71 protein-coding genes, 3 tRNA genes and 2 rRNA genes (2 of these 76 running past the window's edge) are annotated in these 85,360 nt (G+C 60.3%); 40 read left to right on the top strand and 36 right to left on the bottom strand.

The genetic code is table 11. The annotated features are described in order from the left end of the window. The 8 genes from WDB88_RS17315 to WDB88_RS17280 form a co-directional block, all read left to right on the top strand. Positions 1 to 1,348 (top strand): 23S ribosomal RNA (locus WDB88_RS17315); it begins 1,483 nt to the left of the window's first position. Positions 1,349 to 1,420: 72 nt separating this feature from the next. Then, a 5S ribosomal RNA gene (gene rrf, locus WDB88_RS17310) occupies positions 1,421 to 1,535 on the top strand. Between the two features lie 62 nt (positions 1,536 to 1,597). Next, positions 1,598 to 1,674, top strand: a tRNA-Met gene (locus tag WDB88_RS17305). Positions 1,675 to 1,826: 152 nt separating this feature from the next. After that, complete coding sequence (locus WDB88_RS17300) at positions 1,827 to 2,939, top strand: hypothetical protein (protein ID WP_339109918.1); 1,113 nt, start codon at positions 1,827 to 1,829, stop codon at positions 2,937 to 2,939. 1,183 nt (positions 2,940 to 4,122) lie between these two features. Then, positions 4,123 to 4,503, top strand: coding sequence for a hypothetical protein (locus WDB88_RS17295; RefSeq protein ID WP_339109917.1), 381 nt, complete (start codon positions 4,123 to 4,125; stop codon positions 4,501 to 4,503). A gap of 144 nt (positions 4,504 to 4,647) precedes the next feature. Then, entirely contained in the window at positions 4,648 to 5,001 is a 354-nt protein-coding gene (locus WDB88_RS17290; RefSeq protein WP_339109916.1) for a hypothetical protein, read from the top strand. Positions 5,002 to 5,292: 291 nt separating this feature from the next. Continuing rightward, positions 5,293 to 6,801, top strand: coding sequence for a reverse transcriptase domain-containing protein (locus WDB88_RS17285; RefSeq protein WP_339109915.1), 1,509 nt, complete (start codon positions 5,293 to 5,295; stop codon positions 6,799 to 6,801). Next, on the top strand, positions 6,788 to 7,423 hold the full coding sequence (locus WDB88_RS17280) for an SLATT domain-containing protein (RefSeq protein WP_339109914.1): 636 nt from the start codon (positions 6,788 to 6,790) through the stop codon (positions 7,421 to 7,423). Before WDB88_RS17285 ends, WDB88_RS17280 begins: the two co-directional genes overlap by 14 nt. 437 nt (positions 7,424 to 7,860) lie before the next feature. Here WDB88_RS17280 and WDB88_RS17275 read toward each other — a convergent pair whose 3' ends face one another. Next, positions 7,861 to 8,142, bottom strand: a complete 282-nt coding sequence (locus tag WDB88_RS17275; RefSeq protein WP_339109913.1) for a hypothetical protein — start codon at positions 8,140 to 8,142, stop codon at positions 7,861 to 7,863. Between the two features lie 334 nt (positions 8,143 to 8,476). On the opposite strand from WDB88_RS17275, the gene WDB88_RS17270 reads away from it, so the two are divergent. Continuing rightward, a complete protein-coding gene (locus WDB88_RS17270; RefSeq protein ID WP_339109912.1) occupies positions 8,477 to 8,785 on the top strand; it encodes a hypothetical protein in 309 nt (102 codons plus the stop codon). 60 nt (positions 8,786 to 8,845) lie between these two features. On the opposite strand, the gene WDB88_RS17265 is transcribed toward WDB88_RS17270, so the two are convergent. Beyond that, a complete protein-coding gene (locus WDB88_RS17265; RefSeq protein WP_339109911.1) occupies positions 8,846 to 9,406 on the bottom strand; it encodes a hypothetical protein in 561 nt (186 codons plus the stop codon). 287 nt (positions 9,407 to 9,693) lie between these two features. On the opposite strand from WDB88_RS17265, the gene WDB88_RS17260 reads away from it, so the two are divergent. Continuing rightward, entirely contained in the window at positions 9,694 to 11,391 is a 1,698-nt protein-coding gene (locus tag WDB88_RS17260) for a site-specific DNA-methyltransferase (protein ID WP_339109910.1), read from the top strand. A 2-nt stretch (positions 11,392 to 11,393) separates the two neighbouring features. After that, the gene (locus tag WDB88_RS17255) at positions 11,394 to 14,057 is read left to right on the top strand and encodes a DEAD/DEAH box helicase family protein (RefSeq protein WP_339109909.1); all 2,664 of its coding nucleotides are present in this window, start codon (positions 11,394 to 11,396) and stop codon (positions 14,055 to 14,057) included. Positions 14,058 to 14,083: 26 nt separating this feature from the next. Here WDB88_RS17255 and WDB88_RS17250 read toward each other — a convergent pair whose 3' ends face one another. The 4 genes from WDB88_RS17250 to WDB88_RS17235 all read right to left on the bottom strand — a co-directional run bounded on the left by WDB88_RS17250 (position 14,084) and on the right by WDB88_RS17235 (position 17,085). Continuing rightward, positions 14,084 to 15,376 (bottom strand): integrase arm-type DNA-binding domain-containing protein, encoded by a 1,293-nt coding sequence (locus WDB88_RS17250; RefSeq protein WP_339109908.1) that lies wholly within the window; start codon positions 15,374 to 15,376, stop codon positions 14,084 to 14,086. 125 nt (positions 15,377 to 15,501) lie between these two features. After that, positions 15,502 to 15,591 (bottom strand) — tRNA-Ser (locus WDB88_RS17245). Between the two features lie 321 nt (positions 15,592 to 15,912). Further along, positions 15,913 to 16,734 (bottom strand): IS3 family transposase, encoded by an 822-nt coding sequence (locus tag WDB88_RS17240; RefSeq protein ID WP_339108529.1) that lies wholly within the window; start codon positions 16,732 to 16,734, stop codon positions 15,913 to 15,915. A gap of 42 nt (positions 16,735 to 16,776) precedes the next feature. Next, the gene (locus WDB88_RS17235; RefSeq protein WP_339107151.1) at positions 16,777 to 17,085 is read right to left on the bottom strand and encodes a DUF1153 domain-containing protein; all 309 of its coding nucleotides are present in this window, start codon (positions 17,083 to 17,085) and stop codon (positions 16,777 to 16,779) included. A gap of 68 nt (positions 17,086 to 17,153) precedes the next feature. Here WDB88_RS17235 and WDB88_RS17230 point away from each other — a divergent pair, with 68 nt between their 5' ends. After that, on the top strand, positions 17,154 to 17,699 hold the full coding sequence (locus tag WDB88_RS17230; protein ID WP_339109907.1) for a hypothetical protein: 546 nt from the start codon (positions 17,154 to 17,156) through the stop codon (positions 17,697 to 17,699). A gap of 904 nt (positions 17,700 to 18,603) precedes the next feature. Here the strand turns inward: WDB88_RS17230 and WDB88_RS17225 are convergent. After that, positions 18,604 to 18,679 (bottom strand) — tRNA-Val (locus WDB88_RS17225). 335 nt (positions 18,680 to 19,014) lie between these two features. Continuing rightward, entirely contained in the window at positions 19,015 to 20,622 is a 1,608-nt protein-coding gene (gene mqo / locus WDB88_RS17220) for a malate dehydrogenase (quinone) (protein WP_339110050.1), read from the bottom strand. 710 nt (positions 20,623 to 21,332) lie between these two features. Here mqo and WDB88_RS17215 point away from each other — a divergent pair. Continuing rightward, the gene (locus tag WDB88_RS17215) at positions 21,333 to 21,860 is read left to right on the top strand and encodes a hypothetical protein (protein ID WP_339109906.1); all 528 of its coding nucleotides are present in this window, start codon (positions 21,333 to 21,335) and stop codon (positions 21,858 to 21,860) included. A gap of 84 nt (positions 21,861 to 21,944) precedes the next feature. Here WDB88_RS17215 and WDB88_RS17210 read toward each other — a convergent pair whose 3' ends face one another. The 7 genes from WDB88_RS17210 to WDB88_RS17180 all read right to left on the bottom strand — a co-directional run bounded on the left by WDB88_RS17210 (position 21,945) and on the right by WDB88_RS17180 (position 29,496). Beyond that, complete coding sequence (locus tag WDB88_RS17210; RefSeq protein ID WP_330629372.1) at positions 21,945 to 22,757, bottom strand: sulfite exporter TauE/SafE family protein; 813 nt, start codon at positions 22,755 to 22,757, stop codon at positions 21,945 to 21,947. A 1-nt stretch (position 22,758) separates the two neighbouring features. Continuing rightward, positions 22,759 to 24,168, bottom strand: a complete 1,410-nt coding sequence (locus WDB88_RS17205; RefSeq protein WP_339109905.1) for a M20 family metallopeptidase — start codon at positions 24,166 to 24,168, stop codon at positions 22,759 to 22,761. Between the two features lie 289 nt (positions 24,169 to 24,457). Then, on the bottom strand, positions 24,458 to 25,561 hold the full coding sequence (locus WDB88_RS17200; protein WP_330629370.1) for a hypothetical protein: 1,104 nt from the start codon (positions 25,559 to 25,561) through the stop codon (positions 24,458 to 24,460). A 144-nt stretch (positions 25,562 to 25,705) separates the two neighbouring features. Beyond that, entirely contained in the window at positions 25,706 to 26,491 is a 786-nt protein-coding gene (locus WDB88_RS17195; protein ID WP_339109904.1) for an HpcH/HpaI aldolase/citrate lyase family protein, read from the bottom strand. A 1-nt stretch (position 26,492) separates the two neighbouring features. Then, the gene (gene hpaH, locus WDB88_RS17190; protein WP_339109903.1) at positions 26,493 to 27,311 is read right to left on the bottom strand and encodes a 2-oxo-hept-4-ene-1,7-dioate hydratase; all 819 of its coding nucleotides are present in this window, start codon (positions 27,309 to 27,311) and stop codon (positions 26,493 to 26,495) included. Continuing rightward, positions 27,308 to 28,162, bottom strand: coding sequence for a fumarylacetoacetate hydrolase family protein (locus WDB88_RS17185; RefSeq protein WP_339109902.1), 855 nt, complete (start codon positions 28,160 to 28,162; stop codon positions 27,308 to 27,310). Before WDB88_RS17185 ends, hpaH begins: the two co-directional genes overlap by 4 nt. Before the next feature lie 98 nt (positions 28,163 to 28,260). After that, positions 28,261 to 29,496, bottom strand: coding sequence for a DUF3500 domain-containing protein (locus WDB88_RS17180; RefSeq protein WP_339109901.1), 1,236 nt, complete (start codon positions 29,494 to 29,496; stop codon positions 28,261 to 28,263). A 179-nt stretch (positions 29,497 to 29,675) separates the two neighbouring features. Here WDB88_RS17180 and WDB88_RS17175 point away from each other — a divergent pair, with 179 nt between their 5' ends. The 3 genes from WDB88_RS17175 (at position 29,676) to hpaD (ending at position 32,351) form a co-directional block, all read left to right on the top strand. Next, entirely contained in the window at positions 29,676 to 30,323 is a 648-nt protein-coding gene (locus WDB88_RS17175; RefSeq protein WP_330629364.1) for a GntR family transcriptional regulator, read from the top strand. 58 nt (positions 30,324 to 30,381) lie between these two features. Then, positions 30,382 to 31,188 carry an IclR family transcriptional regulator gene (locus WDB88_RS17170; protein WP_330629363.1) on the top strand — a complete coding sequence of 269 codons (807 nt, stop codon included), beginning with the start codon at positions 30,382 to 30,384 and terminating at the stop codon, positions 31,186 to 31,188. Positions 31,189 to 31,343: 155 nt separating this feature from the next. Then, positions 31,344 to 32,351 carry a 3,4-dihydroxyphenylacetate 2,3-dioxygenase gene (hpaD, locus tag WDB88_RS17165; protein WP_330629362.1) on the top strand — a complete coding sequence of 336 codons (1,008 nt, stop codon included), beginning with the start codon at positions 31,344 to 31,346 and terminating at the stop codon, positions 32,349 to 32,351. Between the two features lie 88 nt (positions 32,352 to 32,439). Here hpaD and WDB88_RS17160 read toward each other — a convergent pair whose 3' ends face one another. Next, positions 32,440 to 32,832 (bottom strand): hypothetical protein, encoded by a 393-nt coding sequence (locus WDB88_RS17160; protein WP_330629361.1) that lies wholly within the window; start codon positions 32,830 to 32,832, stop codon positions 32,440 to 32,442. A 228-nt stretch (positions 32,833 to 33,060) separates the two neighbouring features. On the opposite strand from WDB88_RS17160, the gene WDB88_RS17155 reads away from it, so the two are divergent. The 8 genes from WDB88_RS17155 (at position 33,061) to WDB88_RS17120 (ending at position 40,418) form a co-directional block, all read left to right on the top strand. After that, the gene (locus tag WDB88_RS17155) at positions 33,061 to 33,771 is read left to right on the top strand and encodes a dienelactone hydrolase family protein (protein ID WP_339109900.1); all 711 of its coding nucleotides are present in this window, start codon (positions 33,061 to 33,063) and stop codon (positions 33,769 to 33,771) included. A 10-nt stretch (positions 33,772 to 33,781) separates the two neighbouring features. Beyond that, entirely contained in the window at positions 33,782 to 34,564 is a 783-nt protein-coding gene (locus WDB88_RS17150; RefSeq protein WP_339109899.1) for an SDR family oxidoreductase, read from the top strand. Continuing rightward, on the top strand, positions 34,564 to 34,968 hold the full coding sequence (locus WDB88_RS17145; RefSeq protein WP_339109898.1) for a nuclear transport factor 2 family protein: 405 nt from the start codon (positions 34,564 to 34,566) through the stop codon (positions 34,966 to 34,968). Before WDB88_RS17150 ends, WDB88_RS17145 begins: the two co-directional genes overlap by 1 nt. A 175-nt stretch (positions 34,969 to 35,143) precedes the next feature. Next, on the top strand, positions 35,144 to 36,361 hold the full coding sequence (locus WDB88_RS17140; RefSeq protein WP_330629357.1) for an MFS transporter: 1,218 nt from the start codon (positions 35,144 to 35,146) through the stop codon (positions 36,359 to 36,361). 40 nt (positions 36,362 to 36,401) lie between these two features. Continuing rightward, positions 36,402 to 37,706 (top strand): FAD-dependent monooxygenase, encoded by a 1,305-nt coding sequence (locus WDB88_RS17135; protein WP_339109897.1) that lies wholly within the window; start codon positions 36,402 to 36,404, stop codon positions 37,704 to 37,706. Positions 37,707 to 37,730: 24 nt separating this feature from the next. Next, on the top strand, positions 37,731 to 38,786 hold the full coding sequence (locus WDB88_RS17130) for an amidohydrolase family protein (protein WP_339109895.1): 1,056 nt from the start codon (positions 37,731 to 37,733) through the stop codon (positions 38,784 to 38,786). Between the two features lie 73 nt (positions 38,787 to 38,859). Then, positions 38,860 to 39,711, top strand: coding sequence for a fumarylacetoacetate hydrolase family protein (locus WDB88_RS17125; protein ID WP_339109894.1), 852 nt, complete (start codon positions 38,860 to 38,862; stop codon positions 39,709 to 39,711). Positions 39,712 to 40,130: 419 nt separating this feature from the next. Further along, complete coding sequence (locus tag WDB88_RS17120) at positions 40,131 to 40,418, top strand: SH3 domain-containing protein (protein ID WP_330629352.1); 288 nt, start codon at positions 40,131 to 40,133, stop codon at positions 40,416 to 40,418. 86 nt (positions 40,419 to 40,504) lie between these two features. Here WDB88_RS17120 and WDB88_RS17115 read toward each other — a convergent pair whose 3' ends face one another. Continuing rightward, positions 40,505 to 41,419: a LysR family transcriptional regulator gene (locus WDB88_RS17115; RefSeq protein ID WP_339109893.1), complete on the bottom strand. Its 915-nt coding sequence runs from the start codon at positions 41,417 to 41,419 to the stop codon at positions 40,505 to 40,507. A gap of 119 nt (positions 41,420 to 41,538) precedes the next feature. On the opposite strand from WDB88_RS17115, the gene speB reads away from it, so the two are divergent. The 9 genes from speB to WDB88_RS17070 all read left to right on the top strand — a co-directional run bounded on the left by speB (position 41,539) and on the right by WDB88_RS17070 (position 56,528). Beyond that, positions 41,539 to 42,579 (top strand): agmatinase, encoded by a 1,041-nt coding sequence (speB, locus tag WDB88_RS17110; RefSeq protein ID WP_339109892.1) that lies wholly within the window; start codon positions 41,539 to 41,541, stop codon positions 42,577 to 42,579. Between the two features lie 2 nt (positions 42,580 to 42,581). Beyond that, entirely contained in the window at positions 42,582 to 42,947 is a 366-nt protein-coding gene (locus tag WDB88_RS17105) for a RidA family protein (RefSeq protein WP_339109891.1), read from the top strand. A 350-nt stretch (positions 42,948 to 43,297) separates the two neighbouring features. Next, positions 43,298 to 44,428, top strand: coding sequence for an acyltransferase (locus tag WDB88_RS17100; RefSeq protein WP_330629348.1), 1,131 nt, complete (start codon positions 43,298 to 43,300; stop codon positions 44,426 to 44,428). Between the two features lie 293 nt (positions 44,429 to 44,721). Beyond that, the gene (locus WDB88_RS17095) at positions 44,722 to 46,185 is read left to right on the top strand and encodes a mannose-1-phosphate guanylyltransferase/mannose-6-phosphate isomerase (RefSeq protein WP_339109890.1); all 1,464 of its coding nucleotides are present in this window, start codon (positions 44,722 to 44,724) and stop codon (positions 46,183 to 46,185) included. Positions 46,186 to 46,190: 5 nt separating this feature from the next. After that, positions 46,191 to 47,357, top strand: coding sequence for a nucleotide sugar dehydrogenase (locus tag WDB88_RS17090; RefSeq protein WP_330629346.1), 1,167 nt, complete (start codon positions 46,191 to 46,193; stop codon positions 47,355 to 47,357). A 9-nt stretch (positions 47,358 to 47,366) separates the two neighbouring features. Next, positions 47,367 to 48,761, top strand: coding sequence for a phosphomannomutase (locus WDB88_RS17085; RefSeq protein ID WP_339109889.1), 1,395 nt, complete (start codon positions 47,367 to 47,369; stop codon positions 48,759 to 48,761). A gap of 307 nt (positions 48,762 to 49,068) precedes the next feature. Then, a complete protein-coding gene (locus WDB88_RS17080; protein ID WP_339109888.1) occupies positions 49,069 to 51,843 on the top strand; it encodes a calcium-binding protein in 2,775 nt (924 codons plus the stop codon). Between the two features lie 233 nt (positions 51,844 to 52,076). Continuing rightward, positions 52,077 to 55,025, top strand: a complete 2,949-nt coding sequence (locus WDB88_RS17075; protein WP_339109887.1) for a hypothetical protein — start codon at positions 52,077 to 52,079, stop codon at positions 55,023 to 55,025. A 108-nt stretch (positions 55,026 to 55,133) separates the two neighbouring features. Then, positions 55,134 to 56,528 carry an oligosaccharide flippase family protein gene (locus WDB88_RS17070; protein ID WP_339109886.1) on the top strand — a complete coding sequence of 465 codons (1,395 nt, stop codon included), beginning with the start codon at positions 55,134 to 55,136 and terminating at the stop codon, positions 56,526 to 56,528. Between the two features lie 270 nt (positions 56,529 to 56,798). Here the strand turns inward: WDB88_RS17070 and WDB88_RS17065 are convergent, their stop codons facing one another. The 8 genes from WDB88_RS17065 to WDB88_RS17030 all read right to left on the bottom strand — a co-directional run bounded on the left by WDB88_RS17065 (position 56,799) and on the right by WDB88_RS17030 (position 65,846). Further along, complete coding sequence (locus WDB88_RS17065) at positions 56,799 to 58,271, bottom strand: cytochrome c (RefSeq protein ID WP_339109885.1); 1,473 nt, start codon at positions 58,269 to 58,271, stop codon at positions 56,799 to 56,801. A 2-nt stretch (positions 58,272 to 58,273) separates the two neighbouring features. Next, entirely contained in the window at positions 58,274 to 59,863 is a 1,590-nt protein-coding gene (locus WDB88_RS17060; protein WP_330629340.1) for a GMC family oxidoreductase, read from the bottom strand. Between the two features lie 22 nt (positions 59,864 to 59,885). Beyond that, positions 59,886 to 60,455 (bottom strand): sugar dehydrogenase complex small subunit, encoded by a 570-nt coding sequence (locus tag WDB88_RS17055; RefSeq protein ID WP_339109884.1) that lies wholly within the window; start codon positions 60,453 to 60,455, stop codon positions 59,886 to 59,888. A 431-nt stretch (positions 60,456 to 60,886) separates the two neighbouring features. After that, complete coding sequence (locus tag WDB88_RS17050; RefSeq protein WP_339109883.1) at positions 60,887 to 62,194, bottom strand: TRAP transporter large permease; 1,308 nt, start codon at positions 62,192 to 62,194, stop codon at positions 60,887 to 60,889. Beyond that, positions 62,191 to 62,694: a TRAP transporter small permease gene (locus tag WDB88_RS17045; RefSeq protein ID WP_330629337.1), complete on the bottom strand. Its 504-nt coding sequence runs from the start codon at positions 62,692 to 62,694 to the stop codon at positions 62,191 to 62,193. Before WDB88_RS17045 ends, WDB88_RS17050 begins: the two co-directional genes overlap by 4 nt. A gap of 5 nt (positions 62,695 to 62,699) precedes the next feature. Then, positions 62,700 to 63,677, bottom strand: coding sequence for a TRAP transporter substrate-binding protein (locus tag WDB88_RS17040; protein ID WP_330629336.1), 978 nt, complete (start codon positions 63,675 to 63,677; stop codon positions 62,700 to 62,702). Between the two features lie 112 nt (positions 63,678 to 63,789). Beyond that, positions 63,790 to 64,965, bottom strand: coding sequence for a LysR family transcriptional regulator (locus WDB88_RS17035; RefSeq protein ID WP_339109882.1), 1,176 nt, complete (start codon positions 64,963 to 64,965; stop codon positions 63,790 to 63,792). A 5-nt stretch (positions 64,966 to 64,970) separates the two neighbouring features. Further along, the gene (locus tag WDB88_RS17030) at positions 64,971 to 65,846 is read right to left on the bottom strand and encodes a DUF1932 domain-containing protein (RefSeq protein WP_339109881.1); all 876 of its coding nucleotides are present in this window, start codon (positions 65,844 to 65,846) and stop codon (positions 64,971 to 64,973) included. Positions 65,847 to 66,011: 165 nt separating this feature from the next. Here WDB88_RS17030 and WDB88_RS17025 point away from each other — a divergent pair, with 165 nt between their 5' ends. Genes WDB88_RS17025 through WDB88_RS17010 form a run of 4 tightly spaced genes read left to right on the top strand, consistent with a single transcriptional unit; the run spans position 66,012 to position 69,521 of the window. After that, a complete protein-coding gene (locus WDB88_RS17025; protein WP_330629333.1) occupies positions 66,012 to 66,743 on the top strand; it encodes a PIG-L deacetylase family protein in 732 nt (243 codons plus the stop codon). Between the two features lie 38 nt (positions 66,744 to 66,781). Continuing rightward, on the top strand, positions 66,782 to 67,750 hold the full coding sequence (locus tag WDB88_RS17020) for a VOC family protein (protein ID WP_339109880.1): 969 nt from the start codon (positions 66,782 to 66,784) through the stop codon (positions 67,748 to 67,750). A 12-nt stretch (positions 67,751 to 67,762) separates the two neighbouring features. Continuing rightward, positions 67,763 to 68,437, top strand: a complete 675-nt coding sequence (locus WDB88_RS17015; protein WP_339109879.1) for a 4-carboxy-4-hydroxy-2-oxoadipate aldolase/oxaloacetate decarboxylase — start codon at positions 67,763 to 67,765, stop codon at positions 68,435 to 68,437. Beyond that, positions 68,430 to 69,521 carry a 4-oxalomesaconate tautomerase gene (locus tag WDB88_RS17010; RefSeq protein WP_339109878.1) on the top strand — a complete coding sequence of 364 codons (1,092 nt, stop codon included), beginning with the start codon at positions 68,430 to 68,432 and terminating at the stop codon, positions 69,519 to 69,521. Before WDB88_RS17015 ends, WDB88_RS17010 begins: the two co-directional genes overlap by 8 nt. Before the next feature lie 57 nt (positions 69,522 to 69,578). Here the strand turns inward: WDB88_RS17010 and WDB88_RS17005 are convergent, their stop codons facing one another. Beyond that, positions 69,579 to 70,661: an acyltransferase gene (locus WDB88_RS17005; RefSeq protein ID WP_339109877.1), complete on the bottom strand. Its 1,083-nt coding sequence runs from the start codon at positions 70,659 to 70,661 to the stop codon at positions 69,579 to 69,581. Between the two features lie 169 nt (positions 70,662 to 70,830). Then, a complete protein-coding gene (locus tag WDB88_RS17000; protein WP_330629328.1) occupies positions 70,831 to 71,766 on the bottom strand; it encodes a glycosyltransferase family A protein in 936 nt (311 codons plus the stop codon). A gap of 189 nt (positions 71,767 to 71,955) precedes the next feature. On the opposite strand from WDB88_RS17000, the gene WDB88_RS16995 reads away from it, so the two are divergent. Next, the gene (locus tag WDB88_RS16995; protein ID WP_339109876.1) at positions 71,956 to 73,008 is read left to right on the top strand and encodes a hypothetical protein; all 1,053 of its coding nucleotides are present in this window, start codon (positions 71,956 to 71,958) and stop codon (positions 73,006 to 73,008) included. Between the two features lie 54 nt (positions 73,009 to 73,062). Further along, entirely contained in the window at positions 73,063 to 74,007 is a 945-nt protein-coding gene (locus WDB88_RS16990) for a capsular polysaccharide synthesis protein (protein ID WP_330629326.1), read from the top strand. 169 nt (positions 74,008 to 74,176) lie between these two features. Here the strand turns inward: WDB88_RS16990 and WDB88_RS16985 are convergent, their stop codons facing one another. From WDB88_RS16985 to WDB88_RS16975, 3 genes are read right to left on the bottom strand one after another with little or no spacing between them, the layout of a single operon-like run. Further along, the gene (locus WDB88_RS16985) at positions 74,177 to 75,568 is read right to left on the bottom strand and encodes an efflux transporter outer membrane subunit (RefSeq protein WP_330629325.1); all 1,392 of its coding nucleotides are present in this window, start codon (positions 75,566 to 75,568) and stop codon (positions 74,177 to 74,179) included. Beyond that, positions 75,565 to 78,675, bottom strand: coding sequence for a multidrug efflux RND transporter permease subunit (locus WDB88_RS16980; RefSeq protein WP_330629324.1), 3,111 nt, complete (start codon positions 78,673 to 78,675; stop codon positions 75,565 to 75,567). Before WDB88_RS16980 ends, WDB88_RS16985 begins: the two co-directional genes overlap by 4 nt. A 4-nt stretch (positions 78,676 to 78,679) precedes the next feature. After that, a complete protein-coding gene (locus tag WDB88_RS16975) occupies positions 78,680 to 79,888 on the bottom strand; it encodes an efflux RND transporter periplasmic adaptor subunit (protein ID WP_330629323.1) in 1,209 nt (402 codons plus the stop codon). A 246-nt stretch (positions 79,889 to 80,134) separates the two neighbouring features. Between WDB88_RS16975 and WDB88_RS16970 the strand changes: the two genes are divergently transcribed. Beyond that, positions 80,135 to 80,740, top strand: coding sequence for a TetR/AcrR family transcriptional regulator (locus WDB88_RS16970; RefSeq protein WP_339109875.1), 606 nt, complete (start codon positions 80,135 to 80,137; stop codon positions 80,738 to 80,740). 115 nt (positions 80,741 to 80,855) lie between these two features. Here WDB88_RS16970 and WDB88_RS16965 read toward each other — a convergent pair whose 3' ends face one another. The 6 genes from WDB88_RS16965 to dsbD all read right to left on the bottom strand — a co-directional run. Continuing rightward, the gene (locus tag WDB88_RS16965) at positions 80,856 to 81,752 is read right to left on the bottom strand and encodes an MBL fold metallo-hydrolase (protein ID WP_339109874.1); all 897 of its coding nucleotides are present in this window, start codon (positions 81,750 to 81,752) and stop codon (positions 80,856 to 80,858) included. Between the two features lie 23 nt (positions 81,753 to 81,775). Continuing rightward, positions 81,776 to 82,552 carry a sulfite exporter TauE/SafE family protein gene (locus WDB88_RS16960; RefSeq protein WP_330629320.1) on the bottom strand — a complete coding sequence of 259 codons (777 nt, stop codon included), beginning with the start codon at positions 82,550 to 82,552 and terminating at the stop codon, positions 81,776 to 81,778. 12 nt (positions 82,553 to 82,564) lie between these two features. Further along, positions 82,565 to 83,605 (bottom strand): SLAC1 anion channel family protein, encoded by a 1,041-nt coding sequence (locus tag WDB88_RS16955; RefSeq protein ID WP_330629319.1) that lies wholly within the window; start codon positions 83,603 to 83,605, stop codon positions 82,565 to 82,567. Positions 83,606 to 83,731: 126 nt separating this feature from the next. Further along, on the bottom strand, positions 83,732 to 84,349 hold the full coding sequence (locus WDB88_RS16950) for a DsbA family protein (protein ID WP_339109873.1): 618 nt from the start codon (positions 84,347 to 84,349) through the stop codon (positions 83,732 to 83,734). After that, positions 84,346 to 85,086 (bottom strand): L,D-transpeptidase, encoded by a 741-nt coding sequence (locus WDB88_RS16945; protein WP_339109872.1) that lies wholly within the window; start codon positions 85,084 to 85,086, stop codon positions 84,346 to 84,348. Before WDB88_RS16945 ends, WDB88_RS16950 begins: the two co-directional genes overlap by 4 nt. Before the next feature lie 72 nt (positions 85,087 to 85,158). Further along, a protein-coding gene (dsbD, locus tag WDB88_RS16940) for a protein-disulfide reductase DsbD (RefSeq protein ID WP_339109871.1) crosses the window boundary here: on the bottom strand, positions 85,159 to 85,360 show its end. It continues 1,595 nt past the right edge of the window; only the last 202 of its 1,797 coding nucleotides appear in the window; its start codon lies off the right edge, out of view — the gene reads right to left on this strand; the stop codon is at positions 85,159 to 85,161.

Raw genomic sequence — 85,360 nt, 5'->3', positions numbered from 1 at the left:
GATGGTGACGGATCTGAACCGTTGTTCACACTTATCGGATTGTGTGGGCAGCCTACAGGTCCCTGGAAATAGCCTCTCTATAAGACCGTACCCGAAACCGACACAGGTGGACTGGTAGAGAATACCAAGGCGCTTGAGAGAACCACGTTTAAGGAACTCGGCAAAATGCCTCCGTAAGTTCGCGAGAAGGAGGCCCCATCGCTAGGCAACTGGTGGTGGGGGGCACAAACTAGGGGGTGGCGACTGTTTACTTAAAACACAGGGCTGTGCGAAGCCGTAAGGCGACGTATACAGTCTGACGCCTGCCCGGTGCCGGAAGGTTAAAAGGAGGGGTGCAAGCTCTGAATTGAAGCCCCGGTAAACGGCGGCCGTAACTATAACGGTCCTAAGGTAGCGAAATTCCTTGTCGGGTAAGTTCCGACCTGCACGAATGGCGTAACGATCTCCCCGCTGTCTCAAACGTGGACTCAGCGAAATTGAACTGTGTGTCAAGATGCACACTACCCGCGGTTAGACGGAAAGACCCCATGAACCTTTACTACAGCTTCACACTGGCATCAGGATTGTGATGTGCAGGATAGGTGGTAGCCTTTGAAACCAGAACGCCAGTTCCGGTGGAGGCATCCTTGAGATACCACCCTTCGCACTCTTGATGTCTAACCGCGGTCCGTTATCCGGATCCGGGACCCTGTGTGGCGGGTAGTTTGACTGGGGCGGTCGCCTCCCAAAGAGTAACGGAGGCGCGCGAAGGTGGGCTCAGACCGGTCGGAAATCGGTCGTTGAGTGCAATGGCAAAAGCCTGCCTGACTGCGAGACTGACAAGTCGAGCAGAGACGAAAGTCGGCCATAGTGATCCGGTGGTCCCAAGTGGGAGGGCCATCGCTCAACGGATAAAAGGTACTCTGGGGATAACAGGCTGATGGTGCCCAAGAGTCCATATCGACGGCACCGTTTGGCACCTCGATGTCGGCTCATCTCATCCTGGGGCTGGAGCAGGTCCCAAGGGTACGGCTGTTCGCCGTTTAAAGAGGTACGTGAGCTGGGTTTAGAACGTCGTGAGACAGTTCGGTCCCTATCTGCCGTGGGTGTAGGATACTTGAGAAGAGTTGCCCCTAGTACGAGAGGACCGGGGTGAACGGACCACTGGTGGACCAGTTATCGTGCCAACGGTAGTGCTGGGTAGCTATGTCCGGACAGGATAACCGCTGAAAGCATCTAAGCGGGAAGCCCCCTTCAAAACTAGGTATCCCTTGAGGGCCGTGGAAGACCACCACGTCGATAGGCTGGAGATGTAAGTGCAGCAATGCATTCAGTTGACCAGTACTAATTGCCCGATTGGCTTGATTTGATCCAGTAGTAGACAGACACTCCTACAGATCAAAATCATGCATACAACTTGACTTGCACGCTCTTTATTCGGTTTGGTGGTCATAGCGCTGGCTATACACCCGGTCCCATTCCGAACCCGGCCGTTAAGGGCCAACACGCCAATGGTACTGCGTCTCAAGACGTGGGAGAGTAGGTCACCGCCAAACCTAATAAAGAGCGTCATTCATCTCTATAACGATAACACCCCCCCAAATCAGACACAAAATAACGCGGGATGGAGCAGCCCGGTAGCTCGTCAGGCTCATAACCTGAAGGTCGTAGGTTCAAATCCTACTCCCGCAACCACCGAAATCTTACCAATGATCCGCAAAGCCTCCTTAGGGAGGCTTTTTTGTTGTCTATCAACACCTTCCACAAATGAAGAAGGGCCTCCGAAGAGGCCCCCCACATTGGTGATGATCGTGATCCGTATCCCGTCTCGACTGTCTGGGTCCCCTATGAGCTCTACCGGCATCGATGTGCCCGAGGTCGTCAATCTGGTGTTTTTCAAGATTGTCCGCTCCAAGACCAAGTTCTGGCAGATGGTGGGGCGTGGGACGCGTTTGAGCCCAGGACTGTTCGGCCCGGGCGAGGATAAGAGCGAATTCGTTATCTTCGACTTCTGCCAGAACCTCGAGTTCTTCCAAGAAAATCCGAACAAGACAGATGGGCCAACAGCACGCCCGCTAGGCGAGCGCCTGTTCACCAACCGCGTGGAACTGATCGAGGCACTGGCCGAGGCGGAAGAACCGCATGAGCAACTGATCCAGGACATCAAAACGCGGCTTCATGACGAAGTGCTTGGGATGCCGCTCGACAATTTCATCGTTCGCGCCAAGCGCCGGAGCGTAGAGCAATTCCGCGATCCAAAGAACTGGAACAGCCTTTCGCTCGATGATCGCCTCGCGCTGATCGAACAGGTCGCGGGTCTGCCCACGGCTTATGAAGATGGCAACCTGCCTGCCAAGCAATTCGATCTCCTGATGCTGAACGCCCAGTTGGAGCTGATGAAGCAAACAGGCGGCTTCCTGAGCCTTCAGACGCGGATCATCAGCTTTGCCGCTACTCTCGAGGGGTTGGAGAATGTCCCACTTGTGGCCAAAGAGATGGCGCTGATCCTCGAGATCCAGACCGATCTCTTCTGGGAGGACATTACGCCCGAGATGCTCGAGACCATCCGGCGGCGGCTACGCCATCTGGCCGAGCTCATCCAACCCGTTGAACGCAAGATCGTCATCACCGATTTCGAGGACGAGATCGGGATAGGCGCAGAAGTGACCATGCCCGAGGTCGGCAGCGGCGTGGACAAGGCACGGTTCAAGATGAAGGTGCGCCGTTTCATCGAAGAACACCGCGACCACATCACGCTCATCAAGGTGAGGCGCGGCGAAGCCCTGACGCAGCAGGATCTCGACGAGTTGCAACGTATCCTGATCGAACAGCAGATCGCTGATGGTAGCCTTCTGGCAGGGTTGGAAGAGGAAGGTGGGCTCGCGCGGTTCTTGCGCTCACTCAAAGCGTCGGTTTGCATCAGTCTGATCACTTCCGATGCGAACTGTGCCTCAAACTGACTGGTCAGCAGACCGGTACGAAGTCGTGCCATGACCCGGGCCTCTACCTTCGACCGCAGGATCGTTTTGTGGTTCGTGCATTTTACCGGGGGCCGCTGGGTCTTCCGACGTGCGCAGCCGTAGCGTGCCTGGGCGATGACGCTAAACGCGCCCCGGCAACAGCCGCATCTGAGAAGGCCCGAAAGGAGATATTGCGGGCGATGGCTGTCGTTGAGTGACTTACTCCGTTTGGTATGTGCCCTATGCGTTGCTTCCAGCCGGTCCTGAACTCGGTTCCAGAGATCATCGTCGATGATCGCGAGGTCGTGGGCCTCGACATACATGATGTCGTCTGCATCTGCCGGACGGGAAATCCGATTGCCCGTCTCGCTATCCCGGCTGAAGCGGTTACGCCCGTACACGATTGTGCCCACATAGGCTTCGTTGCGCAGCATCCCGTCGCGCTTTTTGGCATTACCGCGAATGGTCGAGTCATTCCACACGCCGCCGCTCGGCGAGGGGATGCCCTCTTCATTGAGACGCGCTGCAATCTGTCTCGGTGAGAGCCCTGACACATAGTCTTCAAAGATCCGACGGATGATGGTGGCCTGTTCCGGAACAATCTCCCGGTTCAGCTGGGAGCGGGTCTGTCTTACGCGATAGCCATAAGCCAGGCCGCCGGCTATACGGCCTTCGCGGGTCATACCCTTTTGACCCCGGCGGACTTTGTCTGCGATCTCCCTCGACGTGTGTTCGGCAATAGCGCCTAAGAACGGCAGGAGCTTCCAATCGAACTTGCCACCATTCGATGCATAGAGTTCTACCCCTCGTGCCTCGAACCAGTCTCCGATCATATTGATATCGATGGCTCTGCGACCGATCCGTTCGACCCCTTCGACAATAACTGCCGCAATATCGCCCTTGCTGACGCGTTGCTTCATGGCCATGACACCGTGCCTTGAGCTGAGCAGGCTACGCCCCGTCTTTGCATGATCCGTATACTCGCCAGCGATATCGAAGCCCAGATGGAGAGCCGTCTCGCGGCATAGCGCGAGTTGATGTTCGCAGCTCCGATCATTTTGTCGATTGCTTGAATAGCGTGCATAGAGCACGACCTTCGGCCGACCATTGATCGTCTTGCGCACTGGGTTAGCAGATGCGGCGCGACGGGCTTTGCGACAGGGTGAGTGGGGCAGAAGGGTCATTGAGTGGTCTCCTTTTGCTGCGTGCGCGCCACATAGGCCCGCGCGATGAGAGTGACGAAAGCCGCGAGATCGACCGTAGCGGTCGTCGGCCCTCCCGGGTTGTCGTTGGCGGCGGTGATCTTTCGAAAGAGATCGAGGCTGAGATACGCGCAGAATATCAGAATGGGTTCGATTCATTGTCGTCCGCAAGCAAGGTCGCGGCGGATCTTGTTGCAACGATCGAGCCGTCAATTAGGCCCGTCGTTCAAAACAAGCTGAACCTACTCAAAAAGCATCTCTCGGCGGCAGGTCGCTTTGCTGCGCGCGTGATGGTCGGACGGGACAGGCAGGTGATCCGTAGCCGCGACGCTAAAAAATATGACGAAAGAGATGAGATATAACAAAGAGTTGGCGCGCCGTGCAAAATAATTCCTCCGAACAATTAAGTCCCCGCGAGCAAAAAGTACCAGATCCTTTCTGAGGACAGCAAGGAACTGCCTCACTTAACCGCTCGAACGAGCTTCACCCCATATAAGGATACTAGAATGAGCAAAGCCGCTCCTCAGACCAATCCCCTGAACAACAAAGCCAATCGCGCTCTCGAGTCTTTTGTCCGAGTCATCGGCACCGAAACGGCCAAGGAGGTCAAGCTAGATGAAGAACGGCAGAAGGCCTTTGGCGCCAGCATGACACCGTTCCTCGAAACGCTCGATGAAGAGACCCGTGCAGGCATATTCCAAGCCATAGAGGCCGTCGCAACGGGGCCCAACCGTCGTAAGATCGCCAGCCATCCGCTCCGTCCGAACGCGTTGATCGAAAGGCTGGAGGCCGAAGCCGAGAAGGACGCTGCGTCGCGTAAAAGTGGCGATAGCGATGGTGGTGCCAACGAGCCTGCCTAAGGGGGGCATCAGAACTGATCGAGGCGGTCGGGTCGCTCATGTGAGCTGTTATTCCCATCATTGGTCGACGGATCGTCTCGATCGTTTTGTCTTAGAAGGGTTGTAATATCACCGGAAAAGGCATCACAGACTTGACCTTCCCACAAACTCTGTCAAAAACCGTCAAATGTGCTTGACGCGCCAATGCCAGTAAGCTGCTGCTTTTCTTTGCGGTGAGTCGCCAAACGGCTCATGACTTGGAAACTTAGATTATCTACCGCGTGCTTACTGGCTACCTTACTTTGAGGTTCTATGGAAGATTTATTGAAAGAAAAAATCGAACTTGAAGCAAGGCGACGTTTAAAAAAATGGAGAAAAGAGGCCAAAGACAGAAAAAAAAGATACGAAAGATTTCAGAAAAAGACTGGGATGCAGGGTCCGTTTCTTCCCTTGGCGGAGCCCGCACTATGGGGGCAATTTAATCAATTTAACCCGTTTTATTGCATCAAAAAAAGTAAATATTTGGCCAGAGTGATTGTAAGAAAAGTAAGGGAAGGTACATATAAGCCTCAGTCCTCTGTTCGTCACGAAATTCCTAAGCCAAACGGGTCGGTTCGGTTGGTTGATGCATTTGGTATACCAGATGCAGCTCTTTGTACTTATCTAAGCTCAGCGCTACGCGAGCGAAACGATCGCATATTCTCTGCCTACAGTTATGCCTATCGTCCCGGAGTAAAGCCAATAGATGCAATCGCCAGGCTTGCAATTTTTATTAAATCAGAAAAGGTATTTGCCAGTAACTATGATTTCAAAGATTACTTTGGATCAGTAAGTCATGACTACATCCATAAAGAAGTTTTAAACTCAAGAAAATTCAAGATAACAAATTTCGAGAAAACTGTAATATCCGCGCTTTTAACGCATGAATTTATTACGAAAAGCGGAGAGAAAAAGGCTAGGTCGCTCGGCTTTCCTCAGGGGAACTCTCTGTCATTGTTTCTAGCTAATGCCGTTGGAGACAGTCTTGATAGACTGTTGGATAAATCCAATGGGAACTATCTAAGATATGCTGACGATAGCATTGTCATCACATATTCATACGAAGATTCAATCAAAGCGATGGCGGCTTATTCTGAGTTTTCACAATTGACGCGAGTAAAAATTAATACCAGCAAGGAAACTGGAATTAGTATAGTCTCTGACCGAGAGGGGGAGATGAGGACTCAAAAGTCGTTGGCATTTTTGGGTTATGAGCTGTCAAAAAATAAAATTACCCTTACCGAGGTGGCGAAATCAAAGTTAAAGTCACGCTGCTCAAAGATTATTTATAGAAATCTATTGATGTATCCTAAGAGACTTAAATGTATCCCTTCGGGAAGAGTTGATAGATTTGGTGCGGACTGGGATCTCCTAGCCTGCATTTCCGAACTTCGTTTTATGCTTTATGGTCATTTGTCACACGATAGAGTTAAGAAATACCTAGATGGACGAAGTCGTTTGAAGTCAATGCCGGGCTCAATTTCATACTACTGCTTAGTTGAGGCTGTAGCTGATTTTTCGGAACTTGACGGTTGGCTTGTCTGGGCTGTCTCAAGGGCATTAGTGGAGCGATATAAATATCCCTTATATGATGTTGGTATTTCCAAGCCCTTGATGCCAGCGAACGACGAGCTGATTGATGGCTCATGGTTGAAGTCGCATCGACGCTTTGAAGGTCGATTGCCCAGTTTTGTCCTGGCGTGGAGGGCAGCACGGAAGGCATGGTTTAGTTACGGAAATCTTGGTGTTAATGACGGGCGCGATGTGTATGAACTCCAATGAAGTTGATGAATTTTATAGAAAAAAAGTTGCTTCTATAAGAAAGACAGCTTATATAAGATTTGATGTCGCCGAAAGGTTGCAAGCAATCAATTATATAAGTTTAGTCGCATCGCTAATTTTGACGACCTATCTCTCTGCTTGGGCGATTTTCACGGTATTCTTTCCGAACGTTTTAAGTTCTCGCGAGAGTGAGTTTGTGTCTTACATCGCTGTGATGGCTACAATCTCTCTTATGCTACTAACTGTCTTGGATTATGTGGCTGATAGATCTGTGAAAGCACAGACCTTTTTAAGGTGTGGGAACGCGCTCCTTCAAGTTGCGGATGAACTGGAACATGCCATTCTTTCTAAAGAACACGCGTCTCAGTTGAAAATAATCGTTGGAAAATACCATTCTATACTGAATGAATCTTCTTTGAATCACACCTCGGAAGATAATGATTTGTACGATCAAAAATCTAACTTGCGAAAAGCAGGTTGTTTCTCACGTTACCCGATGAGGCTGTTCTTCATTTGGTCCGTTGTTCTTTACTACGCAAAGAGAATTTCGCTCCAAATAATAGTTGCAATTATGGTAATTGCGCCAACTGTGGCGATTATAAAAAACTTAACCCTCTTCTAAAGCTAGATCCACATTGACACTTAGACCATCCTCTCTTCCTGAGGCTCCGTAATTATCGAGTGATACTATGGTTATTTTTGGTCTGCAAAAATAGCATTGTGAGATATGTTGCTAAAGTGGGGAGCTGGTAAGATTTCGGTGGTGTCAGGCTCCCGCAACCAACACTAATTCACCAGTATTATCAAAACCTTCCAGCCGCGCGTCGCCAGACTGCGCGGACGTTTGCGTGCGTGCCTCCTCCTGAGCTGACGCAAGTTGAAGTAATCGTAAGCGTTGCATTTGAACCCTTCTGAGGGGCAGATCTCTCCCCTCGTCACTCTGCTAGGATCCTCGAAACACGAGGTATCATGCATGAATGACTTTCCAAAGATTCGGAACCACTATGGCTTTGCGATCGAGTTGCATCCAGGAGGCCGTCGCGTTTGGCCACCCGCCCGTCAGCCGCACGTGTTGTCTTGCGGGAACGACTCTCTGGGGTTGATGACGCGGCAGCGGCGAACGCTGCCGAAGAAGCTGCCTTCAAGAGCAAGGGGCGCGTCTGTGAACGCTTCATCATCGCGCTTCCTGTTGAAGCAAGTGCGGAGCAACGTGTTGCCCTGGTCGCTGCATTTGCTGAGCAACTTACCGCAGGCAAAGCGGGCTTTGTTGCCGCGCTTCATGACCAGCGAGGAAATGACTTGCGGAACCCCCATTTTCACTTGGTCGCGTTCGACGTGCACGAAAAATCGGGAGGGCGCGGACGGCCCCGAAGTGTGATCGGTTTGGCGAGGAAAGGAGCTGTCGAAGCGGCTGCGAAGTCATGGGCGGATGTGCACAACGGCATGATGACGCAATGGGGTTTCGGAAGAGAAAGCCTGATCGACCATCGGTCGTTTGCTACCCGCGAAATCGAGAGAATCCCGACGATCCATGAAGGCCCCGCTGCACGCGCAATGGCGGCGAAGAGGAAAATCCCAGCGCCAAAGGCCGAATGGCAGCGCATCGACAGCGGCACTTCACGTGCCGACGCCAACAAGATCATCCGAGACATCAACAAAGACATGGAGAAGTTGAATGAACACACCCATCGATTGGGAACAGGCGATGACAGAAGTGCAGAGCAACGCGAAAGCCGCCGCCCGCCATTCGGAGCGGACATTGAACGGCGTCGCCGAGATTGCACACAGCCACAGCCGCCATTTGTCGCGCCTCGACCAGATGCAAAAGACCTTGGATGCGATGCAGGAGGCGTTGAAGAGCCGCCCGCATCCAATCCAGCCTTCGACCGTGGCAGCCAAGGCATCAGCCCCATTCCCCCTATTCGTAGCGTTGGGCCTCTTCGTCGCTGGCGTCATGTGCGGCGCGTTTATCGCGAACTTCTGATGCTGCGCGAGACGCTGCGGGTTCGGCTTTTGCGTATTGAGGCGCAACGCCGCCCCCGCGCTACACCAGCGGCAGTGCAGGTGGAACAGGACGCGAAAGAAAGGTCTCCAGGCAGGCCAGACCTTCCGCATCAACGACCGGAACTCCCTCTCGGTCGCTGAGGTCGCCATCCCCGCGCAGCATGATATCAAACCCATGTCGCAGCCCGTAGCGGTCGCATTGCGCGGCGTTCGCCGCCAGGTGGCAAAGCCCCGGATCAGAGGTCAAAAGAGCCACTGCGAGATGAAGGTCTTCGCCAGTCAGACCACTGGGGATTTTAACGAAGCAAAGCCGCAATGGGTTTGATACCTCCAGCCAATGCGGAGCCAATCGCTCGAAGCGGGCTTGGATCGCTTTGAAGTCTTCAGGAGCGAAGAGGCGAAGCAAGAGGCACGGGCCGAGCGAACGCCGGGCATGTGGCGCGTCGGCGGGGTTCTCCCGGTCAAGGGCGGCGAAGGTCTCTGTCAGCGCGACACGGAGACCGCCAGGGGCTTGGAGGACGAAGCCAGGTGCGCGGTCCTTGCCGCGATAGGCTTTCAGCCCAACCTTGCGGGCGCAACTCGACCCCACGGCAACTGGCATTTCATGGGCGGGGAGGTAGTATCGGCGGTTGCCGTTGCGGTCGTTCGGGAGGGGGCGCGGATGGTCGCAGAGATAGTCAAGCAGGGGGGGCGCTCATGGCGGGCTTCCTTTGCTGTTGTGGGCCGTAGGAAGCATTTGGGAATCTCTTTCCGGAAGGAGGAGCGACTTTCGCGAAAAACTTTCGGTCCTGGCTCAGGTCATTGCGATTCCACGGCTTTCTCGTGTAGCAAGATAGCAACCCAGAACAGAGCCGTTCATCAGGACGGCCACAGAGCGAGAGACCTGAAATGCCCACCTTGGACTGGATCGGCAAGAAAGCCGTCGTCAATCACCATGCAGAAGTTCCTTATCGCCTCGTGCATTGCGACGGCGACCTTTCGGCTGGTGATCCAAACGCAGGCAATCTTCTTGTCCAGGGGGACAACCTCGAAGCACTCAAGGCGTTGCTGCCGTACTATGCTGGGAAGGTAAAATGTATTTACATCGACCCTCCATACAACACCGGAAATGAGGGCTGGGTATATAATGACAATGTGTCGTCTCCGGAGATCAAGGCTTGGCTGGGCAAAGTCGTAGGAAAAGACGCCGAAGATCTTTCCCGTCACGATAAATGGTTGTGCATGATGTATCCGCGCTTGCGGCTACTCAAAGACTTCCTTACGGAAGATGGCATTCTAATAGTGAGCATTGATGACAATGAATGCCATTCATTAAGATTTTTACTACAAGATATTTTCAAATCGAACCTGGTTAGCAGCCTGATCTGGGTAAATGAAGGTAACATCGACAACCAAAGCAAGATTAAACAGCTTCATGAATACGTTCTTGTTTTTGAAAAGACCAAAGGTTCATTTGGACTTCCTGCGTTAATTGACCCAAATATCGGTGAGGACAGCAAGCTTTCGAATGACAAAATTCTTAATACCATTGTAAAGAATGGTCCAAAGAATCCGATTTCCACTATAAGTTTACCCGAAGGATTTCCAGCGGATTTTGACGAGGGAGAAATACCAGTCCCTCACGACCCTAACTTTTGGCCGAAGTTTGATCAGCCAATAAAGGTATCCGGTGGAAAGATCACGCATCCAATTGATGTTGAAAGTGGGTGGAGTTCAAAAGCCCAGTGCGAACTCTTCATCAATAACGGATGCAGTGACATTCTGGATCGAAAGGGTCAGAAAACACGGTTTCACATTACGAAATCTGGTGCAATTTTCAATGAGAAAGACCGAAGTGAAAACCAAAGCCATGTTCTCTCCGTCTTGCATAACATGGGGTCGGTTCAAGAAAGCGCTGCCGAACTTGCAACGATGAGGCTGAACTTCTCTTACCCCAAGCCGCGCAGGTTGATAGAATACCTTATCAAAATGGCGACGAACCCCGGCGATTTAGTAATGGACTCATTTTCCGGCTCAGGGACAACTGCTCATTCGGTTTTGTCCTTGAACGCCGACGAAAAACCAGACCGACGTTTTATTGCTATAGAAATGGATGAAGCTACTGTCCGCGACATCACTGCCCCTCGGCTCAGACTGGCCGTTGAGGGATATCTTCCTTCAAATTCACCAAGTAAACCCGTCGGACCGCTTGGCGGTGGCTTTCGATATTGCAGGCTTGGGGTTCCGCTTTTCAATGAGTTTGGGGATATCGGCCTTGAGGTGAATTTCCCCGATCTCGCAGCTCACGTTTTTTTCTCTGAGACGGGATCTCCCTTGCCAAAGCGTGTCGATGGCTCGACCCCGTTCTTGGGGTTGCATAAGGATACTGCCATCTTCTTGCTCTTCTCTGGGGCGGAGCAAGGCATACCCCGTGAAGCTGCCGGAAATGTCCTGACACCTGACGCCCTGGCATCTCTACCAACTCTCCCTGAAGAGTTTGAAGGAACGCGCGTGGTGTATGCAGAGGGCTGCACTGTTTCGCCCGAGAGATTGAAAAACGAGGGAGTTATCTTCAAGCAGATCCCCTACCAGATCGAGGGAAATTGAAGATGGCTGCCGTAAATCTGGAACTGAAAGACTATCAACGCGCAGCTTTGACGAAACTCAGAGACTACTTGCGTGACTCTGATGGAATGGGCGCCAACATTGCATTCTACAAGGCAACCAACCTGCCTTACCGGAATGCTCCCATGATTGCCGAAGGGACACCCTATGTCTGCCTTCGCATCCCGACCGGAGGCGGCAAGACCATCACCGCTGCCCATGCAGTCGGCGTGGCAGCGCAGGAGTTCATGAAGTCGCAAAACCCCATGGTGTTGTGGCTCGTGCCCTCTAATCCCATTCTCACGCAGACCGTCGAGGCGCTGAAGAACCCGGAACATCCCTACCGCGCTGCTTTGGCAAAGGACTTCGGGCGCAACATCACCGTCATGACGAAGGCAGAAGCCCTGGCAATGTCCCGCGCCGATGCAGAGGGGGGCGCTTGCATAATCGTCTGCACCATTCAATCTTTCCGGATCGAAGACGAGAAGGGCAATCAGGACCCGGAAGGCCGGAAAGTCTACGACGACAACGGCGCACTGATGGACCATTTTTCGGGCCTCACAGCGGCCCAGACAGCCCGCCTGAACAAGGTGGAGGGCACAGACCGCCCCATCGCTTCGCTTGCCAACCTGCTACGCCTACATCGCCCCATGGTGATCGTTGACGAGGCCCATAACGCCCGCACCGCGCTTTCGTTCGATACGCTGTCTCGCTTCAATCCATCGCTCATTCTTGAACTGACGGCGACGCCACAGACCGAGCACGCGCCGAGCAAGGATCAGCACGCGTCCAATATCCTCTATTCCGTTTCAGCCGCAGAGTTGAAAGCGGAACAAATGATCAAGATGCCGATAAAGCTGACGACGGATCGAGACTGGCGGAAAACCATCGGCGCAGCCTTGGATTGCCAGGAAGCATTGGAGAAAGCCGCACTGGCCGAGGAGAAGGAGACCGGAGAATACATCCGCCCGTTGATCCTCTTCCAGGCTCAGAGCGCCAGCAAGACAGACCCGCACCGCCTGACTTGGGAAAAAGTTGAGGAGGAACTGAAGGAACGCAAGATTCCGGCAGAGCAAATCGCTGTGCATTCAGGCCCCAGGAAAGACCTGGACAGCTTGGAAAAGCCGATCACCGACAAGGATTGCCCTGTTCGATACGTCATCACCGTGCAGAAGTTGAAAGAGGGCTGGGATTGCCCCTTTGCCTACATCTTGTGTTCGGTCGCGGAGCAGACCTCGGCAACCGCCATTGAGCAAATTCTCGGGCGCGTCTTGCGAATGCCGAAGGCCGCAAGGAAGCGGCGCGATGCGCTGAACCAGGCCTACGCCTTCGTTGCTTCCGCGAGTTTCGATGAGACTGCTACACGGCTGAAAGATGGCCTGGTTGACGGCGCGGGCTTCAACAAGCTCGAAGCAGACGAGATCGTTTCGCGTGAACCTGGCTTGGGCTTTGAACAAGACCAGGAAGAATATCAACACGAGTCAGACCCGATGGAAGACGAGGGTATGACTGGCGAAGAAGTTCAGGAGGCTATTGCAAAGCTTCCGGCTTCGGTGAGAACACGCGTGAGTTTTGATCCTGAGAAGAAATCGGTGAGCTATCGCGGACCGATGACCAAAGAGAGCCGAAACCTTCTCCAACTTGCTCTCGCAAAATCGACAAAGGCGACCAAGGTAATTGATCGACTTTACGCCAAGTCGAATAACTTCCAAATGTCGGCAAGCCAGGAAGATGAAAAGCCCCCGTTCATCGTGCCGCTCCTCGGGTTCCGCAAGCAAGGTGAGCTACAGCTTTTCACGAAAGAGCAGTTCCTGGACTTGCCTTGGCGGTTGGATGAATGCGACCCGTCGGATATATTGAACCGATTCAAGATCGTTGATCACAGTCAATCCGGTCAGATTGACGTCAGCGACAAAGGAAAAGTCGAAATCGACTTTGTAAAGCGTTTGCAGGGTGAGTTGTCGCTGGTTGTCCAAGAACGATCATGGAACCTACCTCGTCTGGCAAACTGGCTTGACGGTGGGATCAAGCACGCTGACATTACCAAGCCGAGTGCGATAATTTTCATTTCCAATGCGATTGAGGCTTTGATTGAATCTGGGTTCACAATGGATGAACTTGCTCGAAACAAATATGATCTGCGAACTTCTATCAGAAGGTTGATCGACGATCTGAGAGCAAGCAGAGAGCAAGGGAACTACAATGCTCTATTCGCGGCTGACGCAGAGGCTTTCGCGACGAGTTCGGAACTGTCCATGATATTTGATGAGCAGAGCTACGCTTTCAATCAGCCGTATTCGGGTGCAACAAAATTCAATAAGCACTACACTCCACTGGTTGGCGATTTGAAGGCCGAAGGGGAGGAGTTCGAATGCGCCCGATACCTGGATAGAATGGATGAGGTCAAATACTGGATCAGGAACGTCGAGGGAAAAAAGACTTCATTTTGGCTTCAGCTTCCTCACCAGAAATTCTACCCCGATTTCGTCGCGATGTTGAATGACGGGCGCATTCTTGTCGTGGAATACAAGGGCGGCATTTATTACGACGGTGAAGAGCCAAAGCGTCAGATAGGGAACGTTTGGGCAGAAGCAAGCAATGGCCAATGCCTTTTCTGCATGCCGACCGAAAGAGGTTTCGACCTGATCAATCAGACCATCGCCGTTTAATCACCTTCTCCAGTTGGGCGAAGTCCTCAGACTTCGCCCATCCACATGGCGCGGATGTAGGCTTCCTGGTCAACACCGTTAGCGAGCACTTCCCACCGATCCATCATCCAAAGCCCCCATTTTTCAAGCAAGATTTCGCGAGGGTCGTAGTATTCCGCGCGGTTATATGCATTCTCGGTTTCACTACCAACAATGTGTGCCAAGCTGATTTCTGCTATTTTTTCGTCGCAGTCCGCGATTTTGGTTGCCCATGTCCTGAAAGCGGCACGCATCCCATGCACCGTTGCAGTCGGGTAATGTGTTTGAAGAAGCTTCCTCATTGTATTTTCGCAAATTGGCTTCTCCGGCTTTGTTGGCGATGGGAATACCAGGGGCTGAGAATTCGGCGTCTTTTCTCGTAGACGCAGGATCAATTCTCTTGCCGGAATGGATATCGGGACCCGAAAAAACGGATCGTCGCCCTTCAATCGCCAGCCTCCTTTGAGAATTTTCTTTGGGATTCTCCATTCTGTGAAACCATTTTCGAATTGATCCCACCTCGCTTGTCGAATGGTTCCGGATCGCATTGCCGTGAATGTAGTGAATAGCAGCGCATAGGCTCCAATCGCTTCCGATTTGATCAGGACCTTGACCAGATCGGGAAGCTCTTCGTATGGGATCGCCTCGAAACTTTTGACTTCTCTGTCTTGTGAGCGCATCACAGTTCTTGCGGCTTTCCCGGGATTTCCAGTGGTTCGATACCCACGCGCACATGCAACTTCGAGCACCGCCGTAATGCGCTGTAGCACACGATCTGCCGTTTCGCCTTTGGTGTGCCAGATCGGCTCAAGAACGGCCTCGATGTCGTCCAGAAGTATTTCTGCTACCGAAAGCCGACCCATCGTCGGGAAGGCGTAGGTCTCAAGCGTGCGTATCCATTGCGCGACATGCTTGCCGTTTGATCGCTTGTTCTCAATACGCTGCTTGTGGACCTGACGCGCCAACTCTTCGAAAGTGATCTCGCGACCTTCCTGCCGCCGCTGCGGTAATTTTGGATCGCCCCCCGATCTCGCGATTTTGCGCCATTCGTCGGCTTTTGTCCGAGCTTCTGCGAGACTGACCAACTTGGCCGAGCCAAGTCCGAAATCCCGACGCTTGCCGCGCACCATGAGGCGAACCATCCAGCGTCGTGCGCCGGAGGCATCGACTTCGAGATACAGCCCACCGCCGTCGGTGTGCCGACCGGGAGGAGCCGAGCGGACGAAAGCCGCATTCAGTCGCTTCTCAACATGCGGGCCATGCCGCTTGCCGTTCGATTCGGTAGGTCCGATACCATCCATCTTCCACCCCACAATTTGCCCCACAATTGAAACGGGCGCTTGGGCACAAGATGTTAGGTGTCAGGTTAAAAAATCGCATAGATATAGGCGATTTCGGTGCCATTTTAGTTCTTGACAAGGCAAAATGGCGGAGACGAAGGGATTCGAACCCTCGATACCGTTCCCGGTATACTCCCTTAGCAGGGGAGCGCCTTCGACCACTCGGCCACGTCTCCGTTGACCCGTATAGCCGACCAACTCTCGGATATACAAGAGCAAATTTTAGATTTTGGACAAAAAGACAAAAGCGCCTTCAAGCCTCTGAAAATGCCGGAAAACACCCAGATTTACGGTACTTTTAGTCAGGATCTGATCGTCGCCTTAAGGCTGTATTTTGCGCGGAATTTATCCCCACGGAGATCAATCGCGCAATATGTCCTCGGTTCTTTGCTCATGGATCTGAAAAACTCCGCCAGAATTCGCCGCTTCTATTTCTGAGACGTCCAGAACGATCCCACCTCCTTGTCAGTGTATTGACCCAGCTGAATCTGCTCAGGTTAAGCCGCTGATCTGAATGCCTCGACAGGCGTGCGCATTGCAAGGGCCTGATGAGGGCGGCGGTTGTTATGAAAGCTGATCCAGTCGCCGATGACGCGGGTCGCGTGCTGGATGCTCTCGAAGCGGTGCCGGTGAATGCACTGCTCCTTGAGTGTGCGGATCACGCGCTCGACCATTCCGTTCTGCTGCGGGCAGTGCGGCGTGATGACCTCCTGGCGCAGGCCATAGCTACGAACCAGAGCTGTGAAGTGGCGGCTGGTAAAAACGAGCCCGTTGTCTGACCTTAGCAGAAATCCCCGATCGACCCGACCGAGCGTGCCGAACCGGCTGATCAGGGCGTGCTCGAGCGCGGCACTGGCCGTGGTAGCCTTTCCTGAGCGAGACAGGTGCCAGCCCAACAGTTCGCGCGTGTGGCAGTCGATGACCAACGCCAGAGACGCCCAACCGTCCTTCCCGGTCCAGACCCGCGCCAGATCCGTCGACCACCTCTCGTTTGGCGCGGTGGCGACGGAGGGCACCGCCTCGATGCGCGGCCGCATGCCCACAGCGCGCTTGCGGACCTGCCAGCCCTTGAGCTGAAAGATCCGCTGCACCGTGTTCTTGTTGAAGCCAAGCAGCCACGCGACCGTGCGATAGCCAAAAGACGGCTCTTGTTCGATCAGCGCCTTGATAGGATCGGCGAAGGGAGGATCGATCTTCGGCGCGGCTTTGGTCGGTGTATAATAGACCGTCCGCCGTGGCACGCCGAACCAGGCGCAGAGCCTGGCGATCGAGACCGCTACACCATCGGCTAGCAGGCCCTCATGGAGCGTCCGGATCAATTGCCGTCCTCCGTTCGGCAGTGGCCTCGGACCAGTGGCGGCCTACTGCCTCACCATGAGGGCCTGCAGCTTTTTTCGAGCGCGCAGTTCCAGCATCGCCTCACCATAGGCTTCCTGCAGATCCTTCAGCTGCTTCTCGTATTGCTCGCGAATGTCGAGCGGGTTCGCGCGCAGGGAGTTCTCCATGCCCCGCTTTGCATCCTCGACCCAGCCTTCGATCTCGGAAGGCGTCAGGTCGAACGATCGGCTGGCTTCGGCCACCGTCGTTTTGCCTTGAATGATCTCGATGACCAGCGCCGTCTTCCGCTTGGCCGTCCAACGTTTGATGCTGTCGTCCATTGTCATACTCATTGCCACGTTCTCCTTTGTAGCATGAGCAGGATTTCAGTGGGTCAATACATCAGCGCAAAGGAGGTCTTATGAAGCATTCGGATTCACGCAGCGGCGAATGTGCCGCACGTCACAAAAAAGAGGCTGCAATAGAAAATGCGAAGCTTTTACGCAGCTATGCCCGCGCCTTATCGCGTCACACGCTTAGAAGCTTCACACAACAGGAGTTACGTCAACGCTGGCGGCTTGGCCCTGACACCGTGCGCGCAATTCTCGCTTCGGCATACCCAAACGTCAGCACTCTACCGAAGTCTTTCGATCTCCTTGAAGTTCTATCGATCGACGGCGTCAACGATCCGATCAGGGAATGGATCGACACAACAGATCTTGGTCGTGCCATTTTTTGCGCTGACCTTCTGACGATGGATGAATGGCGAGAGACCGTCATTCGAGAGACGAAGTTTGATGCCTCCCATTATTACCGTGCGCTCAAAACGGGGAAGCATCCTTCTATTCGCTTAGGCAAATCTTATCGCTTTCGTCCCGCGCACGCTCCACGAAAGGAAAAATCAAAAATGACTCGAGGCGACAATGCCGACATTCAATGCGCCGGATCCACTCAAGAAAAGTTATAAAAATTCGATACTTAACTCAAAGAAATGACACTTATGGATACCGGTCATGGTTCAATGGTCCGGCATCCCCGTTGAGTTAAAATACGCAACAATCGCCGATTTGACTGCGCTTTCTGCATATCTGCCCTGAGGGTGGCCCTTCTTCATCACTTGCTTTCGATAGAAGAAAGGACGTCCCTATGCTTGAACCCATCAGTCATGTAATACGCCGCTAACGCCGCAAATCCTACTCGTAAGCTGGAATGCTGGTCTTTATAGCGCGTGTTGGGCAACCTCGGTCCAGCCACGCAAAGTTGCGGCATTGCGCAAGGCCGCGGCAGTTTTTCGTTGGGCCGGAAATATAACTGATAATGCGGACTCTCCTGCTTAGATTGATGAGCTTCGATATTTTGCCGATCAATACTGTACGACAGAACCGTTACCAGCACGGTGCAAGCTGAAATCTTCCAAGCACGCCCAGAAGTGGCTCAATGAGTATATTTCCGTGTTACGCGTTGGAGTGACGAGGCGCACGCTCAATACCCTTCCCCAAGTTTGTCGGACGATTGGAAGACGCTCTTTGACCATCTGAGTGGACGGACGTCCGACGTCACGATCCTTGCGAATCCTGAACTAAGACTTGTCTTGGATTGCCCGCAGCTTTGTGACACCGCAGGGCTTAGGATATGCTCGGCGCGGGAATCCCGATCGAGAAGGTCGCACAGGTGATCGGCCGCTCGAACGTGTCGGGTCTATGGGCGCTTCCTGCCGAACCAGATGCAAGATGCCGTTGCGGCGCTAGATTTCATGAACCTTCGGCGCGGATAGTTCTCTGATTTTTGACGGATCCGACGATTTTGGGTTCACGGAACCTGAGCGCACTTCGTAAAAGCGGATAATTCAAGATGTAAGTGATTGTTTTACATGGTGGGCGGTGAGGGACTCGAACCCCCGACATCTTCGGTGTAAACGAAGCGCTCTACCAACTGAGCTAACCGCCCGCCTGAAGGTGCTTCTACCGACAGTTTCTTTGCACCGCAAGAGCATTATGTCGTAAAATATCTGAATTTCCGGCATAGGGTTCAGGGGGCATACCCGATAGAACGTCAGTCGCAGCCCCGCAGACAAACCGACCCAACCCCATATTTTTAAAGGGACTCTTCGGTAGGCAGGCCAGCGGATCAACCGCCCTCCCTGGCACAAAAGACCGGATGGCGCGGGGCGCACATCGGATCTGGCAGGTGGGCGGGACATCACGCGCGCCTGCATATGGAAATCCCCGCCTTCCGGAGGGAGGGCGGGGGGGGCCGGTACGCTATGCCGCGTAGGCAGGGGGTCAGGCCGCCTGCGTTTTCAGCTCGGCTTCCGAAGAAATCAGGAACTGATCGATGAAGTTACGGATGTCTTCGACAGGAGCATCCAGCAGTTCAAGCACCTTGCCGGTCTCCGACCATTCGCTGGCGATCAGATCGGGGCTGTCTTGCAAAGATTGCCCGTAGCTCGGCACGATATCACGCAGCTTGGCCTGCCATGCGGCGCTGGAGACACGCTCGGGGAAGACCTGATCCAGCAGCTTGAGCATGATCGGAGCGGCTGTGGACGCGCCCGGAGATGCGCCAAGAAGCGCCGCAATCGAGCGGTCCTCACAGGCCACGATCTCTGTGCCGAGTTTCAGCTGACCACCGTTTTTCGGGTCTTTCTTGATGATCTGCACCCGCTGACCCGCCTGCCACAGGCGCCAGTCCTCATCACGGGCTTGCGGGAAATAAGCACGCAGGGCTTTCATCCGGTCTTTCTCCGACAGCATCAGCTGACCGGCCAGATATTCGACCAGATTGAAGTTATGCACACCCACCTGCATCATCGGCACAAGGTTGCGCCGCGTAATCGAGGACGGCAGATCCCACAGCGACCCCTCCTTCAGGAACTTGGTCGAGAAGGTCGCAAACGGACCGAACAACAGCATGTCCTTGCCATCAATCACCCGACGGTCGAGATGGGGCACCGACATCGGCGGGGCGCCGGTCGAGGCTTTGCCATAGACCTTGACGTTATGCTTGTTCACCACGTCGGGGTTTTCGCACACAAGGAAGGACCCGCCAACGGGGAACCCTGCGTATTCGCGGGCCTCGGGAATGCCGGACATCTGCAACAGCGGCAGCGCACCGCCCCCAGCCCCGAGGAAGACGAACTTCGCATCGACGATCTGCTTGTCGCCCCCATGCGAATTGGTGCACACAACGCGCCAGCCACCCTCTTTGCGACGGCGGATGCCGGTCACGGTGCGGCCCGTATTCAGTTGGAAGCGCGGACTGCTTTCAAGGAAGCGGATATATTGGCGGGTAATTTCACCATAATCGACATCGGTCCCTTGCGGGGCCCACGTGGCCGCCACTTTTTCGTCGGGGTTCAACCCTTCGCCCATGAGCGGCGCCCATTTGGAAATTTCCGCATGATCGGTCGAGAATTTCATGCCGGCAAAAAGCGGGCTCCGCACCAGCGCCTCATAACGCTTGCGTAGGAAATTCACGTTTTTCTCGCCCCAGACAAAGCTCATATGGGGGGTGCGGTTGATAAAGGAGCGCGGATTGGTCAACACGCCCTGCCGCACCTGATGGGCCCAGAACTGGCGCGAAATCTGGAACTGCTCGTTAATCGACAGCGCCTTCTCGATATTGATCGTGCCGTCTTCGGCTTCAGGCGTATAGTTGAGCTCGCACAGCGCCGAGTGGCCCGTGCCGGCATTGTTCCAGCCGTTCGAGCTTTCCGACGCGACCTCATCCAGCCGTTCGGTCAGCTCGATTGTCCATTCCGGTTCCAGCTCATGCAACAGCACACCCAAAGTTGCGCTCATGATGCCGCCACCAACAAGGAGTACGTCGACCGAACGGTCTGCGGTTTTGTTTTTGAAATCCATGATAACCGCCCCCTTCGCGGATCCGATGGAGCGAAACTATGAATTTGGCGAAAGGATGCAACCGCCGCGTTGCAGCATAAGCGGCCCGAGAATTCCTGAACAAAATTGTGAGGAAACGCAAAGTCTTACGGCTAAAGCTATGTTTGGGAAGCATTTTACTTTGCAAAAGCAGCATCGCAAGTTGGATCTGAGATATGCGTTTCACGCCTTATCTGCAAATCCGCTATGCATCAGGCGGGCAGCTCTTGCCCGTTATGGGGTCTGCGTCAGCTTGTCGCAGCCCATGATGCTATCGCTAACTGACCGGACTCGTTTCATCTGGTCATAAAAACTAACCACCGAGCCAGGGTCACAAACGAATCATTCAGGGCCACAAAGATGGAAGTCGCTGTTCCACCTTTCAATGACACAGATTGTCGCATGCAATTGCATACCGAAACGGAGAGCACAATGGATGACGTGCCATTTTGTGTAGAACCGTCGCCTTCAGCCGAGCAAGCCCTCGGTCATGCCGCGCTTCGTCGAACCGCTTGACGCGATATGGCAGACAATGTGACCTTGACGTAAAAGACGAGGCCCCGCCAAGCGCCGTCATGCCACGGTATCCAACAGGCAGCTCGGCTATACAGGTCAACGGAGACGTGGCCGAGTGGTCGAAGGCGTTCCCCTGCTAAGGGAAAGCCAATCTCCTCCAAAATGTCATAAAATCAGTTAAATATGAGAATGGCGCGCGGGCAATGTGGTGTAAGCGCCGCGCGCCATTTCCGCGTATCTTCCGGTGTATTCGATACACGCAAGAGGATGCATGGAAGATAACGGATTTCGTGAAGGGGCTGGGCGCGACGCAGGCATTTTACACGATGCTTGCAGGGCATTTTTGCGGGGCGACAATGGTGGCGCGCGGCTTGGGGCTTAATACGCATGCGGCTGAGTTCGACAAGAGCAAGGAAATCAATCTGGCACGCGCGGATCTGCGTGGCGGCCCGGCGCTGCGGTCTGGACGCCGCGTGGGGCTAGTCGGTTCAGTATGTCGTCTAGTCTTCGTCAAAATGTCACCAGCCCCACAGGTAAAACCCCACAGACGGCGTGTACTTTGTAGCAATTCTCTGCACGGCCTTGCAGTAAATCCACCATTTAATATGCTGATTTTGCTGATTTTGCTGATTTTGCTGATTTTGCTGATTTTGCTGATTTTGCTGATTTTGCTGATTTTGCTGATTTTGCTGATTTTGCTGATTTTGCTGAATTTAGGTCATTCGCTGTAAAACAATCCGTTCCGGAGATGGGTCCGATCTACGTTGCAGGCAGGTCAACGCCCCGCGCGGTGGCGGGGCGGTTCCTGATTGCGGTTACCCCATCAGGGCCTTGCGCAGCATGTTTCCGGCAAGCACCAGCACGGTCAGGGAAAAGACCAGCCGCAAGCGTTGGGGGCTTAGCCGGTGCGCCAGTCGCACGCCGAAGGGCACCGCAATCAGCGAGGTGACCATGATCATTGCGACGGCGGGCAGGTTGACATAGCCGACTGTGCCGGGGGGCTTGCCGGTCAGGTGCCAGCCCGTCAGCAGATAGGCAATGAAGCCGGGGATCGAGATCAGCAATCCGAAGCCGGGCGAGGTGCCGACCGCACGATGGGGCGGCACGTTATAGGCGGTCAGCAGCGGCACGGTAAAGCTGCCGCCGCCAATTCCCATCAGGGCCGAGAAAAAGCCGATAAGGCTGCCATAAAGCGCGGCAAGGCGACGTCCGGGCAGGCTGTCGGACAGGCGCCAGCTTTTCTTGCCCAGCAGCATATACAGGCCCAGACAGACGCCGATACCGCCAAAGATCACTTGCAGTTCATGGCTGCGCAGGCTGGCAGCGGCCAGCACGCCCAGCACCGATCCTATCGCGATGAAGGGCCCCCAACTGCGGATCAGCGCGAGGCTGACAGCGCCGCGCTGGTGATGGGCGGTGACCGATCGCAGCGAGGTGACGATGATGGTGCCTGTCGATGTGGCCACGCAGATCTGCATCAGCTGTTCGGGCGCATAGCCCAGCCCCTGAAAGACGTAATAGAATGCGGGCACCAGAATGATGCCACCCCCCACGCCAAGCAGGCCGGAGATCAGTCCGGCAACAAGCCCTGCGACACCGATCACAAGAACAAAAATCAGAATATCCATTTCAGGTCGGGGCCTTCGCGGTCAGGGGGACAGGCGCACCCTGTTCGGCCAGATCGGAGAATAGCCCCGTCATGCCGATAAGGGCCTGTCGTGAAAGGGATTTCAGCACATGCTCATTGGGCGCATGCTGGTTGCATCCCGCATAGGAATGGGGCACCCAGATCGTGGGCAGCCCCAAAGCGTCGGAAAAACAGTCATTGGGGAGAGAGCCGCCCAGATTGGGCAGGATATGCACGGCTTCGCCCGTGCTGCGGCCGAGGGACTCTGCGGCAAAGCGCACCCAGGGGTGGTCCGGGTCCAGACGCGTGGCGGTAAAGCTGCCATGGTCGGTGTGCCGGATGGTGACCTTGTCGAAGCCTTGCGCATCCAGATGGCGGCGCAGGGCGGGCAGGATTTCGCGGGCCTCGGTTCCCACCACATAGCGCAGCTGGCAGGTGGCCCGTGCCTCTCCTGAAATCGCGTTCAGCGGGGCCTCCGGCACGCCCGACACCATCGCCAGCACGGCGAAACTGTTCCAACCGAAGACACGCTCGGCCATGCTCAGACTTTCCTCGCCCCAATCGGGATCAAGGGGGAAGCCCGACTCTACCGGCGGGAGGGCCGCCAGAACCTCGCGCAGGCGCGGGGTCAGGCTGTCGGGGCGCCATTCCGGCACACGGATCTGGCCGCGCGCATCGGTGATACTGGCCAGAGCATGGGCCAGATAGATCGCGGGGTCAGCCAGAAGCCCGCCGAAATTGCCCGAGTGATGGGCCCCCTCGCGCAGCGCGACGACCAGCTCGAACATGATCGCGCCGCGCGCGCCGGTAAAGATGGTGGGCGCTTTGGGGGACAGGCGCGGCCCGTCCGAGGCAATCAGCACATCGGCGGCCAGCAGCGCCTGATTATCCTCACAAAACTGCCGCAGCCCCGGCGAGCCGGTTTCTTCGCCGGTCTCGATCAGCACTTTCGCGTTGAACCCCAGCCGCCCTTGTGTGGCGATCACCGCCTCCAGCGCGCGGAGATTGATCAGATGTTGGGCCTTGTTATCGGCGGCACCGCGCCCATAAAGCCGGTCCCCCTCCTCGATAAGGGTGAAAGGGGTAAGCCCGTCGCGCCACTGGTCTTCCTGCGCCCGCACCACATCGGCATGCCCATAGATCAGCACGGTCGGCAAGGCGGGGTCTTCACGGCGACAGGCCACCAGAAACGGCCCCGCCTCGGGATCGGGGTTGGCATGGATCGTTGTCGTGAAGCCCATTTCCGTCAGCATCGGTTGCATGGCCTCGTGCAGATAGGCATGCAGATGGGGCCTGCCGCGCGGGGTCTGGCTTTCGGTCGGGCGGGCCACCAGTCCGGCCAGATCGCGCTGGAATGTCCCGTTGTCGAAATAGGCGCTGATCCGGGTTATGGCGGCGTGGCCGAGTGTCATGAACTGCCTCCTTCGTCGGTCGCGGGCCTGCCGCTGCAAGGCGGACAAGGGGGTCTTCTGCCGGAGGGGGCCACGGCCATACGCCTGGCATCCGGTCCTTCACCCCAGAGCATAGGCGAAAGCCGTAGGCTTGGCCAAGGCCGGAACGGGCCGGATTGCCCGAAAGCGCGGTCACAGGCCCGTGTGTCGGAACACAGGCTGGATGCTGCTGCGGCGCGTGCTCTGCGGGGCCGTCCGGAAAAGGGTCTGCAGGCCGCGCCCGAGGGGGCCGCCTGCAGACAGGGCTTGCCTAGAACGTATAGGAGAAGATCGCCTTGAAGGTCTGGTTGCGGACATTGCCGCGGAAGCCGTCATAGCGCACATAGGCAAGGTTGAAGAACAGGTCCTTGCCGATCTGCCGTCCCAGCCCGACGGAGCTGTAATAGAAGTTCTGCTCGTTCGAGTAGCTGTCAAAACTATTGACGAATTCATGCTTGAGACCGAATTCAAGCTGCGGCGACCATGCGCCCGGACCGTAGACGGGCTTTTCGAAACGCAGCGTGGCCATGCCTTCGCTGTAATGGATTTTCTGTTTGTCGACCTTGGTGCCGAGGCTGTTGATGGAGGAGGAATTGGTCAGCTCCTCGATGGCAAAACCCAGACGCGGATGCATCAGCCAGCCTGCAGGCAGAAAGCCGATCTCGGCATCGGAATAGGTGCCGACAAGATCGCTTTGCCAATAGGTCAGGGCGGTGTGCTGGCGGTCGGTCAGCGTGGCAAAGCCCAGCGGGATTTCGCTGCGTGCGTTGCCCCATTGCGCGACAAAGCGGTTGGCCAGCGCCCAGTGATCGTTCATCTTGTAAAGCAGGTCACCCCGAATGCCGCCCCAAGGGTTGTTGATCTTGCCGTCATTCTGCTTGAGATTGGTATGGGCATATTGCGCGATCGCGCCAATGCCCCATGTCAGGTTGTCGCTGGGCATATTGAGATATTCGACAGTCAGCGTGCCGATCCCGCCGCTGGCATAGGCCAGATCGGGCGAGGCCGAGAAGCCGTTCAACGACAGGTTCGTATAGACCATCGCGTGATCGCTGATGCCCACCAGCGCCGAAATCGGGACCTCGGCCGTCGAGATATTGTCCCGATAACCGGACAGGACGCCGGAATTCTCGGCCTGATTGAAATGCAGCATGCCGTTATTGATCTTGTCCTGCGTGATGCCGAAGATCTCGTTGCTGCTCCAGATCGTCAGCAATCCGGCATGGCCGAAGCTGCGCTGGAAACGGGATGTGATGGCCGAGCGTTCCGTTTGTGCTCCTGTTGTCCGGCCATCCGGCATATCGGCGAAAACGGGGGCGGCTGTCATCAGGCCGATCCCCGTGGCGACTGCTGTCAGAACAGTAAGTGCTTTCATTATTTCCTCCCTGATAGTGACGATGGTCTGGCCGCTCTCCTCCCCGAGGCGACCGGTTTGCGGACATGACCCGACGCGCCCGCAAAAGCTGTTTGCGGGGATAGGGGCGGGTCAGGTTGTCGTTCTGGCGTCTGGCGTCTGGCGTTAGCGGGTGCTCTCCGCGCTGTTGCGGTAGCGCGCGGCAAGCCGGCGCAGGGCATGGGCAAAAACGGTGACATCAATGCCTACGCCCACAAAACGTGCCCCCGCCTGCGTGCAGGCTTGGATGAATTCGGGATCGGTGCTCAGGACACCTGCGGCCTTGCCGGACCGGCTGATCCGATCAAGCGCCTCCAGCACGGCCTGCCGGACTTGGGGATGGCCCGGATTGCCCAGATGCCCCATATCCGCCGCCAGATCGGACGGGCCGATAAAGACGGCATCCAGCCCTTCGATCTGCAAGATGTCATCCAGCGCGGCCAGTCCCGCGCGGCTTTCGACCTGCACGATCAGGCAGATCTGCGCATCCGCCGTGTTCAGGTAGTCAGGGATCTCGGCAAAGCGCGAGGCCCGCGCCAGCGCCGAGCCAACCCCGCGCAGCCCGTTGGGGGGATAGTGGCAGGCCGCCAAGGCGCGTTGTGCCTGCGCCGCGGATTCGATCATCGGCACCAGTAGGGTCTGCGCGCCGATATCCAGTGCCTGTTTGATCTTGGCGGGATCGTCATCGGGCAGGCGCAGCACGATATCGCTTGGCCCGTTCTGCAGCACACCGATCTGGGCCGAAAGCGAGCGGATGTCATTGGGCGCATGTTCGCCATCCAGCAAAAGCCAGTCGAACAGCGCGGTCGCGGCGATCTCGGCCAGATAGGGGTCGGCCAGACCCAGCCACAGGCCATGCGTGGTCTCGCCGGCTGCCAGACGCTGTTTGAGACGGTTCACAGGGGCAGGCATATCAGCTCTCCGCAAAGGTTAGGTCGACATGGCCGAAGGGGCCGAAATCGGCATGGAAACAACTGCCCGGCGGGGCCTCTATCGGGCGGATGAAGCTGCCCGACAGAAGGATGTCTCCCGCGGCGACCCCTTGGCCGTACTGTGCCAGACGCCGCACAAGCCAGACGATCCCTGCAACGGGATCATCCAGAACCCCCGCGCCAAGGCCGGTTTCCTCGACAATGCCATCGCGTCGCACGATGGCCCCGATCCAGCGTAGGTCGATGCTCTGCGGGGCGTGCCGTGCCGTGCCCAGTACGATGCCCGCATTGGCGGCATTGTCGGATACCGTGTCATGGATCTTGCGCGAGACGCCCGTGACCGGATCTGCGCGCAGGATGCGGGTGTCCAGAATTTCAAGCGCCGGTGCCATGAAATCGGTCGCGGCCAGCACATCGGCCCGCGTGACATCGGCCCCCGCCAGCGGAGCGTTCAGGACAAAGGCGATCTCGGCTTCGATCCGTGGCTGGATGAAGCGGCCCAGTGGAATGGTCGCGCCGCTGGGAAAGGCCATATCGCTGAGCAAGACACCGGAATCGGGGGTGTCGATATTCAGCGCCTGCTGCATCGCGCGCGAGGTCAGGCCGATTTTCCAGCCGATCACCTCCAGCCCCGCCGCCCGTTTATGTGCGATCAGGGCGGCCTGTACCGCATAGGCGTCATCCAGTGTCATCTGCGGATATTGCTGCGACAGGAGGCCGGTCTGCTGTCTGCGGCGCTCGGCCTCGAACAGGGCGGCGGCGGCGGCGGCGATCTCGGCGTGGGTCAGGGTCAGGGTCATTCGTCAGCCACTCCGTTGGACAGGGTGCCGATGCCTTCGGCGGTGATGTCGATCCTGTCCCCCGGTGTCAGCCAGATGGGCGGGTCATGGCGCGCCCCCGCCCCTGTGGGGGTGCCGGTGACGATGATGTCGCCGGGCCGCAATGTGGTGAAGGTCGAGATATAGGCGATCTGTTCGGCCACCGGAAACAGCATCCGCCCCGTGCGGTCAGACTGGCGCAGCTCGCCATTCACGCGGGTTTCCAAGGCGATATCAAGGATCTGCGCGGGGTCGGTAAAGGGTACAAGCCACGGCCCCATTGCCCCCGAACGGTCCCAGTTCTTGCCTTGCGTGACGTTGAATTTCGCATGGCGCACCCAGTCGCGGATCGTGCCCTCGTTGCAGAGGGTCAACGCGGCGATATGGGAAAGCGCTTGATCCCTTGCGATGCGCCGCCCTTCCTTGCCGATGACAATCGCGATCTCGCCTTCGTAATCCAGCTGTGCGCTTTCGGGCGGGCGGATCAGGTTTTCTCCTTGCCCGACAAAGCTTTGCACGAAGCGTGGGAAAAGCGACATATGTGGCGGTGCCTCTTTGCCATCCTTATATTCGGCGTTGCGGTCGGGGAAGTTGACCCCGACACAAAGGATCTTGCCGGGATCGGGGATCGGCACCGTATAGCGGAACAGGCCCGCCTTATGGCTGGCGGTGCGGCCTTGCGCGGCGGTCAGGATGTCGGGCAGGGCCTGCGCGGCAATCACGTCGCGCAGGGTGCGATATTGCGGGAATTCCGGCGACAGGGCCAGAACGCCATCCTCTAGCGCGACACCCCATAAGGCAGTGCCCTGCGCGGTGAATGAGACCAGATTCATAGGGGATCTCCGAAACAGGAAAGGATAGGACAGACGGGCAGCAGGGCGGCCCGTTCAGAAGCGGTGCTGCGGTGGCGCGGGCAGGGGCTGGCCCTGTGTCAGCGGGAGGCCCGCTGCCGGTGGGCGGCCAGAAGGGCCTTGCCGTAGTCATTGCCATTGGGGATGCGGCTGATGACATGGATATGGAATTTGGCGGGGGCTTCATTGCCGAGCCACATGCCGGAATGATGGTCGAATTCCAGCATCACGACCGGTGAGTGGATATGGTAGTAGAACGGGTCGTCGGGGCCATGCCCGCCGATCCAGCTGAAATACGTCCGGTCGAGATGGGCCTCGATCTGTTGCAGGCGGGCCTTGCGCGGACCATCCGGCCAATGGATGTGGAAGGTTTCGCACAGATCCATCAGGGCCTGCCGCTGCGCGGGGTCGAACTCTGCGGCGCAGACGCCCTCCAGTGGCACGATCCTGTTGTCCTGAAAAGCTCCGCCCAGATGCCGCTGGTCGGCAAAGTTGAAACGCCATTGCGGCAGGGCGGGATCTTCCATCTCCTTGTAAAGCGTAGCGCGCTCCTGAAGGGGCGGCGGCAGGCTGCGCATCAGGGCCAGCCCCTGCGCCTCTTCCTCCTTGAACATGCAAAACGTCTCGCCGCTGCGCAGCACGACCTCATTGGGTTCGGTGCCCATGAAGGTGGGGGAAATCACCATCTGCCGTCCCAGAATGAAGACGTTGAAGCCGACATGATGGCCGTAGATATGCCAGCCCCACGGCTCCGTTACGGACGGGGTGCCGAAAATCTCGAAATGATAGGACCACTCGTTCATGATCGTCGTCAGATCATAAAGCTCGCCCAGAAAAAGATTCGCCTTCATCAGACGCCGGATCTTCTGGAACCCCCGCGCCGAGGTGCAGGCCGCCAGCAGATCCCAGAAACAGTCGCGCGAGGCGGGGCCGAGATGTTCCAGCCGGACGCCTTCGGTGTTGAACACCAGTTCGGGATTATACCAGCCGCGCCAGTTGCGATGGTCGACCGGCTTCATGGCGGCGGCCTTTTCCTGCGGGCGCAGCGTGGCCAGCAGCGCCTCCATTGCCGAAACCGCAAGCGCCACGTCGAACCCTTCATCCGCGAGGTCGAACAGGCCCGTCTCTGCGGTGCCGTCATGGGTGACACCGATATAGGGGGCATCCTGTAGCCGTGCCCATTCCTCTTTCAGCGCAATGGCTTGCGGGGTGGCCAGAACCGGCTGGGAATAGGTGACAGGGTCGAGGCCATGCGATTTCCCGACCCGATCATAGCTTTCGGGCAGAATATAGGCGCGATAGTCTTGTGCAGTCATTTGGTCCTCTCCGCTGCTCCTCGCCGTCTATCAGGGCCAGCCCTGAGGGCCTGTGCAAGCGGCACGGGGGGAATCTTCCATATTCCGGAAAATCTCGGATCTGTGACAAAATAGATTTTGACAAAAATATATATTTTATGGTGAGCTTCCTCATGAACGCAGGACCGGAGGGCGGCAGGATGGCCATCAGCAAGACCGCGGCGCTTTATAGCGACCTCAAGGAAGAGCTGTTGAATGGTGGCTACGCGCCGGGATCGAAGCTTGCGATCGACTCCCTTGCGACGAATTTCGAGGTCAGCCCCAGCGCGGTGCGCGAGGCCCTGTCGCGACTGACATCGGACTGGCTGGTGCAGGCGATGCCGCAGCGCGGCTTCACCGTGGCGCCGGTCTCGCGCGAGGATCTGATCGACCTGACGGCTGTGCGGATCGATATCGAGGCGCGCTGTGTGCGGCGGGCCATCGCGGTGGGCGATCTGGATTGGGAGGCGCGGATCTTGGCGACATGGCACTGCCTGTCGAAGACCGGTGCCTCTGCCGAGGGGCGGGCGCATGCCGACTGGCCGCGTCTGCATGCGCAATTCCATGATGATCTGGTCTCGGCCTGTGACAGCCTGTGGTGGTTGCGGTTGCGCGACCAGCTTTACGTGCAGGCCGAGAGGTATCGCCGCATCCTGCTGCCCCATGCGCGGCAGGACCGCGATACCGAAACCGAGCATCGCCAGATCATGGAGCTGGTGCTGGAGCGCAAGGCCGAGGAGGCGGCCGAGGCTCTGGGGGCACATCTGCATCGCACGGCGCAGGATCTGCTGGATGCGGGGCTGGTCTGAACCGGACAGGGATACCGAATGCATATGCCGGGTGGAGACGGCAAAGGAGGAGGACAGAATGGGCTATCAAGAAACAGGGGGCGTGCTGCGCAACGAGGTGACCGGCACGCAAAGCATCCGGCGCAGTTTCGCCATCATGCGGATGCTGGCGGGGGGCGATCATGACGGGGAGAAGCTTGTCGATATTGCGGGCTCGCTCAAGCTGTCGCATCCGACGGCGCATCGCATCCTGAAGGCGCTGGAAAAGGAAGGCGTTGTCGAGCGGGCGGGGGGCACATCGCGTTACAGGTTGGGGGCGGAGGCCGCATGGCTCGGGGTGGCCCCGTTCAACCGCTGCCCGATCACCCGCATCTCTTCGCCTGTTCTGGACGAACTGGCGCAGCTGACCAAGGATTCGATCTTCCTGTCGGTGCCATCGCATAATGATGCGGTTTATGCCGACCGCCGTTTCGGCAGCTGGCCCGTGCAGGCGCGCGGGGTGCATGTGGGCGCACGGCGTCCGCTGGGGGTCAGCGTGGCGGGACGGGTCATGATGGCCTATCTGGGCGAGGCCCGCGCCACCGAAGTGTTTCAGGAAAACCTTGAACGCTATGCCGAATGGAACTGCCCCGAGGCCCTGATCCTTGACGGGATCACGCGCGCGCGCGAACAGGGGTATCTGGTCGAGGACAGTCTGACGGGTCGCGGGCGGCGGGCGCTTGCGGTGCCGGTGCGCGATATCGGCGGGCGGGCCATCGGGGCGCTCTGTGTCATCGCGCCTGCGGCACGGCTGGGGGCGGAACGGGTCAACCGGCTGTGGCCCGCCTTGCGCGAGGCCAGCCGCAAGGTCAGCGCCTCGCTCTTCGAGACCCGTCTGGCGGGATGAGCCATGTGCTGCTCCGGCACCGGTCTGGCCGGTTTCGGGGCAGGGTATTCCGGCATGTGAACAGAACGCCCCGCAGCGCTTGCCCGAACCCTTTCCGGAACGAATGCTCGGTTCATACGAGCGCGGGGTTGCCCCGCCGTCCAGAGGAGGAAAGCATGCATATTCCGGACCCAGTTCTGACCCCGCCTTTCAATATCACCCGCTCAAGCCATGTGGTGCTGAGCGTGCGTGACCTCGAGGCCAGCCGGACATTCTACACCGATCTGGTGGGGCTGGTGGTCAGTGATGCCGATAGCGAAACGGTCTGGCTGCGCGGGCGCGAGGAGAACGCGCATCATTCGCTGGTGCTGCGCAAGGGCGAGACCCCGAACTGTCAGCGGCTCGGGTTCCGCGTGCAGACCGAAGACGACATCCACAAGGCCGAAGCCTATTTCAACAGCATCGGCACCGAGGCAAAGCTGGTCGATGTGCCGTATCAGGGCAAGACATTGCAGTTTCGCGATGCGATCGGGATGCCCGTCGAGCTGACCGCCTCCATGCCGATCCGCGAGCGCATGTTTATGGCCTATGACCAGTATCGCGGGGCGTCCGCGCAGCGCATCGACCATTGGCAGATTCAGGCACAGGATGTGCGGAAGGCGTTCGATTTCTGGCACCCTCTGGGCTTCCGGACCTCGGAATATACCTATTCGGACGGGGCGCAGGGGCAGGTGGACCTGTGGGGGGTCTGGATGCAGCGCAAGGGTAATCCGCATGATCAGGTTTTCACCAACGGGCCGGGGCCGCGCCTGCACCATTTCGCCTATCTGCTGCGCGATACCGCCGATCTGATGCATGCCTGTGATGTGGCGGGGGCCTTGGGGCTGGGCCGCAGACTGGAGCGCGGCCCGGGCCGTCACGGGATTTCCGGCGCGATGTTCTTGTATTTCCGCGATCCTGACGGCCACCGCATCGAATTGTTCAACACCCATTACCAGCATATCGATCTGGAACCGCCTGTGGCATGGAGCCTCGATAACCCCAAACGGGCCGATCAATGGGGCATGCCCGCACGGGCGAAATGGTTCAACGAGGCGACCGTTTTTGAAGGTGCGGCACCGGTCGAGCCGGATCTGTCGGTCGAAGCTCCGACACTCGAGCGTTTTCTGGAACTGACCAGCTAGGGCCCTGTCCTGCCTGACCCGTTTCATGGACATGACCGCCGGAGCCCGAGGCTCCGGCGGTCGGCGATGTGAAGGGCGGATATTCGGCCTAGAGGGATTTGGCCATATGGGCATGGATCGAATTGGTCTTCCATGACCCTTCGGGATCGGCCTGATCGACATAGAAGGTGATGCCCAGACCACGCCGCGCACTTTCGGCCTCGAAATGGGCGACGACAATCTCGTAGGCCTTGGAAAAGAAGGCCTTGCGGATATCGGCGGGGCGGCCTGCGCCGATCCGGCACATCACGTTGACAAACGCATGTTCGGGATTGCCATCGGCAATCACATAGCGCGTCACCGGCCAGGCCCTCACCCGCACGCCACCTGTGGGGAAGACCTCCGGCGCGGTACGGAAATGCGCGGCGATCTTGTGCAGGAGCGCGTCGATCTGGCCGCTTTCTTCGAGATTGCTGGAATATTCGATAATGCAATGCGGCATGGCTATGTCCTGACTTGCCAGAGAAAAGGGTAGGGTTTTCGTAGTCTTGCGCGATGCGGCGGGAGATCAATCCCTGCGCGCGGTTGTGTTCATCATGTGGAGCCTCTTCGTGTGAGCGCCGCCGATTTCGCCTGCGGTTTCGCAATGTGAACAAAACCTGTCGTCCTGCTTGCCCCCATCGCCCTGCCACGGGCCAATGGACACACCCCGAACCACAGGAGCCGCCCGATGACCGCCAGAGATCTTGCCTATAGCCTTGCCGGAACCACCATGTCGGGCCGGTTTGTCTGCGGGGACAGCCCCTTGCCCCGACCGGCGCTGCTACTGGTGCACGGCGCCCACGGTCTGGACCGGTTCATGCTGGACACCGCTGTGAGGCTGGCAGATCTGGGCTTTGCCGTGCTGGCGGTGGATCTGTGGGGCGGGCGGGCCCTGCCGGAGGGGCCGCAGCAGATCGAGGCCCGCATCGGAGCCTGCCTTGCCGATCGGGCCGCATGGATGGCGCGGCTGGAGGCGGCCCGTCAGGCGCTGGCGGCCCAGCCGGAGGCCGATGCCGCGCGGATCGGGATGTTGGGATATTGTTTCGGCGGCAGTAGCGCGCTGGAATTCATCCGCACGGGCGGGGCTGTGCGCTGTGTGGCAAGCATCCATGCAGGGTTGGATCTGGTCGCGAATGACTGGTCTGCGGCCTCGGCGGGGCGTGTCCTGCTGTGCACCGGCAGCGATGACCCGATGGCGCAGAGCACGGACCTGCAGCGTCTGACGGCGGCCATGTCGGCGGCGGCGGTCCCGTGGGAGGCCGATATCTATGGCGGGGCGCGTCATGCCTTCACCGAACCCGATGCCCCCGGTCGTCCGCCCTTTGCCAGATACGATGCCTATGCCGACCAGCGTTCATGGGCGGCGATGGCGGATTTCTTCACTCATTGTCTCGCTTGAGGATAGCTATATGGAACTTGGATTACAGGGCCGCAGCGCGTTTGTATGCGCCTCGTCACAGGGGTTGGGGCTGGCCTGTGCCACCGCCCTCGCGCGCGAGGGGGCGCGGGTGACGATCAATGGTCGCACCGAAGCCAAATTGCAGCGCGCGGTCGCGACGCTGCAGGCCGCGTATCCCGATGCGGAGGTGGGGTATATCGTTGCCGATCTGAACAGCGCGCAGGGCCGCGAAACCATCCTGAAGACCCTGCCCGAGGTCGATATTCTGGTGACCAATAACGAAGGCCCGAAACCCGGCGGTCTGGAGGAGTGGACCGAGGAGGCGCTTCTGGGCGCGATGGAGATGAATATGATCCCTGCCGTGCAGCTGATGCGGCAGTATATTCCCGGGATGCGGGCGCGCAAATTCGGGCGGATCGTCAATATCACTTCGGCAATGGTCAAAAGCCCGCGCTATTTCATGGGGCTGTCAACAGCGGCCCGCACCGCGCTGACAGCGATTTCGAAGGCCATCGCGCGCGAGGTCGTGGCGGATAATGTCACCATCAACAACCTGATGCCGGAAAAGATCGACACCCCGCGGCAGGACGCGGTGGCGGCGCATTTTGCCAAGACCGAGGGGCTGACCCGTGACGAGGTGCGCGCCCGCACGATTGCGACCATTGCCGCCAAGCGCTTCGGGCAGGCCAGCGAATTCGGTGATGCCTGCGCCTTCCTGTGTTCGGCGCAGGCGGGCTATATCTCGGGGCAGAACCTGCAACTGGATGGCGGCACGTATGAGGGGCTGATCTGATGGCGCGGCTGTCTCATGACACCGCGCTCGCGCAGGCCCTTCTGGCGTTCGAGGCGCGGCGCTGTAACGCGCTGGTGTCGGCGGATGCGGCCGAATTGCACGCGCTTTTGCATCCTGATCTGGTGCATGTGCATTCAACGGGGATGGTGCATGACAAGGCCGCGTTCATGGCGCATGTCGCGCGTATGGGCGGCTTTGTCGAGATCGAGCGGGGCGAGATCGAGCTGCGCCAGACAGGAAAGGATGCGGCGGCGGGGGCCATTATCAGCGGCCCGACCCGCAATCGCGTCCGACGTCTTGATACAGGGAAAACCGTTGATCTGATTGGCTTTAGCACGGTTGTCGCGACCCTCGGGGAGGAGGGGTGGCAAGTGCTTTTGTCGCAGCTCACCCTGACGGGCTAGGCCCGATATCCAGCCGCGTTCCGCAATATGAAATATCTCAGAAGTAACATTGGCGGAAGGCGCAAGGGCACGACAGACTACCTTTAGAGGGTGCCGCAAGCGCAGAGAGGACTGCCGGTCGGGAGAGATCCGGACCAAGCTTGCACCGCCCGTCTTCATCTTGGGAGGGGACTTTATGTCGACTGTGATCACGTCGCCGTTCGGGCGCGTTCTGATCGTCTACGGGCTTGGTGTAGCTGCCGCGATGTGCGTCAGCGAAGCCGTGACCGAACTGGGAAAGATTGCACAGGAATTCCATCCGGGCTCGCATTCGACAATCGGTTTCATCATGTCGATGCCGTCGCTTGTCGTGGCCCTTGGGGCATTGCTGGCGGGCTATCTGGTGGACCGTCTGGGAGACCGCCGCGTGCTGTATGCCGGTGTGGTCGTGATGATCCTTGGCGATGCCTGCGCGATTGCGGTGCCGTCGCTGGGGCTTTTGCTGGCGGCCCGTGCGCTGACCGGTGTGGGATATGTCCTGACGGCGGTCGCCGCGATCACCGCGCTGATCCGCCTGACCAAGGGCCACCAGCGGACGATGGCGCTGGCGCTCTGGTCGACATTCGTGCCGATGAGTTTCCTGCTGCCGTTCCTGTCGGCGGGGCTGGCCGCCGAACTGGGCACCTGGCGCGCGGCTTTCGGCTTCCATATCGCGCTGATGCTGGGGCTTCTGGTGCTGGCGGTGCTGGCAATCCCGCGCCGCACCGAGGGCGAACGCGCTGTGCGCAGCCGTGGTGTCGGCAAGGTTCTGCGCGCACCGATGGTCTATCTGCTGGGGATTTCCTTCGCAGGGGACTCCTTCCTGCAAACCGGTGTTCTGGCCACGCTCGGCCATTATCTGGCGGCGAAATACAATCAGCCGGAAGTGGCGGTGGCGCACTGGAATGCGGTCTCGATGGTGGTCAATGCGCTGGCCTGCCTCAGCGTGGGCCTGCTGCTCCGGCGGGGTGTGTCCAGCCGCGCGGTGACCACGCTCGGCATCCTGATCACCGGCATTCCGGGGGCGCTGCTATACGGCACGGATCTGGGCTTCATGAATTCCATCTATGCGGTCTGGGGGCTGATGTTCGGCTCGGGGCTGCTGGTCGGAATGTGGACGCTGGTTCCCTATACCGCGCCGTCTCCTGAAACCAACGGTGCCACCAGCGGCCTTGTGACCCAGTTCACCCTGCTTGGTGTGCTGCTTGGCCCGCCGGCCTATTTCGCCGCACAGGCCGCAGGGGCCGGCGTCACGGTGGCCGTCTTCCTTGGCGCGCTGGTTGTCTGTGCACTGCGCTATCCGGTCTGCCGTCTGGCCGATCACGCTCCGAAGACCTCTGCGGCCCGTGCCGTTGTCGTCGAAGCCACTCATTGAACGCTTGGTCACCGCACCAAGCCCCCGAAAGGAGAACCCTATGCTTGATATCGCCATCATCGGCGCAGGCCCCGGCGGCCTTGCCACAGCCCTCCGCCTTGAACAGAAAGGCTTCCGTCCGAAAATCTACGAGGCCGTGCCTGATCTGCAACCGCTTGGCGTAGGCGTCGACATCAAGGTCTATGGCACCAAGGAACTGACCGAGATGGGACTTCTGGAACGGTTTCAGGAGATCTCGGTCGAGGCGACGGAATCGATTTTCTATACCGGCCACGGTCAGGAGATCTTCGGCGAGAAATGCGGCAAGCATATCGGCTATGATCACGAACAACGCTTCGTCCATCGCGGGACGCTGCAGTTTCTGCTGCGCGAGGCGGTGATCGAACGTCTGGGCCCCGATGCGATTGTCTATGGCGCGAGGTTGCAGACCTTCGAGCAGGACGAGACCGGCGTCACGCTGCATTTCGCCGAGGCCGAAGGGGTGCCGCAGACCGTACGTGCCGATGTCATGCTGGGGATTGACGGGATCCATTCGGCGGTGCGCAAGCAGCTTTTGCCCGCCTCCACCCGCACCCATTATTCCGGCATCGCGATGTATCGCGGGGTGACGGTGATGCCCGCCTATCGCGATGGCGGCACGATCTTGCATATCGGGGACCCGATCCGGCAGGGCAGCCTGATTGTCTATCCGATCCGCAACGATGTGGATGGCCAGGGCAATGTGCTGGTCAACTGGGTCTGCGAACAGCGCGGAAAGCCCAAAGGGGTCGAGGATTGGTCGGTGCGCGTCAGCCCCGACGAGATCGCCCATGTGTTCGATGACGTGAAGCTGGATTTCTTGGATGTGGGCAAAATGATCCGCGAGGCCCGCGAGATCTATATCTACCCGCTGATCGACAATGATCCGCTGGAGCAATGGTCCTTCGGGCGGGTGTCTCTGGTGGGGGATGCAGCCCACGCCATGTATCCGCGCGGCGGCAACGGGGTCTGTCAGGCGCTGGTCGATGCCCGCGTCATTGCCGAGAAACTGCACGAGATCGACGATCCGGTTGCGGCCCTTCAGGCCTATCAGGACGCCCGTCTGGAGGGGGTCAACCGTCTGGTCATCGCCAATCGCGGCGAAGGCCCCGAGGTGATCCGCCGGCTGGTCGAAGAGAAATCCGGCGGGCAGCCCTTCGACGATATCGACACGGTCATTCCCCGTGCCGAAGTCGAGGCGCTGTTCATGGAATACCACCGCATGGCCGGGATGAAACGTCCCGACGATGCCCAAAAGGCCGCGTTCAAGGCCGTCTTCACCGAAGAAACCATGAAGAAAACGGCATTTGCCGAAGACATCCGCTGAGTGAGTAGGAAAGAGAGACTGAAAATGGTTACGAAACCGCGCGTCATTGACGCAAATATGCACTGGCTCCCCGATACGCTGTTTACCGATGACGACCTGCGCGAGAAAATGATGCGCTGTATCCCGCGGCAGAACAATATCCACGTCAAGATGGTGCCGATCGAGGGCAAGAACCTCAACCAGATCATCATTGAAGAGCCGAAGGGCTTTGTGAATATCAACTACGCCGAAGGGCAGTATAATATCGAAAGCCAGCTTGAGGATATGGACCGCGCGGGGATCGACCATGCCGTGTTCCGTATTCCGGTCTGGCAGGAGTGGCTGGATCTGGAATGCTCCAAGCGCATCAATGACGGTCTGGCCGAATATGTCAGCCGTTCGAACGGGCGGTTTACCGCGCTGGCGGTCTGCCCGCCTTGGGGCGACAAGACCATGATCGACGAGGTCGAGCGCTGCATCGACCAGCTCGGTTTCAAGGGCGTGCAGCTTGCCTGCAAATACGGCGATATCTATCTGGATGACGAGGCCTTCTACCCCTATTTCGAATTCCTCAACGACCGGAAGATCCCCGCCGTTGTCCACCATACACCGCTGCCGGTGGATTATGACTCGATCCTGTCGTTCAACAACCAGCGTCGCCAATATGGCCGTTGCATCGCGCAGGGCACGGCGGTCGGGCGTGAATTGTTCTCGGGGCTGTTCGACCGTTTCCCGAACCTGCGGCTGAGCCATTCGATGCTGGGCGGCGGCTTCTTTGCCTTCGTCGATATGTTGGTGCCCAAGCCCAAACATGCCTATGGCGATGCGGTGGACCGCTTCGACACCGGCAATTCCAACCTGCGCGAAAAGCTCAGGAACAACCTGTTCTTCGATATTTCCGGCCCGCCGCAATGGGGCAAGAAACAGCTTGAATGCGCGGTCGAGGTGCTGGGCGAGGACAATATCCTTTACGGTGCCTCCTATCCGATCCGTAAGGACTGGTTCTTTGACGGTGTGCCAACGGTCGAAGCGCTCGATATTTCGGACAGCGCGAAAGAGAAGATCTTCTCGAAAAATGCCGAGACGCTGTTCGGGCTGTAAGCCCGCAGGTTCGGGTGGCCGGAGCTTGTCCGGCCGCCCTTTGTGAAAAACGATGTAGAACAAGGCGATATCAATGAAACTTGCCCGCTTCACCGAAGCGTCGCGCACCCGGATCGGCAAGGTGCTTGGCGACGAGATCGTGGATCTGACCCCTGTGCTGGGCGAAGGGGCTTCGATGCGCCGCGTGCTGGCCGATCTCGATGCCCTGCGCCCCGCTCTGGAGGCGCTGGAAGGGCCGCGTTATGCGCTGGCCGATATCCGGCTGGAAGTTCCGGTGCCGGACCCGCAGAAATTCATGGCGATCGGCATGAATTATGCCAAACATGCCCAAGAGGCCGCAAAGGCCGGTATCCCGACCCCGACCAGCCAGTTCTGGTTCAACAAGCAGGTCTCGTGCCTGAATGCGCCCTTTGATCCGGTGGTCAAGCCGGACGCCTCGGAGAAGGTCGATTACGAAATCGAACTGGGCGTGGTGATCGGAAAGGCCTGCCGTCACGTCGCGCGCGCGGATGCGCGGTCGGTGATTGCGGGATATGTGATCGTCAATGATGTTTCCGCGCGGGACTGGCTGCCCAAATCGCCCACCTTCACCTTGGGCAAATCCTTTGACACGCATGGGCCGGTGGGGCCGTGGATCACGACCGATGACGAGATCCCCGATCCTTTGGATCTGGCCATGAAACTGTGGGTCAATGGCGAATTGCGCCAGAATGACCGGACCAGCGATATGATCTACGACATCTATGACCAGATTGCCTATCTGAGCACGGTCATGACGCTGCAGCCGGGTGATATTCTGGCCAGCGGAACGCCCAGCGGCATCGGCGCGCCCAGCGGGCGGTTCCTGCAACCGGGCGACCGGATGGAGTTGGAGATCGAGCGGTTGGGCCGGATTGCGGCGGAGGTCATCGCAGAGACGGCCTGACCGAAAGGCGCTCGGTATTTGGCCGGAGGCTTGTGGCACCCGTGTTGCGGCGTCCGGTCAATGGCGGCACCTTGGCCCGAGGTTGCCGCCACCCTGTCATGCCGGATCGGCGAGGGCGAAACCCTGCTATGGCCCCTCCCGAGACCGGCGCAGTGCTTTGTGCCGCGGGATTTGCCTCTCCCATGTGGCACAGGTTCAGGGGCGGGTGGCCTTTACGCTTCTGGACGGGGGGCGCATGATCGCATAAGCCAAGGGGGCATCCTGCGATTTGCGGCCCTTCTCGGCGCGTCGGGCCGGTCCCGCAGATCGGCTGGTGCCCGCAAAGACGTTTCGATTGGAACGCCCCGGCGGCTCTCGCCGGACGGGGTACGCGGAACGTCCTGCGGTCAGGCAATAAGAAAAGACGATGAGGCAAATCAATGCGTGGTCACACCTTTCTCAAAGTAATGGCGCTTGCGCTGCTGGCAGGCTGCACCGGCATGGGGTCGGGGGGTGTTGTGGTTAAAGGAGCAGGGCCGGACGAGCTTTTGAAGCTGCGTGCGGGGCCGGGCCTTGGCTACAATATCATCATGGGCCTGCCCAATGGCACCCAGTTGAAAAAGCATGAATGCGTCACCGAGGTCGGGCAGCTCTGGTGCCATGTCTCGCTGGTGAATGCGCCGCAAGTCATGGGCTATGTCTCTGCCGATTATCTGGCGATCCGCTGATCCGGCCCCGCCGCCATAGGCCGGAGCGGTGTCTCCGGCCCGAGCGGGCGGCTGCGACGGCATGGGTGCGCGCGAACGGTGCGCGATCAGCCCAGAAACAGCGGCAGGAAATCCGATAAGGTGGCCGATTGTTCCCGATCGCTGCGCCAGATTGCATGGATCGGCGTGCTGTAGCGGAAAAGTTCCGGCAGCAGTTCGTGGCTGCGCCCGTGCAGATGCCGCTGGCAGTGAACGGGCAGGAACCCGATATAGATCCCGCTTTGGATCAGCCCCATCACCGCCTCGGTCTGATAGGCGGTGCTGCCTTGCGGAAAGGCCAGTTTGCGCTGACGCAGCAGATCGCTTTCGAAATAGCCGCGATAGACCAGTGCATGTGCGCGGATCTCGCGCTCTGACAGCGGCGCGCCCCGATCCAGCGCCTGCGCCAGCGGATGGTCCCCGCCGCAAAATAGCCCCACCGGTTCATCGTAAAGCGGGTGGCATTGCAGCCCCGGTGTCCGGTGATAATCCGGCACGACCCCGAGATGCAGGCGGCCATCCAGCACCCCGCGCTCGATTTCGGCGGGTGTGCCGACCGTGATATTCACGCTCAGGCCGGGCGCATCGGCGCGACAGGTCTTGATGGCCCCAAGCAGCGGATTGGCCTCGTCGGTCAGTGCAAAATCCATCAGGCCGATTTCCAGCCGTCCCACCAGACGGTCTCCCATCGCGGCGATATTGGCGCTGAAGTCATCGGCGGATTTCAGGAAGCGGTCTACATAGTCCAGTACCTGCCGCCCCGCCTGTGTCAGGCTGAACCCCGCCCGTCCCCGATGGCACAGCCGCAACCCAAGCCGCGTTTCCAGATCCGCGATCTGGCGCGAGATCGTCGAGCGCCCGACCCCCAGTTCGGTCTGGGCTGCCGACAGGCCGCCACATTCGATCACCGTGCGGAAGACGCGCATCAGCCGGATGTCGACATCATTGATCTGCCCCGAAAAGACCTTGCGTCGCCGTGCCATGAGTTCTCCTGCGCAATGACGTGCATGAATATGCAACTTATGTTTGATTCTTGCAAGTTTAAGAAACTTTTGCCGCCGCTAGGATAGGCCGCATAAAGACAGTTTGCCGGAATGGACCCATGTGGAATGACGAAAAACTTGCAAAGCTGCGCCAGCAGTTCTGCAATACGAATGGCGGCGAGATGGTCGATCCGGATTTCCGCCGGATTGCGGCGCAGATCTTTGATCCGCAGGGGCGCCGCACCGCGCCCTATGCCGGCCTGCCGACCTTGCTGGATGCCCCCGCACGGGCGGATGGAAGCGCCGAGGGGCTTCAGGTCGCGCTTTACGGGATGCCGATGGATCTGGGCGTGACCAATCGCAATGGCGCACGTTTCGGTCCGCGCGCGCTGCGCGCGATCGAGCGGATAGGCCCCTATAACGATGCGCTGGTCTGCGCGCCCGTGCACGAGATGGCGGTGGCCGATATCGGGGATGTGCCCTTCCGCAGCCGCTTCGACCTGACGCGGAGCCATGAGGATATCGAGACATTCGTGGCGGGGATTGTCGCGTCGGGGGCCTTGCCGCTGGGGGTCGGGGGGGATCACTCGGTCAGCCTGCCGGTCTTGCGGGCCATCGGGCGGGAACGCCCTGTGGGGATGATCCATATTGATGCGCATTGCGATACGGGCGGGGCCTATGAGGGCGAGAAGTTCCATCATGGCGGCCCGTTCCGCAATGCCGTCCTGGAAGGGGTTCTGGACCCGGAGCGGACCATCCAGATCGGTATTCGCGGGGCGGCGGGATATATCTGGGAATTCTCGACCCTGTCGGGCATGACGGTCATTCCCGCACAGGAAATCACCGAGGCATCGCTGCCCGACATCATCGCTCGTGCCCGTGCGGTGATCGGCACCGGCCCGACCTATCTGAGTTTCGACATCGACAGTCTCGATCCGGCATTCGCCCCCGGAACAGGGACGCCGGAGGTTGGTGGCCTGACCCCGCGCGAAGTGTTGCGTCTGCTGCGGGGCCTCAAGGGGGCCAATATCGTCGGTGCGGATGTCGTCGAGGTGGCTCCGGCCTATGACAGCACCACGAATACCGCGCAGAACGCGGCCCAGATGCTGTTCGAGATCCTCAGCCTCATGCAGTTTTCTCCGTCACTTCCCAAAGGATAATCATGTTTCCTCCGATTACACGTCTTGAGCCCGGCCCCCGCATGAGCGAGGCCGTCATTTACAACGGTCTGGTCTGGCTGGCGGGGCAGGTGGGCGAAGGGGCCACAGTGGCCGCCCAGACCGCCGATATGCTGGCCCGTGTCGAGACCCTGCTCGGGCAGTCGGGCAGCTCGAAATCCCGCATTCTGTCAGCCCAGATCTGGTTGGCGGATATGGCCGATTTTGCCGATATGAATGCGGTCTGGGATGCTTGGATCGACCCCGAGCATCCGCCCGCACGCGCCTGCGGCGAGGCACGGCTGGCGACAGAGGAGTATCGCGTCGAGATCCTGATCCTTGCGGCGCAGGGCGACGATGCGGCGGCATAACCGCGAAGCGATAGTGTGAAGACACGCAACAGCCGCAAGATGACTTGCGGCTGTTGTCCTGATGGCGCGCGCCGCCATCGCCTGGACTTGGAACGCCCGAAGCATAAGAAAGCGTCGCGCTCCGGCGGTGCAATCCCGCAGCGCGCGTCGGGGATGGGCGCATGGGCAGTTTTTGCGCATTTTGCAACCAAGGAGGGAAATGCCGTTCCGGAAATATCGCATTTGGGTATGGAAGGGCATGGGCAAGCCGTGGCAGAATGGTTAATGTCGGGGCTGTTATTTGTGCTCCCGAGCATATTGTTGAACTCTTCCCGCCCACGTTGTCCATTTTAACGGATCCCACAGGTTTCATGGCCCATCTTGACACGACTTCTTCGCTTGCGATCCGTTTGGCGCGGGTGCTCTGTATCACCCTGATGATCGGGATCCATTTCGCACCGGGGATCAATACGCTTCTTGCCCTGCCGCTGACGCGGCTCGAGCATGGGCTGATCTGGTTGGTGCTGGATGAATTCGGCCGTGCCAGCGTGCCGCTGCTCAGTATCGTTTCGGGGTTTCTGGTCACGCAGGCGATGTCCTCGGGCCGCGCCCGCACCAAGATCCTGCGTTCCAAACTGGCGCGGCTGGGCATTCCGCTGCTGTTCTGGTGTTCTGTCAGTTTCGTCCTGCTTCTGGCCTATAGCCCTGCGGCTTTACAGGCGGCTCTGGCACAGACAGACTGGCTGCAACGCATCAGCTGGTTCACCGCCCTGACCGAGATGCCCGCCAATACACCCTTGTATTTCCTGCGCGATCTTCTGGTCTGCAATGTTGTCTTGCTGGCGCTTTGGCCCTTGGGCAAACATGCGCCGGCCTTGCTTCTGGGGGTGCTGCTGGCGGTCTACGTGGCCGCATGGGGAGTGAATAACCTGCATCTGCCGATGCTGCCGATCTTCATCAAATCCCGCATCTTCATTTTCTTTCTCTTTGGCGTCGCGATCTCGCTATTTGCCAAGGCCCCGCCGCGTCCTGCATTCTGGCTGATCGGGATCGTCTATGCGGCACATCTTCTGGATCTGTGGACGGGGCGCAGCTATCTGCCGCAAACCCTGAGCGACATTCTGCACCGTCTGGCGATTTCGATGCTGATGTGGCGGGTCTGCCTATCGCTGGCCACGAAACCTGCCGTGTCGCATCTGCTGGGACGGTGCGAGCCCTACATGTTCTTCATGTTCTGCTCGCATTGGATCGTGACGATCCTTTATATGCGACTTCTCGACCATCTCGGGATCACCGATAATGACCGTGTGTTCCTGTTCCTGTTCTTGCTGAATTATCCGCTGTCTTTTGTGACCGCATGGCTGCTGCAACATATGGCACGGCATGTGCCGGTGGCACGGCTTCTGATGACGGGCAAGGGGCCCTCCAGGCATCGCCCGACCGTTCTGGCACATACCGCCCCCGCCTCTGGCACGTCCGAACAGGAGCTTCCCTCGCGCTGACGTGGCGGCACACGCGGCCTGTCCCGTTCGTCGGGGAGGGCGCAGGTGATTCAACTTATGGTTTTGTGGCGGGGGCTGTCATTCGGGCGCTGCCCGCCTGTTGGGCATCACGCGGCGGATCTTGGCGCATCGGTGCCGTTCTATAAGCAAAACGGCACCGAAAGCGGCTGCAAACCCCGCAAATACCATTTTACCCTACGGTTTTTTCATCCTCTTTCGGGCGAGTGCTCTTGGCATTTCTCGCAAGGTGGGGTTTCTTGGCCAAAAGCCTGAGTTTATCCAAGGACTTTCTCATGACTGTCTTTTCCCGTCAAAAGATCACTCCCGTTATTCTAGCGGGAGGGTCGGGGACGCGGCTGTGGCCGCTATCACGTAAATCCTACCCCAAGCAATTCGTGCCACTGGTCGGGGAAGAAACCCTGTTCCAGTCTTCCGCAAAGCGGATGGTCGGTGCGGTCGGGACTATGGATTTCGCAGCGCCCGTGGTGCTGACCAATTCCGATTTCCGTTTCATCGTGACCGAGCAGCTTGCCGAGGCAGGCATTGATCCGGGTGCGATCATGATCGAGCCCGAGGGGCGCAATACCGCCCCCGCCGTGCTGGCGGCGGCGTTTCATGCGCAGGCCAAGGACCCGCAGGCGATCCTGCTGGTCTCGCCCTCCGATCACGTCATCCCCGACGGGGACAGCTTCCGCGCCGCCGTCGAGGCGGGGCTTGCGGCGGTTGCGCAGGGCAATCTGGTGACCTTCGGCATCACGCCCGACCGCCCCGAAACCGGCTATGGGTATCTGGAGCTGACCGGCACGCCATCCGGCACCGATCCTGTCGCGCTCAAGCGCTTTGTCGAAAAGCCCGATGCCGCCCGCGCCGCCGAGATGCTGGCCGCAGGCACCTATCTGTGGAATGCGGGCATCTTCCTGTTCCGCGCGGCGGATATCATTGCCGCTTTCGAAACCCATGCCCCCGATCTGATCCCGCCGGTACAGGCATCGGTGACCGAGGCGCAGCCCGATCTGGGCTTCCTGCGGCTGGACCCGACCGCTTGGGCGGGGGCCAAGGATATTTCCATCGACTATGCGGTGATGGAAAAAGCCGGAAACCTATCGGTCGTGCCGTTCTCGGCGGGCTGGTCTGATCTGGGCGGTTGGGATGCCGTCTGGCGCGAAGGGGCGCGCGACGAGAACGGGGTCGGGCTCTCGGGGGCGGCCACCGCGATCGACTGCGAGGACAGCTTGCTGCGTTCCGATAGCGACCGTCTGGAAGTCGTGGGCATCGGCCTGAAGAACATCATGGCGGTCGCGATGAATGACGCCGTGCTGGTGGCCGATATGAACTGCGCGCAGGATGTGAAAAAGGCGGTGGATGCGCTCAAGGCCAAGAAATCGCAACAGGCGACGCATTTCCCGAAAGACCATCGCCCGTGGGGCTGGTTCGAAAGCCTTGTGGTGGGCGCGCGTTTTCAGGTGAAGCGTATCCATGTCCATCCGGGGGCGGCGCTCAGCCTGCAAAGCCATTTCCACCGCTCCGAGCACTGGATCGTGGTCGAAGGCACCGCGCGGGTGACGATTGATGACGAAGTGACCCTCGTCACCGAGAACCAGTCGGTCTATATCCCCTTGGGATCGGTGCACCGTATGGAAAACCCGGGCAAGGTGCCGATGGTGTTGATCGAGGTGCAGACCGGCTCGTATGTCGGCGAGGATGATATTGTGCGCTACGAGGATATTTATTCCCGCGGGCAGGGTGAAAAAGGATAATCCGGATGAAAATTGTTGTTGCTGGCCTTGGGTATGTAGGCCTGTCGAATGCTGTGCTTCTGGCGCAGAACAACGCGGTGGTGGCAGTCGATGTGGATGCCCGCCGCGTGGAGATGGTCAATAACAAGAAATCCCCGATCGAGGATCGTGAGCTGGAAGACTATCTGGCCAACAAGGATCTGGATCTGGTGGCCACGACCGAGGCGGGTCCGGCCTATGAGGGGGCGGATTATGTGATCATCGCGACGCCCACCAATTATGACACCAAGTCGAACTATTTCGATACCTCTTCGGTGAATTCGGTGATCAAGCAGGTGATCGCGGTCAACAAGACGGCGACCATCGTGGTGAAATCCACGATTCCGGTGGGCTATGTGCAGGATATCCGCGAAGAGCTGGACACCCAGCAGGTGATCTTCTCGCCGGAATTCCTGCGGGAGGGCCGCGCGCTTTACGACAATCTCTACCCCTCGCGGATCATCGTGGGCGAAGAGAGCGAGCGCGCCAAGATCTTCGCGGACCTGCTGCTGGGCGGCGCGATCAAGAAGGACGTGCCGGTCATGTTCACCGGTCCGACCGAGGCCGAGGCGATCAAGCTTTTCGCCAATACCTATCTTGCGATGCGCGTGGCCTATTTCAACGAGCTTGACAGCTATGCGATGGCAGGGGGCATGGACAGCCGCCAGATCATCGAAGGCATCGGTCTCGACCCGCGGATTGGCAGCCATTACAACAACCCCTCCTTCGGCTATGGCGGCTATTGCCTGCCGAAAGATACCAAGCAGCTTCTGGCCAATTACAATCAGGTGCCGCAGAACCTGATCCGCGCCATCGTGGATGCCAACCGCACGCGCAAGGACTTCCTGTCGGACCAGATCCTGATGCGCGGCCCGAAAGTCGTGGGTATCTACCGTCTGGTGATGAAGGCGGGTTCGGACAATTTCCGCCAGTCCTCGATCCAGGGCATCATGAAGCGGCTGAAGGCCAAGGGCGTCGAGGTCATCGTCTATGAGCCCGTGCTGAACGAGCCCGAATTCTACCGTTCGCGCGTCGTCAATGATCTGGCGGCCTTCAAACGCGAGGCGGATGTGATCGTGGCCAACCGGATCACGGATGATATCAGCGATGTCGAGGCCAAGATCTTCACGCGCGATCTCTTCCACGCGGATTAAGGAACGAGGATGGCACCCGCTTTTGGTACGTCGGGCCTGCGTGGCCTTGTGACGGAGCTGACGCCCGATCTTGTGGCGTCCTATATCGAAGCGTTTCTTGTGGCCTGTCCGCAGGGACGCGCGCTTTATGTCGGGCGTGACCTGCGCCCGTCCTCGCCCGAGATTGCCGCCGCCGTCATTGCTGCCGCACAGGCGGTGGGCATGGATACGGTGGATTGCGGGGCGCAGCCCACGCCGTCTCTGGCGATGGCCTCGATGGCGGTGGGCTGTGCCGCCGTGATGGTCACTGGCAGCCATATTCCGGCAGATCGCAACGGGCTGAAATTCTACATCCCCGAAGGCGAGATTTCCAAAGCCGACGAGGCCGCGATCAAGGCAGCCCGCGCGGCGGGGCGCAAGCCGCAGGGCAGCGGCGGGCAGGCGCGTCCGGCCCCCGATGCCGGTGCCGCCTATATCGCGCGCTATGTGCAGGGCTTCGGCGCGCAGGCGCTGGCGGGGCTGCGCGTCGGTGTTTACCGGCATTCCTCGGTGGCGCGCGATGTCATGGAGGCCGTGATGGCGGGGCTGGGGGCCGAGATCGTGCCGCTTGCCAACTCCGATGTCTTCATTCCCGTCGATACCGAGGCCGTGGACCCCGGGACCCGCCACCAGTTGGCGCAATGGTGCAGCGAGTACGGGCTGGATGCGGTGATCTCGACCGATGGCGATGCCGACCGTCCGATGCTGACCGACGCGGCGGGCAATGTCGTGCCGGGCGATATTCTGGGCGTGCTGAGCGCGCGCTATCTGGGCGCCGAGGTGATCGTCACGCCTGTGTCGTCGAATGACATGGTGCGCCAGATCCCCGAATTCCGTCACGTGCATCTGACCAAGATCGGCTCGCCCTTCGTGATTGCGGGCATGGAGGCCGCACGTGATCGGGACCCGCAGGCGAAAATATGTGGTTTTGAAGCCAATGGCGGCTTCCTTCTGGGGTTCGAGGCACAGCAGCGCCAGCCGCTTGCGCCGCTGATGACGCGTGACAGCCTGTTGCCGATCGTGGTGCCGTTGATTGCCGCGCGTGCGGCGGGCCTGTCGCTGGCGGCGCTGGTTGCGGCGCTGCCGCCCTGCTTTACCGCCGCAGACCGCTTGCAGGATATCGACCGTGACAAGGCGGGGGCATTCCTGAGCCGGTTGAGCACCGATATGCAGGCGCGGGCCGCCTTCTTCGCGCCCGAAGGCCCGATTGCCGATATCGACCTGACCGACGGGCTTCGGGTGAATTTCACCTCGGGCGCTGTCGTGCATCTGCGGCCCTCGGGGAATGCGCCCGAATTCCGCATCTATGCCCAGGCCGGAACCGCCCAAGCGGCGCAGGATCTGGTGCCTTCGGTTATGGAACGCGTATCCGACCATATGGGCTGATGATGGAAATTGCAAAAAAGGGGGTCATGCCGTCGCGGCATGGCCCTTTTTTTATTGGCTTTTGCGTAATATCTACTCGGTTGCGGCGCACAACCTGAGGATGCAAAAGGCATATCCATACTGCAGAAAATACGCGCATAGTTTGGATTAATTGTCGCGATCCGCCCAATAATCGCCACGAACATGACGCGGCTTTAGCGCCGCGCGCATGCAGCCTGTTCTCACGTAGACGTATCTCCACCGGTGCGCCTGCGTCTCACGGATTTTGAAACCACTCCTTGTTCCGAGACCAGAAAGGGCCTGCCCGATGACGAGCTATTCGACCATTTCCGCGACCGGAAATGATAATCCGACACTGGCTTTCAATTTGTCGCGTATCACCGATTGGAATTCTGCCTCGCAGTTTCTCGATCAGATGAAGATGATGCGGCAATGGCTTGTCCATGAAGACGGTGTCTGGGGTGGAGGTAGCCTGTCGGAGGCGATCGAGGCAGGTATTTTCGACGAGAACGGCTGGCCTACGGAAATTCCCGAAGGGGCGGACGGGATCGGTACGGTGTTCGACTGGACCACCTCCTCGACGGCGGATGCGGCCCTGGCCGAGCAACGGGCCGGCGTCTATATCGTGGAATACGAGGGCGAGGGGACGCTGAAACTTCAGGGCGATGTGACGATCCTGTCGAACGAGGATGGCAAGATTGTCTTCGAGAATGTGTCCGGAAACAGCTGGACCCTGACCATCACCGAGACCGACCCCGAAGGCACGGGCGATTACATCCGTGATGTCACTGTGGTGGCCGAGGAGAATTATGATCTGTTTCAGGCAGGGGCGGTCTATAACCCCGACTGGATCAACCTGATCGACGATGCCCGCCAGTTGCGCTTCATGGACTGGCTCAACACCAACAGCTCGACGGCGGTCACGGTGGAGGATCTCAAGATTTCCACCGACGAGCGCGGGCTGACCACCGATGCCTCGCTGGAGGATATGGTGCGGCTGGCCAATGAGGTCGGGGCGGACCCGTGGTTTTCCATCCCCTATCTGGCGGATGAGAGCTATATCCGCGCCTTTGCGGAATATGTGCGCGACAATCTCGATCCGGATCTGGTGGTGCGGGTGGAATATTCGAACGAGGCCTGGAACACCGATTACGCCGTCAATGCGTGGCTGGCCGAGCAGGCCCTGTCCGAATGGGGGCTGACCGGGCAGGAAGCCAAGGATGCCTATTATGTGAAGATGGCCAGTCAGGTGGCGCAGATCTGGGAGGAGGTCTTTGGCGAGGAGGCCGATGACCGTCTGGTCAATGTGCTGTCCGGTCAGGCTAATAACACATGGCGCACGGCCCGCTTGCTGGAGGCCTCGGCCTGGGCCGAGAACGAGCCGGATGCCTATGTCGATCCGTCCGAGCTGTTCGAGGAATTCGCGATCACCAATTACTTCGGCACCAACCCGCTGCAGACCACTGCGGGGCGCACCGCGGTGCTGGATTTGCTGCAGACGCAGGGCACGCAGGCGGCGATCGATTATATCGTCGCGCTGACGATGGACCCGTCACAAAGCTATTCGATCCCGACGCTGGCAGCGGCTTGGGCCAAGCAGGCCGAGCTTGCTCATGATGCGGGGCTGGAACTTGTGGCCTATGAGGGCGGGCAGCATCTGTTCAGCTGGTTCTCGACCACGGGGTTGAGCGCCGACGAGCGGACCCTCCTGATCGATTTCATGGCCGAACTGGTGCGCACGCCGGAAATGGCCGAGATGTATCAGACCGCGTTCGACCTGTGGTCCGCTGTGTCCGACGGGCCCTTTATGCAGTATCAGGAAGCCTCGACGGTGACGGCCTATGGCTCTTGGGGGCTTTATGCCAACCTCTCCGACAGCAATGAACGCGCCGATCTGCTGACCGAGCTGAACGAGATCAGCGATACATGGTGGGAAGCCACCGGCGGCACGCAATATCTGCAGGGGATCGTGGCCCGCGGCACCGCCGAGGATGACATTCTGATCGGCACCGATCAGGAGGATTACCTGATTGGTGGCGATGGCGATGACACATTTGTGGGCGGCGCGGGCAATGACGGCATCAATGGCGGGGAAGGCACGGACCGTCTGATCCTGTCGGGGAACTTTGCCGATTACACCATCACCGCCGAGGGCGATGGCGTCTATCTGGTCGAGGGGGCCGACGGGCTGGACTACATCCGCGATGTCGAGGAATTGCAGTTCGACGATACTGTCGTGGGTCTGGATGTCGAGATTGCCGCCGCAGAGCCGGATCTGGTGGCCGCAGCGCTTGTCGAGGAGGCCGGATCGACCGCAGTCAACGAACCGCTGGCTGACGAGACCGAAGTGGTGGCCACGGAAAATATTCTGGATCTGTCGGATCTCACCGAAGGGCAGTCGATCAGCGCGATCAACCGCTATAGCGCGCTTGGCAAGGAATTGGGGTTGCAGGATTCGCAGAACTATTTCTACGCCGAAAGGGGCAGTACCGCGACGGTGGACGGGCAGGAATTCGGGATCAGCTACTGGACGACCAATGAAAACAGCCTTGATTCCGGCAAGGTGGCCCTGACCAGCAGCGCGTTGATCACCGCGCAGATGCTGGGGGATGTGGCTTTGGATGTGGATCAGGTCATCGGTTCGCAGGGGGCGGATAGCTTCAACATGCGCAGTGCCGATGATGTGGTCTATGGCGGGGCGGGCAACGATACGATCAACACGTCCGACGGCAATGACTTTGTGGATGGCGGCGCTGATAACGACTGGATACAGGGCGGCGGGGGCAATGACACCCTGTTGGGCGGCGACGGTGCCGACGGTCTGGTGGGCGGCACGGGCGATGATCTGCTGACCGGCGGTGCGGGGGTGGACCAGTTCATCTTCGATCAGGGCACGGGGCAGGATACCATCACCGATTTCACCGATGAGGATATCCTGATCCTGCGCGATTTCATGGAAGGCGTTTCCGATCTTGCCTCGGCTCTGAGCGAGACGGATGAGGGGCTTTTGCTAAGCAACGGCACGGATTCGATCCTGTTTGCGGGATGCAGCCTCGAAGATGCCGACTGGATTTTCGAATAGCGCGAAGAGGGCGGCTTTGCGCCGTGCTCCGACCGGATCAGGCGGTCTTATCAAGGGCGATCAACGGCAGGTGAGGGTGCGGGAAACCGCACCCTTTGCGCGTTTACAATCGCGCGGACGCGTGGAAAGCTGTGACCTTTGCAGGCGGGGAGGCAAGCGGTCTTGCTGCTCTGCCGACCGGTCCTATGTGCTTTTTGTTTGTCGCTCTTTCGCTCTGCTTTCTGGAATGCCCCATGATCCTGTCGCGCCTTTCCCTGTCCGGTTTTTCCCGTATGCCCCGTCTGCCTGATGGCGGGCGGGTCTGGTATGGCCTCCGGCATCTGGTTCTCGGGGCCGTTTCGCTGGGCGGGCTGCTGGCGGGCGGCGTTCTGTCGGGGAGTGTTCTGGCGGGGGCGGTCCATGCCGGACCGGAGATCACGGTAAGCCCGCAGGTGCTGCAGCAGGATCTGCACCCCTTTACCGCGACGGTGGGCGATTTCGGCAATGGCGCGGATCTGGCACCGATGGGGTTCGAACCCACGATCTACCGCACCATGTTGACGGCAACACGGGATGCCACGGATCGGGTGAGTGCGGACCCCGCCAAGATTTCGGCCAATGGCCTCCTGCGTGACGGGGCGCTGGACGGGGCCGAGCTTGAAGTGCTGCGGATCGAGAACGGCCAGTTCCGCTCGGTGCGGCTGGGGCATGTGGCGCAGGGCGGGTTCCATGCCAGCGGGTTCCTGCCGCTGGCGGAGGGACGGATGCTGCGCGGCACGCAGACCAGTGTGCAACTGGATCTGGGACAGGACGCCCGCCCCGGATCGGCGCGATATTTCCGGCTGCGTGCGGTGGATGCGGCGGGGCGCCTGTCGGAGCCGTCCAATGTCGCGGTGGTGAATGTGCCCAAAACTGCAGGTAAGGCACCGCGTCCCCAACTGGCCAGGGCGGACCTGCGCATGGATCATGCGTCACGGCTTTCGGCACCGCGTCTGGCGGCGCGGCTGACCGCCTCCGGTCTGGCGCAGCTCAGCTGGGCGGCCCAGAGCGGCGCGACAGGCTATGTGGTCGAAAGCTCGGACACGGCCCCCGAGGCCCAGAAGGGCTATGCGCTGGTCTTTGACAAGGCAGGGGCCTCGGTGAAGGCCGGAGATCTGGTGATCGTGCGTGCCAATCTTGCGGGGCGCGGGCGCGATGCGCTTGTCACCGATGCCGAATGGACCTCTTGGCCCGCCCGTCGTCTGCTTGCGCCAAACGGGATCGGGCGGGCCTTATGGGAGGGCCGCCAGCCGTGGTCTCTGCGCATGTGGGATGGCAAGCAGCCCGCCGGTATGGCGGCAGGCGCTGGCGGCCAGAGCTATCTGCACCTTGATCTTACGGGCGGCAAAACCGCTTTGGGCAATTACAACCATTCCGGTGCGGGGCAGGCGTTCTATCCGGTGCTCAACCCCGAAAAGACCTATCGCGCCGAAGTCTGGATGCGTGCCGATCCGGGGGTGAAGGCGCGATTTGTCCTGCAGGGGCCGCTGGCCAAGCTGGGCGTGACGGGCCTGCCCGCCGCATTGCAGATCAAGGATGGCTGGACGCGCTATAGCGTCGAGTTCCGCCCCGACCGCATCTATCAGGGCGACAAGCCCGGCGCGATCCAGCTGGAACTTTCGGGGCAGGGGGCTGTCGATCTGGACAATCTGCGGATCTATGCCACCGATGCGGGTTTTCTGGACTGGAGCCCCGAAGATCTGGCGCGTCTGAAGCTGTCGGGTATGTCGGATCTGCGTACCCATGCTTTGGTGCGCACGGGGCGCGATAGCTATGATCTGGCGCAACTGACCAATACCGGCGGGTCCAGCAATCTGCCCGGAACGGCGACACTGGACCAGAGCCTCAAGGGGATTGCGGCGGCGGGCATGTCGCCCTGGCTCCAGATCGAACCGCATCTGTCCCGCGCGGAATGGCTGGGGCTGGCGGAATATCTGGCAGGGCCGGAGGGCGCGGGCCCGATGGCAGACAAGCGCGCAGCCCAAGGCCATCCTGCCCCGTGGACCGACAGTTTCCCGCATATCCGGCTGGAATTGGGCAACGAGACATGGAACCGGCTTTTTGCGCCCTGGACCTTTCCGAAGATGCGCGATGCCACAACCGGTGCGCAGTATTCCAATGGCGATGTCTACGGGCTTTATCAGGAATATGTGCTGTCCATCTTGCGCCAGAGCCCCTATTGGGCCGCGCTGGAACCCGAGCTGATCCCTGTGCTGGGCGGGTTCAATGGCAGCGATTACGGGCCGGATGCCGCCGCGCATTCGCCGCATAGCGCCGAGCTGACCCATGCCGAATATATCGGCGGTTGGGATCAGGGCGAGGGCGTGGTCCGCCCGAATGATGCCAATTTCGCGACCATTCTCAGTTTCGGGCCACAGATGGGGGGGCCGAATGCGCAGCGCTACGGGAAGGATCTGCGCCAGCTGGACCGCGGACGGAAACGGCCCTTGGCTCTGGGGACTTATGAGGCCGGGCCGGGCTATACGATCAACGGGCTGAACGGGCGGAAGGTCAGTGCCGATCAGGCCGCCCAGCAGGAACTGGCGATGAAAGGGGTGGTGGCGGGCACTGCGACGCTGGATGCGTTTCTGCTGCAGGCTGCGGATGGCTATAAGGTGCAGAATTTCTTTACCTTCGGCGAAGGGCGCACATGGTCGTCGCATGCGCGCTGGGATCATGGCGGGCAGGCCTATCCGTCATGGGACTGGCTGGCCCTGATCAACCGGCTGGTGCTGGAGGGGCCGGAGGCCGGGGGGGCGCAGATGCTGGAGGTGCGTGGCACGGACCTGCCCCGCATGGATATCCCCAAAATGGCGCGGCGGGCCGCACGTGAGGATGTGCCGATGGTCGGGGCCTATGCGCTGCGCCGCGGGTCGCGTCTGGTGGTGGTGGTGACCTCGCGCCTGCTGCCGCAGATCCCGAAAGGTCAGGATGGCCATCTGGCCCTGACGGTGGATCTGCCCGCAGGCACCGGCCCCAAGGTGACGCGCTACCGGATGGAGGGTGGATATCGGGCCAGCAACTATCTGGCCCCCGAGGCGAAGCTGGTGGCGGAGCCACAACCGGACCTTGTTTCCGACAAAAGCGGAAAATTGAGGCTGAATATCGCCGATCTACCACCGGCAGAGGCTTTTGTTTACGTATTTGACGCTGCGCAAGGGTGATCGGGCGCGCGGCAGGCCTTGTCCCCGCCGTGAAAGCGGATGAAAAGCTTACCAAGATTTCAGAACGGCAGCCCCCGGAAATTGCGGGGACCATGAAAAGGAATATCCATGCGCGGCAAAATCGGAGAGCTCATCCGGGGCGATAGCGTCAAGGCGCGGTCGATGCGGTCTTCGGCTTTTGTGGTTGTCGGGTTCGGCGGGCAGAATGTGCTGCGGCTTGGCTCGAACCTGATCCTGACGCGGCTTCTCTATCCGGAAGCGTTCGGCCTTATGGCGTTGGTGCAGGTGTTCCTGACCGGCCTGCAGATGTTTTCCGATCTGGGGATCAACGCCTCGATCATCCAGAACAAACGCGGGGAAGAGCCCGAGTTCCTGAACACCGCCTGGACCGTGCAGATCCTGCGCGGGGTGCTGCTTTGGGCCATTGCCTGCACTCTGGCATGGCCTGCCGCCCAGCTTTACCACGAGCCGCGCCTGATGGAGCTGATGCCGGTCGCGGCCCTGACGGCGGTGATCACGGGCTTCACCACCACCAAGATCGCCGTGGCCAACCGGAACCTGCAGATTGGTGTGCAGGTGATGACCGAGCTGGCCGCGCAATTTGCAGGGCTGATTGTGACGGTCGTGCTGACGTTCATCTGGCGCGATGTCTGGGCGCTGGTGATTGGCGGGGTCTGCGCCGCGGTGTTCAAGGTTTCGGCGCAGCATGTCATGCTCAAGGGCCCTGCGAACCGCTTCCATTGGGACAAACCCGCCGCGCAGGAGCTGATCCGTTTCGGCAAGTTCATCTTTCTCAGCTCGATTGCCGGTTTCATCGTCAACCAGAGCGACCGTGCCATTCTGGGGGCGCATATTCCGCTGGGCGATCTGGGGATCTACACGATTGCCTATACGGTGGCCAGCATCCCGCTTCTGCTGGCGCAGCAGGCGGGCGGCAAGGTGATCTTCCCGCTCTATCGCCGTTTTCCGATGGATCAATCCGCAGAGAACCGCCGCAAGGTCCATCGGGCGCGGCGGCTGACACGGCTGTTCACGCTCTGTCTGGCCTGCGCGATTTCGTTGGGCGGGGTCGGGCTGATCGGCGTGATGTATGACGAGCGATACATCAAGGCCGGTCCGATCGTGGTGCTGATGGGGTTCTCTATGGCGGCACAGATCTCTGTGTCGATGTATGACGGGGCCTATCTGTCGAAAGGCGACAGCCGCAACCACTTCTTCCTGACCTCGCTGTCTGCCGCGCTGCAACTGGTGTTTTTGCTGGTGGGCGTGGCGTGGTTCGGCCTGCTGGGGGCGATCTTCGCGCCGGTCGGCGTGGTGCTGTGCGTCTATCCGTTCCGCGCCAAGCTTCTGCGGCGCTATCAGGCATGGGACCCGATCGGTGATATCGGTGCGCTGGCCTTGGGCTGGGCGATCACCGCTTTGGCGACGTGGTATTGGTGGGGGTCTGTCGGGCCGTTCATCCGGCAGGTGCTGGCGGCTGCGGGCTGGGCGATCGCTACCTGAGCGTGAGGCAGGCGCCGTTTGCGGGCCTTCCGGCATTTGGACACAACGAGCCTTCTTGCCCTGTCATGGCGGGCAGGAGGGCGGTTTGCACCTCGCGCGGTCTTCGGGCAGGGTGCTTGTGCAGAGTTTTCGCAAACGCCCTCCGGAGCTGCCAAAGGCGTATGGGACTGCCTATGAAAAAGCCCGAACGCGCCGTTTGTCCTGCGCGTTCGGGCTTGTGTTTTTGGGGAGCGCGTGGCCTCCGGCGATGACCGGAGGCCAGCAGACCCGTTAGCGTTTGCGGCGGATCACACCGATCAGAGCCGCCAGAAGCAGCACCAGAACAAGCACGGCCCCGCCCAGCAACCAAGGTGTGGCGCGCAGCAGCCAAGGCGTGGGACCACCGGCTTTCATCTGGGCCACATCCTGTGCGGTAACGCTGAGATCCTTGTTGCCGAAGCTGGTCAGGACATAGTTCGAGACCGCCGCGATCTGCGGATCGCTGAGCGTGTCGCCAAAGGCGGGCATCGAGACAGTATAGCCATTGGTCTCGCGATGGATGCCATTGGTCACGGCCATCACAAGATTGGCCGCCGACAGCCCGCCCGTTGCAGAATTGGCACTCAGCGAGGGGTAGAACTGGTCTGCGGTACCTGCGCCGTCCAGCTGGTGGCAGCTCGAGCAGGCGCCCGCATAGATCTCGGCCCCGTCGGTCGAGCTGCCATCGGCCATAGCCCGCGGCGCGTGATCGATGGGCGCATCAAAGGCCATCATCTGCACATCTGCCGCCTTGGTCACGCCATAAGAGGGAATGGTCTGGCCCTCGGCATGGATGGCCGGCACGGTTTTCAGATAGTCCGCAATCGCCTCGAGATCGGCATCCGAAAGGTGACGGAAGCTTTTCCCGACGGCTTCGGCCATTGCGCCGCCCGCCTGTGCCTTGCCATGTGCGGCCCCGCTGCGCAGGTAGGACACGATCTCGTCCTTGCTCCAGCCGCCGATCCCCGAAATCTTGTCGGAGGTGATATTGGGGGCGTGCCAGCCATTCAGATCCGCCCCGCCCAGATAGGCCGAAGAGGTCTCGCCCATCAGCAGGTTGCGCGGGGTATGGCAGGTCTGGCAGTGCCCCAGCACATTGACCAGATAGGCCCCGCGCCCCTCGGCACCTGGTGCGACATCGGCGGCCTGTGCCGGTGTGCCGCCGGCAAACATCAGGTTCCAGCCCGCCATCAGCCAGCGCTGGTCATAGGGGAAGCCAAGCTGTGTCTGCTGCGCAGGCGCGACATCAACCGGCTGCACCTGTTGCATCAGATAGCTGTAGAGCGCGTGCACATCCGCATCGGTCATGCCCGCATAGGCGGTATAGGGCATGGCCGGATAGAGATGCCCGTCCGGCGCGACGCCCTGACGCAGCGCCTTGGCAAACTGCTCTTCGGACCAGTTGCCGATCCCGAACTCTTTCGAGGGCGTGATATTGGAGGCGATGATCGCTCCCATCGGAGAGGCGATCGCATAGCCGCCCGCCATATCCTTGCCACCCGGTGCGGTGTGACAGGCAGCGCAATCGGCTGCGGTCGCGATATAGCGACCCTGCGCGATCAGATCGCCCTCCGGTGACAGAAGCGCCTCCGTGCCCAGCGTGCTGTCGTCGGCAATCCGCTGTACCAGATCGGGCGCGGCGTCCGGACCGCCGGTATAAAGACCGTCGGCTGCGGCGGGCAGCGCCCCTGCCAGAACAAGGGGCAGAACAAGACTGTAACGCATGATCAGATCTCCCGCGCGATGATGTCGGCTGAACGCAGCGCCAGTGCGACGCCGGGCAGGGTCGGGTTGATGACACCCGAGGCCGGAATGACGCCGGTCGTGGCCATGAAGAGGTTCGGGTGATCCCATGTGCGGCATTCGTGGTTCACGACCGAGTCCTTCGGGTCGTCGCCCATGATGACGGTGCCCATGATATGGTCGCGGTTCTGGAACCCGGTATCATCCTCGATGACCTCGCCATTCATGATGCGGACGAAATCGGCGAAGTTCTCCTTGGCCTTGACCGCGCCCGCCTTGACGTAATCATCCACGTCATAATGCACGCTCAGTCCCGGAATGCCCAAAGCATCCTTCTTCTGCGACGGTGTCACGCGGTTTTCCGGATGCGGCAGCATCTCGAACACGGTCGAGACATCCACCCAACGTGCGGCCATGTCGCGGATACGCTCGTCCAGCTCCGGCCCGACGACCCCTTGCTTGAGAAGGCGCTCGGCAATGGCGCGGTTGGGCACGGTATTGGTCAGCGCATGTTTGACGGCGGAATGCTCGCGGCGGAAATCGCCGTCGCGCAGGTTGAAAATGCCGCCTTGTTGCACCTGACCGCGGCCCGGCCAGAGCTGTTCATCAGCGAGGAATTGCAGCCCCATGCCGCTATGGTCCATCAGGTTGCGCCCGACCTGATCCGAGCTGTTGGCCACATCCGACAGCAGCAGCAGCTTCGGCGTTTCCAGACCGTGGCAGGCAATGATGAAATACTTGGCCGTCAGGCGCACGTCATCGCCCTTGGACGAGCGGTAATGCACCGCCGCAATCTTGCCGCCCTCGCCTTTTTCCAGCTTGTAGGCGGTGGCATCGGTCAGGATCTTGGCCCCGGCCTTCTGTGCATGGCGAGCATGGACATCGCCCGAATACATCGCCCCGATGGGGCAGACGGGCATGCAGTTATTGTTGCCCGAACAGGCCGGACGCCCGTCCCACGGCTGGTTGGTGCGGCCATTGGGCTCATGCAGGAAGTTATAGCCTTCGGCCCCGATCCGCGCCTTCAGACGCTGGAAGTAATAGGTTTCGGCCTCGGGCGGCACCGGATAGGGTTTCGAGCGGGGCGGGTAGGCGCTATCGCCGCCGCGGCCCGACTGGTCCTCGGTATCGGAACCGGCCACACCCAGATTGTATTCGGCCTTGGTATACCACGGCTCCAGCTCGTCATAGTCCATCGGCCAGTCGCGGCCCACGCCATAGAGCGTCTTCAGCTTCATGTCATTGGGGATATAGCGCCATGTGGCCGCCGCCCAGTGCCATGTGGTGCCGCCCACCAGCTTGAGCATACCGGGCTTGAATTCGAAGCTGCCGGTGTTTTCAAGATAGTCCCCGTCAAAGGAGGTATGCGCCCAAGGGGCGTTCGGATAGGGGTCGTTATGGTTGCCTTTGCGCGGCGAGGCGCGGAAATTCTCGACCACTTTCCAGCGCGGGATCCATTCGCCGGCCTCCAGCATGATCACGGATTTGCCGCGACTTGCGAGTTCATATGCCGCATTGCTGCCTAGAGCACCGGAGCCGACGACGATAACGTCGGCGTCAAATTCAGTTGCCATTTGGGTTGCTTTCGAAAACTTGTTACTTGCCGGTCATGAAGGCGGGCGGGTTTTTCCAGTAATTGGAATGGCCGCGCGACCAGCTGGGGATCACCGTTGCATCGCGGGTGGGCTCGTACATCAGAGCTTCCGCATAGGATACGAACTGGGCATCGTCTTTGGTGGTGTTCATCGACGGGGTTCCGGTATAGCCCAGATACCATGCAGAGATGATCTTCATTGCCACCGGACGCAGCGCCGGATTGGCCTCGGCAAAGCTGTTGAACTGCCGCATATCCGAAAAACCGGCGGCCTCGATGGCCTGTGCAAGCTCGGCGGCCTGGGCGGCGAAAGCGTCATCGTCTTGCGACAACGCGGCAAGGGCGCGCGCGCCCACCACAGGCGACAGGGTCTCGCGGCCGGTCAGCAGTTGCGACAGGCGGGTAAACCCGTCTGCATCAAGCGGCTGTGTCACCGCAGCCCCGACCGCCGCCGGCATTGCCGCAGCGGCCAGCATGGCGGTTGCGCTTCCCAGAAGATGCCTGCGCGTCAGACGACCGGAAGCCGCCCCATCGGCCTCGTGTCCTGTCCTCTCATACAATGAGGAAATCATGAGTGTACCTTTCTCGTTTGGGTCAGGTTTCGCGTCTGTTGGCGCCGCGGCCCTTGCAGGATCTGCCCGATGCCATCCGCGTTCAGGAGATCACGCGTGCGCGCGAAAGACGTGAAAAACCTTGCCTTGCCTGCTGATTGTAGTGATTTTGCGCTAACATCAAGGGTGTTATTGGCGGGCTTATTATATCTTTGCTCAAAATATCAAAACGCATCCCGAGTGCGAAAGATACGGGATGGATCACGCTTTGATCGCGCTATTTTGTGTCGCGCCATTTGCGGCCTGCGGGGAATTGCACAGCAGATGGGCACCTTTTCCGAGGCCTTACAGGTCCTGTCGCTACCGGCGGGGCTGATTCATCCGCACAGAAAAAGGCGCGGCACCGGTCGTGTTCCGGTGCCGCGCCCTGGTTCGGAACGAACAGGCCGCCGTTATTGCCCGAACATCGAATTGGGCACGATCAGGGCGATCTGCGGGAACAGGATGATCAGCAAAAGCCCCAGCACCATCGCCATCAGGAACGGCGTGACCCCCTTGAAAACGGTGGCCATCGGTACATCGGTTGCGACCCCCTTGACCACAAAGACGTTCAGCCCGACCGGCGGGGTGATCATCCCCATTTCGATCACGATCACCGCCACGACCCCGAACCAGACCGGATCGAACCCGAGCTGGACGATGACCGGAAAGACGATCGGAATGGTGACCACCAGCATCGACAGCCCGTCCAGAAACATGCCCAGCACGATATAGCCCAGCAGGATCAGCGCCAGCGTGCCATAGGGGCCGATCTCCATCGATACCAGCGCATGGCCCAACGTTTCGGGGATATGGGTGACCGCCAGAAACGGGTTGAGGACATTGGCCCCGATCACGACCATATAGAGCATGGCCGATGTCTTCAGTGTCTCGAAGAGGGCATCGCGGAAGGTGCGCAGGCTGATGGCCCGCATCACGAAGGCCAGCAGGGTCACCAGCCCCGCTCCGATGGCAGAGGCCTCGACCGGCGTGAAGATCCCCGCATAGATCCCGCCAATGGAGATGCCGATGATCGACAGAAGCGGCATCGCCCGCCCCAGCAGGGCCAGACGCCGTGTCAGCGGCACCCGAGCGCCGCGCGGGCCGGTTTCGGGGGAGAGTGTCGCGATGATGGCAATCGTGCCGATGAAAAGGCCCATCAGCAGCAGTCCCGGCAAGATTCCCGCCATGAACAGGCGGCCAATGGATTCTTCCGTCAGGATGGCATAGAGCACGAAGCCGGTCGAGGGCGGGATCAGGAAGCCCAGCGTGCCGCCTGCGGCGATGGACCCCGTCGAGAGCGCATCGCCATAGCCCAGCCGTTTCATCTCCGGCAGCGCTACTTTGCCGATGGTCACCGCCGTGGCCACAGATGAGCCCGACACCGCCGAGAACACCGCGCAGCCCAGCACCGAGGCCGAGGCCAGACCGCCCCTGAACCGCCCGACCCATGCGAAGGCCGCATCATACAAGGCGCGCGAGAATCCGGCGACCGAGGAGATATTGCCCAGTAAGATGAACATGGGCACCACGATCAGGTTATAATTGGTCACCGCCGAATAGGTCTCGGTCAGGGTGACGGCACCCGCCGTGCGGTTGCCCTCAAGCTGCCATAGCCCGAAATAGCCCACGATCAGCATGGCGAACGCCACCGGAGTGCGGAAGATCATCAGCAGGAAGAGCCCGCCAATGCCCAGCAGGCCAACAGAGAGATCGGTCATGCGCGCACCTTTTCAATCATAATAACAATGGCTTGCAGGGCCATCACCACGATACACAGCGCCACGCCCGCCGCGATGATCGCGTAGAACGGCCAAAGCGGCAGGCCCAGCATATTGGTGGTGTCTTCGTAGTCCCACGCATCCACCGCCTTGGCGATGGCCCGTGTGCACAGGATATACAGCACGAAAGACGACAGCACGCGCGAGACGATATCACCCAGAAAGCGCCCCCATGCGCCGATGACCCCGTCCAGCACATCCACGCTGACATGGCCCGAATAGGAGGTGCAATAGGGCAGGGCCAACATGACCACCGCCGCCGAGGCCAGTTGCACCACCTCATTGATGCCAAGGATGGGGGCATTGAAGACATAGCGTGCAAACACCCCCACAAAGACCAGTCCCAGCACCACCATCAGGAAGGCCCCTGCCAAGGTCACCAGAACCAGATTGGCGCGGTCGAAGATCTGTAGCCAGAGCGGGCGAGATACAGGTTCCATCACGGTTACTGCGCCGAAAGCACGTCAACGATATGCTGGGCGTCCTTGCCCTCTTCTTTCGCGATGGTTTTCACCAGCCCGTCCGACAGCCTGTCAAAGGCGGACGCTTCCTCGGGGGTGAGATGGATCACCTGCTTGCCGGGCAGGGCGGCGAAATCCGCGATCCCCTTGCTGGCAACGGCAAGCTGGCTGTCATGGCCGTTCTTCGCCGCCTCCAGCCCTGCCGCATCGATGGCCTTCTGGTCGGCCTCGCTGAGATCGGCATAGGCGTCGCGGTTCATCAGGATAAAGAAGGGCGAGATGGTCGTTTCCATGCCCATCGTGATGTAATTCGTGACCTCGGACAGCTTGAAGGCATTGATCCCCGTGCCATCGATCATCGCCCCGTCGATCACGCCGGTCTGCAGGCTGTTATAGATTTCGGACACCGGCATCGAGACCGGCGTGCCCCCCCATGCCTCGACCAGTCGGCCGGTATTGCGCGACGGCACGCGGATCTTCAGCCCTTTCAGATCTGCAGGGCTATGAACGGGCTTTTTCACGGTGAACAGGATGTTTTCGGCATTGGACCACAGCGCCACCAGATGCGCGCGCCGGTATTCCTTGGCGAACAGGTCGAGATGGGCGCTCAGCTCCTGCGTGCCGGTCTTCTCGTCCAGCAGTCCGGGCAGTTCGGCGGTCAGCGTCAGCGGGAATTGCGAGGCGGTATAGCCCGGAAGCGAGACCGCGAATTCCGCCACCCCGTCCACGACACGGCCATATTGCTCGGCAGGGCCTGCCCCCAGTTCGCCGCCGGAATACAGCTTGACGGTCACATCGCCCTTGGTGGCCTGCGCCACCTGATCGGCAAAGGGTTGGAAGGTCGATGCCACATAAGGATGCCCTGCAGGCATAAAATTGGCAAATTTCATTTCGTCGGCCTGTGCGGTGACGGCCAGTCCGGATCCCATCATCAGACCCAGCAAGAGATTAGCGGCTTTCATGTCATCCTCCCCTTGGTGTAGCGGGCTCCCCCCGCGCTACTTCGCCCTGAAAGATCACATTTTAAATCGGGGCTCTACCAATCAGAAGAAAGCGCCCCTTCATAAATTTACGCTATAACGCCTCGGCAGAGGCCTGCCGGATCTCTTCCATGATCAGGCTTTGCGCAGGCGTCGGCATCCAGTCACGGCGATAGGTCAACCCGATGGCGCGGGTGGAATGGGGCACCGCGAACGGCAGCACCGCCACCAGCTTGCGGTCGATATCGGCGCGGGCCTGCAGATGCGAGACACAGGACAGCACCTCGGAAATTTCCATCATCTCGCGCATCAGGATGACAGAGCCCGTTTCGATAATGCTGTCGGGCAGCGCCAGACCCGCCGCATGGAACATCGCGTCGAACTGGGTGCGCGTCGGTGTGCCGGTGCGGGTGACCAGCCAGTGTTGCTGGCGCAGCACCTCCAGAGACAGCGGGCGCTGCAAGAGCGGATGGTGATGGCCCGCCAGCAGCACCAGATCATCGTCGAACACCCTTTCCTGCACCACATCCTCGATGGGGGCGGGACTGCGCAGCGCACCGATCAGGAAGTCCAGATCGCCCCGCCGTAACTGGCCCAGAAGCTCGTCATACGTGCCTTCGATAATGCGGATCCGCAGATTCGGGCGTTTTTCGCGAAACCGCGCCAGCACCTTCGGCATCGGGTGCGACCGCGCCAGTGGCATCGCTCCGATGGTGATCTCCCCGACTTCGCGCCCCACCAGATCACCCAGTTCCGACACCGCCTGATCCAGTTCGGCAAAGCTCAGCCGCGCGATCCGTGCCAGCATGGCGCAGGCGCGGGTTGGCACGATGCCGAACGCACTGCGCTGGAAAAGCGCCTTGCCCGCCTCGCGTTCCAACTGGGTCACGGCCCGATGCACCGTCGGCTGGGCAATGCCAAGCTGGCGGGCCGCCAAGGAGAAATTCTGCGCCTCCGAGGTGGCAATCAGCGCCAGAAGCTGCGCCCGCGTCGCGGTGAGTGGCAGGCGGGGGGCGATCTCGTTCAGCGCCCCGTCCAGCATGTCCAGCGCGCGTTTGCCGCGCCGCGCCAGCAGTGCCCCCGCTTCGGTCAGGAAAAACCCCTGTGACGTGCGCCGGAACAGCGGCAGTTCGGCCTCGGCTTCCAGTTTGGCAATCGCCTGTGTCACGGCGGGTTGCGACACAAGGCAAAGCTCTGCCGCCCGCGTCACCGAGCCCGTTTCGGCCACCGCATGAAAGACGCGCAAATGGCGCAGATTGGAGCCCAGCATTGCCCTTACCCTTTATGTGCCAACCCTTCTAGCACAGCGGTGCTGCGGGATTCGAGACCATCTTTGCCCGCGCCCAGCCCCAGTGACCCGACGGCCCTTTGCCACCGCGTGACGGCCTGCGCCATGTCGTTGGGCAGCCCCAGATCGGCCAGCGTCTTGGCGACCTCTTCCATCTCGGCGGCGCGGCGTGTGCCATGCACCATCATGCGTTCCAGATTGTAATTGCCCCGTGCGGCCCAATCCGTATCGGGGTCGGAAGCCTGCAACGAGGCGATCACCGCATCGGTCAGATTGGCGCGGCGGGCCGCCAGCAGACATTCGGCACTGAGCGCCTCCATACCCTTGATCATCACCGAGCGGATCATCTTTACAGAAGACGCCGCGCCGATTTCGGGGCCTGCCAGCGTGGCACGCATATCCAGCGCCTGAAGATAGGGCAGGGCGGATGCCGCATGCGGGCCGGACACCAGCAGCGGCACATGATGCAGTTTCGGATAGACAGGTGCCATCACCGCCACATCCACATAGCGCCCGCCCGCCGCCTGCACATAGCCCGCCGCCTGTGTCTTGCTGCTGGGCGCGCAGGAATTGCAGTCAAGCCACAGCGCCTCAGGGCGCAGGAAGGGCGCATAGTCGCGCGCGGCATGGACAGCCTGATCGGCGGTCACCAGCGACAGCACGATCTGTGCGCCGGAAAGGGCGGCCTCGGGACTGTCCTGCGCGGTGACAGAGAGCGCCGCCGCCCGCTCCAGAACCGTGGCGCGCTCTGCGCCGCCCATCTTCCGGTCATAGCAGCCCAAGTCAAAGCCTCGCGGGGCGTTCCAGCCCTTGGCAAAGGCTTGGGCGGCCTCTCCGAACCCGATCAATGTTAGCTGTGTCATCCTGTCATGGCCCCTTGCAAACTCGTATGAATTTTGGGCCGATCGGTGCGTATTTCAAAGCGGTTATAGCGCGTTCTTATGGGTTGGCGAATGTTTCTGAATTGCCTCCGCTGCCGGATTTCCGGAAGTTTGCGACAACAGGTTTCGGGGATCTCGGAGGAAAGAATGTCAGATCGTAAAACGGCGCTGGTGATCAGCGCGCATGCGGCGGATTTCGTGTGGCGCTGCGGAGGGGCCATCGCGCTGCATGCCGCGCTTGGCTATGACGTGACGGTGGCCTGCCTGTCATTCGGAGAGCGGGGAGAAAGCGCGCGGCTTTGGAAAGAGGGCAAATCGCTTGACGAGGTGAAGGCGATCCGCCGTGACGAGGCCGAGAAAGCCGCCGCGGTTCTGGGCGTGGCCGATCTGCACTGCTTCGATCTGGGGGATTACCCGCTGGAGCTTGACCGCGAGGACAAATTCCGTCTGGTCGATCTGATCCGTAAGGTGCAGCCGAAATTCATGCTCAGCCATAGCCAGTATGATCCCTATAATACCGACCATATGTATACCACCCGCATCGCGCTTGAGGCGCGGATGGTGGCGCAGGCTTGGGGGCATAATCCGGGCGAGAAGGTGCTGGGCGCGCCGCAACTATACCTGTTCGAGCCGCATCAGACCGAGCAGATGGGCTGGAAACCCGATACGTTCCTCGACATCACATCGGTCTGGGACAAGAAGCGGGCGGCGATGGAATGCATGAACGGGCAGGTCCATCTGTGGGAATATTACACCCGCGTGGCCCAACAGCGCGCCAACCATTTCAAGCGCAATTCCGGTGGTATGTCGGGAGGGCGTGACTGCCAGTATGGCGAGGGGTTCCAGTCGGTTTTCCCGCGCACCGTCGACGAATTGTAAGAGAGGCGGCCCTCGGGCCGTTTCGGGAGGAGACTATCATGAGCCATCCGGCAACCAATCCAAGCTTCGACATTGCCCATCTCGGCCATGTCGAGATGCTCACCGACAAATTCGACGAGAGCCTCGATTTTTTCACCCGCGTCTACGGGCTCAAGCTTTCGGCGCAGGACGGGAACTCGGCCTATCTGCGGGCATGGGATGATTACGAATTCTGCACGCTCAAACTGACCAGATCCGATGTCACGGGTGTGGCCCATATCGGCTATCGCGCCTCTTCGCCCGAGGCGCTGGAGCGTCGGGTTGCGGCCATCGAGGCCTCGGATTTCAAGGTGATCGGCTGGAATGACGGGGATCTGTCGCACGGGCGGGCGTTCCGTTTCGAGGATCCGTTCGGGCATCTGTTCGAAATCTATTACGATACCAACTGGTATACCGCGCCGGATGCGGCAGAACGGGCCGCGCTGAAGAATACCGCGTCGTCCTTTACCGGCGCTGCCCCGCGGCGTCTTGACCACCTCAACCTGCTGGCCGAAGACGTGACCGAATTCCGCCGCTTCATGACCACCTGTCTGGGCGCGCGGGTGACCGAACAGATCCAGCTGGATAACGGTCGGCTGGGGGGCTGCTGGTTCACCGTCAACAACAAGACCTATGACCTTGCCTGCACGGAAGAACATGGCGGTGGCACGGGACGGCTGCATCATGTGACCTATGCCACCGACCAGCGCGAGGACATCCTGCGCGCCGCCGATATCTTCCTGCAAAACGACATCCATATCGAAACCGGCCCGCATAAGCATGCGGTTCAGGGCACGTTCTTCCTGTATGTCTGGGAACCTGCGGGCAACCGCGTCGAGCTGGCCAATTCCGGCGCGCGGCTCATTCTGGCCCCCGACTGGGAGACCGTCACCTGGACCGAGACAGAGCGCAAGAAGGGGCAGGCCTGGGGCTTGAAGACCATCGAGAGCTTCCATCTGCATGGCACCCCGCCGGTCCGGAAAGCCTGAAAGAAGGAGAGAATGATGCCTGTGGTAGTCCAAGATATCCAACGCGCCGATCCCGATGTGATCGCGGCTCTTGCGCAGGCCGGTGTGGCCACCGTCCATGAGGCGCAGGGGCGGACCGGTTGTCTGCAAAGCTATATGCGCCCGATCTATTCGGGGGCAAAGATTGCCGGATCGGCCGTGACCATTTCCGCCGCGCCGGGCGATAACTGGATGGTGCATGTGGCCATCGAACAGCTCCAGCCCGGCGATATTCTGGTGCTGGCCCCGACCTCGCCCTGCGATAACGGCTATTTCGGCGATCTGCTGGCAACCTCGGCGCAGGCGCGCGGCTGTCGCGGGTTGATCATCGATGCGGGGGTGCGTGACATCGCGGATCTCAAGGCGATGGATTTTCCGGTCTGGTCGAAGGCGATCTCGGCGCAAGGCACGGTGAAAGAGACGCTGGGATCGGTGAATATTCCGGTGGTTTGCGCGGGGCAGTGCATCGAGGCGGGAGATGTGATCTGCGCCGACGATGATGGTGTGGTGGTGGTCAAGCGGGCGCAGGCCGCGCAGGTGATGGCCAACGCCACGGCACGGCTTGCCGCCGAAGAGGCCAAGCGCCAGCGGCTTGCCGCCGGAGAATTGGGGCTGGATATCTATGACATGCGCCCGCGTCTGAAAGAAAAGGGCCTGCGCTATGTCTGAGCCGCAGATCGGCGGGTCCGGCGACGGCGGGGCGTCCGAGGGGATCGCTTGTCTGTGGATGCGCGGCGGGACGTCGAAAGGGGCGTATTTCCGTGCCAGCGATCTGCCCGCAGACAGGCAGGCGCGCGATGCGCTTTTGCTGCGGATCATGGGGTCGCCCGATCCGCGCCAGATCGACGGGATCGGCGGGGCCGATCCGCTGACCTCCAAGGTGGCGATCCTTTCGCCGCCCAGTCGCGACGATGCCGATATCGACTACCTTTTCCTGCAGGTCTTTGTCGATCAGGCGCTGGTGTCGGATGCGCAGGCCTGTGGCAATATTCTGGCCGGTGTCGGGCCTGCGGCGCTGGAGCTGGGGCTTGTTGCCGCGCAGGAGGGCGAGACATCGCTGCGGATCCATATGCGCAATACCGGCGAGATTGCCGAGGCCACGGTGCAGACACCGCAAGGGCGGGTCAGCTATCGGGGCACGACCGCGATTGACGGTGTGCCCGGTACGGCGGCACCGGTGCGGTTGCTGTTTTCCAATCTGGCGGGGTCGATGTGCGGTCACCTGTTTCCCACCGGCCAGCCGCGCGATTGGGTGGATGGCATAGCGATGACCCTGATCGATTATGGCATGCCGGTCGCGCTTGTCGCCGCGCAGGATCTGGGGCTGACAGGGCAGGAAAGCCGCGAGACGCTGGAAGGGGACATGCCCCTGCGCGCAAGGCTCGAGGCCCTGCGGCTGCAGGTGGGGCCTTTGATGGGGCTTGGCGATGTGTCCGAGAAATCCGTGCCGAAAATGACCATTCTCAGTGCCGCACAAGAGGACGGGGTGATTGCGACGCGCAGTTTCATTCCCCATCGCTGTCACGCTTCTATCGGGGTTTTCGCCGCGATCAGTGTGGCCTCGGCCTGCACGATTGAAGGCACGGTGGCCGCGCCTCTTGCGCGGCTGCCAGAGGGCGAGACCTTCCGCATAGAGCATCCGACGGGGGCGGCCGATATTGTCCTGCGTACCGATGGCGCGGGTTATCCCGTGGCCGCAGGATCTGTGCGCACGGCGCGCAAGCTGTTTGCGGGGCAGGTTTTCGCCGACTGATCCCCGCGCGGGGATGGACATTCTGATGCGGGGCGGGGCGGGCAGGCCCGTCCCGTTCTATCGTGCCGCAGTGGCCACGCGACGCGGTGCGAAGGGCATGCCGATCCCCAGACAGAGGAAGCGCGACAGGCGCGACTGCAGGATCACCTGATGCAGCAGGATCGGGCCGGTCAGGCCGCATAGAAGCGAGACCGGATAGATCCAGTGTCGGTCAAGAGCGGGCAGGAGATGCTGCATCGCCAAGGTTGCCGCCGCGGTGAAAAAGACGTGGAACAGGTAGATGGTAAAGGACTTGTCGCCGATCCATGCCAGAAACCGGATATGGACCCGCAGCACCAGAAAGGACAGGGCGGCTGTCAGCCCGACCAGCACCGACAGGCTGCGCCGGATCTCGGACTGCCACGGGCCCAGAAGCTGGAAGGCGCATAGCGCCCCCCACAGAACCAGCGCCCCCAGCCAGAGACCGGCAAGCACACGCGGCCAGCCGCGATCCGACAGCCCCGCCAGTGCCGGTTTCAAGCGCTGCGCAACGATATGCCCGCCCATGAAGAACGGCGCCAGATAGGCAGCACGCGGGAAGGAAAAGATCTGGAACCCGTCCAGCCGCCCCGAGATGAAGATGGCCGCCCCGAGGGCGCCGATCAGCGCGGCATTGCGCACCGACACCGCTTTGGGGTCGCGGGCGAAGGCGTCGGGCCTGATTTGCGCATAAAGCCAGTTGAGCGCCAGAAGCAGCACCATCAGCGTGAAGGTCGCCTGCAGGAACCAGAAATGCGCATAGGGCAGAAAAAGAGTATCGACCCACGGCATCTGCACCCGTCCGGTGGCATCGCCAATCACCCAGAACAGGCCGCCGACAAAGATCATCGGCACCAGCAGGCGGCGCATCTTGCTGTTCAGCACCTGCCCCCAGCTTTTGCGCGCACTCAGCACGGCGGTGAAGACATAGCCCGAGATGAAGCTGAACAGCGGCATCCGCATATCCGCCAGCATCAGTTGCAGCCGGAACAGCCAGTCGGTGCCGGGAACCTCCAGCCCGACCTGCGGGGTCGCGCCGACCACATGGTAGGATACCAGCGCCAGACAGGCCAGTCCCCGCATGGTTTCCACATGCGTTTCGCGTTTCTGTGGTCCTGTCATCGCGGTGCCTTTCTGACCCGGAAAGAAGGGGAGCGCGCCCCGTTTGAGCGCCCCGTTTGTGCGAGCTGTTCGAGCGGGCGCCCTGTGGCGGCGCGGCCAGAGGCTTTCGGTCGCGGCGCCAAAGCGACTGAGCGGCTAGATGGCGGGAACCGGCGTGGAGTGCCGCGCCTCAGACGGCGGCGCGCGCATCCCAGACCGGTGCCTGTGCTGCATCGATTTCGGCAATCGCCGCATCCTTGCCCTTGACCAGTGCGCGGCGCTGGTAAGACCGGATGAAGGCGCGCAACTCGGGGTCGGGGAGCTGCTCTTTGCCCTGAAGGGCGGCACGCACATATCCCCACCACGAGGCAAGCCCGCCGGTGACATAGGGGGGGTGCGCCATGCGGAAAATGCAGCTTGCGGTGAAGAACCAGAAGCTCGACCCCATGAAATACTGGCCATAGCCGTGGCGCATCCGTCCCGTATAGACCGACTTCTGCGACGACCCCATCGGGCGCAGATGCTCGAAAGACAGCGCCTCGTCGTCAAAGGCGCGGGCCTGCCAGCCAAGCTGGCGGGATTTGTGGCAATCGATCGCATCCCACATCACTTCGCGCACGAAGCCGCCGATCTCGCGGAAACATTGCACACGGTAGAATTTGGTCATGCCGACCGACATTTCCGAGCCGCATTTCTCCGAGACCTTGGCCCCGTTCCACATGAACCACGGCTTGCCCGAGCACGACCCCAGACGCGGATTGGCCTCCATCTTGTCCATCAGGATCGCGAAATATCCGCTGGGCATTTCCAGATCGAGGTCGAATTTGCAGATATAGTCGAATGCGCCCATATCGATCTGGTCAAGGCCGAAATAGAAGGCTTCGATCACGCCCGGACCCACAGCGCGCGCGCCGCGATTGGGTTTGGGAACCACGCGGATCCAGTCATGCCGCGCGGCATATTCGGCAAGGATCTGCGGGGTGTCATCTGTCGAACCGTCATCGACGATCAGCCAGAGGGCGGGGTGTTCGGTTTGCGCGACAACACTGTCCAGCGTGCGGCGCATATATTGCGCCTCGTCACGGCAGGGGGTGATCAGTGCATAGCGACGACCTGAGTGGGGCATGAAAGGTTCCGTGCTGAAATTGAAGCGGCTTTGATGCAGTTTGACCCTTTGGCGCGCCCATGACAAGAGACCTCACACGATTGTCGCTGCGTCGCGGCACAACCTTGACGATTATCCGCTTACATGCTTGTCAACTGCGCAGCAAAAGGCCAAAACAGGGTTAAATTTATTCCTTATCGTGGATATTCAATGACCCGTCGCTATCTTTTCTGGAGCCCGGACATCACAAAAGCTGCAGGCGGGGTCGCGGTGATCTATGATCTGGTGGCGCTGTTGCGACGCAATGGGCTGGATTGCGCGCTGTTGCATAACAGCCCGTCCGGCTGCTATCCCGACCATCCGCAGGATCTGCCCAAATTCTGGACCGGCGCATTCGACCGTATCTATGGCCGTTACCAGCCGCGCCGCAGCCGTCTGGGATATTATCTCAAGACGCGCCGCCGGGTGCGCCTTGCCGGCCCCAATCCGCGTTACGTGGCGCGGCCGGAGGATGTGATCGTGATGCCCGAACTCTTTCTGGCCGAGGCGCTGGAGGCGTTCCCCGGCCAGACACTGTGCATTCTGGTGCAGAACCCGTTCCTGCTGATGGAAAGCCATCAACGCGCGGTCGAGCGCGGCCTTGATCCGGCGCGCTCGGTGCGGGCCTATCTGAGCACCTCCGAGGTCTGCCATATCCATCTCGACCTGATCGAGGCCGAGACGGTGCTGAAATTTCCGGTCAGCATGAAGCCCGAAGAGATCGGTTTCGTGCCGATGCCCGACAAGGAGCGGCTGATCACCTATATGCCGCGCAAGCGTCCCGAAGAGGCGCGCCAGATCGTCGAGATGCTGGAAAAACGCGGCAAGCTACAGGGCTACCGGCTGGAAGCGATTGATGGCATCCCGCGCGCACAGGTGATCGACAAGTTGCGCAAAAGCCGCTTTTTCATCTCGCTCATGCGGCGCGAAAGCCTTGGCTTTCCGGCGGCGGAAGCGATGGCTGCGGGGGCGGTGGCCATTGGCTATGACGGGCTGGGGGCTGCGGAATATTTCGACCGGAGCACCGGCTTCCCGATCCCCGAAGGCGATTTCGCGGGCATGGTGCTGACGGTCGAGCAACAAATTGCCGCTTTCGAGGAGAGCCCGAAGGTTTTCGATGTGCTTTGCGCCCGCGCCTGTGCCAGAATCCACGAGCGGTATTCGCAAACCTATTTCGAAACCAATGCCCTGCGTGTGTGGCGCGAACTCGACGCAATCCTGTAGCCCGCGCGCCATCTCTCCCTAAATTCCTTCTGAAAACCGTTTTCAGGATCTCCCATGCCCCTTCCTTCCTGCCTGTCCAAAGCTCTCAAATCCGCGCGGTTCACCGCGAAATGGCTGCGTTCGGAGCTGCCTTATGCGCCGGGGCTTGAACTTTACGCCCGCCATATCGACCGCCATAACCGCCATCTGACCGCGCAGATGATGTTCAATGCCCCCGAGGCGACACCGGCATATTACGCCCCCTATCGCGGGCGGGCGATCCCGAAGATCATCTGGATGTATTGGGCACAGGGGATCGAGGCCGCCCCCCCCGTCGTGCAGCGCTGCATTGCCCAGTGGCGGGCAATGAACCCGGGCTGGGATCTGCGCGTGTTGACGCGTGAGACGGTCGGCGAATGGGTCGATTTGTCCGATATCGATGACAGCCTGGCGTTCCGTCTGCATGCCAATGCGCTCCGGCTGCGCCTGCTGGCCCGCTATGGCGGGCTTTGGGCCGATGTGACCACCTATTGCCACCGCCCGCTGGATGAATGGATGCCGCTTCTGGGCGGGCAGACCGGCTTTTTCACCTTTGGTGGCCCCTATCATGACCGCTGGGTGGATAACTGGTTTATCGCCGCCCATCCCGAAAACCCGTTGATCCAGCGCTGGTGTGCCGATTACGATGCCTATGTGACCCGCCTGCGCCATACGCCGCGCAAGTATTTCATGATGATCTACACCTTCCAATGGGCGATGATCCGCAATGCGAAGCTGCGCCATGCATTTCGTGCCGCCGGAAGCCTGCCCGCCGTGCCCGCCTATTATCTGATGGCCGCGCTGGAGGGGAATGCGACGCTCGATCCCTTCCTTGCCGCGCAGGAATGTGGCTTTCCGGTCAGCAAGCTCAGTCACCGCTCCAGCCTGGACCCGCAGGGGCTGGTCGACCGGCTGGAGGCACTTCTTGCCGAGGCGCAGCCCGTGCTGGCCGCTCCACGATCCGCCCTTCCGGCGCAATAGCCCGTGCGGCGCGCCTGTCTTCCCGCCGCTCTTAGGGGCTGCTCCTAAGCGCCGTTCCGAGGGACGGCACGGTTTACCCGCGCGGCTTGCCGAGACCACAAAGGGCGACCCCTCACGGGATCGCCCTTTTCTGGGGGTGCAGGGGCGCGCGCCCCCCCTATCCCAAAGCCTATTTGGCGGCGGCCTTGGGGGCCGGAGCCTCTTCGGGGCTTTCGGCATAGCCTGCGCCCGCGCCGATGGCGATCTGCAAGGTCGCCCATTCCTGTGCCGCGCTATTGGCCGCCGAGGCTGCCGAGATCCGTGCCGATGCTTCGGAACGGTCGGTATCCAGCAGGTCAAGCAGGGTCATGCCGCCATTGCGATAGGTGGTGCGCCCCAGTTCCAGAGCTTTGGAATAGGATTGCGCCGCGCGGTTAAGCTGTGCGGCCTGCGCGCGGTACTGACGCAGGTTGGACTGCGCGACCTGCACATCTTCCACCGCCGAGGTGATGGCCGAGCGATAGTCGATCTCGGCCTGTTTGGCGGCGGAGACCTGCGCATCGCGGGCGGCGCGCAGGGACCCCTGATTGAAGATGGCCTGGGTGATGGTGGGGCCGAAGCTCCAGCTGGTGGATTTGCTGGTGCCCGACACGGTGCCCGAGAGGCTGAGCGAGGGGTAAAGGGCTGCCGTATCCACGCCGACGGTGGCCACTTCCTGATGCAGCACCGCTTCGTAATAGCGGATATCGGGACGGTTGCGCAGCAGGTCCGCCGGAACGCCGGTGGCGCTGTCGGTCGGAATCCGCAACGGGGCGGCCCCTTTTTCCATCCGGTCCATCAACGGGCCGGCGGGCACGTTCAGCAAGGTCGCGATGGCAAAAACCTTGGCGCGGAATTGCGCAAGGTAGTTGGGCAGATCGGCCTTGGCCGATTCCAGCGCGGCTTCGGCTTCGGCCTGTTCCAGCGTGGTCGCGGCACCGGCATTCACCTCCTGCTGGGTAATGTTGAACGTATCCTGACGGGTCGCGATGGTTTTGCGCGTCAGCTCCAGCGCCTGCTGGTAATAGCGCGCATCGGCATAATCGGCGACCAGCTCGGCCAGCCATGCCAGACGCTCGGTGCCGACATTGGCCTGGCTGGCTGCCAGATTGGCCTTGGCCGCCTCGCGTTCGCGGCGCAATCCGCCAAACAGGTCGAGCACGAAATCCGCATCCAGCGTGCCGGTGGCATTGTCCCAGCCGGACCCGCCCCCTTTGGTGACGCCCGAGCGGGTCTTGGACCCGCTGGCCGACCCGCTGAGCGCCTCGTTCACGCCGGTCTGGCGAAGCTGGGCGCGTGCCTGACGGATGCGCTCTTGCGCCTGCAGGATGTCGAGGCTCTGTTTCATCCCCGTCTCGACCAGCTCGTTGAGCAGCGGGTCACGATAATCGCGCCACCATGCACGATAGGCCACCTGCGCCAGCGGGCTGGTGTCCCCGCCCACGAATTGGGTGGTGACAGGCACGGCGGGCGTTTTGTAATCCGGCCCGACCGCACATCCCGCGAGAACCATTAGCGGAACCAGTTTCATAAAGCGCATCATGCATTCTCCTTGCGGCCTGCGCCGGATTTTCTGTCAACAAGACGACGGACCGCCACATACAATACCGGAACCATCAGGATACCGAAGACAGCCGAGAAGAGGATCCCGCCCAACATGCCGATCCCGATGGAGTTCTGCGCATTTGCACCTGTGCCGCTGGCGATGGCAAGGGGCAGAACCCCCAGCCCGAAGGCAAAGGTGGTCATCAGGATCGGGCGCAGACGCATCCGCGCGGCCGTTTTCACCGCCTCGAACAGGCCCAGCCCCTCGGCGCGGAGTGTCTCGGCGAATTCCACGATCAGGATGGCATTACGCGCCGCCAGACCGATGGTCGTCAGCATCCCGACCTTGAAGTAGACGTCATTCGACTGCCCGAAGACCAGAGCCGCGATCAGCGCCCCGAGCAGGCCGATCGGCACGGCCAGCATCACCGCGAAGGGCACCGACCAGCTTTCATAAAGCGCCGCCAGCGCAAGGAAGACGACCACTGCCGAAAGCGTATACAGGATCGGTTCCTGATTGCCCGAGAGCTGTTCCTGATAGGACAGGCCGACCCAGGCGCTCTGGTAATTGCCATCCATGCTATCGACGATTTTCTCCATTTCGGCCATCGCATCCCCGGACGAGACGCCCGATGCCGGAGAGCCCTGCAATTCGATCGCGTTGACGCCGCCATAACGGGCGATCTTGGTATAGGTCTGCCCCCAGCTTTGCGACGAGAAGGCCGACATCGGAACCATTTCGTCATCGCTGTTACGCATATACCATTTCTTGATATCGCCCGGCTGCATCCGGTATGCCTGATCGCCCATCACCCGCACGTCGCGCAGTTTGCCGTTCAGCGTGAAGTCGTTGACATAGCTGCCCGCGAAGATGGTCGAGAGGTTAGAGTTGATGTCCGAGATCGTCAGCCCCATCGACTGCGCTTTGGCCGCATCCAGATTGATCGCAAGCTGCGTCTTGGAATTGGCCTCATAGCCGCGGATGGCGGTTGCCTTGCCCGATTCCTGCGCTTTCTGGGCCACCTTGGCGGCCGTCTCGCGCAGCTTGTCGAGCCCCTCATTGCCTTGGTCGATCAGATACATCTCGAACCCGTCAGACGAGCCCATCCCGTGGATCGGCGGCGGTTGCAGGAAGAAGACCTGCCCGTAACGCCCCGAGCCGAAGAACATATTGGCTTTCATCGCGATGGAGGCTGCCGTGATGCCCTTGCGGTCTTCCAGATCCGACAGCTTGACGAACATCATCGCATTGTTCTGGCCGGACCCCGAGAAGCCGAAGCCGATCGCCGCAAACACGCTTTTGGTCGCGTCGGGGTAGTTCTGCTTCATGAAGTCGGTGATGGCCGTAACGCTTTGCTGGGTCTGCGCCCGCGTCGCGTTCTGCGGCAGCGAGATCGACGCCATCAGCACGCCTTGATCCTCGGTCGGTACGAAGCTCGAAGGCAGGCGGGAATAGACGCCATAAATGCCCACGCCAACCGCCACCACCACGACCAGCATCCGGAACGGACGGCGGATCAGGCGGATGACCGTGCCGGTATAGCCGGAATTGACGCGGTCCATGCCTTTGTTGAACTTGCGCGCGGGCCAGATCTTGGGCTTGTCATGCGAGGGTTTCAGCAGGCTTGCACACATGGCCGGCGTCAGGATCAGCGCCACCAGCAACGACAGCACCATTGCCGAAATGATGGTCACCGAGAACTGCCGGTAGATCACACCGGTCGAGCCGGACATGAAGGCCATCGGCAGGAATACCGAAGACAGCACCACCACGATCCCCACCAGCGCGGTCGAGATTTCCTTCATGGATTTCTCGGTCGCCTCGACAGGGCCCAGCTTTTCTTCTTCCATCACCCGTTCGACGTTTTCCACCACAACGATGGCGTCATCCACCAATAGCCCGATGGCCAGCACAAGGGCGAACATCGTCAATGTGTTGATCGACATCCCCGTGGCGGCAAGCACGGCGAATGTGCCCAGCAGAACCACCGGCACCGCGATACAGGGGATAATGGTCGCCCGCCAGCTTTGCAGAAAGACCATGATCACCACGAAGACCAGCACGATGGCCTCGAAGAGGGTGTGATAGATCTGGTGGATGGATTCCTGAATGAACGGGGTCGTGTCATAGGGATAGACCAGCGTCACGCCTTCGGGCAGCGACTTGGCCAGCTTGTCAAGCGCGGTATGGACGCGCTCGGAGGTCTCGACGGCATTGGCACCGTTTTGCAGGTTGACGCCGAAACCTGTGGCGTTCTTGCCGTTATACTGGCCCAGCACCGAGTAATCGTCATCGGCCAGCTCGACCGTAGCGACATCGCCCAGATAGACCGAAGAGCCGTCATCATTGGTTTTCAGCAGGATCTTGCGGAAATCATCCACCGTCGAAAGCTGGCTTTGGGCCTTCAGCGAGATGGTGACTTCCTGCCCGTTCTTGCTTGGCAGATCGCCCAGCGACCCGACCGTGACATTGGTGTTCTGTTCCGAAACGGCATCGGTGACATCCGAAGGGGTCAGCGAGTATTTGTAAAGCTTTGCCGGATCGAGCCAGATGCGCATGGCATATTCCGACCCGAAGACCTGAATCGAGCCGACGCCTTCCAGACGCTGGACGGTATCTTCCATCTGGTTGGAGAAGAGATCCCCCAATTCGACATTGCTGCGCTTGTTATCGTCGGAGACAAGCGCGCCCACCAGCAGGATCGAACTGGTGGAGCGGGTGACCGAGACCCCCGTCTGGGTCACGGCTGTGGGCAGGGAACTCTCGACCAGCTGTAACTTGTTCTGCACCTGCACCTGCGCCATATCGGCGTCGGTGCTGGAGTTGAAGACAAGCGAGATCTGCGAACTGCCCTGCGAGGAGTTCGAGGTCATGTAAAGCAGACCATCCAGCCCCGTCATGCCGTCCTCGATGACGGATGTCACCGAATTGGCCACGATCTGGGCGGAGGCTCCGGTATAGGTGGCCTGAATCCGCACCGTGGTCGGCGAGACTTCGGGATATTGCGAAATCGCAAGCGAGTTCAGCCCGAAGACACCCGCGATCATCAGGACAATCGCAAGCACCCAAGCAAAGACGGGCCGGTGAATGAAGAACTGTGCCATCGGATCAGTCCGCCGTTGCTGCGCTCTCGGCGCTGTCCTGAGAGGCGGCGTCGGTGGCGACATCCTGCGTGGTGCCGTCGTCGGCAATCTTCACCTGCACGGCCTTCACTGTGGCACCGTCCTGCAGGGTTTTCTGCCCGTCCACGATCACTTTCACCCCGTCCTCAAGGCCGGAGGTCACAATCCACGCGGTATCGGTGCTGCCTTCGGTCGGCACGCTGACCTGTTTGGCCTTGCCGTCCGCATCGACCACGAAGAAGCTCAGATTGCCATTGGTATCATGCTCGCCTGCGCGCTGGGGCACCAGAAAGGCCTTGAGCGAGCCGAGCTGCACATTCCCGCGCAGGAACATGCCCGGCAGGATGATATGGTCGGGATTGTCGAAGCGGAAGCGCACCGTGACCGAACCGGTGGTGGTGGACACCGTCGGAGACGGGGTGACCAGCTCGCCAGTCGCTTTATAGGTCTCGCCGTTTTCAAGCACCAGATTGGCCTGCAACTTGTCGGAAAGCTGCAATTCGCCATTCTTGACCTTGGAGCGGAGCGACAGGATATCGGCGGCAGGTTCCAGCAATTCGACATCGATCGGATCAAGCGTCGTGACCGTGGTCAGGGCGGTGTCCTGCCCCGAGGTCACAAGGTCGCCGGTCGAGACATCGGCCACATCCACCACCCCGTCAATCGGCGAACGGATCGTGGTCCAGCCAAGCTCGATCTTGGCATATTTCAGCGCCGCTTGCGCCGATTGCAGCGTCGCTTTTGCCGATGCCAGATCCGAGCGGGCGGTTTCCACATCGGCTGCGGTATAGCCCGACCCCTCAAGCTTGGCAGCACGGTCATAGGCGGCCTGTTTGACAGGCAGATCGGCTTCGGCTTCGGCCACTGTCGCCTCATCCGCCTCGACCGTGGCCTGATAGCTGGCATCGTCCAGCTGGAACAGCGGATCGCCGGTTTTCACCTCTGCCCCGGGTTTATAGAGCTTTTGCATGATCACCCCGTCCACGCGCGGACGGATATCGGCCTGTTCAAAGGCCACGGCGCGGCCCGGAAGCTCGATGGTCTGCGGAACGTCGCTTGGATGCAGCACGACATACCCGACTTCGGCATTCGGCTGTTGGTAGGCCTGTGCAAAGGCGATCCCTGTGGTGCCCAGCCCCATCGCCGGTGCAAGGAAGGCCGCCACCAGAGGCATGCGTAATTTTGTGTTCATCATATCCGCTCGTTTCTATCGTTCCGCTGTCACTCGCTCTTGACGATGGCCTGGCGACGAAGTCTATGGTCAATTCTTGCAGAGTGTGCAAAATTTGCCGAAAGTGTAAATATCTGGCGCGATAACGAGCGCTTGATTTTCGAAAATATTTCGGCCCGATGCACGTAAAAACAGCAAGGGTCAGGTGTTCTGATACGCGGCCAAGGCTTCCTATAAAGCGGGATGTGCCGACTTGCTCAGGGGAGTGGCATGAGTGATTTGAGATCGCGCCGTAAGGCGGAAATGGCGCAGGTGATTCAGCAGGCGACGATCGATCTCTCGCGGGATTACGGCTTTGACGCCATTACGACCGAAATGATCAGCCAGCAGGCGGGAATCAGTGCGCGGACGTTTTTCAACTACTACGCCAACAAGGAAGCCGCGCTTTTCGGGCAGGTTCCGTTTCTGACGGACGAGATCTGCCGCACACTTGTTCCGGGCAGCGGGGTTTTGGCGGACGATCTCTACCAGCTTTTGCGGGCCATGATGATGCGGGCGGTGCCGCGCAAGGCCGAACTGGCGATCATCGTCCCTGCCTTGCAGACGCAGCCGAAGGTGCTGAAGGTCTATATGGCCGAGCGGGCTGCCATGAGCGAGAGGCTGGCCCAGATGCTGGAGGACCGCCTGCCCGAATCCACCCAGCTTTTCCGCGCGGTGCTTGCGGAGATGCTGATGAGCGCCTCCTGGAACGGGATCATGGCGTGGCTGGAAAACAGGGTCACATCCGACATGGCCCTGGAACAGGGCTGGCGCGCCATCTGTGAAATCGCCCAGCTGTTTGTCGGCCCCGAGGCCCCGGGTCCGTCCTCCCCCTGATGCGCCCCTCGGGGCTGTTCTTCGGGCCAAAGGGGGCGCGGGCCATGACTGCCCCTGCCAGAGGTCGGGACGGCAGGTCGGGCTGTCCGGTGCCCGACCCAAGATGCAACCGGTCCTAGAACCTGTTTGCGGGGATCTTGAAATAGCGATGCCCGTCGGCTTCCGGCTCGGGCAGGCGACCGCCACGCAGATTGACCTGAAGGGCATGCAGCATCTGCTTGGGCAGGCTCAGCGTGGCATCCCGTTTTTCACGCAATGCGATATATTCCGCACGGCTGCGTCCGCCGCCAACATGGATATTCTCGGCTTTCTGCTGCGCCACGGTGCTTTCCCATGCCGGTTCCTCGCGGGTTTTGGTGCCGTAATCATGGCCCACAAAGATCCGCGTCTCGTCGGGCAGGGCAAGGATGGCCTGCAGGCTGTCCCATAGCTCTGCCGCCGAACCGCCGGGAAAATCCGCGCGCGAGGTGCCTGCATCGGGCTGCATGAACGTGTCATGCACGAAGGCCGCATCACCGATCACATAGGTGATCGAGCCAAGCGTGTGGCCGGGCGAGAGCATCACCTTGACCGGCAGCCGGCCCAGCGTGAATTCCTCGCCATCGGCCAGAAGCCTGTCATACAGCGTGGCAGGGTCCAGCGTCTGGGGCGGGAGGTGATAGATTTCGGTCCAGATTTTCGCGATATCGGTGCATTTCTCGCCGATCCAATGCGGGCAACCGGTGCGTTCGGCCAGCAGGCGGCCTGCGGTGAGGTGGTCGGCATGGGGGTGCGTGTCAAGGATCAGCTTCAGATCGGCCTCATGGTCCCTGACCAGCGCCAGTGCATGATCCGCCGATTCTGTGCCGCTGCGCGCGGCGGTGACATCGAATTCCTGCACCACATCAATCAGGGCGCTGGCACGGGTGTCAGGGTCGATCACCAGATACTGGCACGATCCTGAAACCGGTTCGTAAAATCCGACCACGACCGGCGAGCCGGACCCACGGGAGGGGCTGATTTTGGTAAGCATGACAGATCTCCTTTCCAGCCGGATCACAACGCGGTCCAGCTTTTCCATAACATATAGGCCGCGACGACAAAAATCAGGCCCGCAAAGACGGTGGTCAGGGTGCCTTTGCCCGAAAGTTTCCGCGCAAGGCCCGTGCCGGCGATCCCGCCCAGAAACCCGCCTGCGATGAAGGTCGCGGCGATCCCCCATGCCACCAGCCCCGAAAACGCGTAATTCAGCGCGGTGGTCAGGCCGAAAGCGGTCACGGCCACAAGGCTTGTGCCCACGGCATTGAGGGTGGGCATTCTGGTCGAGGCCATCAACCCGGGCACGATCAGAAACCCGCCTCCAATCCCGAACACCCCTGAAAAGGCCCCCGTTCCAAAGCCGAAACCGGCGACTTTGCCTGCATTCTCGCGGCCGCATTGCGCCCCCGGAATGCCCTCGGCATGGCGGTTTTTCAGCATCAACACTCCCACGACCACCATGACCAGCGCGAACAGGAACAGCAGGTGCTGGCCGTTGATGGCCTTGCCCAGCGTCGATCCGCCGAAAGCCCCGATGATCCCCGCACCGGCATAGATCGCCCCGCAGCGCCATTTGACGGTATGGGCGCGGGCATGCAGCGCCAGATTGCTGGCGGCATTCACGGCCACCGCAAGCGCCGAGGTGCCGATGGCGACATGCGGGCTGGCCACCCCCACCACATAGACCATCAACGGCACCGCCAGAATGGAGCCGCCGCCGCCCACGAGGCCTAACGTCAGCCCGACCAGCCCGCCCGAAAGCGCGCCAAGAGAGTAGTGCAGGGTGTCATACATCGGGTCGGTCCTTTATTCGGGTAGGCAGATCTGGCCACGCAGCGCGAGGCGGAGGGTGTTCCACAGCAGGAGGATCACGGTCAGGCTCAGCAGGGCCAGACCCGCATGGCCCAAGCTCTGGTGGAAGACCGATCCCGTCATGGCCGCAAAGCGGAAACTCGCCGTGGTCAGCGCCGCCAGCGGGAAAGACAGCGCCCAGAACGAGATCGAGAAGGGCAGGCGCAGCAGGCCCGGCAGTTGGAACAGCACGAGCGCCGCGAAGAGATAGGCGACATTCAGCAAGATCCGCGCCAGCGCATCGGGGTTGGGGCCGGTCAGCAGCAGCCACGACAGGAAGGCCATCGCGGGCGGCGCGATCAGGATCACCAATGTGGGGCGCAGCTTGCCCGGCAAGGGCGCATGGAAAATCAGCCGGTTGATGACCAAGGTGGTGAGGATGATCCAGAAGGTCAGCCCTGCGGCAAAGAAATACCAGCTGGCTTCGATATGGCCCAGCGGCACCCCTGCCAGCGGCACCACCAGATTGCCCACCGCCGGAATGAACCACGCCGGTGACAGGCTTTCGGGACCGAAGGGACGCGCCGAGATCCAAGCCGAGATGATCACCAGCGTCAGGCCGAATTGCGCCGCAGCCCCCAGCATCCACAGGATATTGGCCAGGCTCGGGGCATATTCCAGCACCAGACGCGCCAATAGCAGGCCCGAAATGGCGATGGCCGGAAAGAATGCCAGCCGCACGGGGTGGTTCCATTCGGCTTTCAACGCCTGTGGCTGGCGCAGGGCCTTGGCCACAAACAGCGTGGCCAGAAGCCCGAAGACAGCGCAGGCCAGCCCGAAGACCATATGCGACGCCATCATCGCTCCGGCCGAACGCAGCGCCAGCGCATAGCCCATAAGCCCCATCGTCATGCCGAACAGGCTGACCGGAAAATGTGCCAGCCAGCCGGAGCTTTCGGGGGGGAGTGCGGCGGGGCCCGCCGACGGGGTCTGCGCGGCCCCCAGCGAGGAGGCGGGGGAGGGGGCTGCAAACCGGACAGGATGATCAGGGCGCATGGAAGGGCTCCTTGGGCGCGGCGCACGCGGCGGGGTCGTGAGGGTGGCTCGGGGTCCGGCATAAGACCCTTTGCGGGGCCACGACGGTGACATTGTCACGCGCGGCCCTCACGGGGGCGTGAGATGTCACCCTTGCGGATGGCGGGCCACACGGATCGCCTCGGTCAGGGCGGCTTTGTCCAGCGCGCCGGGATAGATCATGCGCCCCGCTACAAAACCCGGTGTGCCGAACAAACCCAAACCGCTGGCCTGCCGGTCATTGCGCGCCAGTACGGCGTCGATCTTCTGGCGGGCGCTCTGATAGCCCGCCTGCGCCTTCGGCACGGAAACGCCCGCCGCGTTCAGGGTTTTGTCGACCTGTGCATCGCTCAACCGTCCTTTGGTGGCCATCAGGGCTTCAAGGGCGGTGGCATAGGCGCCGTTTTCCTGCGCGCCCAGCACCAGCCGTGCAGCCCGCAGCGAGACCGGCCCGAAGACCGGCCAGTCCTTCATGACAACCCGCAAACCGCGATCTTCGGCCATCACCTCTTCCAGAACGGGGTGGTTCTTTTTACAGAAGGGGCATTGGTAATCGAAAAACTCCACCAGAGTGACATCGCCCTGCGGGTTGCCCAAAGCGGGGGCATCGGGGTCGTGGAAGACCATCTGCGGGTCAAGCGCCCCTGTCCCGGCTTCGGCCTTGGCGGCGGCGGGCAGGACCATTGCGGCCCCTGACAGGATCAGGAAATTTCGACGGTCGATCATAGGGCGGCTCCTTTGCTGGGGATCGGATCTTGGGGATGGTGCGGCAGGGGCGTGCCGGGCGGGACGGTGCCCTTGCCGCTTTCGGCCTGCGAGAGCACCACGACATGGGTGCCCGATTTGACCCGTGCGGCCAGATCGACGATGTCTTGGTTCCAAAGCCGGATGCAGCCCGCCGAGGTCGCCTCGCCAATGCTCCACGGCTGCATGGTGCCGTGGATGCGGTAGAAGGTGTCGCGATTGCCCTTGTGCAGATAGAGCGCCCGCGCCCCGAGCGGGTTTTCCAGCCCGCCCTCCAGCCCGTCTTTGACCGGCCCGTAAAGCTGGGGGTCATCGTTGATCATGTTCTGGGTGGGCCGCCAGCTGGGCCAGTCGCGCTGATAGGGGATATGCGCCTCACCGGTGAAACCGCGCCCTTCCTCGCCCACGGCCACGGTATAACGCAGGGCGCGGTTGTTCTTTTGCACGAAGTAAAGTTTGCGCGCCCACGGGTCGACGATGATCGTGCCGGGCGCCTCCTCCGTCCAGTAATCGACCTCCTGACGGGCTTTCTCGGCGGAAAGATATTTCGGGTCCACCGCAGGGATGACGCGCGTGCCATCCTGCTCGGCCCCGTATTTCGCAAGGACATCGGCAGGCACCGCAGGGGCGGGCGGTGTGGCGGAGGGGTCCGGTCTGGGCGCACAAGCGGCCAGAAAGGCGATACAGATCAGGGCAAGCCCTGTAGGGGATCGGGTCATCTTGGGATCTTTCATTTGAAAAAGGGGGGCATCAGGCGCAGGCCTGTGCCGTTGGGGCCCGGGCGGGGGCCACTAGGAGGGATGCGCCGCGAGTGCGCTGTGCAGTTGGTCTGCGGTGATCTCGCCCAGCAGCCGTGTCTCGCCCTCGGGGGTGACAAAAATCATGGTCGGCGGGCCGATCACCGCAAGCTGCGTCATCAGGGCCTGACGGTTCTGGTCAAGGTGGCTGACATCCACGACCAGCCGCTGCCAGTTCTGCAGGGCGTGACGAATG

Origin of the sequence: Thioclava sp. GXIMD4216 (assembly GCF_037949285.1) — a bacterium.
Taxonomy (GTDB): domain Bacteria; phylum Pseudomonadota; class Alphaproteobacteria; order Rhodobacterales; family Rhodobacteraceae; genus Thioclava; species Thioclava litoralis.
The sequence above is the reverse complement of the archived record's forward strand: the minus strand, read 5'-3'. Positions and strand labels throughout refer to the sequence as shown.

Excerpts from the sequence above, each read along its gene's own strand:
- WDB88_RS17300 (WP_339109918.1), top strand. The coding sequence starts at position 1,827 with ATGAGCTCTACCGGCATCGATGTGCCCGAGGTCGTCAATCTGGTGTTT.
- WDB88_RS17290 (WP_339109916.1), top strand. The coding sequence starts at position 4,648 with ATGAGCAAAGCCGCTCCTCAGACCAATCCCCTGAACAACAAAGCCAAT.
- WDB88_RS17285 (WP_339109915.1), top strand. The coding sequence starts at position 5,293 with ATGGAAGATTTATTGAAAGAAAAAATCGAACTTGAAGCAAGGCGACGT.
- WDB88_RS17280 (WP_339109914.1), top strand. The coding sequence starts at position 6,788 with ATGAACTCCAATGAAGTTGATGAATTTTATAGAAAAAAAGTTGCTTCT.
- WDB88_RS17270 (WP_339109912.1), top strand. The coding sequence starts at position 8,477 with ATGAACACACCCATCGATTGGGAACAGGCGATGACAGAAGTGCAGAGC.
- WDB88_RS17265 (WP_339109911.1), bottom strand. The coding sequence starts at position 9,406 with ATGCCAGTTGCCGTGGGGTCGAGTTGCGCCCGCAAGGTTGGGCTGAAA.
- WDB88_RS17260 (WP_339109910.1), top strand. The coding sequence starts at position 9,694 with ATGCCCACCTTGGACTGGATCGGCAAGAAAGCCGTCGTCAATCACCAT.
- WDB88_RS17255 (WP_339109909.1), top strand. The coding sequence starts at position 11,394 with ATGGCTGCCGTAAATCTGGAACTGAAAGACTATCAACGCGCAGCTTTG.
- WDB88_RS17250 (WP_339109908.1), bottom strand. The coding sequence starts at position 15,376 with ATGGATGGTATCGGACCTACCGAATCGAACGGCAAGCGGCATGGCCCG.
- WDB88_RS17235 (WP_339107151.1), bottom strand. The coding sequence starts at position 17,085 with ATGAGTATGACAATGGACGACAGCATCAAACGTTGGACGGCCAAGCGG.
- WDB88_RS17230 (WP_339109907.1), top strand. The coding sequence starts at position 17,154 with ATGAAGCATTCGGATTCACGCAGCGGCGAATGTGCCGCACGTCACAAA.
- WDB88_RS17215 (WP_339109906.1), top strand. The coding sequence starts at position 21,333 with ATGTGGTGTAAGCGCCGCGCGCCATTTCCGCGTATCTTCCGGTGTATT.
- WDB88_RS17210 (WP_330629372.1), bottom strand. The coding sequence starts at position 22,757 with ATGGATATTCTGATTTTTGTTCTTGTGATCGGTGTCGCAGGGCTTGTT.
- WDB88_RS17205 (WP_339109905.1), bottom strand. The coding sequence starts at position 24,168 with ATGACACTCGGCCACGCCGCCATAACCCGGATCAGCGCCTATTTCGAC.
- WDB88_RS17200 (WP_330629370.1), bottom strand. The coding sequence starts at position 25,561 with ATGAAAGCACTTACTGTTCTGACAGCAGTCGCCACGGGGATCGGCCTG.
- WDB88_RS17195 (WP_339109904.1), bottom strand. The coding sequence starts at position 26,491 with ATGCCTGCCCCTGTGAACCGTCTCAAACAGCGTCTGGCAGCCGGCGAG.
- hpaH (WP_339109903.1), bottom strand. The coding sequence starts at position 27,311 with ATGACCCTGACCCTGACCCACGCCGAGATCGCCGCCGCCGCCGCCGCC.
- WDB88_RS17185 (WP_339109902.1), bottom strand. The coding sequence starts at position 28,162 with ATGAATCTGGTCTCATTCACCGCGCAGGGCACTGCCTTATGGGGTGTC.
- WDB88_RS17180 (WP_339109901.1), bottom strand. The coding sequence starts at position 29,496 with ATGACTGCACAAGACTATCGCGCCTATATTCTGCCCGAAAGCTATGAT.
- WDB88_RS17175 (WP_330629364.1), top strand. The coding sequence starts at position 29,676 with ATGGCCATCAGCAAGACCGCGGCGCTTTATAGCGACCTCAAGGAAGAG.
- WDB88_RS17170 (WP_330629363.1), top strand. The coding sequence starts at position 30,382 with ATGGGCTATCAAGAAACAGGGGGCGTGCTGCGCAACGAGGTGACCGGC.
- hpaD (WP_330629362.1), top strand. The coding sequence starts at position 31,344 with ATGCATATTCCGGACCCAGTTCTGACCCCGCCTTTCAATATCACCCGC.
- WDB88_RS17160 (WP_330629361.1), bottom strand. The coding sequence starts at position 32,832 with ATGCCGCATTGCATTATCGAATATTCCAGCAATCTCGAAGAAAGCGGC.
- WDB88_RS17155 (WP_339109900.1), top strand. The coding sequence starts at position 33,061 with ATGACCGCCAGAGATCTTGCCTATAGCCTTGCCGGAACCACCATGTCG.
- WDB88_RS17150 (WP_339109899.1), top strand. The coding sequence starts at position 33,782 with ATGGAACTTGGATTACAGGGCCGCAGCGCGTTTGTATGCGCCTCGTCA.
- WDB88_RS17145 (WP_339109898.1), top strand. The coding sequence starts at position 34,564 with ATGGCGCGGCTGTCTCATGACACCGCGCTCGCGCAGGCCCTTCTGGCG.
- WDB88_RS17140 (WP_330629357.1), top strand. The coding sequence starts at position 35,144 with ATGTCGACTGTGATCACGTCGCCGTTCGGGCGCGTTCTGATCGTCTAC.
- WDB88_RS17135 (WP_339109897.1), top strand. The coding sequence starts at position 36,402 with ATGCTTGATATCGCCATCATCGGCGCAGGCCCCGGCGGCCTTGCCACA.
- WDB88_RS17130 (WP_339109895.1), top strand. The coding sequence starts at position 37,731 with ATGGTTACGAAACCGCGCGTCATTGACGCAAATATGCACTGGCTCCCC.
- WDB88_RS17125 (WP_339109894.1), top strand. The coding sequence starts at position 38,860 with ATGAAACTTGCCCGCTTCACCGAAGCGTCGCGCACCCGGATCGGCAAG.
- WDB88_RS17120 (WP_330629352.1), top strand. The coding sequence starts at position 40,131 with ATGCGTGGTCACACCTTTCTCAAAGTAATGGCGCTTGCGCTGCTGGCA.
- WDB88_RS17115 (WP_339109893.1), bottom strand. The coding sequence starts at position 41,419 with ATGGCACGGCGACGCAAGGTCTTTTCGGGGCAGATCAATGATGTCGAC.
- speB (WP_339109892.1), top strand. The coding sequence starts at position 41,539 with ATGTGGAATGACGAAAAACTTGCAAAGCTGCGCCAGCAGTTCTGCAAT.
- WDB88_RS17105 (WP_339109891.1), top strand. The coding sequence starts at position 42,582 with ATGTTTCCTCCGATTACACGTCTTGAGCCCGGCCCCCGCATGAGCGAG.
- WDB88_RS17100 (WP_330629348.1), top strand. The coding sequence starts at position 43,298 with ATGGCCCATCTTGACACGACTTCTTCGCTTGCGATCCGTTTGGCGCGG.
- WDB88_RS17095 (WP_339109890.1), top strand. The coding sequence starts at position 44,722 with ATGACTGTCTTTTCCCGTCAAAAGATCACTCCCGTTATTCTAGCGGGA.
- WDB88_RS17090 (WP_330629346.1), top strand. The coding sequence starts at position 46,191 with ATGAAAATTGTTGTTGCTGGCCTTGGGTATGTAGGCCTGTCGAATGCT.
- WDB88_RS17085 (WP_339109889.1), top strand. The coding sequence starts at position 47,367 with ATGGCACCCGCTTTTGGTACGTCGGGCCTGCGTGGCCTTGTGACGGAG.
- WDB88_RS17080 (WP_339109888.1), top strand. The coding sequence starts at position 49,069 with ATGACGAGCTATTCGACCATTTCCGCGACCGGAAATGATAATCCGACA.
- WDB88_RS17075 (WP_339109887.1), top strand. The coding sequence starts at position 52,077 with ATGATCCTGTCGCGCCTTTCCCTGTCCGGTTTTTCCCGTATGCCCCGT.
- WDB88_RS17070 (WP_339109886.1), top strand. The coding sequence starts at position 55,134 with ATGCGCGGCAAAATCGGAGAGCTCATCCGGGGCGATAGCGTCAAGGCG.
- WDB88_RS17065 (WP_339109885.1), bottom strand. The coding sequence starts at position 58,271 with ATGCGTTACAGTCTTGTTCTGCCCCTTGTTCTGGCAGGGGCGCTGCCC.
- WDB88_RS17060 (WP_330629340.1), bottom strand. The coding sequence starts at position 59,863 with ATGGCAACTGAATTTGACGCCGACGTTATCGTCGTCGGCTCCGGTGCT.
- WDB88_RS17055 (WP_339109884.1), bottom strand. The coding sequence starts at position 60,455 with ATGATTTCCTCATTGTATGAGAGGACAGGACACGAGGCCGATGGGGCG.
- WDB88_RS17050 (WP_339109883.1), bottom strand. The coding sequence starts at position 62,194 with ATGACCGATCTCTCTGTTGGCCTGCTGGGCATTGGCGGGCTCTTCCTG.
- WDB88_RS17045 (WP_330629337.1), bottom strand. The coding sequence starts at position 62,694 with ATGGAACCTGTATCTCGCCCGCTCTGGCTACAGATCTTCGACCGCGCC.
- WDB88_RS17040 (WP_330629336.1), bottom strand. The coding sequence starts at position 63,677 with ATGAAAGCCGCTAATCTCTTGCTGGGTCTGATGATGGGATCCGGACTG.
- WDB88_RS17035 (WP_339109882.1), bottom strand. The coding sequence starts at position 64,965 with ATGCTGGGCTCCAATCTGCGCCATTTGCGCGTCTTTCATGCGGTGGCC.
- WDB88_RS17030 (WP_339109881.1), bottom strand. The coding sequence starts at position 65,846 with ATGACACAGCTAACATTGATCGGGTTCGGAGAGGCCGCCCAAGCCTTT.
- WDB88_RS17025 (WP_330629333.1), top strand. The coding sequence starts at position 66,012 with ATGTCAGATCGTAAAACGGCGCTGGTGATCAGCGCGCATGCGGCGGAT.
- WDB88_RS17020 (WP_339109880.1), top strand. The coding sequence starts at position 66,782 with ATGAGCCATCCGGCAACCAATCCAAGCTTCGACATTGCCCATCTCGGC.
- WDB88_RS17015 (WP_339109879.1), top strand. The coding sequence starts at position 67,763 with ATGATGCCTGTGGTAGTCCAAGATATCCAACGCGCCGATCCCGATGTG.
- WDB88_RS17010 (WP_339109878.1), top strand. The coding sequence starts at position 68,430 with ATGTCTGAGCCGCAGATCGGCGGGTCCGGCGACGGCGGGGCGTCCGAG.
- WDB88_RS17005 (WP_339109877.1), bottom strand. The coding sequence starts at position 70,661 with ATGACAGGACCACAGAAACGCGAAACGCATGTGGAAACCATGCGGGGA.
- WDB88_RS17000 (WP_330629328.1), bottom strand. The coding sequence starts at position 71,766 with ATGCCCCACTCAGGTCGTCGCTATGCACTGATCACCCCCTGCCGTGAC.
- WDB88_RS16995 (WP_339109876.1), top strand. The coding sequence starts at position 71,956 with ATGACCCGTCGCTATCTTTTCTGGAGCCCGGACATCACAAAAGCTGCA.
- WDB88_RS16990 (WP_330629326.1), top strand. The coding sequence starts at position 73,063 with ATGCCCCTTCCTTCCTGCCTGTCCAAAGCTCTCAAATCCGCGCGGTTC.
- WDB88_RS16985 (WP_330629325.1), bottom strand. The coding sequence starts at position 75,568 with ATGATGCGCTTTATGAAACTGGTTCCGCTAATGGTTCTCGCGGGATGT.
- WDB88_RS16980 (WP_330629324.1), bottom strand. The coding sequence starts at position 78,675 with ATGGCACAGTTCTTCATTCACCGGCCCGTCTTTGCTTGGGTGCTTGCG.
- WDB88_RS16975 (WP_330629323.1), bottom strand. The coding sequence starts at position 79,888 with ATGATGAACACAAAATTACGCATGCCTCTGGTGGCGGCCTTCCTTGCA.
- WDB88_RS16970 (WP_339109875.1), top strand. The coding sequence starts at position 80,135 with ATGAGTGATTTGAGATCGCGCCGTAAGGCGGAAATGGCGCAGGTGATT.
- WDB88_RS16965 (WP_339109874.1), bottom strand. The coding sequence starts at position 81,752 with ATGCTTACCAAAATCAGCCCCTCCCGTGGGTCCGGCTCGCCGGTCGTG.
- WDB88_RS16960 (WP_330629320.1), bottom strand. The coding sequence starts at position 82,552 with ATGTATGACACCCTGCACTACTCTCTTGGCGCGCTTTCGGGCGGGCTG.
- WDB88_RS16955 (WP_330629319.1), bottom strand. The coding sequence starts at position 83,605 with ATGCGCCCTGATCATCCTGTCCGGTTTGCAGCCCCCTCCCCCGCCTCC.
- WDB88_RS16950 (WP_339109873.1), bottom strand. The coding sequence starts at position 84,349 with ATGATCGACCGTCGAAATTTCCTGATCCTGTCAGGGGCCGCAATGGTC.
- WDB88_RS16945 (WP_339109872.1), bottom strand. The coding sequence starts at position 85,086 with ATGACCCGATCCCCTACAGGGCTTGCCCTGATCTGTATCGCCTTTCTG.